General features: G+C 63.3%; 64 protein-coding genes and 1 pseudogene. 40 read left to right on the top strand and 25 right to left on the bottom strand.

Annotated features, from left to right (window positions below; translation table 11 throughout):
* Window positions 1-133: 133 nt before the first annotated feature.
* Complete coding sequence (locus ACVOLO_RS09675) at window positions 134-925, bottom strand: cytochrome C assembly family protein (RefSeq protein WP_481570044.1); 792 nt, start codon at window positions 923-925, stop codon at window positions 134-136.
* A 110-nt stretch (window positions 926-1,035) separates the two neighbouring features.
* On the opposite strand from ACVOLO_RS09675, the gene ffh reads away from it, so the two are divergent.
* From ffh to rplS, 8 genes are all read left to right on the top strand, one after another.
* Window positions 1,036-2,415 carry a signal recognition particle protein gene (gene ffh, locus ACVOLO_RS09670; RefSeq protein ID WP_481570043.1) on the top strand — a complete coding sequence of 460 codons (1,380 nt, stop codon included), beginning with the start codon at window positions 1,036-1,038 and terminating at the stop codon, window positions 2,413-2,415.
* Between the two features lie 40 nt (window positions 2,416-2,455).
* Window positions 2,456-2,890, top strand: a complete 435-nt coding sequence (locus ACVOLO_RS09665) for a hypothetical protein (RefSeq protein ID WP_481570042.1) — start codon at window positions 2,456-2,458, stop codon at window positions 2,888-2,890.
* Window positions 2,891-2,922: 32 nt separating this feature from the next.
* The gene (locus ACVOLO_RS09660) at window positions 2,923-3,996 is read left to right on the top strand and encodes an NAD(P)H-dependent flavin oxidoreductase (RefSeq protein WP_481570040.1); all 1,074 of its coding nucleotides are present in this window, start codon (window positions 2,923-2,925) and stop codon (window positions 3,994-3,996) included.
* Window positions 3,993-4,787: an aminotransferase class IV family protein gene (locus ACVOLO_RS09655; RefSeq protein WP_481570039.1), complete on the top strand. Its 795-nt coding sequence runs from the start codon at window positions 3,993-3,995 to the stop codon at window positions 4,785-4,787. Before ACVOLO_RS09660 ends, ACVOLO_RS09655 begins: the two co-directional genes overlap by 4 nt.
* 400 nt (window positions 4,788-5,187) lie before the next feature.
* Entirely contained in the window at window positions 5,188-5,448 is a 261-nt protein-coding gene (gene rpsP, locus ACVOLO_RS09650) for a 30S ribosomal protein S16 (RefSeq protein WP_054664242.1), read from the top strand.
* 185 nt (window positions 5,449-5,633) lie between these two features.
* Window positions 5,634-6,149, top strand: coding sequence for a ribosome maturation factor RimM (gene rimM, locus ACVOLO_RS09645; protein WP_481570038.1), 516 nt, complete (start codon window positions 5,634-5,636; stop codon window positions 6,147-6,149).
* 161 nt (window positions 6,150-6,310) lie between these two features.
* Complete coding sequence (gene trmD / locus ACVOLO_RS09640) at window positions 6,311-7,090, top strand: tRNA (guanosine(37)-N1)-methyltransferase TrmD (protein ID WP_481570037.1); 780 nt, start codon at window positions 6,311-6,313, stop codon at window positions 7,088-7,090.
* A 135-nt stretch (window positions 7,091-7,225) separates the two neighbouring features.
* Complete coding sequence (gene rplS, locus ACVOLO_RS09635) at window positions 7,226-7,651, top strand: 50S ribosomal protein L19 (protein ID WP_481570035.1); 426 nt, start codon at window positions 7,226-7,228, stop codon at window positions 7,649-7,651.
* 430 nt (window positions 7,652-8,081) lie between these two features.
* Here rplS and ACVOLO_RS09630 read toward each other — a convergent pair whose 3' ends face one another.
* The 6 genes from ACVOLO_RS09630 to ACVOLO_RS09605 form a co-directional block, all read right to left on the bottom strand.
* On the bottom strand, window positions 8,082-9,881 hold the full coding sequence (locus tag ACVOLO_RS09630; RefSeq protein ID WP_481570034.1) for an MFS transporter: 1,800 nt from the start codon (window positions 9,879-9,881) through the stop codon (window positions 8,082-8,084).
* A gap of 271 nt (window positions 9,882-10,152) precedes the next feature.
* Window positions 10,153-11,268 carry an N-acetylglucosamine-6-phosphate deacetylase gene (nagA, locus tag ACVOLO_RS09625; RefSeq protein WP_481570033.1) on the bottom strand — a complete coding sequence of 372 codons (1,116 nt, stop codon included), beginning with the start codon at window positions 11,266-11,268 and terminating at the stop codon, window positions 10,153-10,155.
* Window positions 11,265-12,044 (bottom strand): DeoR family transcriptional regulator, encoded by a 780-nt coding sequence (locus ACVOLO_RS09620; RefSeq protein ID WP_481570032.1) that lies wholly within the window; start codon window positions 12,042-12,044, stop codon window positions 11,265-11,267. Before ACVOLO_RS09620 ends, nagA begins: the two co-directional genes overlap by 4 nt.
* A gap of 35 nt (window positions 12,045-12,079) precedes the next feature.
* Window positions 12,080-13,414 carry a D-tagatose-bisphosphate aldolase, class II, non-catalytic subunit gene (locus tag ACVOLO_RS09615; protein WP_481570031.1) on the bottom strand — a complete coding sequence of 445 codons (1,335 nt, stop codon included), beginning with the start codon at window positions 13,412-13,414 and terminating at the stop codon, window positions 12,080-12,082.
* 16 nt (window positions 13,415-13,430) lie between these two features.
* A complete protein-coding gene (locus ACVOLO_RS09610) occupies window positions 13,431-14,369 on the bottom strand; it encodes an ROK family protein (protein WP_481570030.1) in 939 nt (312 codons plus the stop codon).
* Window positions 14,362-15,516 (bottom strand): SIS domain-containing protein, encoded by a 1,155-nt coding sequence (locus ACVOLO_RS09605; RefSeq protein ID WP_481570029.1) that lies wholly within the window; start codon window positions 15,514-15,516, stop codon window positions 14,362-14,364. The genes ACVOLO_RS09610 and ACVOLO_RS09605 overlap by 8 nt, the downstream gene beginning before the upstream one ends.
* A gap of 298 nt (window positions 15,517-15,814) precedes the next feature.
* Here ACVOLO_RS09605 and ACVOLO_RS09600 point away from each other — a divergent pair, with 298 nt between their 5' ends.
* The 3 genes from ACVOLO_RS09600 to ACVOLO_RS09590 all read left to right on the top strand — a co-directional run bounded on the left by ACVOLO_RS09600 (window position 15,815) and on the right by ACVOLO_RS09590 (window position 23,772).
* Window positions 15,815-19,198, top strand: coding sequence for a TIM-barrel domain-containing protein (locus ACVOLO_RS09600; protein WP_481570028.1), 3,384 nt, complete (start codon window positions 15,815-15,817; stop codon window positions 19,196-19,198).
* Window positions 19,199-19,322: 124 nt separating this feature from the next.
* Window positions 19,323-22,298, top strand: coding sequence for a TonB-dependent receptor plug domain-containing protein (locus tag ACVOLO_RS09595; protein WP_481570027.1), 2,976 nt, complete (start codon window positions 19,323-19,325; stop codon window positions 22,296-22,298).
* A gap of 118 nt (window positions 22,299-22,416) precedes the next feature.
* Entirely contained in the window at window positions 22,417-23,772 is a 1,356-nt protein-coding gene (locus ACVOLO_RS09590; protein WP_481570025.1) for a Gfo/Idh/MocA family protein, read from the top strand.
* A gap of 236 nt (window positions 23,773-24,008) precedes the next feature.
* Here the strand turns inward: ACVOLO_RS09590 and ACVOLO_RS09585 are convergent, their stop codons facing one another.
* Window positions 24,009-25,508 carry an MATE family efflux transporter gene (locus ACVOLO_RS09585; protein WP_481570024.1) on the bottom strand — a complete coding sequence of 500 codons (1,500 nt, stop codon included), beginning with the start codon at window positions 25,506-25,508 and terminating at the stop codon, window positions 24,009-24,011.
* 103 nt (window positions 25,509-25,611) lie between these two features.
* Between ACVOLO_RS09585 and ACVOLO_RS09580 the strand changes: the two genes are divergently transcribed.
* Entirely contained in the window at window positions 25,612-26,019 is a 408-nt protein-coding gene (locus ACVOLO_RS09580; protein WP_481570022.1) for an RNA-binding S4 domain-containing protein, read from the top strand.
* A gap of 255 nt (window positions 26,020-26,274) precedes the next feature.
* On the opposite strand, the gene ACVOLO_RS09575 is transcribed toward ACVOLO_RS09580, so the two are convergent.
* Both ACVOLO_RS09575 and ACVOLO_RS09570 read right to left on the bottom strand, forming a co-directional pair.
* Window positions 26,275-26,883 carry a DUF937 domain-containing protein gene (locus ACVOLO_RS09575; RefSeq protein WP_481570021.1) on the bottom strand — a complete coding sequence of 203 codons (609 nt, stop codon included), beginning with the start codon at window positions 26,881-26,883 and terminating at the stop codon, window positions 26,275-26,277.
* Window positions 26,884-27,032: 149 nt separating this feature from the next.
* Window positions 27,033-28,676, bottom strand: coding sequence for a catalase (locus ACVOLO_RS09570; RefSeq protein ID WP_481570020.1), 1,644 nt, complete (start codon window positions 28,674-28,676; stop codon window positions 27,033-27,035).
* Between the two features lie 203 nt (window positions 28,677-28,879).
* Between ACVOLO_RS09570 and ACVOLO_RS09565 the strand changes: the two genes are divergently transcribed.
* Both ACVOLO_RS09565 and ACVOLO_RS09560 read left to right on the top strand, forming a co-directional pair.
* Window positions 28,880-29,566 (top strand): helix-turn-helix transcriptional regulator, encoded by a 687-nt coding sequence (locus tag ACVOLO_RS09565; protein ID WP_481570019.1) that lies wholly within the window; start codon window positions 28,880-28,882, stop codon window positions 29,564-29,566.
* Between the two features lie 73 nt (window positions 29,567-29,639).
* Window positions 29,640-30,260, top strand: coding sequence for a glutathione S-transferase family protein (locus tag ACVOLO_RS09560; RefSeq protein ID WP_481570018.1), 621 nt, complete (start codon window positions 29,640-29,642; stop codon window positions 30,258-30,260).
* A 205-nt stretch (window positions 30,261-30,465) separates the two neighbouring features.
* Here the strand turns inward: ACVOLO_RS09560 and ACVOLO_RS09555 are convergent, their stop codons facing one another.
* Both ACVOLO_RS09555 and ACVOLO_RS09550 read right to left on the bottom strand, forming a co-directional pair.
* The gene (locus tag ACVOLO_RS09555; protein WP_481570017.1) at window positions 30,466-30,714 is read right to left on the bottom strand and encodes a helix-hairpin-helix domain-containing protein; all 249 of its coding nucleotides are present in this window, start codon (window positions 30,712-30,714) and stop codon (window positions 30,466-30,468) included.
* A 5-nt stretch (window positions 30,715-30,719) separates the two neighbouring features.
* Window positions 30,720-31,718, bottom strand: a complete 999-nt coding sequence (locus tag ACVOLO_RS09550) for a polyprenyl synthetase family protein (RefSeq protein WP_481570016.1) — start codon at window positions 31,716-31,718, stop codon at window positions 30,720-30,722.
* Window positions 31,719-31,907: 189 nt separating this feature from the next.
* Between ACVOLO_RS09550 and ACVOLO_RS09545 the strand changes: the two genes are divergently transcribed.
* Entirely contained in the window at window positions 31,908-33,521 is a 1,614-nt protein-coding gene (locus ACVOLO_RS09545; protein ID WP_481570015.1) for an alpha-glucosidase, read from the top strand.
* A gap of 518 nt (window positions 33,522-34,039) precedes the next feature.
* On the opposite strand, the gene ACVOLO_RS09540 is transcribed toward ACVOLO_RS09545, so the two are convergent.
* On the bottom strand, window positions 34,040-36,808 hold the full coding sequence (locus tag ACVOLO_RS09540) for a TonB-dependent receptor (protein WP_481570014.1): 2,769 nt from the start codon (window positions 36,806-36,808) through the stop codon (window positions 34,040-34,042).
* A 335-nt stretch (window positions 36,809-37,143) separates the two neighbouring features.
* The gene (locus ACVOLO_RS09535) at window positions 37,144-39,168 is read right to left on the bottom strand and encodes a glycoside hydrolase family 97 protein (RefSeq protein ID WP_481570048.1); all 2,025 of its coding nucleotides are present in this window, start codon (window positions 39,166-39,168) and stop codon (window positions 37,144-37,146) included.
* A gap of 236 nt (window positions 39,169-39,404) precedes the next feature.
* On the opposite strand from ACVOLO_RS09535, the gene ACVOLO_RS09530 reads away from it, so the two are divergent.
* The 3 genes from ACVOLO_RS09530 (at window position 39,405) to ACVOLO_RS09520 (ending at window position 43,275) form a co-directional block, all read left to right on the top strand.
* Entirely contained in the window at window positions 39,405-40,886 is a 1,482-nt protein-coding gene (locus ACVOLO_RS09530) for an MFS transporter (protein WP_481570013.1), read from the top strand.
* On the top strand, window positions 40,886-42,601 hold the full coding sequence (locus ACVOLO_RS09525) for an alpha-amylase family glycosyl hydrolase (RefSeq protein ID WP_481570012.1): 1,716 nt from the start codon (window positions 40,886-40,888) through the stop codon (window positions 42,599-42,601). Before ACVOLO_RS09530 ends, ACVOLO_RS09525 begins: the two co-directional genes overlap by 1 nt.
* Window positions 42,602-42,894: 293 nt before the next feature.
* A complete protein-coding gene (locus ACVOLO_RS09520) occupies window positions 42,895-43,275 on the top strand; it encodes an SseB family protein (RefSeq protein WP_481570011.1) in 381 nt (126 codons plus the stop codon).
* Window positions 43,276-43,408: 133 nt separating this feature from the next.
* On the opposite strand, the gene ACVOLO_RS09515 is transcribed toward ACVOLO_RS09520, so the two are convergent.
* Complete coding sequence (locus tag ACVOLO_RS09515; protein ID WP_481570047.1) at window positions 43,409-44,446, bottom strand: LacI family DNA-binding transcriptional regulator; 1,038 nt, start codon at window positions 44,444-44,446, stop codon at window positions 43,409-43,411.
* Window positions 44,447-44,719: 273 nt separating this feature from the next.
* On the opposite strand from ACVOLO_RS09515, the gene ACVOLO_RS09510 reads away from it, so the two are divergent.
* The 5 genes from ACVOLO_RS09510 (at window position 44,720) to ACVOLO_RS09490 (ending at window position 68,378) form a co-directional block, all read left to right on the top strand.
* Entirely contained in the window at window positions 44,720-45,265 is a 546-nt protein-coding gene (locus ACVOLO_RS09510; RefSeq protein ID WP_481570010.1) for a single-stranded DNA-binding protein, read from the top strand.
* 519 nt (window positions 45,266-45,784) lie between these two features.
* A complete protein-coding gene (locus ACVOLO_RS09505) occupies window positions 45,785-47,518 on the top strand; it encodes a ShlB/FhaC/HecB family hemolysin secretion/activation protein (RefSeq protein ID WP_481570009.1) in 1,734 nt (577 codons plus the stop codon).
* 84 nt (window positions 47,519-47,602) lie between these two features.
* On the top strand, window positions 47,603-62,941 hold the full coding sequence (locus ACVOLO_RS09500) for a hemagglutinin repeat-containing protein (protein ID WP_481570008.1): 15,339 nt from the start codon (window positions 47,603-47,605) through the stop codon (window positions 62,939-62,941).
* Between the two features lie 600 nt (window positions 62,942-63,541).
* Window positions 63,542-68,044, top strand: coding sequence for a hemagglutinin repeat-containing protein (locus tag ACVOLO_RS09495; protein ID WP_481570007.1), 4,503 nt, complete (start codon window positions 63,542-63,544; stop codon window positions 68,042-68,044).
* The gene (locus tag ACVOLO_RS09490) at window positions 68,034-68,378 is read left to right on the top strand and encodes an Imm8 family immunity protein (protein ID WP_481570006.1); all 345 of its coding nucleotides are present in this window, start codon (window positions 68,034-68,036) and stop codon (window positions 68,376-68,378) included. Before ACVOLO_RS09495 ends, ACVOLO_RS09490 begins: the two co-directional genes overlap by 11 nt.
* 103 nt (window positions 68,379-68,481) lie before the next feature.
* Here the strand turns inward: ACVOLO_RS09490 and ACVOLO_RS09485 are convergent, their stop codons facing one another.
* A complete protein-coding gene (locus tag ACVOLO_RS09485; protein WP_481570046.1) occupies window positions 68,482-68,730 on the bottom strand; it encodes an IS3 family transposase in 249 nt (82 codons plus the stop codon).
* A gap of 142 nt (window positions 68,731-68,872) precedes the next feature.
* Between ACVOLO_RS09485 and ACVOLO_RS09480 the strand changes: the two genes are divergently transcribed.
* The 7 genes from ACVOLO_RS09480 to ACVOLO_RS09450 all read left to right on the top strand — a co-directional run bounded on the left by ACVOLO_RS09480 (window position 68,873) and on the right by ACVOLO_RS09450 (window position 73,640).
* A complete protein-coding gene (locus ACVOLO_RS09480; RefSeq protein WP_481570005.1) occupies window positions 68,873-69,742 on the top strand; it encodes a hypothetical protein in 870 nt (289 codons plus the stop codon).
* Between the two features lie 114 nt (window positions 69,743-69,856).
* Window positions 69,857-70,201, top strand: coding sequence for a hypothetical protein (locus ACVOLO_RS09475; RefSeq protein ID WP_481570004.1), 345 nt, complete (start codon window positions 69,857-69,859; stop codon window positions 70,199-70,201).
* A gap of 178 nt (window positions 70,202-70,379) precedes the next feature.
* Window positions 70,380-70,976, top strand: a complete 597-nt coding sequence (locus ACVOLO_RS09470) for a hypothetical protein (RefSeq protein ID WP_481570003.1) — start codon at window positions 70,380-70,382, stop codon at window positions 70,974-70,976.
* A gap of 162 nt (window positions 70,977-71,138) precedes the next feature.
* Window positions 71,139-71,540: a hypothetical protein gene (locus ACVOLO_RS09465; protein ID WP_481570002.1), complete on the top strand. Its 402-nt coding sequence runs from the start codon at window positions 71,139-71,141 to the stop codon at window positions 71,538-71,540.
* 475 nt (window positions 71,541-72,015) lie between these two features.
* Window positions 72,016-72,462, top strand: coding sequence for a hypothetical protein (locus tag ACVOLO_RS09460; RefSeq protein WP_481570001.1), 447 nt, complete (start codon window positions 72,016-72,018; stop codon window positions 72,460-72,462).
* Between the two features lie 111 nt (window positions 72,463-72,573).
* Window positions 72,574-72,915, top strand: a complete 342-nt coding sequence (locus tag ACVOLO_RS09455; RefSeq protein WP_481570000.1) for a hypothetical protein — start codon at window positions 72,574-72,576, stop codon at window positions 72,913-72,915.
* 281 nt (window positions 72,916-73,196) lie between these two features.
* Window positions 73,197-73,640: a DUF6911 family protein gene (locus tag ACVOLO_RS09450; RefSeq protein WP_481569999.1), complete on the top strand. Its 444-nt coding sequence runs from the start codon at window positions 73,197-73,199 to the stop codon at window positions 73,638-73,640.
* 170 nt (window positions 73,641-73,810) lie between these two features.
* Here the strand turns inward: ACVOLO_RS09450 and ACVOLO_RS09445 are convergent.
* Both ACVOLO_RS09445 and ACVOLO_RS09440 read right to left on the bottom strand, forming a co-directional pair.
* A pseudogene (locus ACVOLO_RS09445) lies at window positions 73,811-73,960 on the bottom strand (IS3 family transposase); the annotation flags it as partial.
* A gap of 347 nt (window positions 73,961-74,307) precedes the next feature.
* Complete coding sequence (locus tag ACVOLO_RS09440; protein WP_481569997.1) at window positions 74,308-76,071, bottom strand: peptide MFS transporter; 1,764 nt, start codon at window positions 76,069-76,071, stop codon at window positions 74,308-74,310.
* A 210-nt stretch (window positions 76,072-76,281) separates the two neighbouring features.
* Here ACVOLO_RS09440 and ACVOLO_RS09435 point away from each other — a divergent pair, with 210 nt between their 5' ends.
* The 5 genes from ACVOLO_RS09435 to ACVOLO_RS09415 all read left to right on the top strand — a co-directional run bounded on the left by ACVOLO_RS09435 (window position 76,282) and on the right by ACVOLO_RS09415 (window position 83,921).
* Window positions 76,282-78,279, top strand: coding sequence for an OPT family oligopeptide transporter (locus ACVOLO_RS09435; RefSeq protein WP_481569996.1), 1,998 nt, complete (start codon window positions 76,282-76,284; stop codon window positions 78,277-78,279).
* A 270-nt stretch (window positions 78,280-78,549) separates the two neighbouring features.
* The gene (locus ACVOLO_RS09430) at window positions 78,550-80,616 is read left to right on the top strand and encodes a S9 family peptidase (protein WP_481569994.1); all 2,067 of its coding nucleotides are present in this window, start codon (window positions 78,550-78,552) and stop codon (window positions 80,614-80,616) included.
* A 98-nt stretch (window positions 80,617-80,714) separates the two neighbouring features.
* A complete protein-coding gene (locus tag ACVOLO_RS09425; RefSeq protein WP_481569993.1) occupies window positions 80,715-80,951 on the top strand; it encodes an SHOCT domain-containing protein in 237 nt (78 codons plus the stop codon).
* Between the two features lie 194 nt (window positions 80,952-81,145).
* Window positions 81,146-82,399, top strand: coding sequence for a DUF819 family protein (locus ACVOLO_RS09420; protein WP_481569992.1), 1,254 nt, complete (start codon window positions 81,146-81,148; stop codon window positions 82,397-82,399).
* A gap of 268 nt (window positions 82,400-82,667) precedes the next feature.
* Window positions 82,668-83,921: a DUF819 family protein gene (locus tag ACVOLO_RS09415; RefSeq protein ID WP_481569991.1), complete on the top strand. Its 1,254-nt coding sequence runs from the start codon at window positions 82,668-82,670 to the stop codon at window positions 83,919-83,921.
* A 214-nt stretch (window positions 83,922-84,135) separates the two neighbouring features.
* Here the strand turns inward: ACVOLO_RS09415 and ACVOLO_RS09410 are convergent, their stop codons facing one another.
* Genes ACVOLO_RS09410 through ACVOLO_RS09400 form a run of 3 tightly spaced genes read right to left on the bottom strand, consistent with a single transcriptional unit; the run spans window position 84,136 to window position 86,592 of the window.
* Window positions 84,136-84,267 (bottom strand): hypothetical protein, encoded by a 132-nt coding sequence (locus ACVOLO_RS09410; protein WP_481569990.1) that lies wholly within the window; start codon window positions 84,265-84,267, stop codon window positions 84,136-84,138.
* 34 nt (window positions 84,268-84,301) lie between these two features.
* A complete protein-coding gene (locus tag ACVOLO_RS09405; RefSeq protein WP_481569989.1) occupies window positions 84,302-84,526 on the bottom strand; it encodes a YbdD/YjiX family protein in 225 nt (74 codons plus the stop codon).
* Window positions 84,526-86,592, bottom strand: coding sequence for a carbon starvation CstA family protein (locus tag ACVOLO_RS09400; RefSeq protein WP_481569988.1), 2,067 nt, complete (start codon window positions 86,590-86,592; stop codon window positions 84,526-84,528). The genes ACVOLO_RS09405 and ACVOLO_RS09400 overlap by 1 nt, the downstream gene beginning before the upstream one ends.
* 237 nt (window positions 86,593-86,829) lie before the next feature.
* Here ACVOLO_RS09400 and ACVOLO_RS09395 point away from each other — a divergent pair, with 237 nt between their 5' ends.
* Window positions 86,830-87,678 (top strand): pirin family protein, encoded by an 849-nt coding sequence (locus ACVOLO_RS09395; protein ID WP_481569987.1) that lies wholly within the window; start codon window positions 86,830-86,832, stop codon window positions 87,676-87,678.
* Window positions 87,679-87,799: 121 nt separating this feature from the next.
* On the opposite strand, the gene ACVOLO_RS09390 is transcribed toward ACVOLO_RS09395, so the two are convergent.
* Together ACVOLO_RS09390 and aqpZ are read right to left on the bottom strand one after the other, a co-directional pair.
* Window positions 87,800-88,264 carry a hypothetical protein gene (locus ACVOLO_RS09390; protein ID WP_481569986.1) on the bottom strand — a complete coding sequence of 155 codons (465 nt, stop codon included), beginning with the start codon at window positions 88,262-88,264 and terminating at the stop codon, window positions 87,800-87,802.
* 316 nt (window positions 88,265-88,580) lie between these two features.
* Window positions 88,581-89,300 carry an aquaporin Z gene (gene aqpZ / locus ACVOLO_RS09385; RefSeq protein WP_481569985.1) on the bottom strand — a complete coding sequence of 240 codons (720 nt, stop codon included), beginning with the start codon at window positions 89,298-89,300 and terminating at the stop codon, window positions 88,581-88,583.
* A gap of 217 nt (window positions 89,301-89,517) precedes the next feature.
* Here aqpZ and ACVOLO_RS09380 point away from each other — a divergent pair, with 217 nt between their 5' ends.
* On the top strand, window positions 89,518-89,652 hold the full coding sequence (locus tag ACVOLO_RS09380; protein WP_481569984.1) for a hypothetical protein: 135 nt from the start codon (window positions 89,518-89,520) through the stop codon (window positions 89,650-89,652).
* 18 nt (window positions 89,653-89,670) lie between these two features.
* On the opposite strand, the gene ACVOLO_RS09375 is transcribed toward ACVOLO_RS09380, so the two are convergent.
* Complete coding sequence (locus tag ACVOLO_RS09375; protein ID WP_481569983.1) at window positions 89,671-90,531, bottom strand: pirin family protein; 861 nt, start codon at window positions 90,529-90,531, stop codon at window positions 89,671-89,673.
* Window positions 90,532-90,689: 158 nt separating this feature from the next.
* A complete protein-coding gene (nfi, locus tag ACVOLO_RS09370) occupies window positions 90,690-91,490 on the bottom strand; it encodes a deoxyribonuclease V (RefSeq protein WP_481569982.1) in 801 nt (266 codons plus the stop codon).
* Between nfi and gpmA the strand changes: the two genes are divergently transcribed.
* The 3 genes from gpmA (at window position 91,461) to ACVOLO_RS09355 (ending at window position 94,253) form a co-directional block, all read left to right on the top strand.
* Window positions 91,461-92,210: a 2,3-diphosphoglycerate-dependent phosphoglycerate mutase gene (gene gpmA / locus ACVOLO_RS09365; RefSeq protein WP_481569980.1), complete on the top strand. Its 750-nt coding sequence runs from the start codon at window positions 91,461-91,463 to the stop codon at window positions 92,208-92,210. The genes nfi and gpmA overlap by 30 nt on opposite strands.
* Before the next feature lie 182 nt (window positions 92,211-92,392).
* Window positions 92,393-93,085, top strand: coding sequence for an alpha/beta hydrolase (locus tag ACVOLO_RS09360; RefSeq protein WP_481569979.1), 693 nt, complete (start codon window positions 92,393-92,395; stop codon window positions 93,083-93,085).
* A 262-nt stretch (window positions 93,086-93,347) separates the two neighbouring features.
* Window positions 93,348-94,253 (top strand): alpha/beta hydrolase, encoded by a 906-nt coding sequence (locus ACVOLO_RS09355; protein ID WP_481570045.1) that lies wholly within the window; start codon window positions 93,348-93,350, stop codon window positions 94,251-94,253.
* Window positions 94,254-94,544: the final 291 nt, after the last annotated feature.

The raw sequence follows: 94,544 nt of genomic DNA, 5'->3' as shown, positions 1-94,544 counted from the left end.
GGGGTGGCGGGGCGGTCGCGCGGCGCGCCCGTCCCTGCCCACCACCCCCCGCGCGCTCCGCCGCCCGCGCGGGGGCCGCTGCCCCGCCCCCCCCCCCCCCCCCCCCCCCCCCCCCCCCACTACAGGTCGGGGTTCAGCCGCGGCCCAGCACCAGCTCAATTACAAAGCGGCTGCCGAAGAAGGCCAGCAGCAGCAGGGCCATCGCGCTCAGGGTCCAATGCACGGCCTTGCTGCCGCGCCAGCCGTAACGGCGGCGGCCGATCAGCAAGGTGCCGAACACGATCCACGACAACACGCTGAGCACCGTCTTGTGCACCAGCTTCTGCGCCAAAAGGTCATCGACGAACAGCACGCCGGTGACCAAGGTCAACGTCAGCAGGCTGAAACCGACCGTGATGGTGCGGAACAACAGCGTTTCCAGATCGGACAACGGGGGCAGCGCACGCAGCCACGGGCGGAATTCGCGGCGACGCAGGGCGCGCTCCTGCAGCCACAGCATGATGGCCAGCAGCGCGGCGATGCTCAGCGTGGCGTAGGCCAGCAGTGCCAGCCAGGCGTGCGCGGCCAGGCGCCAGCCCAGCAGCTTGCTCGGCTCATGGCCATAGCCGTGGTACGCCAGCAGCAAAATGGCGGACATCGGGAACACCAGCACGCCCAGCGCGGCCATGCGCCCGCGCGCGCCCACCAGTGCGGTCAATATCGTCATTCCCAGCCCGACCAGCGACAGCGCGGCGAAGAAGTGCATGTCCGGGCCGCCGGCGGTCCGCAGCGCCACCATCAGGTGGTAGCCACCGTGCAACACCGCTGCGGCAATGGCAGGCAGCAGCCAGCTGCGCGGCGGGGGCGTGCGGTCGGCCGCCAGGCCGCGAACAAGCAGGGCCGTGGCCAGCAGGTAGAGGATCGCGGCAATGAGAACGATTGTCATCGGGTCAGTTTCGCACACGGGCCCGCTGCTGGCGATGCGATCCGACGGGGCGCATGGGCGCCCGCTATACTTGCCGCCTCTGTTTCCACGATTTCCGCAGGTTCCATCGCATGTTCGAGTCATTGACCCAGCGCCTTTCCGGCACCATCGAGCGCCTGCGTGGGCGCGGCCGCCTGACCGAGGAGAACATCCGCGAGGCCACCCGCGAAGTGCGCATCGCCCTGCTGGAGGCCGATGTGGCCCTGCCGGTGGTGCAGGCGCTGGTGGAGAAGATCAAGGTCCGCGCGGTCGGCCAGGAAGTGCTCAAGTCGCTGACCCCGGGCCAGGCGCTGATCAAGATCGTGCGCGACGAGCTGACCGCAGTGATGGGTTCGCAGGCTACCGACCTGAACCTCAACGTGCCGGCCCCGGCCATCATCCTGATGGCAGGCCTGCAGGGCGCCGGCAAGACCACCACGGTCGGCAAGCTGGCCAAGCACCTGAAGGAAAAGCGCAAGAAGAAGGTGATGGTGGTTTCGGCCGACGTCTATCGCCCGGCCGCCATCGAGCAGCTCAAGACGCTGGCCGACCAGGTTGGCGTGCTGTTCTTCCCGTCCGCGGCTGACCAGAAGCCGGTGGACATCGTCCGCGCGGCCATCGATGACGCGCGCAAGTCCTTTGCTGATGTGCTGCTGGTCGATACCGCCGGCCGCCTGGCCATTGACGAAGCGATGATGGCCGAGATCAAGGCCCTGCACGCGGCAGTCAACCCGGCCGAAACGCTGTTCGTGGTCGACTCGATGACCGGCCAGGATGCGGCCAACACCGCCAAGGCCTTCGGCGAGGCACTGCCGCTGACCGGCGTGGTGCTGACCAAGACCGATGGTGACGCCCGTGGCGGCGCCGCGCTGAGCGTGCGCTACATCACCGGCAAGCCGATCAAATTCACAGGTACCGGCGAAAAGGTTGACGGCCTGGACGTGTTCCACCCCGAGCGCGTGGCCAGCCGCATCCTGGATATGGGCGACGTGCTGTCGCTGGTGGAGCAGGTCGAGCAGCAGGTCGACAAGGACAAGGCACAGAAGCTGGCCGAGAAGGTCGCCAAGGGCAAGAAGTTCGACCTGAACGACATGCGCGACCAGTTGGAGCAGATGCAGAACATGGGCGGCATCGGCGGCCTGATGGACAAGCTGCCGGGCCTGGGGCAGATCCCCGAGCACCTCAAGCAGCAGGCGTCGCAAAGCAAGGAAGTGCCGCGCATGATCGCCATCATCAACTCGATGACCAAGAAGGAGCGCCGCAATCCGGGCCTGCTCAATGGTTCGCGTCGCGCCCGCATCGCCCGCGGCTCCGGCACCCAGCCGGCGGACGTCAACAAGCTGATGAAGCAGTACATGCAGATGGAAAAAATGATGGGCAAGCTGGCCGGTGGCGGCATGAAGGGCATGATGCGCAACATGAAGGGCATGCTCGGCGCCATGGGTGGCAAGGGTGGTTTGCCGTTCCGTTGATCAGGCAGTCGAACTAAAACAAAAGGAAGAGAAAATGCGCATGAAACAGGGAATTTGTCTGGCTGCACTGGTACTGGCACTCACCGCATGTGGTGATGACCGCTCGTTGTCGCAACGCACCGGCAGCGCCATCAGCGGCACGGCCACCGACTTCGTCGCAGGCCTGGGCGAGGGCGTGGACAAGCGCATGTCGCTGAAGCTGGACGTGGATCCGTCGCTCGCAAGCAACGGCATGACCGTGACCCTGGGCAAGAGCCGCGGCGTGGGCTCCAAGGACGCGTCGGTCTATGTGGTTGCCACCAAGCCGTACAAGGGCGCTTTCATGGCGCGTGCGCTGGATGAAGCGGGTACCGAAATCGGGCGCTCGCGGGTGGATGTGGATTTCGCCGCCGATGACGCCCAGTATGTGAACTTCACTTTCAACGAAGAGATGGACAGCCAGCTGGTGCGGTCCTACGCCCTCTCGCTTCGCTGAGCAGGGCCGGCACCGGCGGTAGATCCGCCGCCATGCACAACCCCGCCATTGCCTCCCGGTCCGGGGCGTTCTGCGAACGCTTCGGTGTCGAACTTCCGCTGCTGCTCGCGCCGATGGCCGGCGCCTGTCCGGTGCCGCTGTCGGCGGCAGTGGCCAACGCCGGCGGCATGGGCGCGATGGGCGCGGTGCTGTCCACGCCGGAAGATATCGGCCAATGGATGGAGGCGTTCGGCAAGCAGTCGCGGGGGCCGGCCCAGGTCAACCTGTGGGTGCCGGATCCGGCGCCCGCACGCGATGCCGCTGCCGAAGCCGCTACGCGCGATTTTCTCGGCCAATGGGGCCCGCCGGTCGCCGCAACTGCCGCCGAGGCAGGGCCGGCAGATTTTGATGCCCAGTTCGATGCATTGATCCAGGCCCGGCCAGCGGTGGCCTCGACCATCATGGGCGTGTTTTCTGCTGCACAGGTGCAGCGGCTGAAGGCTGCCGGCATTGCCTGGTTTGCCTGCGCAACCACCCTGGGAGAGGCGTTGCAGGCGCAGGCGGCCGGGGCGGATGCCGTGGTCGCGCAGGGCATGGAGGCCGGCGGTCATCGTGGCGCGTTCGACGCGGCGCAGGCCGAACTGCAGATGAGTGGGCTGTTCGCACTGTTGCCGCGTCTGGTGGACAACCTGCAGGTGCCGGTGATTGCCGCCGGCGGTATCGCCGATGGCCGTGGCGTCGCGGCGGCCCTGTTGCTGGGCGCCAGCGCCGTGCAGGTGGGGACGGCGTTCCTGGCGGCAGATGAATCCGATATTCCGCTGGCGTGGCAGCAGGCCTTGGCCGATGCCGAGCCGGAGGGCACGCGCACGACGCGCGCCTTCAGTGGCCGCCTGGGGCGGGCGTTGAATACCGCGTATGTGCATGCGGCGGCAACTGCCGATGCGCCGCCGCCACGGCCGTATCCAGTGCAGCGCGGGTTGACTACGGGGATGCGCAAACAGGCCAATGCCGATGGCCGGATTGATGCAATGCAGGCCTGGGCTGGGCAATCGGCGTGGATGGCGCGCGGCGCGCCGGCAGCCGACATCCTGCGGATGATGTGGGCGCAGGCAAGGGCGTTGCTGTGAGCCGCCTGTTCTGCAACGGACAGCCTGCTGACGCCAATGTGTTGGGCGCAGCGTTGGTCAACTACGGCCACTTCACCTCGTTGCAGGTGCGCAATGGCGCGGTGCAGGGATGGGCGTTGCATCAGCAGCGCTTGCAGCAAGCCACGCACGAGTTGTTTGATGCCAGGCTGGATGTCGCCCAACTTACTGTGTGGCTGAAGGATGCGCTGGCGCAGTGCGGTGCGCGCGATGCCTCGGTGCGGATTACCGTGTTTTCGCGTGCGTTCGATTTCCGCCAGCCACTGCGCGTTGTGCCGGTGGATGTGTTGATCGGCATTGCTGCGCCAGCCACGATCCCGACGACCGCACGCACGGTTGCGCCGCTGCGCTATCAGCGCGACTTGGCGCATATCAAACATGTCGGTACGTTCCCGTTGTTCCATCACCGGCGGCAGGCCATGCGCGAGGGGTTCGACGATGTGGTGTTCGTCGACGGTGCGGGCAACGTAAGTGAGGGCAGTACCTGGAATTTGGCGTTCTGGGATGGCGCGCAGGTGGTGTGGCCGCAGGCAGCGGCCTTGCGCGGCGTCACGGAGCAATTGCTGATTGCCGGGTTGGATCGGCTGGGGCAAGCGCAGGTGCGGCGTGCGCAGGGACTGGCGACGCTGGCAGGTTTTTCCGGAGCAGTTGCCTGCAATGCCAGCGGCATGTGGCCGTTGTCGCGGGTGGGTGATGTGCCGTTTGTGCAATCGGAACCGCTGTTGCAGCGGTTGCAGCGGGCGCTGGATGAGGAGCCTTGGTTGGTGATTTAGGGAGTAGCTGTTGCTGGATTACGGGCAACCTCTCCCCGGCCCCCTTGCCTGCTGCAAAGGGAGAGGGCAATAGCAACAGCTGCAGCAGCAGTTGAAGAGCTGAAGTCGAAGCGCAGCAGTTACGGCGCAGAAGCAAAGGCGGAGAAGCGCAGCAGTTTTGTCTGCAATTGCAGGCTCGGCCCCCTCCCTTTGTTGCAGGCAAGGGGAGGACGGGGAAGGGATGCTTTCAGCAGGAAGCCGAAGGCCCGGCAAGCCTCAGACCGGAATGGTCAGCCGTACCAAGCCATCAGCCTGTTCAGCTTGGGCCATAAGGGCGGGGTTGGAATGGACGGTAGGCGCCGCTATAATCGCCGGCTTACCGCGCCATCCTGGCGACTGGGCAACATAGGAAAACACCACCATGGTCAAGATTCGACTGACCCGCGGCGGCGCCAAGAAGCGTCCGTTCTACCACATCATCGTGACCGACGTCCGTAGCGCCCGTGACGGCCGCAACATCGAGCGCGTCGGCTACTACAACCCGGTCGCCCAGGGCGCCGAGCAGCGCGTGGTGCTGGATATCGCCGCTGTCGACAAGTGGGTTGCCAACGGCGCCCAGCTGACCGACAAGGTTCGCAACCTGTACAAGGAAGCGACCAAGGCCCAGGCCGCTGCGGCCTGATCCTGACGGGCCCCGCGAAAGCGCGGGCCGCCGGGTTACGCCCTGGAGTAAAATTCCGCGCGCCGGGTCCAGCTGGGCCCGGTTGGCGGGGGGTCTGGGGTGGGCGGCGCCCGCCACCCCCCCGCCGGGCGGGCGGGCCCTCGCCGCGCCGGGGCCCCCCCCCGCGCCCCCCGACTGTTTACGACATGAAGAAAGATTCCGAGCGCCGGATCCTGCTGGGCAGGGTTGCCGGCGCTTTTGGTGTGCGCGGCGAACTCAAGCTCGAGTCCTGGACCGAGCCGCGTTCAGCCATATTCAAATACCAGCCGTGGATTCTGCGGACTCCCGCAGGCCAGGAGTCCGAGTTGTCGGGTGTGCGTGGCCGTGATTCGGGCAAGCACCTGGTAGCGGTGTTTCCCGGCGTGACCGACCGTGATGTGGTCGAGTCCATGCGCGGTACCGAAATCTACATCCCCCGCAGCGCACTGCCGCCGCCCAAGCCCGACGAGTATTACTGGGTCGATCTTGAAGGCCTGGACGTGCAGACCGTTGAAGGCGTGAAGCTGGGCCAGGCTTCGCACCTGTTCAGCACGGGCTCCAACGATGTGCTGGTGGTGCGTGGTGATCGCGAGCGCATGGTGCCGTTCGTGATGGACGATTTCGTCAAATCGGTGGATTTCCAGGCCAACCTGATCGTGGTCGACTGGGATCCGGAGTTCTGAGCGACAGCCGGGAACAGGGAGTCGGGAACAGGGAATCGCAAAGGCGAATCCGCTCGATGCCCAGGCCGGCTGCTTGAATCCCGCCTGCCGGCCACTCAGCTGGCACCGGACAACCCCTGTTTTCACGAATCTCCAATCCCGGCTCCTGAATCCCAGCTCCAATGCGTATCGACGTCATCAGCTTGTTTCCTGAATTCCTCGCCCAGTCCGCTGCGCTGGGCGTGGTGGGGCGCGCGCAGGAGCGTGGCCTGCTGGAGCTGCATGGCTGGAATCCGCGCGATTTTGCCGAGGGCAACTACCGGCGGGTGGATGACCGGCCGTTCGGCGGTGGCCCGGGCATGGTGATGCTGATCGAACCGTTGCGCGCCGCCCTGGCCGCTGCGCGTGCATCGGATCCGCAGCCGGCGCCGTTGATCTATCTCAGCCCGCAGGGGCGGCCGTTGACCCAGGCCAAGGTCCGGGAACTGGCGGCACTGCCGCGGATGATCCTGCTGTGCGGGCGTTATGAAGGCGTGGACGAGCGCTTTCTGGCGGCCGAAGTGGACGAGGAGATTTCCCTGGGGGATTACGTGCTGTCCGGTGGCGAACTGGGCGCGGCGGTGATCATCGATGCTGTGACCCGCTTGCAGGAGGGGGCGCTGAACGATGCTGAATCGGCGGTTCAGGACAGTTTCGAGGGAGATGGCCTGCTGGACTGCCCGCACTACAGCCAGCCGTCCAGCCACGCGTTGGGGGATGTGCCGGACGTGCTGCGCTCGGGCAACCACGCCGCCATCGCGCGCTGGCGCAGGCAGCAATCCTTGCTGCGTACCGCTTTGCGACGGCCGGACCTGCTGGACGAGGCCGGGCTGGGAAAGGCCGACCGCAAGCTGCTGGCCGAGGCCCGCCAGGCCCTTGCGGAGACAGATCAAGAGCCTACTGGCGCCAAGGGCGATTCCTAGGTTAGAATTGCGAGTTCCCGTCGGCGTCTTGTGGCTGGCGTTGGAAACAAAACAACAAACGTGCAGCGCAATCCGGTGACTGCATAAGACCCCGCTGTCGAATGACACGCCCACCCGAACAATCGGTGTAATCCAATGAGCAAGCTGAACAAGTCCATCGTCGCGGAGTTTGAATCCGCCCAGGTCACCCGCGAACTGCCGAAGTTCAGCCAGGGCGACATCGTCGTGGTGAATGTGAAGGTGAAGGAAGGCAACCGCGAGCGCGTGCAGGCCTACGAAGGCGTCGTGATCGGCACCAAGAATGCCGGCCTGAACTCCGCTTTCACCGTGCGCAAGATCTCGCACGGCTACGGCGTGGAGCGCGTCTTCCAGACCCACAGCGCCGTGATCGACTCGGTTGAAGTGAAGCGCCGCGGCAAGGTTCGCGCCGGTAAGCTGTACTACCTGCGTGGCCTGGAAGGCAAGGCTGCTCGCATCAAGGAAGATCTGGCCGCTGCCCAGCAGGCCAAGGTTGCTCGTCTGGCCGCCAAGGCCGCTGCAGCTGCTGCCGCCGCCGAGTAATCCCGCTGACAGGCGCTTGCGCCTGTTTGCAAAGAACGGCCGCCTTGGGGCGGCCGTTTGCGTTTGGGGATCGGGAGCTTTAGAAGCGTAGAAGAGCAGAAGCCCCCTCATCCGCCCTCCGGGCACCTTCTCCCGCAGGCGGGAGAAGGGACAGCAGGTTCTCTGCTGGCTGAGCCTTGCTTGCGAAGAGCGCAAGCCGGAGCACAGGCAATACATCGGCACACAGCAATGCCAGCAGTCCCTTCTCCCGTTTGCGGGAGAAGGGATGGCCAGGTTTTCTGCTGACTGAGCTTTAGTTGCGAAGAGCGGATGCCGGAGCACAAGCAATATATCGGCATATAGCAATGCCAGCCGTCCCTTCTCCCGCAAGCGGGAGAAGGTGCCCGGAGGGCGGATGAGGGGGCTCTTGATTCTGGCCCCTACGCCGCACTCAGCGGAAATGCGCTTCGATCTGTTCCAGCGTCTTGCCCTTGGTTTCGGGCATCCAGAAGGCGGCGACCAGGAAGAACACGAAGGTGCAGCCGGCCCAGAACAGGAACATGCTGGCGTAGCCGTAGTGGCCGACCGTCGGCAGGAACACTGCGGCGATGGTGGTGGAGACGAACTGGTTGATCAGCAGGGCGATGCTCATGCCGTTGGAGCGGATGCGGTTGGGCATCAGCTCGGACAGTGCCAGCCATACGCAGACGCCAGGGCCCACCGCGAAAAACGCAACGAACACCAGGATGCAGGCCGCCACCATCCAGCCGTGCGTCGGTGTGGGCACCGGGCCGATCCAGGCCTGCTCGATCTTCAAGGGCGCGTTCGCGGCCACGCTCGGGTCGGGGAAGGGATTCAGGTGCAGGCGGCGGAAGAAGCTGCCGATGACGCTGTCCGCGCGCACGGTGGCGTCGCGTTGAATGTTGACCTGGTGATCGCTGGCATTGTCGCTGCGCAGGGAGCGCACGTCGCTGAAACCACCGTAGGAGTAGGACAGCGTCAGCTGCAGCGGCTGTTGACCGTGCATGCGCGCGCCGGCCAGTTGCTGCCATTGCGCGGCGTCCAGGTCCAGTTGCAGGCGGTCATCGAGCACCGCCTGCTGCAGCAGCGGCTGTACATCCGCGCGGCCCTGTTCGGCCTTGAAGAACAGCATGGCCGAGGCAAGCAACGCCAGGCAGATGCCACCGCTGCCGAGCATCAACAGGAACTTGCGGCCCTTGCGGTCCACCAGCAGCAGTGCGGCCACGGTCATCACCGCATTGAGCAGTTTGATGGCGACGTCGGCACTGTTGGCGGCCGAGCCGGGCAGGCCGGCTTGATTGAGGATGTTGACCGCGTAAGCCAGGATCGAATTGATGCCGGTGGCCTGGGTGAAGGCCAGGATCAGGCAGGCCAGCAGGAACGGCACCACGTAGCGACGACTGAGCAGGCGGTCGCGCTTGCCGTCGGCCTGGGCGACAGCCGGCGCCTGGATCTGCTGCAGGGTGCTTTCCACCTGTGCGGCCGGCAAGGTGCGTTGCAGGCTCTGCCGTGCGGCGTCGATGCGGCCGCGCTGTACCAGCCAGCGCGGTGATTCGGACAGCCACAGCACGCCAACGCAGAACACCACGCCCGGCAGCAGGCAGCTCCAGAAAATGGTGCGCCACGCGTGATCCTTGACCGCGAACAGCTCCTGCGCCTGTTGCACCAGCGGCATGTTGCGCACGGTTTCGGCGGCGGCATCTACTGCATGGGCATGGTAGAGACCGATCAGCGCCGCCAGCACCAGGCCGATGGTGAGCAGCAGCTGGAACATTGCCGCGCCACGCCCGCGACGTTCCGGTGCCAGCACTTCGGCCAGGTACAGCGGCACCACCACGCCGATCAGGCCGCCGCTGATGCCCTGCAACAGGCGACCAAGCAGCAGCGGTGTGTAGCCGGATGCCAGCGCCATGACCGGGATGCTGGCGGTGAACAGCACGCCGGCCAGCAGCATCGCGCCGCGCCGGCCGATGAGGTCGGCGATCAGCCCGGCGAACAACGAGGATAACACGCTGCCCAGCAACACTGCCGCGACCACGAAGCCGAGTTGCTGGCTGCTCAACTGCCAGGCATGGCTGGCGGTGGCTTCCAGATAGGGCAGGGCGCCGGCAATGATGCCGATGTCGATGCCGTACAGCAGGCCGCCGAGGCCGGCGATGAAAAGGAGATAGCGCACTGGCCAACGCGGCGCGGCGTCGCTGGCGGGCACGGGAAAAGTGGTGTCGGTCATCGGCGCGTTCCTGGGGCAGGGTTGTGTAGTGCCGAGCCATGCTCGGCAGGGACGTTGTCGATAAAGGCCAATGCCGAGCATGGCTCGGCACTACAGGTGATGCGTTTTGGGATTGCCGGGTAGGTCAATGCCGAGCATGGCTCGGCACTACAGGTGATGCGTTTTGGGATTGCTGGGTAGGCCAATGCCGAGCATGGCTCGGCACTACAGGTGATGCGTTTTGGAATTGCCGGGTAGGCCAATGCCGAGCATGGCCCGGTACTACAGGGAATCAGTGCAGATCGACCGAATGGCCGTTGATCCACACCTGCTGCAACTGCAACTGCGGGTCCAGCACCACCATGTCCGCGCGCAGGCCGGGCGCGATGCGGCCACGGTCTTCCAGGCCCAGGTAGTCGGCTTGAATGGTGGAAACACGTTGCGATGCGTCGGCCAGTTCCAGGCCGACATCAACCAGATTGCGCAGTGCTTGATCCATGGTCAGTGCGCTGCCGGCGAGCGAACCGCTGGCAAGCCGCACGCAGCCCAGGCATTTGTGCACGCGCTGCTCGCCCAGGGCGTATTCGCCGTCGGGCATGCCGGTGGCGGCGGTGGCATCGGTGACGGCATACAGGCGCGGAATGGCGCGCACGGCCATGCGGATCACGCCCGGGTGCACATGCTGCAGGTCGGGAATGAGTTCGGCGTACTGCGCGTGTGCCAATGCGGCAGCGGCGATGCCGGGTGTGCGGTGATCAACGCCGGTCATGCCGTTGAACAGATGAGTGAAGCCGGTGGCGCCGGCCTGCAGGGCGGCCACGCCGTCTTCGTAGGTGCCGGCGCTGTGGCCGACCTGCACGCGGATGCCCATCGCCGCGAGGGCGGGAATCAACGCGGCATGCTGGCCGATTTCCGGGGCGATGGTCAGCACCTTGATCGGTGCCAGTGCGTGCAGGTGCTGCACGGACTCCAACGTGGCTTCCAACGTGCGCGGCGGCTGTGCGCCGAGCCGCTGCGGGCTGATGAACGGGCCTTCCAGATGTACGCCGATGATCTGCGCAGCGTCCGCATCCGGTGTGGCGATCACCTGGGCCAAACCGTGCAATGCGTGTTCGATTTCCTCGAACGCGGCGGTCATGGTGGTGCCGAGCAGGGTGGTGGTGCCGTGGCGGGCGTGGGTGCGGGCGATGGTGCGGGCGACATCGCCGCCCTGCATCAGATCGACACCGGCGCCGCCATGGACGTGCAGGTCGATGAAGCCGGGCAGGATCACCGGCAGCTGCGTGGCATCGCCGGCGTGGTCTCCCACGTCAAGCGACAGAATCTGTTGTTGGTCGAAGTGAACGTGGCCGCGGCGCCAGCCCAACGGAGTGAGGATGCGGCCGTGCAGGGTGCGGGTGTCGGTCATGGCGGGGAGGGCTCGGCGATGATCACCTCGATCCCCTGCTGCTGCAGGCCCTCGCGGGTGGCACTGTCGATGCCCGGGTCGGTGATGATGGCCTGGATCTGGTCCAGGCGGGCGATGCGGTGCAGGCTGACCCGGCCGAACTTGGACGCGTCGGTCAGCACCACGATGCGGCGGGCGCGCTCGACCATGCGGTGGTTGAGGCGGGCTTCGTTCTCGTCGTGGGTGGTGAGGCCGAACTGCAGGTCCAGCCCGTCCACGCCAAGGAACAAGGTGTCGAAACTGTAGGAAGTGAGGCTGGATTCGGCCTGGTTGCCCTGCAGCGACAGCGACTGCTTGCGCAGCAGGCCGCCGGTGAGCAGCACGTTCACGCCCGGTGCGTTGGCCAGTTCCCAGGCGATGTTCAGGCCGTTGGTCATCACCGTGACGTCGCGGTGCCCGTGCAGATGCCGGGCCAGGGTCATGGTGGTGGAGCCGGAGTCGATGATGATGTTGTCACCGGCGTGCACCTGCAGGGCAGCGCGCATGCCGATGGACTCCTTCAACGACAGGTTCAGTGCATCCTTTTCATGGATGTCTTGCTCCAGTGGCGGCATCCGCACCAGGGTCGCGCCGCCGTGGGTGCGGGTGGCCAGGCCCTGGACTTCGATCTGCCCCAGGTCGGTGCGGATGGTCACCGCCGACACGCCGAACCGCTCGACCAGATCCGATACCTGCACCGTGCCCTGGTCGATCAGGAGTTGCAGGATCTGCTGGCGGCGGGAGCGTGTGTTGCGCATGAGCATCTCTTCCTTGTGGAGTGAAAGGGGAGAGATTACCCGTTCGCAAGAACTGAAGCTTGAGAGCTTTCGGTTTGCTTGCGAGTACCGGCCAGGTTGGCGCTGCAGGCGCGGGCGTACTCGCCCAGGCACAGGCCGATGTGGTGCTGTATCAGCGCCGAGGGCGTGTTGGCCAACTGCCCGGCACGCACCGCGCGGAACTGCTCGGGCAGGTACTGGCTGAGCAGTACCAGCGGCGGCGCATGCTGTTCAAGATTGGCGAACAGCGTCTGCACCGCCTGCAGCAGCGCCGGCTCACCCCAGTAGTAGCGGCAGCGGTCGCTGAAGGCATAGGCGCGCAGCAGGCGCAGGCTGGCCGCGTCGCCGTGGTAATGCGCCTGCCAGTACTTCGGCTGCGCGGTCATCACCTGTTCCAGTACCTGCGGCAGCTGCGAGCACTGCGCGGCGGGCAGCAGCTCGGCTTCGATGGCGGCCAGCGCGAACAGCGCTTCGCGGTAGGCAAACGTCGCCGCCGGGCCGACCTTGAGGATGGCGAAGTGGTCGCGCACCAGCGCATGCAGGCCGGTTTCGCGCTGGTAGTCGGTGGAGTGCGCCTCGAACACGATGCGCGGCTGCTGTTCCAGGAAATCGGCCAGCGTGGCGGCGGCGGCAGCATCGTAGTCGTGCACGCTGCTGTGGTCGAAATCCACGCCAGGCTGCACCACCATGGCAATCACGCGCTGCCAGGCATCGCGCAGTTCCGGCGTATCGAACGCCTGCTGATGGATGGCCAGCGTCTGCGCGGCCGCCGCCGGCGTGGTGACGGCCAGGCCCGCGTCGAGCGAGGCTTCGCCACCGGGGATGGGGACTTCGGTGCCGATCACGTACAGCGGCATGGGAAGCGTGTGGGCAGCGGCGGTGCGCTCGGCGATGATCGCCAGCTCGGCCGAGCGTGCGGCGACGACGGCGTCGGGCAGCGGCGTGGGGTCGTCGGCGCAGGACATGCTGCAGTCCAGATGGATCTTGTTGAAGCCGGCTGCGACATAGGCTTCGATCAGCACGCGTGCATTGGCCATCGCTTCGGCGGCCGGCATCTTCTGCCAGGCGTTGGGGCCGAGATGGTCGCCGCCGAGAAACAGCTGTTCGTGCGGGAAGCCTTCTTCATCGGCCAGCGCCTGCACATAGTCGCGGTACTGCGGCGGGGTCATGCCGGTGTAACCGCCAAACTGGTCCACCTGGTTGGACGTGGCCTCGACCAGCAGCACCGTGCCGTAGCGCGTGGCCACCTGCATGGCGGCGCGCAGCACCTGCTCATTGCTGCAGCAGACGCTGTACAGGCCGACATTCTGGCCCTGGCGGTGGGCGGTGAGCAGGGATTGCAGCGAGGACATGACGAACTCCCGGGTGTCAGGAAAGATTTGGTTGGCAGGCGAGCAGGGCGGCACCACGTGCGCCACCGGCATCGCCAAAACGTGGCGGCACGATGGGCGGTACTTCCACGCCTGCAAAAAGATGGGCAGCGATGGCCGCCGGCAGTTGCTGGTACAGCGGCGCGTACTGCGACAGGCCACCGCCGAGCACGATCACATGCGGGTCCAGGGCCAGGATCAGCGCGGCGAAACTGTGGCCGAGCAGATCGCGGTGGATATCCAGCGCCTGTCGCGCGCGCGCATCACCGGCATCGGCCAGGGTGATGACATCACTGGCATTGCGGGCGTTGCCGCCGAGGTGGCGTTCGATCATGGCCACGCCGCTGCCGGAGACGTAACGCTCCACGCAGCCGCGCAGGCCGCAGCCGCAATCGAGCAGTGGCAGGCCGTGGCGCTGCAGCAGATTGGCCGGCACGCTCCAGTGGCCCCATTCGCCGGCCAGGCCGTTGAAGCCGCTGATCAAACGGCCCTGCACGCAGTAACCGCCGCCGGCGCCGGTGCCGAGAATGGCGCCGAACATGCTGGCGTAGCCATCGGCCGCGCCGCCGTGCGCTTCAGACAGGGCAAAGCACTGCAGGTCGTTGCCGAAACGCAGTGGACGCTGCAGGCGTGCCTGCAGGTCCTGCGCCACACATTGGCCGGTGAGCGCAGGCACGTTGGCACTGAGTTGGCGACCAGTGCGGCGGTCACGCACGCCGGGCAGGGCGATGCCGATGGCGGCAGCGGCCGAGCCGCGTTCGGCATCGGCGCTTTCCACCAGGGTCATCACCGCCTGCAGGAAGGCGTCGTAGCTGCCCTGCGGCGTTGCGATGCGCTTGCGCCACGTCACCTCATTTGCTGCATCGCAGGCCACCAGCTCAATCTTGGTGCCGCCGATGTCGATGCCATAACAGGCGTGTGGCGTGGGCTCAGTCATGGTGGATGGTCACGCCCTTGACGACGCGGTTGACGGTGCCGTCCGGGAACGGGTTGTCCGGGGTCAGGCCCAGCGAGGCCGACCGCTGCAGTGCATACAACTGCGCGAACGGCAGCCATACCGGCGCAAGCCAGCTGTCGGCGATGGCCGGCACCGGCAACGTGTAATCGTCATCGGCGCCGATGTCCGATTGCGGGCCGATCGACAACACCTTGCCGGCCACGCCATCGCTGCGCAGTTCTTCCAGCAGGTCCTGTTCGTAGCGGCGCGCCAGCGGCTGCACGCTGCGGAACACGATGACCAGGGTCTGGCTGTTGAGCGTGGACTTGGGCCCGTGACGGAAACCCAGCGGGGTGTTGGCGATGGCCAGTACGCGCCCGGCGGTGAGTTCCAGCACCTTCAAGGCGGCTTCGCGCGCCAGCGCTTCATGCGGGCCGCTGCCCAGGTAGATCACCCGGCTGAAAGGCTCGCGCGCCAGCGCGGCGACGGCGGCATCCCATTGCGCGATGCCGGTGCGTGCCAACGCGGCCACCTGTTGCAGGCGGGCAATGCGTTCATCCCAGGGCGAGCGGTCGAACATGCTCAATGCCGCCAGCAACATGCAGGTGAGGCTGCTGGTCATGGCAAAGGCGCGGTCGCAGCTGGCCGGTGGCATCAGCAGGGTGCAGGTGTCGTCGCGGCCGGCGCCACGGCGCGCAAGCTCGCCGTCGGCATTGCAGGTGATGTCGAGGAAACGGGCGTCGTCCACATCGGCGCGCACGCGCTCCACCGCGGCCACGCTTTCCGGGCTGGAACCGCTGCGGCCAAACGACACCAGCAGGGTCGGGCGGTCGCGTTGCAGGTACAGCGCCGGATGCGTGAGCAGGCTGGTGGTGTGCACCACGCGCACCTCGGCCGGCCACTGCGCATTGATGGCGTCGGCCACCATCTCGGCGATGAAACCGGAACTGCCGGCGCCGGTGAACAACACGCGTTGGCGCGGGTCGTTCAGGCGCTCGCCAAGGAACGCCTGCAGGCGCGCGCTGTCATTGGCGAGATTGGCCGCCAGGGTTTCCCAGAGCTGCGGCTGCTGGGCGATTTCGGTAGCGGTGTCGGTGCCGCCCAGCTGCTGCCAGGTGGACAGATCGGAAAGCAGGGTGAGGTCCATTCTTGATTCCTGTTGTGCCCGCAAACCATCTTCGTTTTCTTTCGAAATGTCAAATAGCGAAAGCAAAAGAAAAGAAAATAACGCCGCTCACTTTCGTGGTGCGCACCCGGTCACGAACGAAAGGTTTCCCGTAAAACCCTTTCGTTGCAAGTGAATAGGCGTATCAAGGGTCAATGGAAAGTGGTGCTATGCAGCATCTTTCGATTGGAAGAAATCCAACTTACTTTTTGCTTTCATTTTGTTGACATCTTTCGATTTGCTGCCCTAGAGTCGGCCGCAACTGAAATCGAAACGTTCGATGAACGGGCTGGGAGACAAGGTGCATCACCGCAATCGTCGTTCGCCGCTGCTGCTGGCCCTGCTTTCCGCGTTGCTGTTGCCGGCCTTGTCGGCACAGGCCGAGCCGGTGGGCAATCTGCGTTCGGTCACCGCCAGCGAGGCGCGCGATGGCGTGCGTGGTTGGGAGCTGCTCACCGATGCCGGCACCACGCTGCGCATCGACGTGCTGGCCAACGACATCGTGCATGTGCAGGCCGGCCGCAAGGGCAAGCTCAGTGGTCCCGGCAACAAGGCCACGCCGATCGTGCTGCCGCAGCCGCTGCAGCCGGTACAGGCGCAACTGGAAGAAGACGCCACGGAAATCCGCGTGCGCACGCCGTCGCTGGTGCTGCATGTGCAACGGCAGCCACTGCAGCTGCGGCTGGAGCGCTTGGATGGCGAGCGCAGCGTGCCGATGTGGCAGGAACTGCAGCCGCTGGACCTGGCCGCCGAACAAAGCGTGCAGGTGTTGTCCTCGCAGGCCGATGAAGCGTTCTACGGCGGCGGACAGCAGAACGGCAAGTTCCAGTTCAAGGGCCGCGAGCTGGAGGTGTCCTATTCCGGTGGCTGGGAAGAAGGCGACCGCCCGAGCCCGGCGCCGATGCTGCTCAGTTCGCGTGGCTGGGGCATGTTGCGCAACACCTGGAGTGACGGCAGCTACGACCTGCGCCAGCCCGACCAGGCCACCTTGCTGCATCGCGAGGACCGCTTTGATGCGTACTACTTTGTCGGCGCCGATCTGCAGCGCCTGCTGGAGCGCTACACGCAGCTGACCGGGCGGCCGAACATGGTCGCGCGCTGGGCGCTGTCCTACGGCGATGCCGATTGCTACAACGACGGCGACAACAGCAAGAAGCCGGGCACCGTGCCGGAAGGCTGGAGCGATGGCCCCACCGGCACCACGCCGGATGTGGTCGACAGCGTGGCCGCCAAATACCGCGAGCACGACATGCCCGGCGGCTGGATCCTGCCCAACGATGGTTACGGCTGCGGCTACAAGCAGCTGCCGGAAACCGCGCAGGGGCTTGCAAAATACGGCTTCAAAACCGGCCTGTGGACCGAGAACGGCGTCGACAAGATTGCCTGGGAAGTGGGCAAGGCCGGCAGCCGCGTGCAGAAGCTGGACGTGGCCTGGACCGGGCAGGGCTATCAGTTCGCCATGGATGCCAATCAACAGGCATTCAACGGCATCTTGAACAACTCCGACTCGCGCCCGTTCCTGTGGACGGTGATGGGCTGGGCCGGCATCCAGCGTTATGCGGTGGCGTGGACCGGCGACCAGAGCAGCAGTTGGGATTACATCCGCTGGCATGTGCCGACGCTGGTTGGCTCGGGCCTGTCGGGCATGGCCTATGCCAGTGGCGATGTTGACGCGATCTTCGGCGGCAGCGCGGAAACCTTCACCCGTGATCTGCAGTGGAAAACCTTCACGCCGGTGCTGATGGGCATGTCCGGCTGGTCGTCGAACGCGCGCAAGCACCCGTGGGCGTTCGACGAGCCGTACCGTTCGATCAACCGCGACTACCTCAAGCTGAAAATGCGCCTGACCCCGTACATGTACGGGCTGGTGCACGACGCCGCACAAAGTGGCGCGCCGCCGGTGCGCGGGCTGATGTGGGACTACCCGCAGGATCCGCACGCGCAGGATGAAACCTACAAGTACCAATTCCTGCTCGGCCGCGACCTGCTGGTGGCGCCGGTCTACCGCAGCCAGGCGGCGAGCCGTGGCTGGCGTCGCGACATCCATCTGCCGGCCGGAGGTTGGTTCGATTACTGGGATGGCCGCCATGTGCAGGCCCCGGCGCAGGGCCGCCAACTGGACCGCGAGGTGGAGCTGGCGACGTTGCCGGTGTTCGTGCGCGCCGGCGCCATTCTGCCGATGTATCCGGAGATGTTGTTCGACGGCGAAAAGCCGCTGGATGAAGTGACCTTCGATCTGTACCCGCAGGGCGAGTCCAGCTACACGATGTACGAAGACGACGGCAGCACGCGCCGTTACCAGAAGGGCGAATCGAGCACGCAGCAGATCCGCGTGCAGGCGCCGGCGCAGGGCAGCGGCCCGGTGCAGGTGCGCATTGATCCGGTGCAGGGCCAATACCAGGGGCAACTGCCGCAGCGCCGTTACGGCTTGCGTGTGTTGAGCCGGCAGGCGCCGCACGCGGTGCAGGTGGGCGGGCGTGCCCTGACGCAACTGGCCGACGCTGCTGCCTTGCAGGGCGCGGCGGAAGGCTGGTACTTCGATGCGAAGGAGCGTCAGGGCACGCTGCATGTGCGCACTGCCGCGCAGGACATCCGCCAGCCGCTGCAACTGCAGCTCGATTTCCCGGTGGCTGCCGCACTGGCTGATGACGTGTTCCCCGCTGCACCGGAACTGGGCCGTGCCCTGCCTTCGGACAGCCTGCTGGTGGTCAATCGCCCGGCAGAAGAACCCGGCCATCCGCTGGAAAATGCATTCGACGATGACCCTGCCACCTGGTTCCGCAGCGTGCGCAACCAGGCCATCCGCACCGGCGCACACGAGTGGGTAGTCGGATTTGGCGAACGCAAATTGATTGATGGCATCGAACTGGCGCCGCGCAACGACAAGCATTGGAAGCACGGCCAGGTACGCGATTACGAAATCTACATGGGCGACAGCAACGGCGAGTGGGGCCAGCCCATCGCGCGTGGCCGCCTGCAGTTGAAGGAAGGCCTGCAGCGCATCGACTTTGCCGCGCATGCCGGTCGCCTGCTGCGCTTCCGCGTGCTCAGCGTGCAGAACCCGGATGGTGATGGCGAAGCGGCGAACGACCCGATGGTGATCGCCGCCCAGGGCAACACCGCGCGTGCGGTGGATGTGCTGCAGCCGCGTGATGTTGGGCCGATTGCGCTGTCCACCTTCCACATTCTTGAGCAGCAGGCGGCCGAGCGGCCGGCACAGCAGCAGTTCCTCTCCCAACTGCCGCTGCCGGCCGCGCTGGCCGCATCGGTTCACGCCGATCGCGCGTTCAGTGCCGACGTGCCGATGCGCATGAACGGCCTGCAGTTCCGCCGCGGTCTTGGTGTGGGTGCGGACAGCCGTGTTGATCTGCGTATCAAGGGCCAATGGAAACTGCTGCGTGCCGACCTGGGCATCGACGACCAATGCCGCCAGGCCGGCGGCATGCAGTTCCAGGTGTGGGGCGATGACCGCCTGTTGTACGACAGCGGCCTGGTGAAGGCGCCGGGCGTGGTCAAGCCGGAACTGGACATCCGAGGCCTAACCCATCTGAGCCTGCGCACCTTGGGTGCGCAGGGCAGCCAACCTGCCCGGGTTTGTGGCAACTGGGCCAACGCCGTACTGATCGGCGAGGAGGGCGACAGCGCCGAATTCGTCGCCCCATGACCGCCACCTCGTAACACCGCTGCTCCCCCCGCAACACACCGACTGCGCCCGCCTGGGCGCGGCACGGGATCGCTTTGCCCCGCCAATTGCTGTTTCTGCGTGACTTCAGCCAGGAGAGAACCCGATGTTGCCCGCCCGCCATACGCCCCGCCGCTGTACATTCGCCCCCTTGTCGCTGGCCGTTGCCAGCGCCTTGTTCGCCGTCGTTGCACCTGCGTTCGCGCAGGACAGTGCCGACAAGGAAAAGGACAAAACCACCGAGCTGTCCCGCGTTGAGGTCACCGGCTCCAACATCCGCCGCACGGATGTGGAGACGGCCTCGCCGGTGCAGGTGATCAGCAAGCAGGACATCCAGAACATGGGTGCCCGCACGCTGCTGCAGGTACTGGACAACCTGCCGGCCGCACGGCCGGGCCAGGTGGATTCCAAGTCGCTGTTCAGCGGCTCGGACGGTGCATCGCAGGCCAACCTGCGTGGCCTTGGTGCACAGGGCACGCTGGTGCTGTTGAACGGCCGCCGCCTGTCGTACTACGGCGCACCGGCGGGCTTCCAGACCCAGTTCGTCAACATCGATGCCATTCCTGCCGCCGTCATCGAACGCATGGAAGTGCTGACCGACGGCGCCTCGGCCGTGTACGGCACCGACGCGGTGGCCGGCGTCATCAACGTCATCACCAAGAGCAGCTACCAGGGGCTGGAAGTCAGCGGCACCTGGGACACCGCCTCGCGCTTTGATTCCTTCGGCGAGAAGCAGGCCAGCGTGACCGGCGGCTTCGGCGACATGTCCGAAGATGGTTACAACGTCTATGCCAGCGTCAATCTGTATGAGCGCGACGGCATTCCGGATAGCGAGTGGTATCTCAAGCACCCGGGCCAGTTCTACGTGAACACGCCGGACTACATCAAGAACCTGCGTCTGGATACCGGCAGCGCGCCGGGTGTGTTCAACCCCGGCTATTACTACGCCATTGATCCGGCCACCGGCGCGCGTGTTGATGAAGCTGCGCCGGGCTGCAACAACGTGTTGCAGGTGAGCAGCGGCACCCGCTGCATCTGGCAGACCTGGATGAACCGGCAGATCAACGGCGGTGCCGATTCCAAGCGCGTGACCGCTTACGTCAACGGCCACCTCCAGTTGAATGACACTACCGAGGCCTTTGCCGAGGTCACCTATACCGATATCGACCTGCATGCCAACGGCGGCACCCCGCGCGCCTATGGCACCACCACCGGCAACCCGCAGAGCTGGTTCTCGCGCAACACCGGCAACACGGTCAATCAGTTCCTGACGCCGTGGCTGGGGCCGAACAACGAGTACAACCACGCCAGCCCGGAGTTGAAGGCGCTGATGGGCGGTGTGGTCGGCCTGGGTTATCTGCTGCAGGACGTGGGCGGTGGCCACTTTGGCCAGCGCAATACCGACGAAAGTTACCGCGTGGTCACCGGCCTGCGCGGCAGCGCCGGTGACTGGAACTGGGAAACCGCGTTCGCCACTGCCGGCTCGCACTCGGTCACCTACCAGACTACCAACGTCAACCTGAAGGGTTTCGAGAAAGCCTTCGGCCCGTACACCATCGACCCGGGCACCGGCCGCGTCATCATCTCCGATCACCCGGCCTACAAGTTCGGCGAGATCAGCGAAGCCAACGCGGAGTTGATCCGCGAGGCCTTCCCGACCTTTGACATCGAGTCGTGGACGCGCCTGCATACCCTGGACGGCAAGATTGAAGGCCCGCTGTTCAACATGCCGGCCGGTGAAGTGCGCGCGGCATTCGGCTTCAATGCCACCCGCGAAACCTTCTACACGCCGGGCAACCCGGATGCTGCCAATGGTTTGATTACCCAGCAGGGCGGCTCGTGGTTCGATGGCAAGCGCAACACCTACGCGCTGTTCGCCGAAGCCGTGGCGCCGCTTACCGACAAGTTGGAAATGGACCTGGCACTGCGCCTGGACAAGTACCCGGGCTTCAGCGCCAATGCCGCACCGAAGATCGGCCTGAAGTACCAGGCACTGCCGCAGTTGATGCTGCGCGGTACCTACTCGGAAGGCTTCCGCGCACCGAGCCTGGCGGAAGCGGGCAGCGGTGGCGTGTATGCGCAGATCGGCGGTTACCGCGATGAAGTGCGTTGTGCCGAAACCAATGCCATTGCCGGCCTGTTGCGGCAGTCCAACCGCGTTGTCGACCAGGACCTGGGCAACAGCCTGTGGAACAGCGATTGCAGCCGCAACGTGGCGCGCATGACCCAGCCCAACCAGGACCTGAAGCCGGAGAAGGCGAAGATCGCCACGCTGGGCTTCGTGCTGGAGCCGACCGATTGGCTGTCGGTGTCGGCGGACTATTGGTTCGTGTACCGCCGCGATGAAATCGTCGCGCCGGATTACAGCAAGGAAGAAGACATCGACTCGATGACCCGCTTCCCGATCACCGAGACGGACCTGTCCAACCTGGCTGCGCTGGCGGCCATGTGCAACGACCCGTCCAGCGGCGTGGCCTGCCCGGGCACCTTGCCGGGTTACAGCACCGGCAACGTGGCCAGCGTGATCGGCCAGTACAGCAACCGTGGCCGTACCCTGATCGACGGTTTCGATGTGGACCTGCGCAGCCGGTTCGACCTCGGTGAATGGGGCCGCCTGAACATCGGCGTGGCCGCGACGATCGCCAACCGCAACATGTACAACTCCGACAACGGTGACGGCTGGTACTACGGCAACGTGGTGGGCTACTACAACAACCCGAAGGTACGCGCCACGTTCAACACCAACTGGACCTACGGCAACTGGGATACCGGCTTCTACGTCAACTATGTCGGCGGCACCAAGTGGGCCTACGACCGCATCGACGCGCAGGACAACAATGCGCAGACCTGCACCGGCAGCTTCCTGGACCTGGCCCCGGGCCATTGTGGTGGCGCACCGGCCTGGTGGACGGCCAACCTCAGCGTGAACTGGCGGCCCATCGAGAAGCTGAGCGTCGGGGTGACGGTGAAGAACCTGTTCAACCGCCTGCCGTTCTACGATCCGAACGACTGGATGAACTTTGCCGGCTATGCCAACAACTTTGGTCGCATCTACAGCGTGACGGCGACCTACAAGTTCTGATGACGACGGCCCACCGCCCGCCCCTTCGTGCATTGCGCGGAGGGGAGGGCGGTGGCACCGTCAGTGTGATGTCGATACGCGTGCCAGCACCGGCACGTTTCATGAAAGAGGAAATGCAATGAAACGCAGGGAATTCATCATGGCAAGCGCGGCACTGGCCGCAACCAGCCTGTTGCCGCAGACCCCGGCATGGGCGCGCGGCCGGGTCATGCGCCTGGGTGTTATCGGCACCGGCATGCGTGGCCAGGTGCTGCTGAAAGAGCTGGTGCGCCGCGATGACGTCGAAGTGGTGGCGTTGTGCGACATCGAACCGATCATGCTGGGCCGCGCCATGGACATGGTGGCCAAGGCCGGCAAGCCGGCGCCGCGCGCGTATGGCCAGGACGGTGACGAGAACGCCTGGAAGCGCCTGCTGGAGCAGCGCGGCCTGGACGGCGTGATCATTGCCACGCCGTGGGAATGGCATGCACCGATGGCCATCGCCGCAATGCAGGCCAAGGTTGCCGTCGGCTGCGAAGTGGTGGCCGGCATCACCCTGCAGGACCACTGGGACGTGCTCAACACCCAGCTCGCCACCGGCACCCCGTACATGCTGCTGGAAAACGTGTGCTACCGCCGCGATGTAATGGCGGCACTGCAGATGGTGCGCGAAGGCGTATTCGGCGAACTGGTGCATCTGCAGGCCGGTTACCAGCACGACCTGCGGGGAGTGAAGTTCAACTCCGGTGACCCGACCCAACCCTACGACAGCGGTGTGGAGTTCGGTGAAAAGGGCTGGTCGGAAGCGCGCTGGCGTACCGCGCATTCGGTCAACCGCAACGGCGAGTTGTATCCCAGCCACGGCATCGGCCCGTGCGCGATGTACACCGGCATCAACCGCGGCAATCGTTTCACCCACATCAACGCGTTCGCCAGCAAGGCGCGCGGCCTGCACGAATACACCGTGGCCAAGAGCGGTGGCACCACCCACCCCAGCACCCAGGTCAAGTTCAAGCTCGGTGACATCGTCACCACCACGCTGGCCTGCGCCAACGGCGAGACCATCCTGCTGCAGCACGACACCTCCCTGCCGCGCCCGTACTCGATGGGCTTCCGCGTGCAGGGCACCAAGGGCCTGTGGATGGACGTCAACCACGGCATCCATATCGAAGGCCGCAGCCCGCCGCACCAGTGGGAGGAGTTCAAGGTCTACCAGGACCAGTACGAACACCCGCTGTGGAAGCAGCATGCCGATACCGCCGCCAGTGCCGGTCACGGTGGCATGGACTGGTTCGTCATTCACGCCTTTGTCGAAGCACTGAAGGCGCAGGCGCCGATGCCCATCGACATCTACGATGCGGTGGCGTGGAGCGCGATCACGCCGTTGTCCGAGCAGTCCATCGCCAACAGTTTCCAGACCCTGGAATTCCCGGATTTCACCAAGGGCCTGTGGCAGCAGCGCAAGCCGATTTTCGCGTTCGACGGGAAGTACTGATCACAAGCAACGGTAGTGCCGAGCCATGCTCGGCAGAAGCTTCACCGATAGTGCCCCTGCCGAGCATGGCTCGGCACTACAGCTACAGCTCCCTCCCTTTTGCCACCGGCAAAGGGGAGGGTTTGGGGAGGGGTTGGCTTTTGCCCTCATGATTCGGACAACGTCCCGCTGGGACCAGGTGTCACTCCCTCCCAACCTGCGGCTGCTTCTGCAGACGAACTGCACCGCGCCCCGCGTCAACGCAGCGCCGGTTGCTCAACCGCATCCTCGTCAGAATCCACCCCGGGGTTGGCATCGGCCACCGGCGCGGGTGGGGTGGATGCCACTTCCGCAGGCGAGGCGAGCGTATCGGGCGGTGCGTGCTTCTCCAGCATCCTGGCTTTGCGCCAGTTACCCCAACGGTAATACGCCATCACCATCACCATCGAGCAGAACGCGCTCACCGGGAAGCTCCACCAGATGGCGTCCACCCCCAGCACCGGCTGCAACCACTTGGCGAACGGCACGCGGATGCCCCACATCGCCACGGCAAGAATCAACAGCGGTGGCAGCACCGCGCCGGTTGAACGAACCACGCCGGAGATCACGAAGGTCACGCCGAAAAACAGGAACGACCACACCGCGATGTGGTTGAGGTGGCGGCCGATTTCCAATGCCGGGCTGTCGCCGGGCAGGAACAGCGCCAGCGTGCTGCGATCAAACAGAATGATCGGTGCGATCAGCGCGCCGGTCAGCAGGAAGTTGAACAGCACGCCGGTGCGGGCGGTGGCATGCACGCGGTCCCAGCGGCCGGCGCCCACGTTCTGCGCGGCCATCGACGAACATGCCGCGCCAATGGCCATCGCTGGCATCTGCACATAGGTCCACAGCTGCAGCGCCGCGCCGTAGGCCGACGAGGTCTCCACGCCGTACGCGTTGACCATGGAGATCATCATGATCATCGCCAGCGAGATCAGCACCATCTGCAGCCCCATCGGAACGCCCTTGGTCACCAGCGCCTTGAGGATCGTCAGGTCGATCTTCAGCAGCGCGGCATCCTTGCGGCCCAGCCACAGCACGTGACGCTTGTTGCGCAGGTACAGCAGCATTGCGGCCAGCGCCAGGCCCTGGGCGAAGAACGTAGCCCAGGCCGAACCGGCAATGCCCAGTTCCGGGAACGGGCCAAGGCCGAAGATCAGCAGCGGGTTGATGCAGATGTCCAGCAGCACCGACAGCAGCAGGAAGCGGAACGGCGTGCGCGCATCGCCGGCACCACGCAGCGCCGCAGTCATGAAGGCAAACGCATAGATCAGCGGCATGCCCAGGAAGATCACCTGCAGATAGGCCTCGGCCATGGGCAGTGATTCGGCCGGCGTGCCCATCGCCAGCAGCAGGCGGTGCGAGAGGAACCAGCCGGCCACCGCGATCACCGCCGACAGGCCGATGAAGAACGTCGCGCTGGTGCCCATCACCCGGCGTGCCTGTGGCAGATCCTTGGCGCCGATGGACTGGCCGATCAGGATGGTGGCGGCCATGCCGATGCCGAACACCGAACCGATCAGGAAGAACATGATGTTGTTGGCGTTGGCCGTGGCGGTCAGTGCCGCTTCGCCGAGGAACTTGCCCACCCAGATCGCATTGACCGACCCATTCAGCGACTGCGCGATATTGCCGGCGAGAATAGGCAGGGAGAACAGCAGCAGGCTGCGCCCGATCGGGCCTTCGGTAAGGGAGCGGGCTTGGCTGGTTTTCGACATTGGGTGCCGCTGTTTGCAACGAGGCAGGCACACTAGCATCTTGCCGGTGAGGGTGCCGACCACAGGCATGTACCCCGCGTGATACGGAGACAACAGAACAACGATGAACCCTGAAGTCGTACCGATCCCCAGCATCCGCCTTGACGTGTGGCTGTGGGCCGCGCGTTTCTTCAAGACCCGCAGCCTGGCAAAACAGGCCGTGGATACCGGCAAGGTGGACGTGGGCGGGCAGCGTCCCAAATCATCGCGCAGCATTCGCCTTGGCGATGCGCTGCGGGTGCAGCGCGGTGATGAAACATTCGAGATTGTCGTGCGCGGGCTCAGCGACACGCGCGGCTCGGCGCCGGTGGCGCACACCTTGTACGAAGAGAGCGCAGCCTCGAAACAGGCGCGCGAGGAACAGCGCCTGCGTCGCGCCGCCGAACGCACCGGCTACCAGGCCCCGGAACACAAGCCAGACAAGCGTGCCCGGCGCTTGATCCGCGCGCTGGGGGATCTGGACGCGATGTGATTTCGGGCGGGGATGGGGGATGGGGGATTAGGGATTCGCAAAAGCAGAAGCAGAAACGAAGCACCCCTCCCCAACCCTCCCCTGCGCCATGCGCAAGGGAGGGAGTACTAGCCGTGATCTGTCAGTTTGCAGCGAAGCCGGGTTTCCACCCCCTCCCTTGCGCGCAGCGCAGGGGAGGGCCGGGGAGGGGTGCTCTTGCGAATCCCCATTCCCCATTCCCAACTCCCGATTCACGACTCACAAATCCCCGCTCTATCAGCGCTTGCCGCTGCCCAGCAAACCGCTGCCCAGCTTGATCAGGTCGCCGACACCGAACTGACCATCGCCGTCCTGGTCCAGCACGCTGCCCAGCAGGCCGCCGCCAATACCGCCGGCCTGCGTCACCTGCTGCTTCTCCTGGCCCAGGATCTGCGCCAGGCCGCCGGCGTTGGCCTGGCCACCGCTGCTCATGCGCTGGGCGATGAAGGCCATCACGATCGGGGCAAGAATCTTCAACAGCTGGCTGGAACTGCTGGGGCTCAGGCCAGTGGCCTGGGCCAGGCCGGCTTCGGCGCGGCCTTCATTGCCGCCGAAGATGTGGCCGAGGATGCCAGCACCATTGGTAGCGGCACTGCCGCCGCCACCGCCGAGCACCGAGCCCAGCACGCTGCCGATGTCCAGGCCGCTGTGGTTGTTCTGCAGCGCGCCCAGCAGAGCTTCAGCACCCTGCGGCTTGGCTGCGTTGTTGCCCAGTGCACCCATCAGCAGCGGCAGGGCGGCGCTGATGGCACCGGAGGCCTGCTGGGAATCGATACCCAATTGCTGGGAAACCTGTTGCAGCGGAGCGCCCTGCAGCTGGGAGAGGAGGTCGTCGGTCAGACTCATGTCGTAGATTCCTTGCAATGGGTGGCAGAGCGGGATGTTAACCCCGGAACGGGGGCGGGCGGGAAGGGCGGGCAGGGTTGCCCGACTGTTCCCGGAAACAACACCGCCCGCGCGAGGCGGGCGGTGTTGCAGCCGGTTGGGCGGGTGGATTACAGCTCGATGTCCTCGGCACCGGGAGTCGCGGCGGGGAAATCATTGCCCGGGTGCGGCGGCGGTGCGAATGGATCGGCCGGGGCAGCGCTGGCGAGCTTCTGCAATGCCGCGGCAATGCCGGCACCGTAGGCCGGGTCGGCCTTGTTGCAGTTGTCGATGTGGCGCTGCTTGATGAAGTCCGGTGCATCGCCCAGGGCGCGCGCGGTGTTTTCGAACAGGCGCTGCTTCTGTTCGGCGTTGTAGCTGCGGAATAGTGCGCCGGGCTGGCTGAAGTAGTCGTTGTCGTCTTCGCGGAAATTCCAGAAGTCGGCATCGCCACGGATCTTCAGCGCCGGCTCGCGGTACTGCGGCTGCTCCTGCCACTGGCCATAGCTGTTGGGCTCGTAATGCGGCAGGCCACCGTAGTTGCCGTCCACGCGCATGGTGCCGTCGCGGTGGTTGCTGAAGACCGGGCAGCGGGCGGCGTTGACCGGGATCTGGTGGTGGTTCACGCCCAGCCGGTAACGCTGCGCATCGGTATAGGCGAACAGGCGGGCCTGCAGCATCTTGTCCGGCGACGGGCCGATGCCGGGCACCAGGTTGCTCGGTGCGAAGGCCGACTGTTCGACATCCATGTACCAGTTTTCCGGGTTGCGGTTGAGTTCAAATTCACCGACCTCGATCAGCGGATAGTCGCTCTTGGGCCACACCTTGGTCAGGTCGAACGGGTGGATGCGGTAGGTCTCCGCGTCCAGCTCCGGCATGATCTGCACGAACAGCTTCCACTTCGGGAACTCGCCGCGCTCGATGGCCTGGAACAGGTCACGGCCGTGGCTCTCGCGGTCCTTGCCCACCAGCACTTCGGCCTGTGCATCGGTCAGGGCCTGCACGCCCTGCTGGGTGACGAAGTGGAACTTCACCCAGAAGCGCTCGCCGCCTTCATTGGTGAAGCTGTAGGTATGCGAGCCAAAGCCGTTCATGTGGCGGAAGCTGCGCGGGATGCCGCGGTCGCTCATCACCACGGTCACCTGCATCAGCGCTTCCGGCAGCAGGGTCCAGAAGTCCCAGTTGTTGCGCGCACTGCGCAGGTTGGTGTGCGGGTCGCGCTTGACCGCCTTGTTGAGGTCGCCGAACTTGCGCGGGTCACGCAGGAAGAACACCGGCGTGTTGTTGCCCACCAGGTCCCAGTTGCCTTCCTCGGTATAGAACTTCAGTGCGAAGCCACGGATGTCGCGCTCGGCATCGGCTGCGCCGCGCTCACCGGCCACGGTGGTGAAGCGGGCGAACATCTCGGTCTGTTTGCCCACTGCCGAGAAAAGCTTGGCGCGGGTGTACTTGCTGATGTCATGGGTGACGGTGAAGGTGCCGAATGCGCCGGAGCCCTTGGCGTGCATGCGGCGCTCGGGAATGATCTCGCGGTTGAGGTTGGCGAGCTTTTCCAGCAGCCACACATCTTCCATCAGCAGCGGGCCGCGCGGGCCGGCGGTCTTGCTGTTCTGGTTGTCCACCACCGGCGCACCGAAGGCGGTGGTCATCGGGGTGACCGGCGCATCGCCATGCTTCTGCTTGGGCGTGGTGCTGGTGTCGCGCTGCGACTGTGCGGCCTGCTCCGGTGACGGGGCACTGTGGTACGGACAGGTCGGCTTGGTGTCGTTGCTCATGGCTGGCTCCTGCTGGCGTTGGGGGATGAATTGCCCTGACTGTAACCATGGAACCGTTAAATAAGTAATCAAATGATTCGTTCACTCCGATAGGGCTTGTCTATTGCCTGGTTGGGCGGGATAAATGCGGACTGTTGATGACGTGCGGCCTTCCCGGCGCTGGCTGCCGTTATGCTGACCTGCTGCCTGTTCCGGATCTGCCCATGAGCCAACGCGCCACCCGCTTGCTGCACCTGCTGGACGAATTGCGGCACCGCCGCACGCCGGTGCGCGGTGCCGAACTGGCGCAGCGGCTGGAAGTGAGCTTGCGCACGCTCTACCGGGATATCGATGCGTTGCGCGGGCAGGGGGCTGATATCGCGGGCGATCCCGGTATCGGCTATCAGTTGCGGCCCGGCTTCCTGCTGCCGCCGATGATGTTTTCGGCCGAAGAACTCGAAGCGATTCTGCTGGGCGCGCGCTGGGTGGCATCGCATGGCGATCCAGAACTGGCGGCTGCGGCTGACACCGCCCTGCAACGGGTCACCAGCGTGTTGCCGGAAACCCTGCGCCTGCAGGTGGAAACCAGTGGCCTGTTCGCACCGCACTGGCATGCGGTGCCGCCGGAGCCGTGGTTGCCTGCATTGCGCCGCGCCATCCGCGATGGCCATGCGGTGCGTATCCAGTATCGCGACGTCGAGGGCAGGGTGAGTGAGCGCATGATCTGGCCGTTCGCGATGGCCTTCATGGCCGATGTACGCATGCTCGCGGCATGGTGCGAGATGCGTGGTGATTTCAGGCACTTCCGCGCCGATCGTTTGTTGGCGCTGGAAGACACCGCACAACGCTATCCAGCGCAACGTCATCAGTTGTTGAAGCGTTGGCGCGTGCAATGCATGACGGACAACTGATGGATCACTGCTGACAGCGGCTGTCAGCAGCCCCTGCGCACACTGTGGGCTCCTTACAACGCAGGTGCCTGACATGTCCGACACGCTCACCTTCCATACCCACCCGCAGTCGCGCGGCCGCATCACCCGCTGGATGCTGGAGGAAACCGGCCTGCGCTACGACGCGGTGATACTGGAGTACGGCACCAGCATGAAGTCCGCGCAGTACCTGGCGATCAACCCCATGGGCAAGGTGCCGGCCCTGCTGCAGGGCAGTACGGTGATCACCGAGAACGCGGCAATCTGCCTGCACCTGGCGGATCTGGCGCCCTGGAAAGGTTTGTTGCCGCCGGTGGGCAGCGCCGAACGCGGCGAGTGCTACCGCTGGGTGTTGTTCGCGGCCGGGCCGCTGGAAGCCTTCGTTACCGACCGCCGGCACGGCGCGTTGGCACCACCGATGGAAGCCGGCTACGGCACTGCCGAGGATCTGATGCGCACATTGGAAACCGCGGTGGCTGGCAAACGCTATCTGGTGGGCGATGGCTTCACCGTCGCCGATCTGTATATGGCGTCGTTCCTGAGCTACTACATGCACATCGGCGAACTGGAGGCCAAGCCGGTGTTCCAGGAGTACTGCGCGGTGCATCTGCAACGGCCGGCATCGCTGCGTGCCGGGGAGTTGGATGATGCGCTGGTGGCAGCCAGCGCTGCCTGAGTTCGTCGTTGTAGGAGCGGCCTCGGCCGCGAAGCTGGTAATCCCGCAACGCGCAGCAAAGTCGGTGCTCGCGGATTGTCGAACTGCGGCTCCTGGCGGTAACCGGGAGATTCCCGGTTTCGCGGCTGATGCCGCTTGTGTCTGCGTAGGAGTCAACTGTCTTGAGGAGGCTCCATGGAAGCTGCGTAAGACCGCCGATTCTTAATCACTGCTGGCTTTTTGCCGCCTCTATCGCCCCGCTGATCGCTGCGCGTGCCTGCGGGCTGTTGCGCCAGCAACTGCTGCCCAGCATGGCCGAAGCCTGGCTGACGACATCGCCGGCTTCGGCTTGGGCCAGTTGCTGCAGGGAATGAAATCCCAGTTGTTCCAAGCGCGAAACCACAGTGGCACCGACGCCTTTCACCGCCAACAGCACGGCGCGTTCGTCCTCGTTGAACTGCTGCAGGCCTGCCATCGCGATCAGTGGCTGCGTTCGACGGCGTAACGGGCCAGGCCGCGCAGGGCGGCGACCGCGTCGCATTCGGCCAGGCCAGCCAGCGCCTGCTCGGCGGCATCGGCATATTCCACGGCGCGCTTGCGGCTGTAATCCAGGCCGCCGGTGGCGTGGATGGCAGCCAGCACTTCCGGCATGGCACTGGCGTCGCCGTCCTGCACGATTTCACGCAGACGCTGGCGGGTAGCTGCGTCGGAGTGGGCCATGGCGTGGATCAGCGGCAGGGTGGCCTTGCCTTCGGCCAGGTCGTCGCCCAGGTTCTTGCCCAGTTCGTCGGCATTGGCTGAGTAGTCCAGTACATCGTCGGCGATCTGGAAGGCATAACCCAGGTTCATGCCGTAGTCGTAGAGCTTCTGCTGCACGGCTTCGTCGGCGCCGGTGGCCAGTGCGCCCAGGCGCGTGCCGGCGGCAAACAACACCGCGGTCTTGCGCTCGATCACGCGCAGGTAGGCAGCTTCGTCGGTGTCCGGGTTGTGGACGTGCAGCAGCTGCAGCACCTCGCCTTCGGCGATGCGGTTGGTGGTGTCGGCCAGGATCTGCATCACCGGCATGCGGTCCAGCTCGACCATCAACTGGAAGCTGCGCGAGTACAGGAAGTCGCCGACCAGCACGCTGGGCGCATTGCCCCACAGCGCATTGGCGGTGCTGCGGCCACGGCGCAGGTCCGATTCATCGACCACATCGTCGTGCAGCAGGGTGGAGGTGTGGATGAACTCGATGATCGCCGCCAGCTGGTGGTGCTCGGGGCCGGCGCCGCCAACTGCATGGCCGGCCAGCATCACCAGCATCGGCCGCAGACGTTTGCCACCGGCGGAGATGATGTGGTCGGCGATCTGGTTGATTAGGATCACGTCGGAGGACAGGCGCCGGCGGATCAGGGCATCGACGGCAGCCATGTCCGGTGCGGCAAGGGTCTGGATGGCAGGCAGGCCCAGCGCGGGGCGGAGGTCTTCGACGAGGCTCATACGGTTGCTTCTTGGGGTACCGGGCGATTATAGGCGGTGCGGGCGAAAGACTGGCGCGAAGGGCTGGCATTGGGGCCTGCGACAGTGAATACGTATGCAAGCAGCACCACCGGCAAAGCGTCGCCGCTAAGCTGGCCGGCATACGTTTTTGGCCCTTTCGGGGGCAACAAGGCCCGGAGGGGGCGGTCAATGTCGAAGACTTCATGGTGGCGTGGTGCCGTCATCTACCAGATCTACCCGCGCAGCTTCCTGGACACCGATGGTGACGGGGTAGGCGACCTGCCGGGCATCATCGAGCGGCTGGATTACATCGCCTCGCTGGGCGTGGACGCGATCTGGGTGTCGCCGTTCTTCAAGTCGCCGATGGCCGATTTTGGTTATGACATCGCCGACCAGCGCGACGTGGACCCGCTGTTCGGCAACCTGGCCGACTTCGACCGGCTGCTGGCCAAGGCGCATGCGCTGGGCCTGAAGGTGATGATTGACCAGGTGTTCAGCCACACCTCGGTGGACCACGCATGGTTCAAGGAGAGCCGCGAAAGCCGCGACAACCCAAAGGCCGATTGGTACGTATGGGCCGACGCGCGCGGAGATGGCACCCCGCCCAACAACTGGCTGTCGATCTTCGGGGGTGTGGCCTGGCGCTGGGAGCCGCGCCGCCGCCAGTACTACCTGCACAATTTTCTGTCCTCGCAACCGGACCTGGATTTCCACAATCCGGCCGTGCAGCAGGCCACGCTGGATTACGTCAAGTTCTGGCTGGACCGCGGCGTGGATGGCTTCCGTCTGGATTCGATCAACTTCTGTTTCCACGACGCGCAACTGCGCGACAACCCACCCAAGCCGGAAGACCAGCGCGTGGGCCGTGGTTTCAGCCCGGACAACCCGTATGCGTTCCAGTACCACTACTACAACAACACGCGGCCGGAGAACATTGGCTTCCTGGAGCGCCTGCGCGCGTTGCTGGACCAGTACCCGGGCGCGGTGACATTGGGCGAGATTTCCTCGGAAGACTCGCTGGCCACCACGGCCGAGTACACCGCACCAGGCCGCCTGCACATGGGCTATAGCTTCGAGCTGCTGGTAGATGACTACAGCGCGCAATACATCCGCAGCACGGTGGAAAAGCTGGAGGCCACCATGCTGGACGGCTGGCCGTGCTGGGCGGTGTCCAACCACGATGTGCAGCGTGCGGTGACGCGCTGGGGCGGGCATCCGGCCAATCCACAGCTTGCCAAGATGCTGGCGGCACTGGTGTGTTCGCTACGCGGTTCGGTGTGCATCTACCAGGGCGAAGAGCTGGGCCTGGGCGAGGCCGATGTGCCGTTCGAGGCACTGCAGGACCCGTATGGCATCACCTTTTGGCCGAACTTCAAGGGCCGTGACGGCTGCCGCACGCCGATGCCGTGGACCGACGGTGCGTTGGCAGGTTTCACCCGCGGTAAGCCATGGCTGCCGATTCCGGCTGAGCATCAGGCACTGTCGGTACATGCACAGGAAGCTGACGGTGACTCGGTGCTGCATGCGTTCCGCAGCTTCCTGAACTGGCGCAAGGCGCATCCGGCGCTGGTCGAGGGTTCGATTCGCTTCCTTGATAGCGCTGAGCCGGTGTTGTTGTTTGAGCGCCAGTCTGGCGATGAGACGTTGTTGCTGGCCTTCAATCTGTCGGGCGAGGCCGTGCGGCATGCGTTGCCGGCGGGTGAGTGGCAGGCGTTGGCGCTGCCAGGCCCGGTGGCGGGTGTTGTTGAGGCTGGCGAATTGGTACTGCCTGGACACGCGGTGTACTGCGCGCGACGCAGCTGAGTTTTATTGTTCTCTCTTTTGTGCGGGCGGAGATAGCATCTCCGCCTTTTTTGTTTTTTGCTTTCGCTAAAGCCCCTCTCCCGCCTGCGGGAGAGGGGTTGGGGTGAGGGCGCTTCTAAAACCAAGTCAAAACCAAAGCTCCCCCCATCCACCCTCCGGGCACCTTCCCCCGCAAGCGGGAGAAGGAGATGCTCAAGGCCAGAGCTGAAGCGAAGCCACAGCCACAGCCACAGCCACAGCAAAGCCAGAGCGAGAGCGAGAGCGAGAGCGAGAGCAAAGACAGAGCGAGAGCAAAGACAGAGCAAAGCTGGAACCAGAGCAAAGCCAGAACCAGAGCCAGAGCGATTCCCGCCTGCGCGGGAATGACGGCATAACTTCCGAAGCACCAGCAGAAGCACCAACTCGCTGAACTACAGTCCCATCAAGCGTCAACGTAGCCTTTGCAGCAGCTTCGCCGCCAACGCAAAAGGCCCGCTGCATAAGCCGCGGGCCGTCAATACCCTTCCAGTCAGAACGGTTTAGAACTTGTAGTTCACACCCACCTGGTAGCTGCGGCCCCATTCCACGGTTTCCAGCGGACGGTCCTTGGTGCCGGCGTAGGTCTCGTACATGGAATTGGTCAGGTTGCTGGCCTGCAGGAACAGGCTCAGGCCCTTGAACATCGTGCTGTCGCCGAAGCTGTAGCCGATCTGTGCATCCAGGACGTCCTCGCCCTTGACGTAACGCAGGGTGCGGGCGCCGTTGAAGTTGCCGATCTCACCGATGAAGTCCGAACGCTTGCGCTGGTTCAAGCGCACTTCAAAGCCACTGTTCTCGTAGTAGGCGGTGAAGTTGTACACGCGCTTGGACAGGCCCGGCAGCATGATTGGCTCGCTGCCCACGCTGGACGTGGTGGCCGGGTCCGGTTTGATCTTGATGTCGCTGTCGTTGAAGCTGGCACTGGCCACCACACCGAAACCACGCAGGCTGTCGAAGAACAGGTCCAACGGCAACGATGCAGTCAGTTCGGCACCGCGCAGACTGCCACCGTTGCCGTTGAACGGCGCGGTGTAGGTGCCAGTCTTGTCGACTACCACGCCCGGCGGCAGGCTGATGCCATTGGCTTCCAGCCATGCGTCCACCTGCTGGGTGAAATCGTAGCCGTCGCGTTTCTCGGTGTAGATGTAGGTCTTCAGGTCCTTGTAGAACACGGCGGCAGCCACGTAGGCCTTGTTGCCGAAGTATTTTTCCCAGGACAGGTCGACCGCGTTGGCCACCCACGGATCCAGATTCGGGTTGCCGCCGCTGGCGCCGGGCTCGCCCTTGTTGGTGTCCACGCCGAACTCCATCGACGCGCGCAGTTCATCCACGCGCGGGCGCGCCACCTGGCGGGCCACAGCGAAGCGCACGGTGTTGTCTGCCGGCAGCTCGAAGGCCAAATTCAGGCTGGGCAGGAAATCGATGTAGCTCTTGCCGTCCTTGATTGGAATCACCTGGCTGCCGACCGGCTGCCCGCCGTCCCAATAATTGGAGTTGGATGACTGGCGAACGTGCTGGGCCTGGATGCCGATATTGCCGCGCACCGGAATCGAGCCGATGTGCGTGCTGATGTTGGCGCGCAGGAAGGTGGTGGTGATTTCCTCATCCACCGTCCACTGCTTGGGAATCAGATAGCTTTCGGTGGTGGTCGGGTTGAACACCATGTAACGGCCGACCGCAGCCGGCACGTTCCAGGCCGGGATGTAACCGGCGCCTGCAAAGCCCAGGTTCACCGGCTTGTACTGCAGGTCGGCGGCGATGCTGCTGATGCCCTGCGCGCCAAGATTGATGTTGCCTTCGGCCTGGGTCTTGTTCTTGCTGCGGTCGGCGTAGTTCACGCCAATGTCGAAGTCGGAGAACCAGTTGAAGCCTTCCGGCACCGGGAAGGTGGCGGCCAGCTTGAAGCCCTTCAGCTCGTCATCCACATGCGGGGTCTTGCCGTAGCCCGAGCCGTAGATGGTGTTGGTCAGGAACAACGTGCTGTAGTCGGAGTAGTCGCGGCCCGGGGTGAACTGCGGGAACTTGCCGCCGGCGAAGTTCAGGGCAACCGAATCCAGCGCAGGTGCCGGCAGCAGCTGCAGGTTGTTTTCCAGGTTCAGCTCGTCACGCTCGGCCTTGGACCAGCTGACGTCGGCAACCACGCGCACGTCACCGAAGTTGAATTCGTTGTTCCAACCGATGGCCTTGATGGTGTCTTCGCGGTTGTTGTACATGCCGCGTACCAGCGGATACACGTTGTGGGCAACGCCGCTCTCGAAGCTGCCGTTGCTCCCCACCACCACGTCGGTGAGATTCAGTTTGTCGTAGCCGCCGTTGTAGTCGCCTAGGTGGATTTCCATCTGGTTGGCCGTGTCGTATTCCTTGGCCTTGGTGTAAAAGGCGTCCAGCGTGCTGGTCCAGCTGTTGTTCGGCCGGAACTGCAGTGTCGCCATTACACCATCGCGCTTTGCATGGCCGGTTCGGCGCAGGGCTTTGATGCCGTCGGAGTAGTAGGTGCCGGCAGCGACGCCCGGGCGCCAGCCATCACCCCCCAGTTCCTGCCACGGTTCGTACAGGCCGACCTGGTTTTCCTGCTTGGACATCTCCGAGTGGGAGACGCCGATGGCAAGGCCGATGGTGTTGTCGGCGAACTTGTCGACATAGCTGAAGTTGATGCGGCTGCCGTACGGGTCTTCGCCGGCGGCTTCGCCCAGCGAGTTTTTCTGGTAGCGGCCGCTGACGGCGATGACACGCTCGTTGTAACTGAGCGGGCGCACGGTCTGCAGATCCAGCGTGCCGGAAAGGCCCTGGCCGACCAGACCGGAATCGGGCGTCTTGTACACGGTGACGCCGCTGATCAACTCCGACGGGTACTGGTCGAACTCGACGCTGCGGTTGTCGCCGGTGCTGACCACTTCGCGGCCGTTGAGCAAGGTGGTGGCGAAGTCGGGCGACAGGCCGCGCACGCTGATGACCTGGGCGCGGCCCGCTACACGTTGTGCGGCCAGACCGGGCAGGCGCGCGATGGATTCGGCAATGCTCACGTCCGGCAGCTTGCCGATGTCCTCGGCCGAGATGGCCTCGACGATCGAGGTCGCGTCACGCTTGACCGAGATGGCGCTCTCGATGCCGCGGCGGATGCCGGTGACGGTGACCGTATCCAGGTTGGTGGCTTCGGCCTGAGCCTTCTTGGCTTCTTCGTCCGCAGTCTGTGCCTGCACGCCGGTGGTGGTCAGCGTGATTGCAGATGCGAGCGCCACGCTCAATAGATTGCGCTTGGTGTTCAACATTCTCCCCTCCCAGGTAATGTCGTCGGTTGTTCTTTTTGTCGTGCCAAATGCGATCTGGGCACTTGTCGCCGGTGTGTTGCGGCTGTTCGCGACATGCCTCGCATGGTAATCAGCGGGCAACGTGCGGGAATCTTCCTGCATACGTATTCAATGAGTTTTGCGGTGGCGAAATGGCCTTGAAAACGCTTCCGGAGAGGCGCAGCGCCCGTAGGAGCGGCCTTGGCCGCGAAGCTGTTGCCGACGCAGCTGCCGGAATATCTGCAATTGCGCATCGTCCTTGCGGATCAGGCTTCACCAGCTTTCGCCGCCAAGGCGGCTCCTACGGGTGCCTTGGATCAATCCAACGGCACCAACCGCACCGCTGCACCGCCGCCGGCGGCCAAGGGCAAGGCCAGCGTGTCGGTGTTTCGCACCTCACGGGTTTCCCGGACGAAGGCGAAGGGCTGGGTTTCCCAGTTCGCACCGTCGCCGTCGCGGTAGATCTCGGCGCGATAGCGGCGCTTGGGATCGAGGAACGACAGCGATGCCTGCAACGCACGCGCTTGTTCATCACCGACGCTGCCGACGAACCATTCGTCGCTACCACGCGCCTTGCGGGCGAGGGTGACGTACTGACCCACTTCGCCATTCAGCACGCGGCTTTCGTCCCAGTCCACGGCAACGTCCTTGATGAACTGAAATGCCTCCGGGTGCTGCGCGTAATGCTCGGGCAGGTCAGCCACCATCTGGATCGGGCTGTACAACACCACGTACAGCGCCAGCTGCTTGGCCAGCGTGCTGCGAAGGGGCAGGCCGTTGCGGCCTTTCAGGCTGACGATGCCGGGCGTGTAGTCCATCGGTCCGCCCAACATGCGGGTGAACACCAGCGTGGCTTCGTGGCCGGGCGGGTTGGGTGGGTTGCCCCAGGCGTTGAACTCCATGCCGCGTGCGCCTTCGCGCGATACCCAGTTCGGCCAGGTGCGGCGCAGGCCGGTGTCCTTGATTGGCTCGTGGGAGTTGATGGCGATGTGTTTTTCCGCCGCCTGCTGCAGTACGCGCAGGTTGTGGTTGCTCATCCATTGGCCTTCGTGCCATTCGCGCGTCACCGGGCCATTGGCGGTGTCCTGGCGCTGGATGTCGCCGGCATCACAGACATAGCCGGTCTTGATCACGTCCACGCCGTTGCGCGCGTACAGATCCAGCGCTGCCGGCAACTGGCGTTCGTAGTGGCTGACTGCGCAAGCGGTTTCGTGGTGGCCGATCAGATGCACGCCTTTGCCGGCGCCGTATTGGGCCAGTGCAGGCAGATCGAAATCCGCGGTGGCGCGGGTGAAGTCAAAGCCCCAGCCGTTGGCGAACCAGTCGCCATCCCAGCCCGGGTTCCAGCCTTCCACCAGCACGCCGCGGAAGCCGTTGGCGGCGGCAAAGTCGATGTAGCGGCGGGTATTGGCGGTGGTGGCGCCGTGCTTGGGGCCGGTGGCCCAGGTTTCGGTTTCCAGGTGCAGCGACCACCACACCCCGACGTACTTGGCCGGCGTGAACCAGCTGACATCGCCAATCGCATTGGGCTCGTTGAGATTGAGGATCAGGCTGGACTCGACCAGATCGCCGGCCTTCTCGCCCACCTGCACGGTGCGCCACGGGGTATTGAACGGCAACGTGCGCACCACCGGCGCGCCATTGCCCGAAGGCGTGAGTGCAGCATGCAGCACATCGCCATCACCGCGCGCCAGGTTCATGCCGGCATAGTCCAGCAGCGCTGCTTCATGGATGGACAGGTGCAGGCCGTTGTCACTGCGCAGGGTCAGCGGGGTCTGCACGGTGCCGATCTGGTTGAGCGGGGTGTGGTGGTACAGGTATTCCTCGCGGTTCCATTCAAAGGCGGGAATCCACCACGCAGTTGCCGGGCGGGCGAGGGTGAATTCGGTCAGTTCGGCATTGATCTGTGCCTGCTGCATCGCGGGCTGTTGCGGGAATTCGTAGCGGAAGCCGACGCCATCGTCGTAGACGCGGAAGACCACATCGAAGCGGCGACCCTGCTGGCGTCCGCCGCCGGTTTTTTCGGCAAAGCTGGCGCGCAGTTCGTTGTAGTGGTTGCGGGTGAGACGGCGCTCGCCCCAGGGCTGTTCCCAGGTTTCATCGACACTGCGGCTGCTTTGCCCGGTCAGCACGAGGTTGCGCTCCAGGCGCCCATCGTTGAACAGCATGCCCAGCCGTGAGGGCGCGATCACTGGCTCGCCCTTGCGTGCCACGCGGTAGGCCAGGCGGCCTTCGTGATGCGACTCGACGGTGACGGTCAATACATCGCCGGGCGAACTGATGCGGGCCAGGTCGTCAGCATGGGCGGCCGGCAGGCCGGCAAGCAGCAGTGCGAAAGCCATGCTCAGGCGGAACAGCGGGAAGGCGGGGCGCGGTTGGGCCATGTCGGTCATCAACTCCAGATGCAGGTGCGGAAAGCAGGTGCCCTCACTATCGGCGTTGCTGCGGGGCGTCATGGGCGCCCGGGGCACTGAATACGTATGCACCAGCGGTGCGCATCCGCGGGCACCCCTCTACCATGGCCCGGCGCAACCGCGCAGACATTGCATCCGTGATTCCCGGAGGGGGGAAGCGCTTGATGAAAAGCAAACCGCAGCTGTCGTTCTGGCAGATATGGAACATGTGCTTCGGCTTTCTGGGTATCCAGTTTGGCTTTGCACTACAGAACGCCAATGCAAGCCGCATCTTCGAGACGCTTGGCGCGCCGATGGATGCCGTGCCGGGCTTATGGATTGCCGCGCCGCTGACGGGTCTGCTGGTGCAACCTGTGATCGGCTACCTGTCCGACCGCACCTGGACACGCTGGGGCCGTCGTCGCCCGTTCTTCATGATTGGCGCGGTGCTGACCACGCTGGCCCTGTTGGTCATGCCCAACTCGCCGACGCTGTGGATTGCTGCCGGCACGCTGTGGGTGCTGGATGCCTCGATCAATGTGTCGATGGAGCCGTTCCGCGCCTTTGTCGGCGACCAGCTCGCCCCGCGCCAACGCCCCAGCGGCTATGCAATGCAGAGTTTCTTCATTGGTGTGGGCGCCATCATCGCCAGCTTCCTGCCCTACATCCTGGCGCACTTCGGCGTGGCCAATACCGCGGCGGCCGGGCAGGTGCCGGACACCGTGCGCTATGCCTTCTACTTTGGTGCGGCGGTGCTGCTGGCAGCGATTACCTGGACCGTCATCCGCACGCGCGAGTATTCGCCGGCCGAATTGGCCAGCTTCGACGATGCCGAGCCTTCCGCAGTGCATGCAGCCGCGCCGTTGGCCGGCCCGCCGCAATGGAGCCGCATCCTCGGTTGGTCGGCGTTGGGAGTGCTGCTGGCTGCCCTGATTGCCTGGCAACAAGGCGACCGCATGCTGTACGTGCTGGCCGGCTTGTGCGCGGGCTATGGCCTGCTGCTGGGCGTGGCCCGCATCGTGCCCGGCACCCACATGTTGGCGACCATCGTTGGTGACCTGCGCAGCATGCCGGTGACGATGCGGCGGCTGGCATGGGTGCAGTTCTTCTCGTGGTTCGCGCTGTTTGCGATGTGGATCTACACCACCGCCGCCGTCGCCGGCACGCACTTCGGCTCCAGCGACCCACAGTCGGCCGCCTACAACGAAGGCGCCAACTGGGTGGGCGTACTGTTTGGTGCCTACAACGGCTTTGCAGCACTGGCCGCGCTGGTGATCCCGCTGATGGTGCGGGCGATGGGATTGCGCTGGAGCCACCTCATCAATCTGTGGCTCGGCGGGTTGGGGCTGATCTCGCTGATGTTCATCAGCGACCCCAAATGGCTGCTGCTCTCGATGGTTGGCGTGGGCTTTGCCTGGGCGTCGATCCTCTCGCTGCCGTATGCGCTGCTGTCCGACAGCGTGCCGTCCACCAAGATGGGCGTGTACATGGGCATCTTCAATTTCTTCATCGTGATTCCGCAGCTGGTCGCGGCCAGTGCGTTGGGGTTTGCGCTGCGCGCATGGCTGGGCGGTGTGCCGATGCATGTGTTGGTATTGGGTGGCTGCAGCCTGTTCGTGGCGGGCCTGTGTGTACTGCGGGTTCCCTCGCAATCGGAGGTGGTGTGATGCTCAAGCGTTTGTCTGTCGCGGTTTCCCTGGTGCTGGTTTCCAGTGCTGCGTTGGCGGTTGATCGGCCGGAGTACATCGGCACCACCGAGCCGTTTGCCAGCAATGCGGTGTACTTCGTGGTCACCGATAGGTTCGTCAATGGCGATACCAGCAACGACCAGCGCGAGCAGGGCGGCGCGCACCGCACCTTCGACATTCCGGTTCCGTGCCCGGACAAGGTGGACGGCAACATCGGTTACCTGGGGGGCGACTTCAAGGGTGTGCTGGACAACGCCGGCTATATCCGTAGCCTCGGTTTCGGCGCGGTGTGGATCACGCCCATCATCGACAACCCGGACCAGGCCTTCACTGGCAGCAAGCCGATCAGCTGCACCAGCACGCTGACCGATCGTGGCAAGACTGGCTACCACGGCTATTGGGGCGTCAATTTCTACAAGCTCGACGAACACCTGCCCAGCGCCGACCTGGACTTCGCCGGCCTGACCAAGGGTCTGCATGGGACCGGTCTGAAAGTGGTGCTGGACATCGTCGGCAACCACGGTTCACCGGCGTGGACCATGCCGGTCACCCAGCCGCAGTTCGGGCAGATATTCGACAAGAACGGCACGCTCATCGCCGACCACCAGAACCTGGCCCCCGACAAACTCGACCCCAAGCACAACACGCTGCATGCCTTCTACAACAACGTCGGCCCAGTCGATGGCAGCAAGGGCTCGATCTTCGACGGCAACCTCGCCGAGTTGGGTGACTTCAACGAGCACAACCCGGCGGTAATGGATTACCTGGTGGATGCCTACCTGCAATGGACCGCGCAGGGCGTGGATGCATTGCGCATCGACACCATCGGTTGGCTGCCGCACCCGTGGTGGCATGCCTTCGTGCAGCGCATCCGCGCAAAGCATCCAGGCATGTTCATGTTTGGCGAGGCCTTTGATTACGACGCCGGCAAGATTGCTGAACACACCTGGCCGGCCAATGCCAACGTCAGCGTGCTGGACTTCCCGTTGCGCGGCGCGATGTCCTCGGTGTTCGGCAAGGAACAGAAGGGCTTTGAAACACTGGCCGAACCGCTGCACCTGAGCGGTGGCCCGTATGCAAATCTATACGAGCTGATGAGCTTCTACGACAACCACGACATGGCGCGTTTGGATGCTGCCGACAGCGGTTTCATCGACGCACACAACTGGCTGTTCACCGCGCGCGGCATCCCGGTGCTGTACTACGGCTCAGAGACGGGTTTCATGCGCAGCCGCGCCGAGCATGCCGGTAACCGCGCCTATTTCGGCCAGGAACGTGTGGATGCGGCGCCGCAGAGTCCCATCTTTGCGCCACTGCAGCGCATTGCGACGCTGCGCCAGGCCACGCCGGCGTTGCAGCGGGGATTACAGGTGAATGAGCGGTTGCAGGGTGAGGGGGCAGTGTTCTTCCGCGTACTGCAACAGGGCGATACCACGCAGACCGCGCTGGTGTTGCTCAACAAGGGCGGTGCGGCGAAAACGTTCGAGGTAAGCCGCTATCTGCAGCCCGGCCAATGGCGCGACGCGCTGGATGGTGGCAGCGTAGAAGTGAAGCGCACACTCAAGGCCGAAGTGCCGGCGCACGGGGTCAAGGTGTTCGTGCTCGATGCGCAGGTAAATCAGGCCGAGTTGCAGGCGCAGTTGGATGCGGCGATGGTGGACCAGCAGACACGCACGCAACGGTTGCAACACTGAAACAAAGCCCCTCTCCCGCTGGCGGGAGAGGGGTTGGGTGAGGGCAAGCTGGGGACTGTACTGGTCCACCGTGAAAGGCACTCCTCCCCAGTCCTCTCCTTGCCTGCAGCAAAGGGAGAGGCGGTAGTCCATGGTCTGTCGGATTGCGGTGAAACCCGCTTTTACTCCCTCCCTTTCGCGCAGCGAAGGGGAGGGCCGGGGAGGGGTTGGCTATTGCTTTCATCCAGGCCCAAACAGCCACCCAAAAATCGAACCGCTACAATCCCCAACCCACCGCAGTCCCGCCGCGCGCCATGAACGAGCTCCCCCCGCAGACCCCCATCGAAACCCTGCTGCAGACGGCGATGGAAGGCAAACTGCCAATCAAGGCCTTCATGCAGGCATTCGTTGCCTCCGAAGTGGTGCTGCTCACTGGCAGCCTGGTGACGCCGGATGGCAGCGGCTTCGACCCGTTGCTGTTCGACAAGCAGGGCGTGCTGCATGTGGCGGTGTTCACCGACATGGCACGGGTGGGCTTCAACAGCCAACAGGCGCCGCACAACGTCCGCATGTTGATGCTTGAGGTGCTGCGTCGCGTACCCGGTGGTTATGGCGTGGTGATCAACCCCGGCACCTCGCTGGGCTTTGAAATTTCCCCGTCCGGCGTTGGCGAAATCCTCAAGGATTTCAGCTGACGGAAATGACCGGATTACAGCGTGGGAGCGGCTTCAGCCGCGAAGCTGGAATTGTGCGAATCAGCGTGAATTCCGCAGTGTCGCGGTTAGCGGCGCGGTGAATAACGTAGGAGCTTCGCGGCTGAAGCCGCTCCTACGCAACGCTGCGTCGTGACGACTCGCGCAGCACCAGCTTCGCCGGGATGTTGATGCCCTCCACCGGCTCGCGGGCGATCAGCCCCAGCAGTTTTTCGATCAGCAACTGGCCGGCCTGCTTGGTGTCCTGCTGCACGGTGGTCAGTGCCGGCGAGACCGAGGCGGCCAGCGGGATATCGTCAAAGCCGGTGACCAGCACATCCTCCGGTACCCGCAGCCCACGCTCGCGCAGTGCCCGCAGCGCGCCGATGGCGATCAGGTCGCTGGCGGCGCAGACCGCATCAAAGTGTTCGCCGCGATCCAGCAGGGCCAGGCAGGCAGCATGGCCGGACTCCTCGGTGGTGATCGCGTCGTGTTGAAGCGCACCGTCCGGCGCCAGCCCGCGCGCCCGGAGGGCGTCGGCATGGCCACGGTAGCGTTCCTCGAACTCGGGGTAATGGCTGGACGCGTGGCCGAGGAAGGCAATGCGACGGCAACCCTGTTCAAGCAGATGCGCGGTGATGTCGAAGCCGCCCTGGAAGTTGTCACTGCCCACGGACACCCCCGGCTGGCCGGGCAGGGCGGCGCCCCAACGCACGAAATGCGTGCCTTGCTCCACCAGCCGCTGCAGGCGCGCCACCGATTCGTGATAGTCGCCATACCCGAGCAGGATGATGCCGTCGGCCTTGTTGCTGTCCTCGAAATCGGCATGCCAGTCGCTGGACAGCTGCTGGAACGACACCAACAGGTCGTGCCCGTGCAGCGCGCAGGCGCGGGTGATCGAGCCGAGCATTGAATGGAAGAACGGGTTTATCAATGAGTCGTCCGGGGTGGGGTCCTCGAAGAACAGCAGCGCCAGCGTGCCGGATTGCTGGCAACGCAGGCTGGAAGCGTTCTTGTCCACCTTGTAGTTCAGCTGCCGGGCGATCTCCAGGATGCGCTGGCGGGTCTCGGCGTTGACCATCGGACTGCCGCGCAGGGCACGCGACACCGTGGGCTGGGACACCCCGGCCATGTGCGCGATATCCAGTGAAGTGGCTTTACCCTTGATCGACATCAGGACCGGCAACGTGAATGACGTGGGCATCATGCCATGCGCCGACATGTGCTGGGACAGGCGAGGTCGCCCGCGGGCCAGTTGTTGGCTGGAACCGGACAGGATAGTCCCCTGCGTCCTCCGGCTGGCTGTCCGGGAGCCGGCCAGGGCCGGCAAAGGCCTTGGCCCACAAGGGATGCCGCGGCGGGCCGATATCGGCCCGCGGGGGCGATATAATCCCATGGCTATTGCCCGCATCCGGCGGGTGGACCCCAACGGAAGAGTAGGAACCCTATGGCCCGCGGCATCAATAAAGTCATCCTCGTCGGCAACCTCGGCAACGACCCGGACACCAAGTACACCCAGGCCGGCATGGCAATCACCCGCATCAGCCTGGCCACCACCAGCGTCCGCAAGGACCGTGACGGCAACCAGCAGGAGCGCACCGAATGGCACCGCGTGGTGTTCTTCGGCAAGCTCGGCGAGATTGCCGGTGAGTACCTGCGCAAGGGCAGCTCGGTCTACGTCGAAGGCGAACTGCGCTACGACAAGTACACCGGCCAGGACGGCGTGGAGAAGTACACCACCGACATCGTCGCCAACGAGATGCAGATGCTCGGCGGGCGTGGTGAAGGCGGCGGTGGCGGCGGCAACTTCGGCGGTGAGCGTCCGCAGCGCCAGTCGGCCCCGCGCCAGCAGGGCGGTGGTCAGGGCGGTTACGGCAACCAGGACCAGGGCGGCGGTTACGGCGGTGGTCAACGCCAGCAGCGCCCGGCCCCGGCTCAGCAGCAGTCGGCACCGCCGATGGATGACTTTGCCGACGACGATATTCCATTCTGATTTCTAACGGCACGGTCGTGTAGACAGAATCCCAGCCAGGCCTTGCGCCTGCTGGGATTTTTTTTTGTTCAAACGGCGTGTTCTTTCCTTTCGGGCGTCGCAATGGTTTCGGTGGAATTGCGCTGCGCGCCACGGATAAAGGCCGTGAATTGCCACGTTATCTGCGCGTGGGTTGGCTCTTGCGTTGCTCTGCTAGAACTCTTATCCCGCGCGGGAGCCTGCATTGCACCGTTGTCAGGTTGATCGATCCGGCGAGCGAGCGAACCAAAAGGGAATATTGGCTATCAGCACATGCCAATGCGTTCTCAGATAAAAAATAGTTTCCGTTGCTTGTGAAGCTGTTGGTGGTGATGTTTTGTTACCATCCCGCCGCAGATTGGTTCACAGGGGGCGGTTGCAGTCGGGGGACATGAGGTTCCCGGGCTTTGACTGCAGGGCCGATGTTTTCCGGAATGGTGCGCACGCCCCAGTCATTCCGCGCAGCTGCGGATTGCAGCTGAACAAGGACAGCGGGGCTACATGGAAAACAAGGGATTGCGGGGGCGTGGCCCATGGACGGCGCGCAGGGGATTGTTGGCGCTGGCATGCGCTGCGTTGGTCGGCTCCGGGAGCGCCCAGGCGCAGACCGCCGATGCAAGCACACAGGAGCTGCTACGCCAGCAGGAACGCGAACGCGTATTGCGTGAGCAGCAGGAAACACGGCCGGATGCGCGCCTGCAACCCGCCGGGGAAGCGTCGGTGGGTGCCTTGCCATCTGCTGAAACGCCTTGCTTCCCCATCAATCGCATCGCCCTGGAAGGCGAGGATGCCGCACGCTTCCAATGGGCGTTGAAGGCGGCGGACCCGAAGGGCGACCCGGCTACCGGGCGCTGCCTGGGTACGGCCGGTGTGGACATCGTGATGAAGCGGGTGCAGAACGCAATCATCGCGCGCGGTTACGTCACCACCCGCATCCTTGCCGCGCCGCAGGATCTCAAAAGTGGTGCATTGGCCCTGACCGTGGTGCCCGGGCGCATCCACGCCATCCGCTTTGCCGACGGCACCCAGCCGCATCCGGCGTTGTGGAATGCAATGCCGGCCCGCGCGGGTGATCTGCTGAACCTGCGTGACATCGAACAGGCGCTGGAAAACTTCCAGCGCGTGCCCACCGCAACCGTCGACATCCAGATCGCCCCACCGGCAGAAGGCGCCAGCACAAAGCCGGGGGAAAGCGACCTGCTGATCACCTGGAAACAACGTTCCAGGGTCCGCGTCAACCTGACCCTGGACGATTCGGGCAGCGAATCCACCGGCAAGCTGCAGGCCGGTGCCACGGTGTCGCTGGACAACCTGGCGCGGTTGAACGACTTGTTCTATTTCAACGCGGGCAAGTCTGTTTTCAACGGCAGTGGCCGCGATACGGACAGCTGGGCCGCGCACTACAGCGTGCCGGTGGGGCAGTGGCTGCTCGGCCTCAATGCCAGTGACTACGACTATCGGCAGTCGGTGGCCGGCGCCTACGAGACCTACGTTTACAGTGGTTCAAGCCGCAATGCCGAAGTGCGGCTCACGCGCATGCTGTTCCGCAATGCCAGCTTCAAGACCAGTGGCTATGCGCGCGGCTGGTACCGTGACTCGAACAACTTCATCGACGATGTCGAGATTGAAGTGCAGCGCAGGCGCATGGCCGGCTGGGAGCTGGGCATCACCCACAAGCACTTCATCGGCAGCAGCACGCTGGACGCCAGCCTGGCGTATCGGCGTGGCACCCGGGCGTTTGATGCGCTGCCCGCACCGGAGGAAGCCTTTGGCGAGGGCACCGCTCTCGGCCGCATCATCACCGCCGATGCGCAGCTGATGGTGCCGTTCAAACTTGGCAAGCAATCGGTGCGTTACACCAGCAGCTGGCGCGCGCAATGGAACCGTTCGTTGCTGGTGCCGCAGGATCGCTTCTCCATTGGTGGCCGCTACACCGTGCGCGGTTTTGACGGCGAAATGTCATTGACCGGCGAGCGCGGCTGGGTGCTGCGCAATGAACTGGGCTTCGCCCTGGGTGGGGGCCAGGAAGCCTACCTGGGCGCGGACTACGGACATGTGGGTGGCCCATCCACGCGCTGGCAGATGGGGGATTACCTGGCCGGCGCTGCGATGGGCCTGCGCGGTGGCGTCGGCCCCGCGCACTGGGACGTGTTCGTCGGCAGCCCACTGCACAAGCCACGCGGTTTCCCCACCGCTTACACCACCTTCGGTTTCAGCCTTGGCGCCTCGTTCTGACCGCATGAGCCCGTGAGGGCCGCAGGTGTCTGCAGCATGCGTATCGGCGGGTCACAACAACAAGCATAGAAAGGAAGCAATGCCATGAATCGTGTCTATCGTCTGATCTACAACCGTACCCTGGGTGTCTGGCAGGTAGCGTCGGAGTTGGTAAAGGCAACCAAGGGTGGCCTTTGCAGTGGTGACGGACAGTCGATGGCCACGTTGCGGCCGATGAGCTTCGCGCTGTGGCTGGTGATGGGCTGGGTGGGGCTGGTGCAGCCACTGTCCGCGCAACAGGCAGCGGCGCAACACGCCGGGCGGATTGTCGGCGACCCCACTGCACCTGCGAAGCAGCGTCCCACGGTGGTGACATCGGCAAATGGCACGCCGCAGGTCAACATCACCACGCCCAGTGCCAAGGGGGTTTCGCGCAACAGCTACCGCCAGTTCGATGTCGGCAGCGATGGCGCCATCCTCAACAACTCACGCACCAACGTACTGACGGAACTGGGTGGTTGGGTGCAGGGCAATCCAAACCTTGCGACAGGTACGGCACGGGTGATCCTCAACGAGGTCAACAGTGCCGACCCCAGCCAGTTGCGTGGCTATGTCGAGGTGGCCGGTGACCGCGCGCAGGTGGTGATCGCCAACCCGGCCGGCATCCAGGTGGACGGTGGCGGTTTCCTCAATGCAAGCCGGGTGACGCTGACCACTGGCACTCCCATCGTCAACGCCGGTGCACTGGACGGGTACCGCGTGGACGGCGGTGCCATACGCATCAGCGGCGCTGGCCTGGACGCCAGCCGCACCGACTACACCGACATCATCACCCGCTCGCTGGATGTCAGCGCCGGTATCTGGGCCAACCAGCTGCAGGCGAGCCTGGGCAGCAATGTCGTCAGTGCCGATCACAGCAGCGTTGTTGCCCAGCAGAGCAGTGGCCAGGCCCCTGCGTTTGCATTGGACGTGGGTGCGCTGGGTGGCATGTATGCCAACAAGATCTGGCTGGTGGGCAACGAACACGGCCTGGGCATGCGCAACGCCGGCAACATCGGCGCCCAGGCCGGTGAGCTAGTGGTCACCGCAGATGGCCGCATCGAGAACACAGGTGCGTTGCAGTCGCTGCAGGATACGAAGCTGACCGCCAGTGGCGGCATTGCCAACAGCGGCACCATCAGCGCTGTCCGCGAAGCGCGCCTCGACACCACGGCCGACCTGGACAACAGCGGTGGCACGCTCAATGGCCGTCGCCTGGAGATCAACGCGGCCTCGCTGCGCAACCAGGACGGTGCAATCGAACAGACCGGGGCGCAGGAGCTGGTCGTCAAGGCGGCAGGGCTGAGCAATCGCCACGACGGGCGCATTGGCGCCGTGGAGGCGGCCGGTAGTGGTGGAAGCTCCGGTGGTGTGGGTGGTGGCGGCACGGGGATGCCCGGCGATGGCAATTCCGGTGGTGTCGATGGTGGGAGTGGTGGGACCGGAGGCGGCACACCGCCTGTCATCGCGCCGTTGGCTGCGGGTGCGCTGAATATTGGCGGAACACTGGACAATGATGCCGGCCGCATCGAGGCGCTGGGAACGATGCAGTTGTCGGTGGAGCGTGATCTGGACAACAGCGGTGGCCGGATCGGCGTGGAAACGTTGTCGGTGAGCGGCGGCGAGCTGCGCAACGTCGGCGGCACCCTGAAAGTGCAGGGGGATGCAGGTATCCACGGTGCCGCTGTCGACAACAGCAAGGGACTGTGGAGTGTCTCCGGCGCGTTCGAGCTATCCGTTCAGTCGTTGATCAACCGCGGTGGTGCCATTGAACACACCGCCCGGCAGGCGACGGACTGGGGAGTTGCAGGCCAACTAGACAACAGCGCCGGCACGATTGCCAGCAACGCGCAGTCGCTGACGCTGGCGGCGGGCAGCCTGGTCAACGAAGACGGCACGCTCAGCCATGCCGGCACCAAGGACTTGTCGATCACCACCGACCAACTGGATGGCCAGCGCGGTTTGATCGCCACGGCCGGCGCGTTGCGCTTGAACGCCGGTGCGGTGGATCACCGCAATGCCACCCTCAATGCCACGCAACTCACCGTTGATGCCGCCGGCTTCGACAACCGCGGCGGCACCGTGGTGGCGACCGGCACACAGGCCAACACGCTGCGCGTGCAGGGCACGCTGGACAACGGCCAGGGCGGCACGGTTGCCAGCAATGGCGACCTGTCGCTGACGGCCGCCACGCTGGGCAATGCCGGCGGCACGGTGCAGCACGCCGGCAGCGGCGGTCTGTCCATCGATGCGGCCACCGTGAACGGTGAAGGCGGCACCGTGCTGAGCAACGGCGCGTTGACCCTCAGCGGGCAAACCACGGACCTGCGCAACGGCACCACCTCGGCCCAACGCATCAACATCACCACGGGTGATCTGACCACCGCCGGCGGCCAGCTCTCGGCCACCGGCACCGAGGCGCTGCAGCTGACGGTACGCAACCGCCTGGACAACACCGGCGGCACCATCGGTGGCAATGGCGCGGTGGATCTGACCGCAGCGCATTTCATCAACGACCAGGGCAAGCTGATTGCCGCCGGCACCGGCGCCTCGCGCCTGCAGGTGACGCAGCAGCTGGACAACCGGGGCGGCACGCTCTCCAGCAATGGCGATGTGCAACTGAAGACCGGGCAGTTGAACAATGCTGGCGGCACCGTGCTGGCGGCCGACAAGGCCACGCTGCAGCTGAGCGTGGATGGCCTGCTGGACAACCGCAACGGCGGCCGCCTGACTGCAGGGGGCGACCTGAGCCTGGATGCGGACACGCTGGATAACCAGGGCGGTGCGGTCGAGCACGCCGGTGACGGCGAACTGCAGATTGCCGTGAACACACTGCACGGCAAGGGCGGCACGATTGTCGGCAATGGCCTGCTGGATCTGCAGGGCGAGGCCATCGACCTGCAGGGTGGCACCACGCGCGCCAGGCAGGTAGCGATCAGCGCCGGTAGCCTGAGCACGGCCGACGGCACGCTGGCTTCCACCGGCGATCAGGCCCTGCAGCTGCAGGTGCGCGATGCGCTGAACAATGACCGCGGCACCATCGCCGCCAATGGCGCGCTGGACGTGGCCGCCGGGGCCTTGTCCAACCGCGAAGGCACGCTCAGCGCGGCCGGTACGGCCGACACGCAACTCACCGTTACCGGCCAACTGGACAACAGTGCCGGCACGATTGCCAGCAACGCGCAGTCGCTGACGCTGGCGGCGGGCAGCCTGGTCAACGAAGACGGCACCATCAGCCATGCCGGTACGCAGGGTCTGAACATCACCACCGGCCAGCTCGATGGCCAGCGTGGCCTGATCGCCACGGCCGGTGCGTTGACGCTGACCGCCGGTGCGGTGGATCACCGCAATGCCACCCTCAATGCCACGCAACTCACCGTTGATGCCGCCGGCTTCGACAACCGCGGCGGCACCGTGGTGGCGACCGGCACACAGGCCAACACGCTGCGCGTGCAGGGCACGCTGGACAACGGCCAGGGCGGCACGATTGCCAGCAATGGCGACCTGTCGCTGACGGCCGCCTCGCTGGGCAATGCCGGCGGCACCGTGCAGCACGCCGGCAGCGGCAGCCTGTCCATCGATGCGGCAACGATGCAGGGACAAGGCGGCACCGTGCTGAGCAACGGCGCGTTGACCCTCAGCGGGCAAACCACCGACCTGCGCAACGGCACCACCTCGGCACAACGCATCAACATCACCACGGGCGACCTGACCACGGCTGGCGGACAGCTCTCGGCCACCGGCACTGAGGCGCTGCAGCTGACGGTACGCAACCGCCTGGACAACACCGGCGGCACCGTGGGAAGCAATGGCGCGGTGGATCTGACTGCAACGCATTTCATCAACGACCAGGGCAAGCTGATTGCCGCCGGCACCGGCGCATCACGCCTGCAGGTGACGCAGCAGCTGGACAACCGGGGCGGCACGCTCTCCAGCAATGGTGATGTGCAGCTGCAGACCGGGCAGTTGAACAATGCCGGCGGTACCGTGCTGGCAGCAGACAAGGCCACGCTGCAACTGAGCGTGGACGGCCTGCTGGACAACCGCAACGGCGGCCGCCTGACTGCAGGGGGCGATCTGAGCCTGGATGCGGACACGCTGGATAACCAGGGCGGTGCGGTCGAACACGCCGGTGATGGCGAACTGCAGATCGCCGTGAACACCCTGCACGGCAAGGGCGGCACGATTGTCGGCAATGGCCTGCTGGATCTGCAGGGCGAGGCCATCAATCTGCAGGGCGGCACCACGCGCGCCAGGCAGGTGGCGATCAGCGCCGGCAGCTTGACCACGGCCGACGGCACGCTGGCTTCCACCGGCGATCAGACTCTGCAGCTGCAGGTGCGCGATGCGCTGAACAATGACCGCGGCACCATCGCCGCCAATGGCGCGCTGGACGTGGCCGCCGGGGCCTTGTCCAACCGCGAGGGCACGCTCAGTGCGGCCGGTACGGCCGACACGCAACTCACCGTTACCGGCCAACTGGACAACAGCGCCGGCACGATTGCCAGCAACGCGCAGTCGCTGACGCTGGCGGCGGGCAGCCTGGTCAACGAAGACGGCACGCTCAGCCATGCCGGCACCAGGGACTTGTCGATCACCACCGGCCAACTCGATGGCCAGCGTGGCCTGATCGCCACGGCCGGCGCGTTGCGCTTGAACGCCGGCGCGGTGGATCACCGCAATGCCACCCTCAATGCTACGCAACTTACCGTTGATGCCACCGGCTTCGACAACCGTGGCGGCACCGTGGTGGCGACCGGCACGCAGGCCAACACGCTGCGCGTGCAGGGCACGCTGGACAACGGCCAGGGCGGCACGATTGCCAGCAATGGCGACCTGTCGCTGACGGCCGCCACGCTGGGCAATGCCGGCGGCACCGTGCAGCACGCCGGCAGCGGCAGCCTGTCCATCGATGCGGCAACGATGCAGGGACAAGGCGGCACCGTGCTGAGCAACGGCGCGTTGACCCTCACTGGGCAAACCACCGACCTGCGCAACGGCACCACCTCGGCACAACGCATCAACATCACCAGCGGCGACCTGACCACCGCCGGCGGACAGCTCTCGGCCACCGGCACTGAGGCGCTGCAGCTGACGGTACGCAACCGCTTGGACAACACCGGCGGCACCGTGGGCAGCAATGGCGCGGTGGATCTGACCGCAGCGCATTTCATCAACGACCAGGGCAAGCTGATTGCCGCCGGCACCGGCGCCTCGCGCCTGCAGGTCACGCAACAGTTGGACAACCGGGGCGGCACGCTCTCCAGCAATGGTGATGTGCAACTGCAGACCGGGCAGTTGAACAATGCTGGCGGCACCGTGCTGGCGGCCGACAAGGCCACGCTGCAGCTGAGCGTGGATGGCCTGCTGGACAACCGCAACGGCGGCCGCCTGACTGCCGGTGGCGACCTGAGCCTGGATGCGGACACGCTGGATAACCAGGGCGGCGCGGTTGAACACGCCGGTGACGGCGAACTGCAGATCGCCGTGAACACACTGCATGGCAAGGGCGGCACGATTGTCGGCAATGGCCTGCTGGATCTGCAGGGCGAGGCCATCGATCTGCAGGGCGGCACCACGCGCGCCAGGCAGGTGGCGATCAGCGCCGGCAGCCTGACCACGGCCGACGGCACGGTGGCTTCCACGGGCGATCAGGCCCTGCAGCTGCAGGTGCGCGATGCGCTGAACAATGACCGCGGCACCATCGCCGCCAATGGCGCGCTGGAGGTGGCCGCCGGGGCCTTGTCCAACCGCGAAGGCACGCTCAGTGCGGCCGGTACGGCCGATACGCAACTCACCATTACCGGCCAACTGGACAACAGCGCCGGCACGATTGCCAGCAACGCGCAGTCGCTGACGCTGGCGGCGGGCAGCCTGGTCAACGAAGACGGCACGCTCAGCCATGCCGGCACCAAGGACTTGTCGATCACCACCGGCCAGTTGGATGGCCAGCGCGGCCTGATCGCCACGGCCGGTGCGCTGACCTTGAACGCCGGCGCGGTGGATCACCGCAATGCCACCCTCAATGCCACGCAACTCACCGTTGATGCCACTGGCTTCGACAACCGCGGCGGCACCGTGGTGGCGACCGGCACGCAGGCCAACACGCTGCGCGTGCAGGGCACGCTGGACAACGGCCAGGGCGGCACGATTGCCAGCAATGGCGACCTGTCGCTGACGGCCACCACGCTGGGCAATGCCGGCGGCACCGTGCAGCACGCCGGCAGCGGCAGCCTGTCCATCGATGCGGCAACGATGCAGGGACAAGGCGGTACCGTGCTGAGCAACGGCGCGTTGACCCTCAGCGGACAAACCACCGACCTGCGCAACGGCACCACCTCGGCACAACGCATCAACATCACCACGGGCGACCTGACCACCGCCGGCGGGCAGCTCTCGGCCACCGGCACCGAGGCGCTGCAACTGACGGTACGCAACCGCCTGGACAACACCGGCGGCACCGTGGGCAGCAATGGCGCGGTGGACCTGACCGCTGGAAGCTTCGTCAACAATCAAGGTGTGCTGCAGGCGGCGGGAGCAGGCGTCAATCGCGTGAAAGTGGGCGGCGCGCTGGAAAACAGAAGCGGCAGCATTCTCACGGCCGGCAATGCAACGGTAGAAGCAGGCTCCTTCGACAATCGCGCGGGAACGCTGCACGCGGCGGAATCATCCCGGTTGGTTCTTGACGTGGATGGGTTGCTGGACAACCGGGACGAAGGTGTCGTTTCCGGCGGCGGCGATGCTGTGATAACCGGCGGGAGCATTGATAACCGCAACGGCACTCTGGCTGCGGGAGCTGCCCTCTCGGCAACCGCTGTTGGCAAGATCAGCAACGAATCCGGCCTGATACAGGCAGGCAAGGCGCTCACGGTCTCTGGCCAGGGCCTGGCAAACGAGGCGGGTACGGTTCTAGGCGGAAGCGTTGATGTTGATACACGTGGTGCCGTGTTGAACAACCGTTCCGGCACCCTGGCTAGTTTGAGCGGCAAGCTCGATGTCCGCAGTGGCGCCTTGGACAACACGGGCGGGTTGGTCCAGTCCGCCGCCGGGCTCAGTATCAACACCGCCGGCAATGCACTGACCAACCGGAACTCCGGTACCGCGGGCGGCATTGTGAGTGCGGGGACGCTTGCGATAACCAGCGGAAACGTGGACAACCGTGCCGGTGCGATATTCGCGCAAGGTAACGCCCAGCTGGGCACCGGGGTATTCGACAATACGCAGGGGGGCTCCCTGGTCAGCGCATCGGACTTGACGCTCCGTGCGGCTTCACTGGCCAACAACACGGGTGAGGTGAAGTCAGGCCGTAATGCCGACATCACCCTGCAGGGTGCGCTGGACAACAATGCGGGCCTGCTCGCAGCCACGGGCAACCTGGTGTTGCGGGCGACGACGGTGGACAACCGCAATACGGCGGGCAACCCGGCGCTTGGGCTCCAGGCCGACAACCTGCAGGTGAAGGCGCAGCACCTGGACAACCGACAAGGGCAGGTGATCGCAGGCGACAGCGCAAATCTTGAACTGACCGGCACGTTGAACAACAGCAGCGGCCAGGTGTCGACGGGCGGGAATCTTGTCGTGCGTGTTGACAATGCCATCAACATACAGGGCACGCTGGTGTCCGGCGGCAATCTGCAGTTGGACGCGCGCCACCTCAGTGGTGACGGAAAAGTGCTTTCGCAGGGTGATGCGACGCTGAACCTGGTCGAGGGTTTCACCAATGCCGACCAGGTGGCCGCCAACGGAAAACTCACCGTCAATACGCAGGGCTTGTTGGACAACCGGGGCAAACTGCAGGGCGGCGACCTGCAGGTCCAGGCCAATCGCATCGACAATGCCAGCAGTGGTGAGATCAGCAGCGCCGGCCTGACGCATCTCGTTGCAGGTGGTTCCATCGTCAATCGCGGCCTGCTGGATGGTGTCGTCAATCACATCCAGGCCAGCACGCTGGACAACGTTGGAAGCGGCCGCATCTATGGTGACCACGTTGCCATCCAGGCCGGGAGCCTGCTCAACCGCGCTGAAACCGTTGCCGGCGTTGACAGCGCCGCAACCATCGCTGCACGCGAGCGGCTGGATATCGGTGCAGGCGTGCTCAGCAACACCGGGCAGAGCTTGATCTTCAGTGATGGCGATGCCGCCATCGGCGGCCAGCTGGGTGCCAACCGTATTGCCGCAGGTACAGCGGCAAAGATTGACAACATCAGCTCGACCATCGAGGTCAGCGGCGACCTGGATATTGCATCGCTGGCGGTCAACAACATTCGCGAGAATGTGGTTGTCACCCAGTCGACGACGGTCAAGCCGTCGGTTCGGATGGACCAGCCGGGCTGGTTCAACAACGGCAGTAACAACGGTTCAGACTTCAGAAAAAGCTCGAATTACCGGGCCTATGAGGTGTATTACCTCAGTGCCGACGACATTCTCGAAGACACATCGTATGTGACGCCGGATGGTTACATGATCCGCAAGGCGGTCATCCGCGTCACGCCGCAGACCAGTGCCTACCTGTTTGGTCGCGGCGCGGCATATGGCGCCAAGGGGGAGCGTTCCCGGTTGGTCATGGGCGAAGCAACCATGACGATCTATTACACCGGCCGCCAGGACAACCAGGCGAATCCTGATCAGGTAGCCCAGGGCGCGGATGATCCTTTCTTTGAGTTGAGCAAAACGGAGGCTGGCTCGCCCGCCTTCCACTATGTGTACGATGATCTCTCCTACTCCAATGCCTATGGCACCTGCACGACCAACTGTGTGCAGCTCACCGCGTTGTATCAGTACAACGATCCGGAGCACATTCTCACCGAGATGCGGCGTCACCCGCAGAGACTAAGCGGCAACGAGAAGTACCGCATTGCTACCCACACGATGGTGGAGGATGTGCTTGCATCGGCTGGCGCGGATGCCGTCATCCATGCCGGCGGCAACATGCGCATTCGTACCGATGCACTGCTGAACCAATACGCGGACATCTCCGCTGACCGGAATCTGACAGTCAGCGGAATCAACCAGAGCACCACATCGGTCAATAACGTGGCCTACACGTTGTACCGCACACATTCGTTCCGGAATGTGTCCTATACATACGGTGGTTCGTCGAGCACCTGGAGCAATCCGGAAATTTCCGAACAGGTTGGGCAGGTCGGCGGACGCATCACCGCTGGCGGCACGCTGACAGTGGACGTCGGTGACCTGAGCAACCTCAACAATGGACGTAACGCGCCCAATGTCCGGGACGGTGCGCTGGTTGCCAATCTCAACACGCAAGGGCCAGCGGGCGGCAATGTTGGTCCGGGCACCGGGCAGGTGCAGGGGCCGGACCAGGCCAGTGGCCAAGGGGCTGGTGGTGCATCCGCACAGGGGCCGAATGCCGCTGATGGCGCCGGTGCGGGCTCTGATGTCGCGAGTGGAAGGTTGCAGGGCATGGGCGGCCGGAGTGCGGACGCTGCAACTGCCGCAGGGCCAGTCGGCGCTGGTGGCGCCGGTGCGGCTTCTGATGTGGTGAGCGGAACGCTGCAGGGCATGAGCGGTTCGCGTGCGGATACCGCTGCCGCGGCAGGGCCGGGCACTGCCGGTGGTGCAGGTGCTGGTGCGGGTGTCGAAGGTGGGCAATTGCAGGGCCTGGGTGGGCGCAGTGCGCAAGCTGCATCTGCCGTGGGGCCAGGCGCCGCGCAGCAGAATGGGCCCGGCGGCGACATTGCGGCCCATGGCGCATCGGCGCTGGGCAAAACCACGGCAGTGCAGGCTGAAGGCGACAACCCGGGGGTGGTGGTCACAACCACGGTCAACGGCAAGGCTCCCAATACCAGCCTGTTCAAGGTGGACGCCAACGGTGGGCGCTACCTGGTGGAGACCGACCCACGCTTTGCCAACTACCGCGATTGGTTGAGTTCAGACCATCTGTTGTCGCAGATGGGCTTTGACCCGGCCAATACGCAGAAACGGCTGGGCGATGGTTTCTACGAACAAAAGCTCGTGCGCGAGCAGATTGGTGAGCTCACCGGCCGTCGCTTCCTGGATGGCTACGCCAGTGACGAGGAGCAGTACCGCGCATTGCTGGAAGCCGGCGCAACGGTTGCCAAGGGCTGGGGGCTGCGCCCGGGCATTGCACTCACTGCCGCGCAGATGGCACAGCTGACCAGCGACATCGTCTGGCTGGTCGAGCAGACCATCACCCTGGCCGATGGCTCCACTACCACCGCGTTGGTGCCGCAGGTGTATCTGCGTGTGCAGGCCGGTGACCTGGACCGCAGCGGCGCATTGCTGGCCGGCGCCAACGTGGACATCAAGCTGCGCGGCGATCTGGTCAACCAGGGCGACATTGCAGGCCGTCAGCTGGTCTCGATAGATGCCGGCAACATCCGCAACCTCTCCGGCGCCAACATCAGCGGCCAGCAGGTGGGCCTGCAGGCTCGGCAGGACATCGACATCATCGGCAGTACGGTTACTGCCACCGATGCGATGCGTGTGAACGCCGGTGGCAACATCACCGTGGCCTCCACCACGCAGTCGTGGGATACCGGCGGTTCGTCGCAGCAGCGCACCACCACCATTGACCGCGTGGCTGGCCTGTATGTGACCGATTCCGGCGGGCAAGGGGCGTTGTCGGTGAATGCAGGCGGCGACATCAACCTGGCTGCTGCGCAGGTGGTCAATGCGGGCGTGAACGGCGCAACGGTGCTGGCCGCGGGCGGAGATCTCAACCTCGCCACGGTTACCGAAACGCGCCGCGTGGACATCATCACCGACGCGCGCAACCACTACAGCACCAGCCAGACGACCCAGGTGGGCAGTGTGGTCAACGGCGCCGGCAACGTGGTGTTGCAGGCGGGCAACGACGTCAACCTGGCCGCCGCCAAAGTCAGTGCAGGCAATGCGATTGCCGTGCAGGCCGGGCGTGATATCAATAGCACCGCCGCCATTGATGTGGCCACACTGAATGACAGCCAGGCAGGTAAGCGCTGGTCCAGGACGGTCTCGGCGTCGGACGAAACCGTGCATGGCACCGAGCTCAATGCAGGCGGCAACATCGCGCTGCAGGCCGGGCGCGATATCACCCTGCAGGCCGCCACGGTCGCCAGCGAAGACGGCGGTGTCGGGTTGTCCGCAGGCCGCGACGTCAAGCTGCTGGCCGAGCAGGAGCAGCACGACCTGACCATCGACGAGCAACGCACCAAGAAGGGCTTCCTCAAGCGCAAGACCACCACCACGCATGATGCGTGGAGTGACAGCTATGCAGTGGGAACCACGGTAACGGGCCAAACCGTAAGTGTCGCGGCGGGCAACGATCTCACCCTGCAAGGTGCGCAGGTTGTCGGTGACGGCAACGTTGGCCTCTTCGCTGGCAATAACGTGGTAATCGAGTCAGCGCAGGACACCCGCCAGGAAACACATGATTTCAGGCAGAAGAAGTCAGGCCTGACTGGAGGCTTGTCCGGTGGTGTGGCAAGTGTGGGTTATGGGAAATCCTCGACCACCACGCAAAGCACGCTGGAGAGCACCACCCAGGTGGCGTCAGCGGTGGGGTCCATCAACGGGAACCTCACGGTAAGTGCCGGCAACCAGTTGACGATTGCGGCCTCTGATCTGGCTGCGGGGCAAGATCTGACCTTGGCTGGCAAGGACATCAATCTGATCGCCCGCCAGGATACCCTGGACACAAAGAACAGCGCATCGAGCAAATCCAGCGGGTTCTCGGTGGGTGTGACCTATGACCCCGGCAAGGCGTACCGCAGTGCCCGTGACTCCACCACCAGTGGGATGGCGGACAGCGGCTCGACCATGGGCAAGATCACCCGCACAGCCGAAGGTGTGGCTTCCGGTTTGAGTGCGGCGACCACGCCCGTGGTTGTTACTGCAGGTAGTCAGCGTTCCAACAATAACCAGAGCGACTCGATCAGTGATGCGCGGGTCAGCCAGCTCAGCGCTGGTGGCGACCTGACCTTGATTGCCAAGGGAGGCTCCATCTATAGCCAAGGTGCGCAGATGGCAGCTGAAGGTGATGCCCTGTTGCTGGCGACCAAGGACATCGTGTTGGATGTGGCCCACAACACCGAAAGCAGCGAGGGCAGTAGTCGCAGCAAGGGCTGGGGCATGGCCAACAATACCAACGGGTTGCCGTTCGGTACCAACAACGCGCGTGGCGAAGGCAGCGGCAGTAGCGACACCATCACAGGTACCCAACTTTCGGTAGGCGGTGGCGTGCGTATGGCCACCAGCGAAGGCGATATTCGCCTGACAGCAGCCAATGTCGTGGCTGAGAAGGACGTGAACATCCACGCAGCGCGTGACCTGACGATCCGCAGTGGCCAGGACACGGTAAGCAACGCCAACAGCTCTCAAAGCAAGGCAATTGGCACGGTGCAGGTGTCCGATACCGAGAAGTTCTCCGGCTGGCATCGCCAAGAGCATGAAGACGACAGCGGACAGGTCTCGCAGGTGGCCAGCAACGTCGGCAGCCTGGGCGGCAATGTCAATCTGAGTGCCGGCGGCACCTACAGCCAGATTGCCAGCAACGTAGTGGCTGACAAGGACATCAACATCACCGCGGCGCAGATCGAAGTGCTTACCGCCGATGAGGTTGGGCACTACTCGCAGAGCGACGAAGATCTGAAAATCGGTGCATTCGCACGGGTAAAGTCGCCGCTGATCGATCTGATCAACAACGTCGACGGGGCACGACAATCTGACGGCCGGTTGGCGCAGATGCAGGGCATGGCGGCTGCGGCCAACGCCTATCAGTCGGCCAGCGCCATTGCCAATGCAGCCGACATAGGCGGGAGTGGCGCCTTGCTCAGTGCGGAGGCCGGTATCGGCTTCAAGAGTGCCAGCAGCAGTGCTGACGGCAGCAGTGTGGTCTCGCAGGGTTCTACCTTGCAGGCGGGTGGCAACCTCAACCTGACCAGTACCAGCGGCGACATCCATGTGGTGCAAGGCAACCTGAGCGCGGGCAACACGGTGAGCCTGGATTCGGCGCGCGACATATTGCTTGAAGCCGGGCAGGCGCAGCTGCAGGACAAGAGCAAAAGCAGCAATGCCGGTGCGGAAGTAGGTGTGGGTGTTTCGGTCGGTGCGCAGACCGGCGTGTATGTCTATGCAGAAGCCAGTGTAGGCAGCAGCAAATCGAACTCGAACAGCAGCACCTGGCAGAACACCACCCTCAGTGGCCAGAACATCTCATTGAAGGCCGATGGTGACACCACCCTGCGTGGTGCCGCGGCCACTGCTGACCGCGTTGATGTACAAACGGGTGGCATGCTGACCATCGAATCGCTGCAGGACGTGGCTGAAAGCATGTCCAAGAACAGCCAGGTGGGCGGCCGCGTGCAGGTGTCGTTCGGTACCGCGTGGAGCGCAGACGGTTACGTCAGTGCAGGTAAGGCCAATGGTAGCTACCAGGGCGTGGGCCAGCAGTCGGGATTGTTTGCTGGTGACGGCGGTTACCACGTGGATGCGGGACACGTGAATTTGGTCGGCGGCGCGATTGCCAGTACCAATGCGGGCAACAGCGAATTGACCGCACAGACGCTGACGTTCACCGACTTCAAGAACGAGATGGACTACCGGGCGAGTTCGGGCAGCATAAGTGGTGGGTTCGGATCGGCCGGCAATGGGCGTGCCGATGCTGATGGTAAGCCCGTTGGGGCACCTGGTGTTGGAGGGCAGTTCAAAGACATCGGCAATAACATTGCTAGCGGCAGTTATGGCTCGGCAAATAGCACTTCATTTAGCCCGGGTATTCCGTTATCCGAGAGAGGCCATGATAGCTCCACCACATACGCCACGTTGACCGAAGGTGAAATCTCTATTGGAGGTATGAAGACGACCGTCGCCGAGTTAGGCGTAAACGGCGATGCGAGCGTCGCGCACCATGCCATAGATGCACTGCCGGACTTGCGGAAGGTGCTTTACGAACAGCGTGCAATGGCGCAGGCGACCGGGACGGTGGTCGATATGGGTCTTCGCATCCGTGCCGACATCAATGTCTCGATAGATGAGGCAGCGCAGCGGAAGGAAGATGCCAAAAAGCAGTTGGCAGATCCCGTGCTGAGTGCAACGATGACGCCTGATCAGAAAGGGCAGCTTATTGCGACGGCTCTTGAAGCTGATCGGGAGATTGAGCGTCTGCAAAAAGCGGGTGTGCTAGTCGGAGCAATTGCGAACGGAATTGCTGCGTCCTCGGGCGGCGCGGGTCAAGTCGTCACGGCTACACTGACGCCAGCAGTCTCATATCAAATTGGACAGTATTTTAAGGAAAACGCTGCAAGAAATGCCATGGACGGCGGAACTCGCGGTGAGGAGGGGGGCGCTACACATCTACTGGCGCACGCACTACTCGGCGCTGCAGTGGCCTCGGCGAATGGCGACAGCGCGCTAATTGGGGCGCTGGCAGCAGGAGGTGCAGAGGCTGCCGCGCCGTCGATTGCCAAGTTTCTATTTGATAAGGACAGTGGTGATCTTTCCGCTGGGGAGAAGGAGGCTGTGAGTTCGGTAGCAAGCATCGGTGGTGCGATGCTGGGCTCTTTCCGTGAAGGTCTGCTCGGTGCGGCTGCAGGCAGTGCTGCGGCCAGGAACGCTGTCGACAACAACTGGGGGGAAGTTGGGCACTATTCAACCATGGCAACCATTCTGTATTTGGCGGGCTTCAAAGAGCGGGATGCAAAAGCGATCGCGCTTGCTGCATGGTCGCCCGACACTGACAAGCGGGCTGCTATAACCGCGGAAAACATTGTCCGTGGCAGAGAGCCAGATATGCCGCAGCAATACAACCATCTCTTGAGTGGTGAAACGGACCCGGTGAAGGTCAAGGCTATACAGGAATATTGGGGGGATAGGGTTTCTATAATACTGGCGGATATTAAGAGGAATGAGGGGGATTCCGCAGCAAAGCAGGCAATTCTCTCGAATAAGGAGAATCAACGGGCTCTGCATGCCTTGGGTGATTCATTTGCGCACGTGCAGCGAGATGGCACCCATTTCAAGCCGGTGCTGGGGCACGGATATGCATCAGTTGAAAAGGAGGGAACCCGAGATCCGGATGATCCCTATACACACCCGGATGCATATGTCGAGTATAGTCTCGCGATCTATAAAGTCGCAGCTGCTGCCTCGCAGACCGGAGCATTGCGCGATTCCAGCTATGTTGCAGACCTGGCCTCTAGGGTTGCTGCAGTAGAAGAGACGGGGATGCAGAAAGATATCTTGGATGTTGCGGCGTCGTTCTTTATGCCAACGAGAACATCGGGCTTGGTTAATTCCCCTGTAGGGGATTGCAGTTTTTGGTGTGCTCTTGTTCCGGTTGGTCGGAGAGTACAGCCAGAGCTTGAGTGGCTCTATCGTGAGGAGTCACAGATTCCTCTACCTCCAGTGATCGACTGGACTAAATTTAATCAGGGCAATTGGTGATCTTGGAATGGCTAATGTTAAGAGTGGGTTTCGGCGCGTTGGCATGAAAATGGCTGATTGGTTGCATCTTTCCATTTGGATGTTTTATATATGTTATTTTTTGCTTATGGTTGTAAATCGAGTGTTTTTTCGTGGTCCAAATTCTTACTGGTTGAATTACACGGGTTATATGCGTTGCGAAGGTCCAGTGCTTCTTTCCAGTCTGTTTGCTATCCCGGCGCTCACGGCTGTGGTTATAGTGCGAATAGGGGTGATGAGGCGGATAGCTCCAGCTGAGGTACTGGTAGTGCTCGCGGGTTGGGGGGTGCTGCTTTATAATCTATCTTTCGCCATTCGCTCCTAGAGGACGAGAAAAATAGGTAAAGCAGGGGGCGAAGTGAATTGCCATGAATTCCATGGATAAGGTGGTCAGGGGGCACTTCCGACCTGTTGATATTGCTGCTCGATCCGAAACGGGGGTTGAGAGCAGGGAGTGGAGTCGGTTTTTAATAACTCCGATCTGACCCCTGTTTTAAATTGTTTACTGAGACGGATTGGATCGGTCCTGCGATGGGACCTTCCCTTGGCGGCCTAAGTTTGGATTCGAGGAATCGGCTGGAGATGGCAATATTGGGGCCGATCTTCGGAGCCCCTGGTGCCTACACGCAGATGCTTAGGGGAACCCTTGAGCAAGTTGTCGGTGCTAATCGTGCGGGTGCTGCTGCGTTCGATCTTGCCGGGATCTGGCTGGTCGAGCAGACCATCACCCTGGCCGACGGCTCCACCACCACCGCGTTGGTGCCGCAGGTGTATCTGCGCGTGCAGGCCGGTGACCTGGACCGCAGCGGCGCATTGCTGGCCGGTGCCAACGTGGACATCAAGCTGCGGGGTGATCTGGTCAACCAGGGCGACATCGCAGGCCGTCAGCTGGTCTCGATAGATGCCGGCAACATCCGCAACCTATCCGGCGCCAACATCAGCGGCCAGCAGGTGGGCCTGCAGGCTCGGCAGGACATCGACATCATCGGCAGCACGGTTACTGCCACCGATGCGATGCGTGTGAACGCCGGTGGCAACATCACCGTGGCTTCCACCACGCAGTCGTGGGATACCGGCGGTTCGTCGCAGCAGCGCACCACCACCATTGACCGCGTGGCGGGCCTGTATGTGACCGATTCCGGCGGGCAAGGGGCGTTGTCGGTGAATGCAGGCGGCGACATCAACCTGGCTGCTGCGCAGGTGGTCAATGCGGGCGTGAACGGCGCAACCGTGCTGGCCGCGGGCGGAGATCTCAACCTCGCCACGGTTACCGAAACGCACCGCGTGGACATCATCACCGACGCCCGCAACCACTACAGCACCAGCCAGACGACCCAGGTGGGCAGTGTGGTCAATGGCGCCGGCAACGTGGTGTTGCAGGCAGGCAACGACGTCAACCTGGCCGCCGCCAAAGTCAGTGCAGGCAATGCGATTGCCGTGCAGGCCGGGCGTGATATCAACAGCACCGCCGTCATTGACGTAGCCACGCTGAATGACAGCCAGGCAGGTAAGCGCTGGTCCAGGACGGTCTCGGCGTCGGACGAAACCGTGCATGGCACCGAGCTCAATGCAGGCGGCAACATCGCACTGCAGGCCGGGCGCGATATCACCCTGCAGGCCGCCACGGTCGCCAGCGAAGACGGCGGTGTCGGGTTGTCCGCAGGCCGCGATGTCAAGCTGCTGGCCGAGCAGGAACAGCACGACCTGACCATCGACGAGCAACGCACCAAGAAGGGCTTCCTCAAGCGCAAGACCACTACCACGCATGATGCGTGGAGTGACAGCATCGCCATCACCACCTCGCTCAGTGGCGAGACGGTCACGGTAGCGGCCGGGCGCGACCTTGTTTCGCAGGGCGCGCAGGTGGCCGGTACGGGTGATGTGTTGTTGGCGGCGAGGCGGTACGTGGTGCTGGATACTGCGGAGAACACGCACACCGAGGTGCACGACAAGACCGTCAAGAAGTCGGGCTTGTTCTCCGGCGGTGGGGTCGGCTTCACCATCGGCAAGCAGCAGACCGACACCACCGCTGATATCACCGAAACCACTCACTCGGGCAGCCTGATCGGCAGCATCGAAGGTCGCGTGGACATCGCCGCCGGGCGCGATGTGTCCATCACCGGCAGCGATGTCCTCAGCCGGGAAGGTATCGGCATCATCGGCCAGAACGTCACCATTCAGGCCGCCGAAGACAGCAACGCCGTAGTCGAGACGCAGAAGTTCAAGCAGGCCGGTCTCAATGTCAGCTTGAAGGGCGGAGCCGTGGATACGGCCATGGCGCTCAAGCACACCGTGGAGCGCGCAGCCGACGCCAAGGACGGCCGCCTGAGCGCACTGTACGCAGCCAAGGCTGGGCAGACGCTGTTCTCCGGCGGTCAGAACAGCGGCATGAACAGCCTGAAGGGCTTCGGAAGCCAAGTGGATAAGGCGAAGGCCGACGTGAAAAATGAGGACCAGACCACAGGTGGCCTCAGCCTTCGGATTGGTATCGGCGCCAGCAAGAGCTCCAGCTCCAGTGAATACAACGCCACGGCAGCGTCAGGCAGCCGCATCGCCAGCGAAGGGGATGTGGTCATTCAAGCCACGGGTGATGGCCAGGGCAATGGCGGTGACCTGAAAATCATCGGCAGTCAGGTCGAGGGCGACAACGTCACCCTGGCAGCGGCCAATGACCTGATTCTCAAGTCGCAGAAGGAAACGCGCGAACAGGTCGAGCGCAACAAATCATCCAGCGGCGAGATCGGCATCACCATCGGCTCGGAGGCGGGTATTGGGGTCTACGTTGCTGCATCTGCTGCCAAGGGCAAGGGTGATGGTGGTGGCACCACGCATGCGGAAACCACGGTGGATGCCGCCAATACGCTCACGTTGATCAGCGGCCGCGACACCACGCTGGAAGGTGCGCAGACGCGAGGCGAGACCGTCATTGCCAATGTCGGTCGCGACCTGGCGTTGATTAGTCAGCAGGACAGCAACGACTACAAGCGCAAGGATGTGTCCGCTGGCATCGACGTGGCAGTGGGCACTGGTGGTGCCGCGGTCAGCGCCAACTACAACCAGAGCAAGATCGACAGCACCTACACCAGCGTCAAGGAACAGACCGGCATCCAGGCCGGCGACGGTGGCTTTGATATCACTGTGGGTGGGCACACACAGCTGACCGGGGCGGCGATTGCCAGCACGGCTGATGCCGCGCTGAATCGTTTGAGCACCAGCAGCCTGTCTGTCGAAGACCTGAAGAACGAAGCGGCGTACAAGGCCAACAGCGTCGGCATCAGTGTGAGCGGCAGTACCTCCGGTGGCATGAATGCCCCCGCGCCGAGCCTGGGCGTGCCACAGAGCGAAAACAGCAGCAGCGTGACGCGTAGTGATATCGCAGCGGGCACGGTGGAGGTGCGCAATGGCGACACCAGCGCGCTTGATGGACTGGATCGCAATGTTACGGCCCTGCAGCAGGATGGTCTGAAGGAGATATTTGACCAGCAGAAGGTGCAGGAACGGCTGGAGATGGGGCAGGTTGCAGCAGAGGTGGGAATGCGTGCGGCCGGTGGTTTGGCGGAGAAGATGGGCTGGAAGGAGGGCAGCAAGGAGAAGGTAATTCTCCATGGCGCAGTAGGTGCTGCTATTGCAGCACTGGGCGGTGGTAGCGTCCTGGATGGACTGACGGGTGCCGCAGCAAGTCAGGCAGCGAGCCTGGCAGCACTGAAATATCTGAGTGGCGCACAAATCGATCCAGACTCGTCGGAGGGTAAGGCGCTGATGGAGCTGGTGAGCATCGCCGTCGGTGCTGCGGTGGGCGGTGGCAGTGGCGCTGCGACTGCGTTGGCTGGGGAGCAGTTCAACCGGCAGTTACATCCGGATGAAGTTGCATTTCTTAAACGAAAAGATGTTGTCGACGACTATGTTAGGTATATGGCGGAAAATGGGATTGTGCTTACCAACGAAGAAGCGCATGTGCGATTGGATAGATTTGCCGCAGCTGGTGAGGATATGCAGTGGGCCAAGATAAATGGCCGAGATTCGCTGACTGAGTCGTTTTTGGATAAGAGGGCTGCCAATTTGTCCTATGTTGACTCCCGAGGGCGTGATCATGAATTCTTTAAAAGTACAGCAAGTGAATACCGGGATGAGACGCAGAATCTTAAGGCTCTTCTCGGAAGCCTGAGTCCCGGGTCGGGTACTTTTTTGTATTTGAAAAATAATGCGGTGCAGATTGACCTTGGTGACTGGAACCAGCGATTCAAGGCAGGGCAGGCAGCAGGCCTCGCCCGTGCTGAAGGCGAGGCGGGGTTAGGAAGTGACGTCGGTAGGCTGCTTTCCGGTCTGTGGGGGTTGCCTGGCTATTTATCTCGATCAGCAAGTGATAGTCAAGTCGGGCCGTTAGATGACGTGCAGATGGCTGACTACTACCAAAAACTTCTTCTGCTGCAAGATCGAGCTGAAGCGGCAGGCTATGTCTATGAGTATGATTGGGCCACTATTCAGCGATTGATGTGGACAGGTGTTCTTGCTGCAGAGGTCGGCGGGGTGATCGCCAGAACTACTGCGAAAGCAGTAAAGGGAATATCTGCTGATATCGCTTCGGGCCGTAAAGTTGAAGGTAATAACCTGGTTGCCGGGGCTATAGCCGACTCGGAGGCAGGCGCGCCCCCAGTCGCGCGAGCAGATGGAGCCGCGGATTCCGCAGCTGGCGTGAAATTGCGTGATGACCTGCGCGTGCGCGAGTTGGAGTCACGAGCCCGAGACCTGGAGTTAATCTCGGCCCTCGACGATAGGCTTGCTAAGGCAGCTGCTGGTGGTGCCAATGGATATCTAAATTTCGGCATTGGGCACGCATCTGCCGCCGAGGCGAACAGATTGGGCGTACTTTGGGTCGGTGCCGGAGCGAGAGAGATAACAGGTGGATTAGGTCTTGTTAGTGCTGATGGTACTAGAATCTATCGCTTTCCCACGGCCAAGCAGAATTCTAAGCATGCTGAAACCGGAGTTCAGGCGAATTTTGAGAGGTATGATGTCGACTCGACAGGAAGAAGGGTCAAGGTTTCCAATGGGCATCTCGATGTGAGGGTTGGTGATGAAGGCTGAATTGAAAGGTGTTTTTTCGGACTTATTTGATCCAATTGAATATATTCCCAATGATGTAAGGAACTTCTTCGTCTCGTTGCGTTTGTCAATAGGTGTGGTGGGGAGTGAGGCGGCGGACAATTTCGATCTATGTGTATGTACGCCGTTGTGGCTAAAGGATGTAGGGGGGGATCATTGGGGGAGGTTCTTGCTGATCGTCGATAGTTACGATTATTGGAGGATAGTTCGTCTTGTTGAAGGCTACATTGGAGATTGCAAGGGTGAGTCTTGGGTCGAACTGGCCGGGAAGTTGTCTCGTATGTTCCAATGGGAATTTGAGGACTACGCAGAATAAGCGGTGAGAATTGTATTGGGTTCGCTCGTGTGTTCTATTGGCCTGACGGACTGGTAGTTCACCTTGTGAAGCCTGTTCCTTTAAAAGCTGTTACACCAATAGACTAAGAGGAGCCGGGGGTAGATTGAGCTGCCCCGGATTCCATGGGCAAGGTAGTCAGGGGGCACTCCCGACTTGTTGATACTGCTGTGACCTGTAAAGGCGTGATGTAGCCGGGGGGTGAATCAAACCAAGCTCGGTTATAGAACAGCTCGATGTACTCGAAGATTGCCGTCCGTGCTGCTTCTCGACTGACAAAGGGGCGGCGATCGTTGATTTCGAGCTTCAGATTAGCGAAGAAACTCTCAATCAATGCTTCGACTCGCCATCGTTCGGTTTCAGAATAATACAGGATTCGATGAAAACTAAGAAAGCAAGGGGCCAAGTTGTTTTTTTTTTTTTTGTAAAGATCGGATTATGCCTCCTGTTTTCCGTGAATAACGAAGGCGAAAGTCATGATGCGTGATTATGGCGTGATTATCGAGGAGCGTCGCGAGTGGTTGTCGCAGTCGGAGGCGATGACTGCCCGAAAGGTTGTGCGGCTTCAAGAGAGTTTGGATGATGAGTCGTCTGATGGCCTGCTTCTGGCATCGACGACTCTTCCCTTTTTGTCTATTCTTTACGGCTCTAAAGGTCTTATTGCAATCGAGGATGGGCATGCTGAAGAGGGGGCGATTTATCGTTCCCTGCTATATCGTTTTTGGGAGATAAGGATTCGTGTTGCGTCGGCAGCTAAGCGATCATTCATGAACCCTGTAGGGCCAGGTAGGGATCTCTCCATTCTTATACCTAACGCCGCATGTTTGATTTTCGCTTTTGTTGCTTTAGGTGATAAGGCTCGCGTTCGATTGATGTTGGGCGCACTTCGATTTTTGCTCGGTGGTGTTGATGTAGATAAGGTGCATTTGGATTTTCATGTTGTGAACTTCTCTGTTTGGCTGGGTGATAATTATCTTCAAGGTAAACAGGCTGTGCTGGTTGGGGCTGCAGGCGGGATTGATCAATTTGGTATATATAGTGGGGTGGTTCAGGGCTGGGGTACAGGTCGCGTGGCGGAGTCGATTCCGACTTTATTGGAATATCATTACGCTAATACCGATGATGACGGTGTTGGTCGTATCCCAGGATTCGTCTGGTGTCCATTTGACGCTATTCCATTCGAGGTCGTCGCGATAATTGGATTGAACTCGTCACTTGGAGTCGATTTTTCTCCAGTTCAGGGGCGGGTTTTGCATTATTTGGCCGCGCTGGACTTGATCGCGAAAGGTACGGTGGATTCAAATATTGATCGTATTGAAGATATATTTAGAGTCCATTATTCTTGAAGGGTTCCGCGGGCAAGGCAGGGGCTAGAGTTGGGTTTTAAATAACTCAATTTCGGACCCTGTTTTGCATCAATCACCGAGTCGAACTTCCAAGGGCGATGCCGTAGAGTGTAAATGGCAGTTCCTAATGGAAACTTGTGGGTAGGTCCGCTGAAGGTTAACCCGTTTGCATTGGGGGCGGATAATGCGATGAATGATGTTGAGAGCCTTAGGGTTAAGGCCGTTGTTCTGCGGGATGTTTTGGAAAGGTATGCTGCGGTTGATCGTAATGCAGCTTTGGCTCTCATGGCCATGATGCAGACATTTTCTGATATTCAGAATGGGCTTATTGTTCCGCCTTGTGACAATGAATTCAGGTGGTATTTTGCCAATACAGACTCACCTTTGTTCGAGTATGCGGATCTGGGTGAGGCGGCAGCTCAATATTCCAAAGCATTGGAGCTGTGGTCTGATGAGTAATGTCTGGTGAAATGCGGTGGAGTCGAGTTGTATGAGTTCATATTTTGAGCTGTCAAGGGATGTTTTAGTCATCCTGTATTGAGTGATCTGAAACTCTGTCTGTCCGGATTCGGATGCTGTTGGACTTCTTCCTGGCTCTTATTTTCGTTCCAGGTGGTCGACATGGAGGTTATTCTTGATGCTTGATTTAAAGATGATTGCGCGAGTAGGCGTTGTTCTTGGTTGTTGCGCCTTGATGTCGGGCTGCTTCATCAAGGAAGTAGTAAAGAGCGAGCTGTCGTCTTACGACGAGCCAAGGCACGACGGCGTGGCGTACCTGAGGGTCGTGGGCTCGCGCAACGTCAAGGTCTATCCGGACAGCACCTGCGTGAGTTCCGACGTTCCGGGAAGCGGTTATCCGGCGGGCCCCCAGATGGGTGGGCAGCGCAAGCGCGATTTGGGCATGCCTAAAACTACCGATGTTCCCAAGCACTTCGTCGAGATGGCAGTGCGTCCTGGGCAGCCCATAACGGCGGGCTTCTCATTCTATTTTGAATCCCAGCGCTCCGCTGCTGGACGCCCGGGTTCAGTTGAGCGTGGCTCGGCGAGCTGCTATCAGGCGCGAAGCTTTGTCCCTGAGGCCAACCAGAATTACGAAATGCGTGCGCATTGGACGAGTCAAGGCTGCGGTGTCGACGTGTCGCTAGTGCTGGTAAACGCTGATGGCTCGGTTATTCGCCGGCCGACTTCTAGTGAGCCTGCGAGTTCTTGCCCTGTTGATCATAGGGCTAAATGATCCGCGGTCATTCTATGAAAACAGGGGTCAGAGTCGGGTTTTCAATAACGCCACTCTGGCCCCTTCTTCTACAGGGAAGTTGGATCAAGAAGGCCGGGATTTAGGCGTGCGACCTGTTTTGCCCGACTTTCAATTGACCTGGTTCTGTTGAGGTTGTCCTTTATGGGATTTGATTATGAGAATGGACGGCTTCTGCTGGTAATGGAATGTCTGAGGTATGCGCTGCTGCCATATAGCTCGCTGGACAAGTACGTTAAGAGTCTGCTGGGCGAGGAAGGGCCTGGCGGAGGAGACCCTGGCTGGTGGATAGTTTGGGTCGAGAACGAGGATGAGGCTGTTGATCCTGATGCATGGCGGGAATTCATGGACTGCAGCTCATTTGGGACTGGATGCTTTGAAGCTTGGCTAGAGGATGAGATGGGCGTCTCGAACCCCTCATATGGTTACTACTCAAAAGAAGAGGTTTTTTCTTGCGTTAGAGAGAAGTTGCGACGCATGGAATTCGAGTGGCCAGAGCGGCGCGATGAGGCTCGTTCCCTTTCAATTAGATTCAAATATCCATAATGCGGAAAAAGCACGGGTAAAATCGGTTCGTAAATAGCCTTGCTCCGATTCCTGTTTTGCTGAAATACGACGTCAGGACCATAGATGTGGGAGGGTGCAAGGTGATATATCGGGCTGCAATGCTTTCTAGTGAGAAAAGTAGGGGGCAAGGAGAACTGGGTCGGAGTCGGTTTTCGTAGGAATCGGTCTTCGCTCCTGTTTTGGGCAGCCAAACGAAATCCCGTTAAGGACTGAGGAAGGTGGACTCAATTGCTGTGATGTATCAGATGGGATTCGTCGCTTTGAAGGCAGGGGTCAGAGTCGGGTTTTCAATAACTCCACTCTGCCCCCCTGTTTTCCTCTTGCTTCCGAATGAACTAGGTGCCCCTATTTTTGCCCCGACGCGTCAGGTTGCTTGGGATTCCAAAGCGAATAAGTAAGCTTTTGATGTCGATGTCTACGGGAATTCAGTGCCTCATCCCGAAATTAAGGCTGAATGGAAGATGTATTATCCGCAGGAGAAGCGTTCGTGACGGCGTTGAAGTATTTGTGCTTATATAGGGAGCGAGATTACGCGCGAGCGGATGTGTCGCAGCCCAGTATCCATGACAATATGAATTTCTTGCCTGAACGGGCTGCTTGCGAAATAGCTAGTTATATGGGGAAAGGTCTTGTTCTCTTGGAGTTTGTTAGTCCTGTTTCCGACCCTATCAATAGTGATGATATGGTTAGAAATGCCATATTCTCTGATGGAGTTTATGCTTGGGATGGTGTGGTAATGAATTGGATTGAAAGATATCGGATTCGCTTGCCGGATGAGTTTATGCGGCATTTCCATTCGGTCGTAAGTAAGGATATTCCAGTGACGGAACAGGATGCTGAGCGCTTGTTCGATGAGTTCCGGTCCGCTTCAAAAATTTATCTTCGAGAACAAGGGGCATAGCCGGAGGTTTAATAACTCCACTCTGACTCCTGTGTTCCTGTTTTCGTGTCGGGCTACAATGCCTCCTAGTGGGGTCGTTTCGGTTATTGCCTATTATCCGGGGCAGTGAATATGAGTGTTGGGATATTTGACTGCATCGCCAATGTTAAAATGTTGTATCGCAGTTTTGATGCGAACGCTGAAAATTGGGATTTGGCGATACGTGAGCTAGTGTCGGAAATTGAAAATGTATCCAATCCGGATGTTCTCGAGCGGTGTATTCTTGAGGATGAGAATTGGGCAATTCCGGTGGGTGAGCGGATTTTTATTCTGAGGAAGGCGAAAGATCTTGGAGCCTCATCTGCTGAATTTTTGACTGATTACTACGGATATCTTTCAGCGCATTTGGATCCTGGTGTTGAGTGGGACGAGGCGGAGCAGGCTCTGGCGCGGATTTTGAAGTTGAGAGAATAAGAGAGAAAACAGGGGTCAGAGTCGGGTTTTCAATAACTCCACTCTGACCCCTGTTTTGCGTTTTGCAGTGAGTCCAGGTAAGCAGTGAGTAATGTTGAGAGCCGAAAAGTTAAAGCTGCCGCTCTGTAGGGTATTTTGGAGAGGTACGCCGCGGTTGATCGTAATGCAGCAGCGTACTGACTGTTGTGGCTGAGCGGTCGGGGGCTGGAGCGGCTTCAGATCGTTGATACGGCAAAGGGTGAAGTGCGTATATGGGGGCGTGGAATGGGTTGGAGGGATTAATGTCAAATTTTGAAGATAAGTCCGTGGTTTTGGAGATTCTTAGTTTGGATGAGACTATGGATCCCCCTGCGCGCCTTCTTTCGCGGCCAGATTGGCTGGATATTCTTGTGGCTATCAGGGCTGTGTATGAGAATGACGGCTTCATCTATTTGAAGATATTGGAGCCAAAGAGTTCCTACGTGAGGGAGCTCTCCATGAAGTCGATTCAGGGAAGCTATAGGCTGATTGCTTTGACGCGATCGGAAGACCCTAAAAGTGGACTTTTGGAGTGGCGAAGAAACGAGGATAGGTTTGAGGCGAGCGTAAGGTTCGGAAATGACGAGTGGGATGCTCGAACGATATGTTTAGACATTTCCGTAGCCGAAAATATTTTCAGGGAAATTTTTGATTTTGGTGATATCGAGACACACTTGAGTTGTATGAGATCTCAGTGGGATCCTTGAGTTTTGAATGCCCTGTATCAGGTGGGAAAGAAAGGGGCGCGTCGAAGGAGGGTAAAAAAGGGTCCAAAACAGGGGCGGAGTGAACTGCCCCGAATTCCATGGATAAGGTAGTCAGGGGAAACTCCCGATCTGTTGATATTGCTGCTCGGTCTGTAAAGGTGTGGTGTGCCGAGAGCCGAATGAAGCCGGGCTCGGTTATAGAAGAGCTCGATGTACTCGAAGATGGCCCTCCTTGCTGTTTCTCGACTGACAAAAGGACGGCCATCGTTGATTTCGAGTTTCAGATTGGCGAAGAAACTCTCAATCATTGCGTTGTCGTAGGGCATGCCGGTGCCGATTCCGGTAGTTCAATGTTCGGCTTAGTTGGAGGCATCCGGTTCGTGGTGCTGGCGAAACTCGGCGGACGTCAGCCCGCCAAGGCTGTCGTGAAGTATCCCGGTGTTGTGATGGGCCATATGGCGTGTGGCAACTCCGCGTGAGCTGCGAGGCACAAGGTTGGCCAGGTGCATTCAAGTGGAATGCACGCAGCCGTGGACCTGGCGGACATTGAGCTTCAATCGGGCCAGCGGTGCTGGAGGTACCAGACTCCGTACTTTCTCCGGTTCATTGGGGAAAGTGGCGAACGCGACGAACGGCGTCCTTGATGGCAGTTAGGCAGGCAGGGTGCTCAACGCACCCCGTGCATCATCCGTTTCAGCAGCGGTGACACCGCAAGCGCCAGAACCGCGCAGCCCAGGCCAATCCACATCAGCAGCCAGAACAGGTGTTCGTAGCGGGCCGCGGCTTCGGCGATATTCATCACTTCGCCTTCGGGCACGTCGATGGCGGCGAGCTTGCCGAACAGGGCGGCGAGTGTTTCGGAGAAGGCGGTGGCCAGGAACCAGGTGCCCATCATCAGGCTGACCACGCGCGGTGCCGCCAATTGGGTGACTGCCGACAAGCCCACCGGCGACAGGCACATCTCGCCGATTTCCAGGATCAGGTACGCCAGCACCAGCCACCACACGCTGGCCATCTGCCCGGTGAGGCCCACCTGCTGCGCGGCCAGTGCCAGCGGCACGAACGACAACGCGGCAAACACCAGGCCGAAGGAGGATTTGACCGGCTTGGAAGGATCGAGCCGGCGCTTGTCCAGCCAGGCCCACAGCGCGGCAAACAGCGGCGCCAGCAGCACCAGGAACAGGGCGCCCAGATAGGTAAGCGAGCCGGCGGTCTGCGGCAGCACCAGGCAGTCGCGCACCAGCATCACCAACATGGCAATCACGATGACGGCGAACAGGGTGCGCGGTGCCGTGGATGCGGGGTTGCGGTCGGACAGCCGCGCGGCCACCACGAAGCCCAGCGGTGCCAGCAGCAGCGAGATGATTGACCACGGCAGCGGCGTGCCTTCGCGGATCACCAGCGCCGGCACCAGGTCCTTGGTCAGCAGGCGGTCGGTGAAGGTGACCCACGAGCCATAGGTCTGCTCATAGAGGGTGAAGAACACCAGCGCCATGAAGATCAGCACCATCAGCGCGATCATCTGCTGGCGTTGCTCCGGCGTGCATTGGGTGCCGGTGAACCAGGCAAACCACAGCAGCACGCCGCCCAGCACCACGATCATCAGCATCAGCGCCAGGCTGATTTCGCCGCCCAGGGCGAACGCGCCGTTGGCTGCGGCCCACATCAAAGCGGCGACCGGCACGATGGCGATCACGGCCACCGCGTAGATCAGCCACTCGCGCGGCACGCCCAGTACGCGCTCACGCAGCGACGCCGGTTGTGCGGGTTCGGCATGGCCGTGCAGGTACTTCTGGCCCCACAGGAACATGCCCAGCCCGACCAGCATGCCGATGCCGGCCGCACCGAAGCCGTACTTCCAGCCATAGGCTTCACCAAGAAAGCCACAGACCAGCGAGGCAAACAGCGCGCCAAGGTTGATGCCGGCATAGAACAACGAAAAGCCCGAATCCCGGCGCGGGTCGTTGTCCGGGTACAGCTTGCCGACGATGGTGGAAATGTTGGGCTTGAGGAAACCCACGCCCATGATGATCAGCGCCAGAGAAAGATAGGTGACGCCGAGTGCGGCTTCATCGCGGACGACTTCGCCGGCGACGCGGTGTGCCTGGTGGCCCTCGAAGGCCATGCCGGCATGGCCCAGCACCAGCAGGATGCCGCCGAACACCACCGCCTTGCGCATGCCCAGCCAGCGGTCCGCCAGCATGCCGCCGAACACGGGAATGCAGTACACCAGCCCGCCATAGGCGCCCAGCAGATCCAGCCCGGCCTTGTCGCCGAACAGGTGGTATTTGGTGAGGTACAGCAACAGCAGCGCCTTCATGCCATAGAAGGAGAAGCGCTCCCACATCTCGGTGAAGAAACAGACGTACACGCCCTTCGGGTGGCCGAGGAAATCGTCCGTGCCGGTCACGGGAAGGGAAGCGGAGGACATGGGCGGCAACCAGATCAAGGCAGGCCGGCGAGTATAGGGGCCGACGCCGGTGATCCCTGCGGCACTGCGGCAAGTGGGAGGTTGGCGCATGCGGCTGTGCACAATCCGGCGCCCGGGCGTACCTCGCCTGGGTGATGCGCCGGGCCGACTGGACTTGGCGTTAAGCGGGCGTTAGCGTGGCAGCGGTTTTTTGCCATCCAAGGGCTTTACATGAACAACGCTGCGCCTGCGCAGCTCACATTCCGCGCGGTGGTTCTTGCCATCGTGCTGGCTGTGGTGCTGTCCGCTGCCAATGCTTACCTGGGCCTGTTTGCCGGCCTTACCATCGCCACCGCCATTCCAGCCGCCGTCGTCTCGATGGGCGTGCTGCGTCTGCTCGGTGGCGGCACCATTCTTGAAAACAACATCGTCCAGACCGGCGCTTCGGCCGGCTCGTCGATTGCCGCCGGTGTCATCTTCACCATCCCGGCGCTGGTCATCATGGGGTACTGGCCGGACTTCAAGTACTGGTGGGTGCTGGGCATCGCCGGTTTGGGCGGCCTGCTGGGCGTGCTGTTCTCGGTGCCGCTGCGGCGCTCGATGATCGTTGAGGATCCGCTCCCGTTCCCGGAAGGCAAGGCGGCCGCGGAAGTGCTCAAGGCCGGTGAAAACCCGGGCCCGGGCATGAAGATCCTCGGCATTTCGGCGGCCATCGGCGGCCTGGTGAAGCTGGCCGCGGCCTCGGGCCTGCGCATCTTCCCGGACGCCTGGGCACAGGCAGCCTATGTGGGCAGCTCCAAGGTCACCGCCTTCATCGGCACCAACCTGTCGCCGGCGCTGCTGGGCGTGGGTTACATCGTTGGCCTGAACGTGGGCATCGTGGTGCTGTCCGGTTCGATCCTGTCCTGGCATATCGCCATTCCGGCGTACCAGGCGTTCTTCATGGGCACCAACCCGGAGCTGGCGGCGTCCATCGCCAATGCGCCGGCAGCGGATGCGGCCTTCGCCATCTGGGGCTCGCAGATCCGTTACCTGGGCGTCGGCGCCATGCTGATCGGCGGCGTCTGGACGTTGTTCTCGCTGCGCAAGTCGCTGCTCAATGGCGTCAAGAGCGGCTTTGCCGCCGCCCGCAAGAGCAGTGGCCCGGCGCTGGCCGAGACCGAGCGCGACCTGCCGATGAAGTGGATGCTGATCGCCCTGATCGCCTTCACCCTACCGCTGCTGGGCCTGTACCAGGCCATCGTCGGCCAGTGGCATGTGTCGGTGCCGATGACCATCATCATGATCGTCGCAGGCTTCCTGTTCGTGTCGGTGTCGGCCTACCTGGCCGGCCTGATTGGTTCGTCCAACAACCCGGTTTCGGGCATCACCATCTCCACCATCCTGTTCGCCTCGGTGGTGCTGGTGCTGCTGCTGGGTGATTCCGGCCTGGAGAAGGTCGGCGTCGGCGGTGCACCGCTGGGTGCGGTGGCCGCGATCATGATCGGCGCGGTGGTCTGCTGTGCGGCTGCCGTGGGCGGTGACAACCTGCAGGATCTCAAGGCCGGCTACCTGGTTGGCGCGACGCCGTGGAAGCAGCAGCTGATGCTGGGCATCGGTGCGTTCTCCTGCGCGCTGATCATGGCCCCGGTGCTGAACCTGCTGGCCCATGCCTATGGCATTGGCGCCCCGACCGCCGAACACCCGAACTCACTGGCGGCGCCGCAGGCCAACCTGATGGCCTCGGTTGCGCGTGGCCTGTTCGGCGGTGAACTGCCGTGGACGATGATCGCGCTGGGCGCGGGCGTCGGCGCGGTGATCATTGCCATCGACGAGTGGCTGAAGAAGACCGGCAAGCGTTTCCGCGTGCCGGTGCTGGCGGCCGCCATTGGTATCTACCTGCCGCTGGAGCTGATGGTGCCGATCTTCCTGGGCGGCCTGCTGGCCCACCTGGTCGAGCGTTTCCACAAGCTGCGTGCCGACGACGAAGAAGGCCGTGACCGCGTGCATCGCCCGGGCGTGCTGTTCGCCGCGGGCCTGATCACCGGCGAAGCCTTGATGGGCATCGCCATTGCGGTGCCGATCGTGGTCAGCGGCCAGGGCGACGTGCTGGCACTGCCGCTGGGCGGCTTTGCCGAGACCTGGGCGACGCTGTCGGCCTGGGTGGGCCTGTTCGTGTTGTTCCTGGTTGGCCTGCTGCTGTATCGCATCGGCAAGAAGGGCGAGCCGGCGGCGCCGAGCAAGAGCTGATTGTTCCCTTCTCCCCTTGTGGGAGAAGGTGCCCGAAGGGCGGAAGAGGGGAGCTTTTGACTTTGATTTGGCTGGCGCTTTGGGCGTAAGCCAAAGCCAAAGCACCCTCTCCCCAACCCCTCTCCCGTAAAGGGAGAGGGGCTATATGGCAAAGCCGCCCTTGGGCGGCTTTGCTGTTTCCGGCGGTTGTCCGGGCATGACTTCAAGCCTTTGCAGTGGGGCAGGCTGGACGCCTACCATCGCGGTTTGCCTTTATCCGGGAAGATGCCCATGAAGCTCCGTCACGCCCTGTTGCCGCTGTGCCTGTTGGCTGCCTTGCCATCACTGGCCAATGCGCGCGGTTTTGAAGTCCGCGACATGGTCAAGCTGGACCGCGTGTCCGCGCCGCTGCTGACTGCCAACGGCGGCCAGGTGGTGTTTGCCAAGCGCGTGGTTGATGCCGACCTGAAGGCCAGCAGCAGCCTGTGGATCCGTGATCTGCGCACGCGCGACCTGCGGCCGCCGCAGCAATTCACGCCGGAAGGCTGGAACGTCAACTCGGCGTCCATTTCGGCCGACGGGCAGCGCGTCTACTTCCTCAGCGCCAAGAACGGCAGCCAGCAGCTGTACGTGATGCCGCTGGCCGGCGGCGCGCCGCAGCAGCTGACCGATTTCGCCACCGATGTGGACAGCTACCGCGTCTCGCCGCAGGGCGACCGCGTGGTGTTCAGCGCCGGCGTGTTCCAGGACTGTGGCTCGGACCTGGCCTGCACCAGCAAGCGGCTTGACGCCGAGAAGGCCAGCAAGACCAGCGGCCAGGTGTTCGACAGCATGTTCGTGCGTCATTGGGATACCTGGGCCGACGGCCGCCGCAACACGCTGTTCGTGGCGCCGTTGCCGGCAGCAGGCGCAGCCGCAGTGAAGGGCGCGTCGGCCATCAGCGCGACGCTGGCCGGTGATGCGCCGTCCAAGCCGTTCGGCGGCAATGAGGATTTCGCCTGGTCGCCGGACGGCACCTCGGTGGTGGCCAGCATCCGCGTGCAGGGCAACCAGGAGCCGTGGTCGACCAATTTTGATCTGTACAAGCTCGACGCCGCCGGTAAGAAGGCGCCGGTCAATCTGACCGCCGGCAACCCGGCCTGGGATGCCGGCCCGGTGTTCAGTGCCGACGGCAAGACCCTGTTCTACCGCGCGATGAAGCGCCCGGGCTTCGAGGCCGACCGCTTCGGCCTGATGGCGATGGACCTGGCCAGCGGCAAGGTCAACGAGATTGCCGCGCAGTGGGACCGCTCGGCCGACGGCATCACCTTGTCCGCCGATGGCAGCACCATCTACACCACTGCCCAGGACATGGGCGAGCACCCGCTGTTTGCAGTAAAGGTGGCCGACGGCTCGGTCAGCAAGGTGGTGGGCGAGGGCAGCATTTCGTCCTTCGACATCGCCGGCGATACCCTGGCCTTCAGCCGCAACTCGCTCAAGAGCGGCGACCAGGTGTTCACCAGCACCACCACCGCCGGCGCCCCGCAGCGTGCCATCACCCAGAGCGCCGGGGAAATGCTGGACGGCGTGAACTTCGGTGACTTCGAGCAGTTCTCGTTCAAGGGCTGGAACGACGAGACCGTGCACGGTTATGTGGTCAAGCCGCACAACTACCAGGAAGGCAAGAAGTACCCGGTGGCGTTCCTGATCCACGGCGGCCCGCAGGGCAGCTTCGGCAACGGCTGGAGCTACCGCTGGAACCCGCAGACCTATGCCGGCCAGGGCTACGCGGTGGTGATGATCGACTTCCACGGTTCCACCGGCTACGGCCAGGCCTTCACTGATGCGATCAGCCAGCACTGGGGCGACCGCCCGCTGGAAGACCTGCAGAAGGGCTGGGCCGCGGCGCAGCAGCAGTACAGCTTCCTCAACGGCGACAAGGCCTGTGCGCTCGGCGCCAGCTATGGCGGCTTCATGGTCAACTGGATCGCCGGCAACTGGAACGAGCCGTGGAAGTGCCTGGTGAACCACGACGGTGTGTTCGACCAGCGCGCCATGGGTTATGCCACCGAAGAACTGTGGTTCACCGAGTGGGAGCAGGGCGGCACGCCGTATGACGTTCCGCAGAACTACGAGAAGTTCAACCCGGTCAACCACGTCAGCAACTGGACCAAGCCGATGCTGGTGGTGCAGGGCCAGCTCGACTACCGCATCCCGGTGGAGCAGGGCCTGGCCACGTTCACCGCGCTGCAGCGCAAGGGCATCGAGTCCAAGTTCCTGTACTTCCCGGACGAGAACCACTGGGTGCTCAAGCCGCACAACAGCGTGCAGTGGCACGACACGGTCAACGGCTGGCTGAAGCAGCACATCGGCCAGTAATGCAGTGAGGAGGCGCGTCGTGGACGCGCCTCCTTTTTTTCAGGGCTGGGCGAATGGGCCGCCTATCTTCCCGCCGACAATTACACGGAGGTTCTGCAATGGGGACTTTCAGCCTCTGGCATTGGCTGATCCTGTTGTTTCTGTTTGCGGTGCTGGTTGGCGGCGTCGGGGGGATCGTCTGGCTTGTCAGCCGCGCAGCGAAGCCCTCGCCGCGTCCAGCGGTGGCAGGTACGACAGAGAGCCGTCTGCAGCAGTTGGAAGCGTTGAAGGCAAAGGGCCTGATCAGCGCGGCCGAGTACGCGCAGCAACGTGCTGCGATTGTCTCCGGCATCTAGTACATCCATGCCCTGATCGGGGCTGGGGGAGTGGTGGGGTTGTCCCGGTCGTGAGTGGCAGGGCATAGGCGAGGGAGTCGCCGCAGAAGGTCGGTCCTGCGCTATTCCTGTCTTCCGTCGTGGAGCGGTGCTGCTGCAGGTGTTTTCTTGCAGGCGCCGATGCGCCTGCTTTCAGGCAGCCAAGGGGATCAACGATGGCCGCAGCCGCAACCGGCGCATACATCACCAACGACATCATCGTGTTCGGCCTCATCGCCGCCACCTTGGGTGTTGTTTTCTGGACATCCAGCAGCAACAGCCCGTTGCTGAAGAAGTTCTACAGTTTCGTGCCGGCATTGCTGCTGTGCTACTTCATTCCCGGCATCTACAACACCTTCGGTTTGATCGACGGTGAAGCCACCAAGCTCTACAACCCGATCGCGCGCGATGTGTTCCTGCCCGCCGCGCTGGTGCTGCTGACGCTGTCCATTGATTTGAAGGGCATCATCGGCCTGGGTTGGAAAATGCTGGCCATGTACGTGGCGGCCGTGCTGAGCATCATGCTGGGGGCACTGGTCGCCTTCCAGCTCATGCGCTGGATCCACCCGGAAACGATGGCCGGCAGTACCTGGGGCGGCATGGCTGCGCTGGCCGGCAGCTGGATTGGCGGCGGCGCCAACATGCTGGCGATGAAGGAGATCTTCGAGGTCGACGCGACCACCTTTGGCCAGTTTGCGGTGGTGGATGTCGGCGTGGGTTATGTGTGGATGGCGGTGCTGATCTTCTTTGCCTCGCGTGCACCGGCAATGGACAAGCGTAGTGGCGCTGATACCACCGCGCTGGATGATCTGCGTGATCGGGTGGCCAGCTACCAGGCCCAGCACGCGCGCATTCCGCAGTTGGGCGACATGATGGTGATGGGCGGTGTCGCGTTCGGCACCGTGGCCCTGGCGCATGGCCTGGCGGGCCCGATTGCAGATTGGTTCGCGGCCAACGTGGGCTGGTCCTCATCGGTGAGCATGGACAAGCCTTTCGTCTGGGTGGTGCTGCTGGCCACATTCATTGGTCTGGGCCTGAGCTTCACCCGCGCGCGTGAACTGGAAGGCGTGGGCGCGTCGAAATGGGGCTCGATGTTCCTGTACTTCCTGATCGCCTGCATCGGCATGCAGATGGATCTGCTGGCGCTGCTGCAGAAACCGTGGCTGTTCGCGCTGGGTGTGATCTGGATCGGCGTGCACATCGTGCTGCTGTGGTTTGCCGGCAAGTTGCTGCGCGTGCCGTTCTTCTATTTCGCCATTGCCTCGCAGAGCAACATTGGCGGTCCCGCATCGGCCCCGGTGCTGGCGACGGCGTTTCATCCGGCATTGGCGCCGGTGGGCGTGCTGCTGGGGACGCTGGGTTATGCGGTGGGCACTGGCGCGGCGTATGTGGTTGGGATTGCGCTGCGGGCGATGGCTGGGGCGGGGTGAGATTAGGGCGGCTGGGTAGCTTCCCCCCTCTCCCCAACCCCTCTCCCGCCAGGGGAGAGGGGCTTTAAAACTGCAGTTGCATGGAATGTTTCAACTTGTCGCCATCAAAGCCCCTCTCCCCTGGCGGGAGAGGGGTTGGGGAGAGGGGGAAAGCACAAAGCACAAACCACCGCCTCATCAATCCCCGCACCGTGCTAGGCTCTGCCTCCCCACGCCACGTCACCCACGTGGCGTTTTCATTTCCCTTCGATCGACAGGAACAGGCCTTATGCCGACCGAAAACACCCCCGCAATCATCACCAATGACATCGTGGGGCTGGGCCTCATCGCTGCCACGCTGGCCTTGATCTTCTGGTTGGCCAGCGGCCCCACGCCGTTCTGGAAGAAGGTCTTCAGCTGGGTGCCGGCGCTGCTGCTGTGCTACTTCATCCCGGCCATCTACAACACCGCCGGGCTGATCGATGGCCACACCACCAAGCTCTACAACCCCGTCGCCCGCGACGTGCTGCTGCCGGCGGCGCTGGTGCTGCTCACTTTGTCGATTGACCTGAAGGGCATCATCAAGCTCGGCCCGAAGCTGTTGATCATGTTTGTCACCGGCACGGTGGGCATCATGCTCGGCGCGCTGGTGTCGTTCCAGGCCATGAAGCTGATCCACCCGGCGACGGTGGCCGGGGACACCTGGGCCGGCATGGCGGCATTGGCCGGCAGCTGGATCGGCGGCGGCGCCAACATGGCCGCCATGCGCGAGACCTTCAATGTCGATGCGACCACCTTCGGCCAGTTCGCGGTGGTGGACGTGGTGTGCGCCAGCATCCTGCTGATGCCGGCACTGATCTGGCTGGCCGGCCGCGCGCAGAGCATTGATGCACGCAACGGCGCCGATACTTCGGCCATCGACGACATGAAGCGCCGTATCGCCGATTACGAGGCCAAGAGCGCTCGCATTCCGACCCTGACCGACCTGATGATCATCGTCGGCGTGGGCCTGGGCATCGTCGGTGCGGCCCATGCACTGGCCGCGCCGCTGGCCAGCTGGTGCGCGCAGAACCTGAGCTTTGCCAAGCAGGCGTCGCTGGACAACCAGTTCGTGTGGGTGGTGATGCTGTCCACCTTTGCGGGCCTGGCACTGAGCTTCACCAAGGTGCGCAATCTGGAAGCGGCCGGTGCGTCCAAGGTGGGCACGTTGTTCCTGTACTTCCTCATTGCCTGCATCGGCATGCAGATGGATCTGCTCTCGCTGCTGGAGCGGCCATGGCTGTTCCTGCTGGGCGTGATCTGGATGGGCACCCACGTGCTGCTGCTGTACGTGGTCGGCCGCCTGCTGAAGGCACCGATGTTCTTCCTGGCCATCGGTTCGCAGGGCAACGTGGGTGCGGCGGCGTCGGCGCCGGTAGTGGCGGCGGCGTTCCACCCCAGCCTGGCGCCGGTGGGCGTGCTGCTGGGCACGGTGGGCTATGCCACCGGCACGGTGCTGGCCTACATCACCGGCCTGATGCTGAAGTGGATGGCCGGTGCGTAGGAGCGACCTTGGTCGCGAAGCTCGGGATTTTCGTGCGGTAGAAGATGCTGTCATCGGATGATCCATTGGCCTCGCGGCCCAGGCCGCTCCTACAACGCCAGGTTCACGTAGGAGCGACCTTGGTCGCGAAGCTCGGGATTTCCGTGCGGTAGAAGGTGGTGCCATCGGATGATCCATTGGCTTCGCGGCCCAGGCCGCTCCTACAACGCCAGGCTCACGTAGGAGCGACCTTGGTCGCGAAGCTCAGGATTTCCGTGCGGTAGAAGATGCTGCCATCGGATGATCCATTGGCTTCACGGCCCAGGCTGCTGCAGGCGGTGGTCAGCAACAAAAAAGGCGGAGCCAATGGCTCTGCCTTTTTTGTGTTTCAACCTCGGCACTCAACAGCAGCGGAAGCCGCCCTTGCCGCCAAAGCGGGCTTCCTGGCGCTCGCGGAAGAAGGTTTTGTAGTCCATGACCTCACGGTCGGGATGCTTCTCCTGCATGTGCCGGACATAGTTGTCGTAGTCCGGCACCCCGCAGCACAGGCGTGCGGTCTGCACCAGGCGCCGCCAGGTGCGGCGGAACGTCTGGTACTGGCCGACGGGGACGAGCTCGGTACCCATTACACGTCCATCTCGTGCGGCTTGAGTGCCACATACGGCGTCTCGTGGTCGGTACGCACCGGCGAGCGGCGGGCCGCGGCGATTGTCTTGATCGAGTACACCAGCACCGCGAACACCACGAACAGGAACAGCACCGTCAGGCCGGCGTTGATGTAGTTGTTCACCATCACCTGCTGCATCTGGTCGAAGCTCTTGGACGGCGCCAGCAGGTTGCCGTTGGCGATGGCATCACGGTACTTGTGGGCCTGGGCCATGAAGCCCACGCTCGGCTCGCTGGAGAAGATCTTGATGAAGCCGGCAGCGGTGGTGCAGATCAACAGCCAGATGGCCGGGATCAACGGCACCCAGGCGTACTTGTCCTTCTTCAGCTTGAACAGCACCACGGTGCACAGCAGCAGGGCCACACCGGCCAGCATCTGGTTGGCGATGCCGAACAGCGGCCACAGCATGTTGATGCCGCCCAGCGGGTCGGTCACGCCCTGGTACAGGAAGTACCCCCACAACGCGACGCAGCCGCCGGTGGCGATGAAGCTGGCCACCCACGAATCGGTGCGACGCAGCGCCGGCACGAAGTTGCCCAGCAGGTCCTGCAGCATGAAGCGGCCCGAACGGGTGCCGGCATCCACCGCGGTGAGGATGAACAGCGCTTCAAACAGGATGGCGAAGTGGTACCAGAACGCCATCATGCCTTCGCCCGGCAGCACCGCGTGCAGGATCTGCGCGATACCCACGGCCAGGGTCGGTGCGCCACCGGCGCGCGAGAGGATGGAGTGCTCGCCGATTTCAGCCGCCGTTGCAGTCAACTGCTCCGGTGAGATCGCAAAGCCCCAGTTGGTGACCACCTGCGCGGCGTGGACCACGTCGGTGCCGATCACTGCAGCGGGGCTGTTCATGGCGAAGTAGATGCCCGGCTCGATGATCGAAGCCGCCACCATGGCCATGATGGCCACGAACGATTCCATCAGCATGCCGCCGTAACCGATGTAGGCAGCGTGGCCTTCATTGGCCAGCAGCTTGGGCGTGGTGCCCGAGCTGATCAGTGCGTGGAAACCGGACACCGCACCACAGGCAATGGTGATGAACAGGAACGGGAACATGCTGCCCTTCCACACCGGGCCGGTGCCGTCGGTGAACTGGGTCAGCGCCGGCATCTTCAGCTCCGGCATCACGATCAGGATGCCGATGGCCAGGCCGACGATGGTGCCGATCTTGAGGAAGGTGGACAGGTAGTCACGCGGCGCCAGCAGCAGCCACACCGGCAGCACCGCGGCGACGAAGCCGTAGCCGATCAGCATCCAGGTGATCTGCACGCCGGTGAAGGTGAACATCGGGCCCATCACCGGATCGGCGGCGACCTTGCCGCCGTACCAGATGGCGGCAATCAGCAGCACCAGGCCGACCACGGAGATCTCACCGATCTTGCCCGGGCGGATATAGCGCATGTACACGCCCATCAGGATGGCGATGGGCATCGTCGCGATGACGGTGAACATGCCCCACGGGCTGCCCTCCAGTGCCTTCACCACGATCATCGCCAGCACCGCCAGGATGATGATCATGATCATGAAGACGCCGAACAACGCGATGGTCCCGGGCACCGGGCCCATTTCCTCGCGCACCAGGTCGCCCAGCGAGCGGCCATTGCGACGGCTGGAGATGAACAGGATCATGAAGTCCTGCACCGCACCGGCCAGCACCACGCCGGCAATCAGCCACAGCGTGCCGGGCAGGTAGCCCATCTGCGCGGCCAGCACTGGGCCGACAAGCGGGCCAGCGCCAGCGATGGCGGCGAAGTGGTGGCCAAACAACACGTGCTTGTTGGTGGGCACGTAGTCCAAGCCATCGTTGTTGATGATCGCGGGCGTGGCGCGGGTGGGATCCACCCCCAGCACCTTGTTGGCGATGAACAGGCCGTAGTAACGGAAGGCGACCAGGTACAGCGACACCGCTGCCACCACGATCCACAGAGCATTGATGTGTTCGCCGCGGCGCAGCGCCACGACGCCCAGACAGAATGCGCCGATCAGGGACAGCACTGCCCAGCCGGCTTTGGAAAAACCTTTCATCGAGTCGCCTCACAGGGAGATGCAGGCAAGGTTCTACCCATGCAGCGCGGGGGTCAACGTGTATGGGAGGTGAAGCAGATGCGACTTTGGTAGTAGGACGCGGTGGTCGCCTGGCTGACTGCGCGGTTTGCTCACGGCCCGGCGATGGCCTGTCTGGAACGATCGGTTGCATCGGCAATGGTTGGCGCACACGCCGCCGGTCGCCATTGTTGTTTGAACCTTGCAAGGAGAATGGTCATGAGCAGCAAACCCTCCGCCCGCGTACTGCATACCCTGCGCGGCATGCCCACCTCCGATGGTGCGGGCGTGCGCCTGACCCGGGTGATCGGCACCCCGGCGCTGCCGGATCTGGACCCTTTCCTGATGCTGGATGAATTCGGCACCGACCGCGCCGAGGACTACATCGCCGGTTTCCCCAGCCACCCGCACCGGGGCTTCGAGACGGTTACCTACATGCTCGACGGCCGCATGCGGCACAAGGACAACCATGGCAACGAAGGTCTGCTGACCCCGGGCAGCGTGCAGTGGATGACCGCCGGGCGCGGGCTGGTGCATTCGGAGATGCCCGAGCAGGAGTCCGGGCGCATGCGTGGGTTCCAGCTGTGGGTGAACCTGCCGGCGCGCGACAAGATGACCGCACCGCGTTACCAGGAGTTCGCGCCCGAGCGCATCCCGCTGGCCACACCGGCCGAAGGCGTCACAGTGAAGGTGATTGCCGGGCGGGTGGGGGAGGTTCAAGGGCCGATCGTGCAGCCTGCGACAGACCCGCTGTATCTGGACATTGCCCTGACAGCCGGCAGCCGTTGGTCCTATCCGCTGCCGGAAGGGCACAGTGTCTTTGCCTATGTGTTTGAAGGCGGGGTGGTGCTGGGAGACGGTGCCGACGCGCGCCCTGTGCTGCAGCATGAGCTGGCAGTGTTGGACGAAGGCCAGCTTGAGATGACCGCAGAAGCCGGTGGCGCGCGCTTGATCCTGGTCGCAGGCCGGCCCCTGCGTGAGCCGGTCGCACGACACGGGCCGTTCGTGATGAATACCCGCGAGGAACTGATGCAGGCTTTCGTGGATTACCAGGAAGGAAAGTTCTAGGGCGCCGAGGGCAGCCGGGCGTGGCGGGCGACGGGCGTTGCGTCCACGCCCGCACCATGCCCGCCGCTTCCAGAGCGGCTTGCGAGTTGCTTTCCTGCTGCCTCAAACGCCGGTGTTGGCGTCAGTGGTCCGCGCCGGCCAAGGTGGACGGGCTGAGGTTGAGCGTCTGCGTCAGGCTCTGCAGGGTGCCAAGCTCGCTGGTGTCGGCGGCATCAATCCAGATCTGGGCGAAGCGGTTCTTGTCCAGCTTGACAGTGGTGATGCGGCGCGACTCCAGGCCAGGCAGGTCACGGCCGCCCATGTCCAGCTTGTACCAGTGCAGCGACTCACCGGCGAAGGCGCCCTTTTCCGCGCGCAGGGCACGGTTCAATGCCAGGTCGGGATCGCGCGTGGTCAACATCATGTTCAAGACCGCGCGGCCATCTTCGGTGGTGGCCTTGCACACGATGAACGCGCTCTGCGTCTGTTGTTCCCAGTGCAGGCCGCTGGTGGACGGAAGGGTGGGGCACTGGTCGGCCTGTTGGCCCCAGGCGGTACCCCAGGCGGCAAGCAGCAGTGCAGCGGTGGCAATACGGACAGTCTTCACTTCACATTCCCCATAAAACATCGGCCGTGGACGGCACGACGACAGTCGTGGATGGTTCTGAAGGCAGCAGCGTTGGCCGGTGGGCAATGTTCCCCTCGCCCTGTCAGCGCATCCCCATGCGTGGCCGGCCAGCACTGACGTTATTACAGAATCCACCCCGCTGGCAAAGAAATACCGGGCTGCCTGCTTGCTCCCGGGTGGGACGGCAGCCCCGTTCCCGGGGAAGGCGCCCGGAGGGAAGCTTTTGACGTTGATGTTGCCGGACAAGCAAACGGCCCCACTGCGGGGGCCGTTTGCGGGTTGCTGCAAGTGGGGCTTACTTGTCGTTGCCGATCCACTTGTAGGCGATGCCGCCGATCAGCGCGCCGAGGATCGGTGCCACCCAGAACAGCCACAGCTGGCCCAGTGCGCCGGAGCCGGCGAACACCGCCACGGCGGTGGAACGGGCCGGGTTCACCGAGGTATTGGTGACCGGGATGCTGATCAGGTGGATCAGGGTCAGCGCCAGACCAATGGCGATGGGCGCGAAGCCAGCGGGCGCACGGCCGTGGGTGGCACCCATGATCACCACCAGGAACACCGCGGTCAGCACTACTTCGCACAGGAAGGCCGCGGCCACGGCATAGCCACCGGGGGACAGGGCGCCGTAGCCGTTGCTGGCGAAGGCACCAGCCTGGCTGCCGTCAATGAGGAAGTTCGGGTTGCCCAGCGCGATTTGTTTGATGATGAAGGCCGCCACGATGCCGCCCAGCACCTGCGCCAGGATGTACGGCACCAGGTCCTTGGCAGCGAAACGGCCGCCGGCCCACAGGCCGATGCTCACTGCCGGATTGAAGTGGGCGCCGGAGATATGGCCAAAGGCATAGGCGCCGGTCAGCACGGTCAGGCCGAAGGCCAGTGCGACGCCAACAAAACCAATACCCAGCGGGTTGCCATTACCGCCGAAATTCGCGGCCAGCACCGCGCTGCCGCAGCCGCCCAGCACCAGCCAGAAGGTGCCGAGAAACTCGGCAGTCAGTCGCTTTCCCATGTTCATCGTGATTCCCCAGTCAGCCCAGAACGGGCGTAGGGAAAATAGCGGAGTACGCCGCGTCAGCGCGTTTTGAAAACGTTAAATTGCCAGCGGATTTGTCGCGGGAGTTTTCAGCCAAGGGCGACAGGCTGCCTGGCCGGAGGCAGTGCATCAGCCGCAGACAAGGTGAACCCGGGACGGCGGAGGCACCTGAAAGCTTTGCCACGCACTGGTATCGCACATGGATTCAAGTCGCATCGACCGCGATGCCGCCGACACACCGGCGGCAGTGAACGCGGCCTTCCGTGCGGCGCCGGCATCGGATCCGGCGCCCCACCTATTCGATACGCGCCGCTGGAGTTGCGGCGCTGTTTGACGCCCGCGCAGGTCCAGCTCAGCCCGGCAGCGGAATGAATTCCTTGTCATCGCCCGGGATGGTGCCGAAGCGCCCGTTCTGCCAGTCGTCCTTGGCCTGCTCGATGCGCTCCTTGGAGCTGGACACGAAGTTCCACCACAGGTGGCGGGGGCCATCGAGCGGCTCGCCGCCCATCAGCATGGCCTTGACCGGCGTCTTTGCACGCAGGCGGCCACGGGCACCGGGTTCGGGGATGACCAGGTGCTGGGCGGGGATGTCGATGCCATCCAACTGCGCGTCGCCTTCCAGGATGTAGAGCGCGCGCTGGACATGCGAGGTGTCCAGGTCGATTTCAGCATCCGGGTCCAGGTCAATGGCGACATTCAGGGTGTCGGTGAACACCTTCACCGGGGACTCTTCGCCATAGGCGCGGCCGGCGATCACACGCAGCAGTGCGCCGTTGTGGCGCTGCTGCGGCAACTGCTCGGCGGCGAAATGGAAAAACGCCGGGTCGGTTTCCTCATGGGACTTGGGCAAGGCCACCCAGGTCTGCATGCCGTGCACGGCCTGTTCGTGGCTGCGGACATCGGCCGGGGTGCGTTCGGAATGGGCGATGCCGCGCCCGGAGGTCATCCAGTTGACGTCGCCGGGGCGGATCACCTGTTCCGAGCCAAGCGTGTCGCGGTGGCCAATCTGCCCGGCCCACAGGAAGGTCACCGTGGCCAGGCCGATATGCGGGTGCGGGCGGACATCGATGCCCTGGCCGGGGCTGAAGATGGCAGGGCCCATGTGGTCCACGAACACGAACGGCCCGACGCTGCGCGCCTGCAGCGTGGGTACCGCACGGCGTACCTGGAAACCGCCCAGGTCATGCACGCGGGGACTGATGATGGTGGTCATGGGGACTCCGTGGCAGGTATCTGGCGCGGAGGATGACACGGCCGGCGCGAGGCTGTCGTGACCAGCGCGGCAACGGATTGTTTTGTCCGGCGTGCACGTGGAGGGCTTGAACAGGGCCTGCCTGCGCTGCACCGGAGCAACGGGAAACGTGGCAGAACCTAGCGCTGCGAGGCCAGCCGGTCCGCTAGCCGTGTGGGTTCGGGCAGTCGATAGCCGCGCAGGCAATCCAGCACCATCGGCAGGCAGGCTTCCACCGAGACACGATGCCCCGGTGACACGAACAAGGGCTTGCAACGCGGCTTGCTGCGCAGCACCCAGCCCACCTGCCGGCCCTTGAACATCAGCGCGGAGTGGTCACCGCGCTGTGGGCCCGGTTCGTCGTAATCGCCGACCAGGCGGCTCTTGCCGACGCCGATGCTGGGCAGCCCGGTAAGCACGCCCAGGTGCGCCGCGATACCGAGACCGCGAGGGTGCGCAATGCCGTGACCGTCGACAAACACCAGCTGCGGCGGCGGCGAAAGCGCTGCCAGCGCCTGCAGCGCAGCGGGCAGCTCGCGGAAGCTGAGCAGCCCCGGGATGTAGGGCAGGGCGGTAGGCAGCCGCGCAAGCGTGGATTGCAGTGGCGCAAGCGTGGCGCCGTCCAGCAGCACCGCCGCGGACAAGGTGGTGCGGCCCCCGTCCTGGAAGCCACTGTCGATGCCGGCAATCCGTGCCGGCAGGCCGGTCAGTGTGTCGGCCAGTTCAACCTGCGCGGCCAGCGTCACCTGTTGCTGGCGCAGTTGTGCGTAGTCGGTTGCCGGCGGGGCGGAGGCGGTGGGCTGCATCGGGCTAGCCTGCCATGCCCGGGGGCATTGTCGAGCGCGGGGCGAGGGCGGTGGCGACGGGCTACAATCGGCCTCTTTCCTTCCCCCGACCCGGAGATATCCGCAGTGACCCGCAAACTCGTGCTGTTGCGCCATGGCCAGAGCCAGTGGAACCTCGACAATCGCTTCACCGGCTGGGTGGATGTGGAACTCACCGCGCAGGGCCGTCAGGAGGCTGCGGCAGCCGGCCGGCTGATGAAGGAAGAAGGGCTGCAGTTCGACGTCGCCCACACCTCGGTGCTCAAGCGCGCCATCCACACCTTGCAGGGCGCGCTGGCCGAGCTGGGCCAGGATTGGCTGCCGGTCAGCAAGTCCTGGCGCCTGAACGAGCGCCACTACGGTGGCCTGCAGGGCCTGGACAAGGCCGAGACCGCTGCCAAGCACGGCGAAGAGCAGGTCAAGGTGTGGCGCCGTTCCTACGACATCCCGCCGCCGCCGATGGACCTGGAAGACCCGGGCCACCCGATCCACGACCGCCGTTACGCCGGTCTGGACCGCAACGCGCTGCCGGGCACCGAGTCGCTGGCCACCACGCTGGACCGCGTGCTGCCGTATTGGCACGACGCCATTGCCCCGCAGTTGAAGGACGGCAAGACCGTGCTGGTCACCGCCCACGGCAACTCGTTGCGCGCGCTGTACAAGTACCTCAACAACGTGAGCAAGGAAGCCATCCTTGAGCTCAACATTCCAACCGGCATCCCGCTGCTGTTTGAATTGAACGACGACCTCACCGTGCAGTCGTTCCGCTACCTGGGTGATCCGGAAGCGGCGAGGAAAGCGGCCGAAGCCGTGGCCAACCAGGCCAAGGCGAAGTAACACGCAGCAACCGCAACACCACGGAACCCGGCGCAAGCCGGGTTTTCCTTTTGCGTCGCAAAACCGTCACAGGCCATTTACGGCACAGCTGAAAAATTGTGCATCCCGTCCTGCCGTGCACGCTTCCCATGCGAACCGCGAGTGCACAGCAAGGCCTTTTTCCCGTCGAAGGAATCAACGTCATGAGCAAGCCGGCTGTCGTACTCGTCCATGGTTTCTGGGGTGGTGCCGCGCACTGGGCCAAGGTCATTCTTGCGCTGCGGGCACAGGGCTACACCGATATCCGCGCGGTGGAGAACCCACTGACCTCCCTGGCCGACGATGCAGAGCGCACCCGCAAGATGGTGGCGCAGGTGCCCGGGCCGGTGGTGCTGGTGGGGCATTCCTATGGCGGCGCGGTCCTCAGCCAGATGGGCAACCAAGGCAACGTCAAAGCACTGGTGTTCATTGCCGCCTTTGCGCCGGATGCCGGCGAGAGCCCCGGTGGCATCACCCAGCAGCACCTGCCGGAAGCCGCGCCCAACCTGGCGCCGGACAGCGATGGCTACCTGTGGCTGAAGCCGGACAAGTTCCATGAGAGCTTTTGCCAGGACCTTCCGGATGACCAGGCCTTCGTGATGGCGGTGACGCAGAAAGCGCCGCTGGCCAGCACCTTCGGCGACAACGTCACCGACCCGGCGTGGAAGCACAAGCCAAGCTGGTACCAGCTTTCCAGCCAGGACAGGATGATCCACCCGGCAAACCAGAAGGCCATGTCCGAGCGCATGAACGCGCGCCGCGTGTTGACCCTGGATGCCAGCCACGCCTCGTTGGCTTCGCATGCGGCGGACGTGGCCGCGCTGATCGACGAGGCCGCAAAAGCCACGGCGGGCTGATCGCCAACAGAGTTCAACGCCGCACCACGACCAAGGTCAGGTGCGGCGGGTTTTGCGTTGACCCTGCTGCGGGCGGACAGCACCGCAGGTTGCCACGACCGCCGTGTCGTTCCGCCTGGCTTCCAATGGGCGGGCTTCACCGCGGTCGCGGGAGCCGAGCGTGCCGACCAGCATTCGGCCGTATCGCGCCATGCCATCATCGGGCACTGATCACGATCGCTGGAGAGTCTGCTTGAGCAAATGGATGATGTCGGTAGTGGCAATGGTGGCCTTGAGCGCGTGCAGTGGCGCTCAAGAGCCGGCGGCGAAGGAACCGGAACCAGCGGCCGCCGCCAAGCCCGCTGCGGCAACCGCGCAGCGCGGCCAGGGCAGTCCGTATGAAGTGCTTGGCAGCGAAGTGTGGGATGTGCCGGATCCGGTCAGCGGTCGCGACTACCAGGCGTTCGTCGCCTTGCCAGCCGGCTACGCGGACAACCCGGACAAGCGCTATCCGGTCTTGTACGTCACCGACGCTGACTATGCCTTCCCCCTGGTCTGGCAGATGGCGCGTCGCCTGAATGTCGAAGGCCGCAAGATTGATGACTTCATCCTGGTGGGTTTGTCCTATGCCAAGGGCGAGGGCGGCATGCAGAGCCGCCGGCGTGATTACACACCCACGGTCAACGGCCCGAGCAGCTCACCGGCCGATGCCGTGCACGGCGGCGCCGGCGACTACATCACCTATCTGGAAACGCAGGTGTTGCCGTTCGTGGCACAGCGCTACCGCAGCGACGAAAGCCGGCGCATGTTCCTCGGCCATTCCTACGGCGCGTTGCTGGGCACGCAGGTGCTGCTGGAGCGGCCGCAGCTGTTCAGCGCCTACATTCTTGGCAGTCCGTCGTACTGGTTCGACAAGCAGGTGATGGAACGCCGCCTGGCTGTCGCGGGCAAGACCGCCGAGCAGCCGCTGCGGGCCTATATGTACGTTGGAGAATACGAGTCGCGGCAGCATGGCGGCGATGCCGACATGGTGGCCGATGCACAGCGCATGAGCGGTTTGCTGCGCGCCCGTGGCGGCGAGGCATTGCAGCTGAAGCTGGATGTGCTCAACGATGAAGACCACCTCAGCGTTGCACCGCGCGGTTTCATGCATGGCTTGAAGTACGTGCTGGCCGCGCCGCAGGGCTGAGCGACGTTAAATCGCTCCTACCCGCGATGAGCGATAACACGCCTTTTGTAGGAGCGACTTCAGTCGCGAAGCCGATAAAGCTCGCACACCAAGTCTGCAATCGCATGCATCCCGACCACCGCAAGGCTGCGAGCTTCGCGGCTTAAGCCGCTCCTACCCGCGATGCGCAACAACACGCCTCTTGTAGGAGTCAACTGTCTTGCACAGTCTCCATAGAGCCGACCCGCCAAGGCGCGTTGTCACGCTTCATCGCGTTGAGCCGGGTCAGGTATTTGCGCATGCAGGCGGTAA

This window comes from Stenotrophomonas sp. STEN056, assembly GCF_056759635.1.
This window is presented reverse-complemented; position numbering and strand designations above follow the sequence as displayed.

Excerpts from the sequence above, each read along its gene's own strand:
- ACVOLO_RS09475 (WP_481570004.1), top strand. The coding sequence starts at position 69,857 with ATGGCAGTTCCTAATGGAAACTTGTGGGTAGGTCCGCTGAAGGTTAAC.
- ACVOLO_RS09495 (WP_481570007.1), top strand. The coding sequence starts at position 63,542 with ATGGCAATATTGGGGCCGATCTTCGGAGCCCCTGGTGCCTACACGCAG.
- ACVOLO_RS09555 (WP_481570017.1), bottom strand. The coding sequence starts at position 30,714 with ATGGCAGGCCTGCAGCAGTTCAACGAGGACGAACGCGCCGTGCTGTTG.
- ACVOLO_RS09620 (WP_481570032.1), bottom strand. The coding sequence starts at position 12,044 with ATGCGCAACACACGCTCCCGCCGCCAGCAGATCCTGCAACTCCTGATC.
- ACVOLO_RS09565 (WP_481570019.1), top strand. The coding sequence starts at position 28,880 with ATGAGCCAACGCGCCACCCGCTTGCTGCACCTGCTGGACGAATTGCGG.
- ACVOLO_RS09355 (WP_481570045.1), top strand. The coding sequence starts at position 93,348 with ATGGTGGCCTTGAGCGCGTGCAGTGGCGCTCAAGAGCCGGCGGCGAAG.
- ffh (WP_481570043.1), top strand. The coding sequence starts at position 1,036 with ATGTTCGAGTCATTGACCCAGCGCCTTTCCGGCACCATCGAGCGCCTG.
- ACVOLO_RS09540 (WP_481570014.1), bottom strand. The coding sequence starts at position 36,808 with ATGTTGAACACCAAGCGCAATCTATTGAGCGTGGCGCTCGCATCTGCA.
- ACVOLO_RS09585 (WP_481570024.1), bottom strand. The coding sequence starts at position 25,508 with ATGTCGAAAACCAGCCAAGCCCGCTCCCTTACCGAAGGCCCGATCGGG.
- ACVOLO_RS09425 (WP_481569993.1), top strand. The coding sequence starts at position 80,715 with ATGGGGACTTTCAGCCTCTGGCATTGGCTGATCCTGTTGTTTCTGTTT.
- ACVOLO_RS09455 (WP_481570000.1), top strand. The coding sequence starts at position 72,574 with ATGAGTGTTGGGATATTTGACTGCATCGCCAATGTTAAAATGTTGTAT.
- ACVOLO_RS09630 (WP_481570034.1), bottom strand. The coding sequence starts at position 9,881 with ATGACCGACACCACTTTTCCCGTGCCCGCCAGCGACGCCGCGCCGCGT.
- ACVOLO_RS09375 (WP_481569983.1), bottom strand. The coding sequence starts at position 90,531 with ATGACCACCATCATCAGTCCCCGCGTGCATGACCTGGGCGGTTTCCAG.
- rimM (WP_481570038.1), top strand. The coding sequence starts at position 5,634 with ATGAAGAAAGATTCCGAGCGCCGGATCCTGCTGGGCAGGGTTGCCGGC.
- ACVOLO_RS09480 (WP_481570005.1), top strand. The coding sequence starts at position 68,873 with ATGATGCGTGATTATGGCGTGATTATCGAGGAGCGTCGCGAGTGGTTG.
- ACVOLO_RS09435 (WP_481569996.1), top strand. The coding sequence starts at position 76,282 with ATGAACAACGCTGCGCCTGCGCAGCTCACATTCCGCGCGGTGGTTCTT.
- ACVOLO_RS09470 (WP_481570003.1), top strand. The coding sequence starts at position 70,380 with ATGCTTGATTTAAAGATGATTGCGCGAGTAGGCGTTGTTCTTGGTTGT.
- ACVOLO_RS09605 (WP_481570029.1), bottom strand. The coding sequence starts at position 15,516 with ATGGACCTCACCCTGCTTTCCGATCTGTCCACCTGGCAGCAGCTGGGC.
- ACVOLO_RS09580 (WP_481570022.1), top strand. The coding sequence starts at position 25,612 with ATGAACCCTGAAGTCGTACCGATCCCCAGCATCCGCCTTGACGTGTGG.
- ACVOLO_RS09400 (WP_481569988.1), bottom strand. The coding sequence starts at position 86,592 with ATGAAAGGTTTTTCCAAAGCCGGCTGGGCAGTGCTGTCCCTGATCGGC.
- aqpZ (WP_481569985.1), bottom strand. The coding sequence starts at position 89,300 with ATGAACATGGGAAAGCGACTGACTGCCGAGTTTCTCGGCACCTTCTGG.
- ACVOLO_RS09510 (WP_481570010.1), top strand. The coding sequence starts at position 44,720 with ATGGCCCGCGGCATCAATAAAGTCATCCTCGTCGGCAACCTCGGCAAC.
- trmD (WP_481570037.1), top strand. The coding sequence starts at position 6,311 with ATGCGTATCGACGTCATCAGCTTGTTTCCTGAATTCCTCGCCCAGTCC.
- ACVOLO_RS09360 (WP_481569979.1), top strand. The coding sequence starts at position 92,393 with ATGAGCAAGCCGGCTGTCGTACTCGTCCATGGTTTCTGGGGTGGTGCC.
- ACVOLO_RS09450 (WP_481569999.1), top strand. The coding sequence starts at position 73,197 with ATGTCAAATTTTGAAGATAAGTCCGTGGTTTTGGAGATTCTTAGTTTG.
- ACVOLO_RS09395 (WP_481569987.1), top strand. The coding sequence starts at position 86,830 with ATGAGCAGCAAACCCTCCGCCCGCGTACTGCATACCCTGCGCGGCATG.
- ACVOLO_RS09440 (WP_481569997.1), bottom strand. The coding sequence starts at position 76,071 with ATGTCCTCCGCTTCCCTTCCCGTGACCGGCACGGACGATTTCCTCGGC.
- nfi (WP_481569982.1), bottom strand. The coding sequence starts at position 91,490 with ATGGCGCAACAGCACGAGTTTGCGGGTCACTGCGGATATCTCCGGGTC.
- ACVOLO_RS09570 (WP_481570020.1), bottom strand. The coding sequence starts at position 28,676 with ATGAGCAACGACACCAAGCCGACCTGTCCGTACCACAGTGCCCCGTCA.
- ACVOLO_RS09615 (WP_481570031.1), bottom strand. The coding sequence starts at position 13,414 with ATGTCCTCGCTGCAATCCCTGCTCACCGCCCACCGCCAGGGCCAGAAT.
- ACVOLO_RS09665 (WP_481570042.1), top strand. The coding sequence starts at position 2,456 with ATGAAACAGGGAATTTGTCTGGCTGCACTGGTACTGGCACTCACCGCA.
- rplS (WP_481570035.1), top strand. The coding sequence starts at position 7,226 with ATGAGCAAGCTGAACAAGTCCATCGTCGCGGAGTTTGAATCCGCCCAG.
- ACVOLO_RS09380 (WP_481569984.1), top strand. The coding sequence starts at position 89,518 with ATGGATTCAAGTCGCATCGACCGCGATGCCGCCGACACACCGGCGGCA.
- ACVOLO_RS09515 (WP_481570047.1), bottom strand. The coding sequence starts at position 44,446 with ATGTCGATCAAGGGTAAAGCCACTTCACTGGATATCGCGCACATGGCC.
- ACVOLO_RS09545 (WP_481570015.1), top strand. The coding sequence starts at position 31,908 with ATGTCGAAGACTTCATGGTGGCGTGGTGCCGTCATCTACCAGATCTAC.
- ACVOLO_RS09500 (WP_481570008.1), top strand. The coding sequence starts at position 47,603 with ATGAATCGTGTCTATCGTCTGATCTACAACCGTACCCTGGGTGTCTGG.
- ACVOLO_RS09490 (WP_481570006.1), top strand. The coding sequence starts at position 68,034 with ATGAAGGCTGAATTGAAAGGTGTTTTTTCGGACTTATTTGATCCAATT.
- ACVOLO_RS09600 (WP_481570028.1), top strand. The coding sequence starts at position 15,815 with ATGAACGGGCTGGGAGACAAGGTGCATCACCGCAATCGTCGTTCGCCG.
- ACVOLO_RS09660 (WP_481570040.1), top strand. The coding sequence starts at position 2,923 with ATGCACAACCCCGCCATTGCCTCCCGGTCCGGGGCGTTCTGCGAACGC.
- ACVOLO_RS09590 (WP_481570025.1), top strand. The coding sequence starts at position 22,417 with ATGAAACGCAGGGAATTCATCATGGCAAGCGCGGCACTGGCCGCAACC.
- ACVOLO_RS09420 (WP_481569992.1), top strand. The coding sequence starts at position 81,146 with ATGGCCGCAGCCGCAACCGGCGCATACATCACCAACGACATCATCGTG.
- ACVOLO_RS09575 (WP_481570021.1), bottom strand. The coding sequence starts at position 26,883 with ATGAGTCTGACCGACGACCTCCTCTCCCAGCTGCAGGGCGCTCCGCTG.
- ACVOLO_RS09675 (WP_481570044.1), bottom strand. The coding sequence starts at position 925 with ATGACAATCGTTCTCATTGCCGCGATCCTCTACCTGCTGGCCACGGCC.
- ACVOLO_RS09460 (WP_481570001.1), top strand. The coding sequence starts at position 72,016 with ATGGAAGATGTATTATCCGCAGGAGAAGCGTTCGTGACGGCGTTGAAG.
- ACVOLO_RS09535 (WP_481570048.1), bottom strand. The coding sequence starts at position 39,168 with ATGGCTTTCGCACTGCTGCTTGCCGGCCTGCCGGCCGCCCATGCTGAC.
- ACVOLO_RS09405 (WP_481569989.1), bottom strand. The coding sequence starts at position 84,526 with ATGGGTACCGAGCTCGTCCCCGTCGGCCAGTACCAGACGTTCCGCCGC.
- ACVOLO_RS09560 (WP_481570018.1), top strand. The coding sequence starts at position 29,640 with ATGTCCGACACGCTCACCTTCCATACCCACCCGCAGTCGCGCGGCCGC.
- ACVOLO_RS09595 (WP_481570027.1), top strand. The coding sequence starts at position 19,323 with ATGTTGCCCGCCCGCCATACGCCCCGCCGCTGTACATTCGCCCCCTTG.
- ACVOLO_RS09415 (WP_481569991.1), top strand. The coding sequence starts at position 82,668 with ATGCCGACCGAAAACACCCCCGCAATCATCACCAATGACATCGTGGGG.
- ACVOLO_RS09465 (WP_481570002.1), top strand. The coding sequence starts at position 71,139 with ATGGGATTTGATTATGAGAATGGACGGCTTCTGCTGGTAATGGAATGT.
- ACVOLO_RS09430 (WP_481569994.1), top strand. The coding sequence starts at position 78,550 with ATGAAGCTCCGTCACGCCCTGTTGCCGCTGTGCCTGTTGGCTGCCTTG.
- nagA (WP_481570033.1), bottom strand. The coding sequence starts at position 11,268 with ATGACCGACACCCGCACCCTGCACGGCCGCATCCTCACTCCGTTGGGC.
- ACVOLO_RS09530 (WP_481570013.1), top strand. The coding sequence starts at position 39,405 with ATGAAAAGCAAACCGCAGCTGTCGTTCTGGCAGATATGGAACATGTGC.
- ACVOLO_RS09520 (WP_481570011.1), top strand. The coding sequence starts at position 42,895 with ATGAACGAGCTCCCCCCGCAGACCCCCATCGAAACCCTGCTGCAGACG.
- ACVOLO_RS09550 (WP_481570016.1), bottom strand. The coding sequence starts at position 31,718 with ATGAGCCTCGTCGAAGACCTCCGCCCCGCGCTGGGCCTGCCTGCCATC.
- ACVOLO_RS09505 (WP_481570009.1), top strand. The coding sequence starts at position 45,785 with ATGGAAAACAAGGGATTGCGGGGGCGTGGCCCATGGACGGCGCGCAGG.
- ACVOLO_RS09610 (WP_481570030.1), bottom strand. The coding sequence starts at position 14,369 with ATGACTGAGCCCACGCCACACGCCTGTTATGGCATCGACATCGGCGGC.
- ACVOLO_RS09525 (WP_481570012.1), top strand. The coding sequence starts at position 40,886 with ATGCTCAAGCGTTTGTCTGTCGCGGTTTCCCTGGTGCTGGTTTCCAGT.
- rpsP (WP_054664242.1), top strand. The coding sequence starts at position 5,188 with ATGGTCAAGATTCGACTGACCCGCGGCGGCGCCAAGAAGCGTCCGTTC.